The 115109-nt window shown below is 68.0% G+C and carries 103 protein-coding genes, 1 tRNA gene and 2 pseudogenes (1 of these 106 running past the window's edge); 63 read left to right on the top strand and 43 right to left on the bottom strand.

The window, feature by feature from the left end:
- The first annotated feature begins 108 nt into the window (after window positions 1-108).
- Together A4R44_RS07820 and mctP are read left to right on the top strand one after the other, a co-directional pair.
- Complete coding sequence (locus A4R44_RS07820) at window positions 109-387, top strand: DUF3311 domain-containing protein (RefSeq protein WP_067577704.1); 279 nt, start codon at window positions 109-111, stop codon at window positions 385-387.
- A complete protein-coding gene (gene mctP, locus A4R44_RS07815; protein ID WP_067577702.1) occupies window positions 384-2048 on the top strand; it encodes a monocarboxylate uptake permease MctP in 1665 nt (554 codons plus the stop codon). Before A4R44_RS07820 ends, mctP begins: the two co-directional genes overlap by 4 nt.
- 7 nt (window positions 2049-2055) lie before the next feature.
- Here mctP and A4R44_RS07810 read toward each other — a convergent pair whose 3' ends face one another.
- A complete protein-coding gene (locus A4R44_RS07810) occupies window positions 2056-2706 on the bottom strand; it encodes a hypothetical protein (protein ID WP_067577700.1) in 651 nt (216 codons plus the stop codon).
- A gap of 134 nt (window positions 2707-2840) precedes the next feature.
- On the opposite strand from A4R44_RS07810, the gene A4R44_RS50065 reads away from it, so the two are divergent.
- Complete coding sequence (locus A4R44_RS50065; protein WP_161269443.1) at window positions 2841-3506, top strand: hypothetical protein; 666 nt, start codon at window positions 2841-2843, stop codon at window positions 3504-3506.
- A complete protein-coding gene (locus A4R44_RS07800; protein ID WP_067578127.1) occupies window positions 3503-4078 on the top strand; it encodes a peroxidase-related enzyme in 576 nt (191 codons plus the stop codon). The genes A4R44_RS50065 and A4R44_RS07800 overlap by 4 nt, the downstream gene beginning before the upstream one ends.
- On the opposite strand, the gene A4R44_RS07795 is transcribed toward A4R44_RS07800, so the two are convergent.
- The 5 genes from A4R44_RS07795 to A4R44_RS07780 all read right to left on the bottom strand — a co-directional run bounded on the left by A4R44_RS07795 (window position 4066) and on the right by A4R44_RS07780 (window position 8032).
- Window positions 4066-4353, bottom strand: coding sequence for a hypothetical protein (locus tag A4R44_RS07795; protein ID WP_067577696.1), 288 nt, complete (start codon window positions 4351-4353; stop codon window positions 4066-4068). The genes A4R44_RS07800 and A4R44_RS07795 overlap by 13 nt on opposite strands.
- Window positions 4354-5322: a helix-turn-helix domain-containing GNAT family N-acetyltransferase gene (locus A4R44_RS07790; RefSeq protein WP_067577694.1), complete on the bottom strand. Its 969-nt coding sequence runs from the start codon at window positions 5320-5322 to the stop codon at window positions 4354-4356.
- 224 nt (window positions 5323-5546) lie between these two features.
- A complete protein-coding gene (locus A4R44_RS48865; protein WP_162836041.1) occupies window positions 5547-5696 on the bottom strand; it encodes a hypothetical protein in 150 nt (49 codons plus the stop codon).
- Between the two features lie 256 nt (window positions 5697-5952).
- Complete coding sequence (locus A4R44_RS07785) at window positions 5953-7143, bottom strand: ATP-binding protein (RefSeq protein WP_067577692.1); 1191 nt, start codon at window positions 7141-7143, stop codon at window positions 5953-5955.
- 130 nt (window positions 7144-7273) lie between these two features.
- Window positions 7274-8032, bottom strand: a complete 759-nt coding sequence (locus A4R44_RS07780) for a MerR family transcriptional regulator (RefSeq protein ID WP_067577690.1) — start codon at window positions 8030-8032, stop codon at window positions 7274-7276.
- Between the two features lie 185 nt (window positions 8033-8217).
- Between A4R44_RS07780 and A4R44_RS07775 the strand changes: the two genes are divergently transcribed.
- Window positions 8218-8724, top strand: coding sequence for a DoxX family protein (locus tag A4R44_RS07775; protein WP_009085133.1), 507 nt, complete (start codon window positions 8218-8220; stop codon window positions 8722-8724).
- A gap of 54 nt (window positions 8725-8778) precedes the next feature.
- On the opposite strand, the gene A4R44_RS07770 is transcribed toward A4R44_RS07775, so the two are convergent.
- Complete coding sequence (locus tag A4R44_RS07770) at window positions 8779-10068, bottom strand: acetyl-CoA C-acetyltransferase (RefSeq protein WP_067577688.1); 1290 nt, start codon at window positions 10066-10068, stop codon at window positions 8779-8781.
- Window positions 10069-10163: 95 nt separating this feature from the next.
- Between A4R44_RS07770 and A4R44_RS07765 the strand changes: the two genes are divergently transcribed.
- Both A4R44_RS07765 and A4R44_RS07760 read left to right on the top strand, forming a co-directional pair.
- A complete protein-coding gene (locus A4R44_RS07765; RefSeq protein ID WP_067577686.1) occupies window positions 10164-11498 on the top strand; it encodes a 3-oxoacyl-ACP reductase in 1335 nt (444 codons plus the stop codon).
- Window positions 11499-11501: 3 nt separating this feature from the next.
- Window positions 11502-12338 (top strand): MaoC/PaaZ C-terminal domain-containing protein, encoded by an 837-nt coding sequence (locus tag A4R44_RS07760; protein ID WP_067577684.1) that lies wholly within the window; start codon window positions 11502-11504, stop codon window positions 12336-12338.
- Here A4R44_RS07760 and A4R44_RS07755 read toward each other — a convergent pair.
- Entirely contained in the window at window positions 12327-12986 is a 660-nt protein-coding gene (locus tag A4R44_RS07755; RefSeq protein ID WP_067577681.1) for a TetR/AcrR family transcriptional regulator, read from the bottom strand. The two genes, A4R44_RS07760 and A4R44_RS07755, sit on opposite strands and share 12 nt — an antisense overlap.
- 121 nt (window positions 12987-13107) lie before the next feature.
- Here A4R44_RS07755 and A4R44_RS07750 point away from each other — a divergent pair, with 121 nt between their 5' ends.
- A complete protein-coding gene (locus A4R44_RS07750) occupies window positions 13108-13752 on the top strand; it encodes an SCP2 sterol-binding domain-containing protein (RefSeq protein WP_067577679.1) in 645 nt (214 codons plus the stop codon).
- 30 nt (window positions 13753-13782) lie between these two features.
- The gene (locus A4R44_RS07745; RefSeq protein ID WP_067577677.1) at window positions 13783-14361 is read left to right on the top strand and encodes an SCP2 sterol-binding domain-containing protein; all 579 of its coding nucleotides are present in this window, start codon (window positions 13783-13785) and stop codon (window positions 14359-14361) included.
- Window positions 14362-14919: 558 nt separating this feature from the next.
- Here the strand turns inward: A4R44_RS07745 and A4R44_RS07740 are convergent.
- Window positions 14920-15537 (bottom strand): hypothetical protein, encoded by a 618-nt coding sequence (locus A4R44_RS07740; RefSeq protein WP_067577675.1) that lies wholly within the window; start codon window positions 15535-15537, stop codon window positions 14920-14922.
- Between the two features lie 730 nt (window positions 15538-16267).
- Here A4R44_RS07740 and A4R44_RS07735 point away from each other — a divergent pair.
- From A4R44_RS07735 to A4R44_RS07720, 4 genes are read left to right on the top strand one after another with little or no spacing between them, the layout of a single operon-like run.
- Entirely contained in the window at window positions 16268-16912 is a 645-nt protein-coding gene (locus A4R44_RS07735) for a hypothetical protein (RefSeq protein ID WP_067577673.1), read from the top strand.
- Window positions 16913-16958: 46 nt separating this feature from the next.
- A complete protein-coding gene (locus A4R44_RS07730) occupies window positions 16959-18377 on the top strand; it encodes a transcriptional regulator (protein ID WP_232791524.1) in 1419 nt (472 codons plus the stop codon).
- Window positions 18378-20204, top strand: coding sequence for a DEAD/DEAH box helicase (locus A4R44_RS07725; protein ID WP_067577668.1), 1827 nt, complete (start codon window positions 18378-18380; stop codon window positions 20202-20204).
- Between the two features lie 59 nt (window positions 20205-20263).
- Complete coding sequence (locus A4R44_RS07720) at window positions 20264-21223, top strand: NaeI family type II restriction endonuclease (RefSeq protein ID WP_067577666.1); 960 nt, start codon at window positions 20264-20266, stop codon at window positions 21221-21223.
- A gap of 20 nt (window positions 21224-21243) precedes the next feature.
- Here the strand turns inward: A4R44_RS07720 and A4R44_RS07715 are convergent, their stop codons facing one another.
- Complete coding sequence (locus tag A4R44_RS07715) at window positions 21244-22518, bottom strand: DNA cytosine methyltransferase (protein ID WP_067577664.1); 1275 nt, start codon at window positions 22516-22518, stop codon at window positions 21244-21246.
- Between the two features lie 86 nt (window positions 22519-22604).
- Here A4R44_RS07715 and A4R44_RS07710 point away from each other — a divergent pair, with 86 nt between their 5' ends.
- Entirely contained in the window at window positions 22605-23057 is a 453-nt protein-coding gene (locus A4R44_RS07710; protein ID WP_067577662.1) for a very short patch repair endonuclease, read from the top strand.
- Window positions 23058-23156: 99 nt separating this feature from the next.
- On the opposite strand, the gene A4R44_RS07705 is transcribed toward A4R44_RS07710, so the two are convergent.
- The 11 genes from A4R44_RS07705 to pdhA all read right to left on the bottom strand — a co-directional run bounded on the left by A4R44_RS07705 (window position 23157) and on the right by pdhA (window position 33717).
- Entirely contained in the window at window positions 23157-24272 is a 1116-nt protein-coding gene (locus tag A4R44_RS07705) for a DNA cytosine methyltransferase (RefSeq protein WP_067577660.1), read from the bottom strand.
- A 10-nt stretch (window positions 24273-24282) separates the two neighbouring features.
- Window positions 24283-24711: a very short patch repair endonuclease gene (locus A4R44_RS07700; protein ID WP_095213227.1), complete on the bottom strand. Its 429-nt coding sequence runs from the start codon at window positions 24709-24711 to the stop codon at window positions 24283-24285.
- Between the two features lie 12 nt (window positions 24712-24723).
- Window positions 24724-25191, bottom strand: a complete 468-nt coding sequence (locus A4R44_RS07695) for an FxsA family protein (protein ID WP_067577658.1) — start codon at window positions 25189-25191, stop codon at window positions 24724-24726.
- A 54-nt stretch (window positions 25192-25245) separates the two neighbouring features.
- Window positions 25246-25743, bottom strand: coding sequence for a DNA topology modulation protein FlaR (locus A4R44_RS07690; protein WP_067577656.1), 498 nt, complete (start codon window positions 25741-25743; stop codon window positions 25246-25248).
- 16 nt (window positions 25744-25759) lie between these two features.
- On the bottom strand, window positions 25760-26944 hold the full coding sequence (locus A4R44_RS07685; protein WP_067577654.1) for a hypothetical protein: 1185 nt from the start codon (window positions 26942-26944) through the stop codon (window positions 25760-25762).
- Window positions 26941-27546 (bottom strand): ATP-binding cassette domain-containing protein, encoded by a 606-nt coding sequence (locus A4R44_RS07680; RefSeq protein WP_095213226.1) that lies wholly within the window; start codon window positions 27544-27546, stop codon window positions 26941-26943. Before A4R44_RS07680 ends, A4R44_RS07685 begins: the two co-directional genes overlap by 4 nt.
- A gap of 10 nt (window positions 27547-27556) precedes the next feature.
- Window positions 27557-29491: an ABC transporter ATP-binding protein gene (locus A4R44_RS07675; RefSeq protein WP_095213250.1), complete on the bottom strand. Its 1935-nt coding sequence runs from the start codon at window positions 29489-29491 to the stop codon at window positions 27557-27559.
- A gap of 20 nt (window positions 29492-29511) precedes the next feature.
- Window positions 29512-30084, bottom strand: a complete 573-nt coding sequence (locus A4R44_RS07670; RefSeq protein ID WP_067577652.1) for a TetR/AcrR family transcriptional regulator — start codon at window positions 30082-30084, stop codon at window positions 29512-29514.
- A gap of 108 nt (window positions 30085-30192) precedes the next feature.
- Window positions 30193-31503 carry a dihydrolipoamide acetyltransferase family protein gene (locus A4R44_RS07665; RefSeq protein ID WP_067577650.1) on the bottom strand — a complete coding sequence of 437 codons (1311 nt, stop codon included), beginning with the start codon at window positions 31501-31503 and terminating at the stop codon, window positions 30193-30195.
- A 16-nt stretch (window positions 31504-31519) separates the two neighbouring features.
- Window positions 31520-32512, bottom strand: coding sequence for an alpha-ketoacid dehydrogenase subunit beta (locus tag A4R44_RS07660; RefSeq protein ID WP_067577648.1), 993 nt, complete (start codon window positions 32510-32512; stop codon window positions 31520-31522).
- A complete protein-coding gene (pdhA, locus tag A4R44_RS07655) occupies window positions 32512-33717 on the bottom strand; it encodes a pyruvate dehydrogenase (acetyl-transferring) E1 component subunit alpha (RefSeq protein ID WP_067577646.1) in 1206 nt (401 codons plus the stop codon). Before pdhA ends, A4R44_RS07660 begins: the two co-directional genes overlap by 1 nt.
- Window positions 33718-34077: 360 nt before the next feature.
- On the opposite strand from pdhA, the gene A4R44_RS07650 reads away from it, so the two are divergent.
- Window positions 34078-35499 (top strand): M20/M25/M40 family metallo-hydrolase, encoded by a 1422-nt coding sequence (locus tag A4R44_RS07650; protein ID WP_067577644.1) that lies wholly within the window; start codon window positions 34078-34080, stop codon window positions 35497-35499.
- A 40-nt stretch (window positions 35500-35539) separates the two neighbouring features.
- On the opposite strand, the gene A4R44_RS07645 is transcribed toward A4R44_RS07650, so the two are convergent.
- On the bottom strand, window positions 35540-36553 hold the full coding sequence (locus A4R44_RS07645) for an ABC transporter substrate-binding protein (protein ID WP_067577642.1): 1014 nt from the start codon (window positions 36551-36553) through the stop codon (window positions 35540-35542).
- 63 nt (window positions 36554-36616) lie between these two features.
- Between A4R44_RS07645 and A4R44_RS07640 the strand changes: the two genes are divergently transcribed.
- The 7 genes from A4R44_RS07640 to A4R44_RS07610 all read left to right on the top strand — a co-directional run bounded on the left by A4R44_RS07640 (window position 36617) and on the right by A4R44_RS07610 (window position 46135).
- Window positions 36617-37633, top strand: a complete 1017-nt coding sequence (locus A4R44_RS07640) for an iron ABC transporter permease (RefSeq protein WP_067577640.1) — start codon at window positions 36617-36619, stop codon at window positions 37631-37633.
- Window positions 37630-38610: an iron chelate uptake ABC transporter family permease subunit gene (locus A4R44_RS07635; protein WP_067577638.1), complete on the top strand. Its 981-nt coding sequence runs from the start codon at window positions 37630-37632 to the stop codon at window positions 38608-38610. Before A4R44_RS07640 ends, A4R44_RS07635 begins: the two co-directional genes overlap by 4 nt.
- Before the next feature lie 1445 nt (window positions 38611-40055).
- On the top strand, window positions 40056-40967 hold the full coding sequence (locus A4R44_RS07630; protein ID WP_067577636.1) for an ABC transporter substrate-binding protein: 912 nt from the start codon (window positions 40056-40058) through the stop codon (window positions 40965-40967).
- A 22-nt stretch (window positions 40968-40989) separates the two neighbouring features.
- Window positions 40990-41949: an amino acid ABC transporter permease gene (locus A4R44_RS07625; protein ID WP_161269444.1), complete on the top strand. Its 960-nt coding sequence runs from the start codon at window positions 40990-40992 to the stop codon at window positions 41947-41949.
- Window positions 41946-42719: an amino acid ABC transporter ATP-binding protein gene (locus A4R44_RS07620; RefSeq protein WP_067577632.1), complete on the top strand. Its 774-nt coding sequence runs from the start codon at window positions 41946-41948 to the stop codon at window positions 42717-42719. The genes A4R44_RS07625 and A4R44_RS07620 overlap by 4 nt, the downstream gene beginning before the upstream one ends.
- Window positions 42720-43358: 639 nt before the next feature.
- Window positions 43359-45662, top strand: coding sequence for an oxidoreductase (locus A4R44_RS07615; protein ID WP_067577630.1), 2304 nt, complete (start codon window positions 43359-43361; stop codon window positions 45660-45662).
- 17 nt (window positions 45663-45679) lie between these two features.
- On the top strand, window positions 45680-46135 hold the full coding sequence (locus tag A4R44_RS07610) for an SRPBCC family protein (RefSeq protein WP_067577628.1): 456 nt from the start codon (window positions 45680-45682) through the stop codon (window positions 46133-46135).
- A 3-nt stretch (window positions 46136-46138) separates the two neighbouring features.
- On the opposite strand, the gene A4R44_RS07605 is transcribed toward A4R44_RS07610, so the two are convergent.
- Window positions 46139-46711, bottom strand: a complete 573-nt coding sequence (locus A4R44_RS07605) for an SMI1/KNR4 family protein (protein WP_067577626.1) — start codon at window positions 46709-46711, stop codon at window positions 46139-46141.
- Between the two features lie 169 nt (window positions 46712-46880).
- Between A4R44_RS07605 and A4R44_RS07600 the strand changes: the two genes are divergently transcribed.
- From A4R44_RS07600 to A4R44_RS07590, 3 genes are read left to right on the top strand one after another with little or no spacing between them, the layout of a single operon-like run.
- Window positions 46881-48710: a thioredoxin-like domain-containing protein gene (locus tag A4R44_RS07600; RefSeq protein ID WP_067577623.1), complete on the top strand. Its 1830-nt coding sequence runs from the start codon at window positions 46881-46883 to the stop codon at window positions 48708-48710.
- A gap of 1 nt (window position 48711) precedes the next feature.
- On the top strand, window positions 48712-49044 hold the full coding sequence (locus A4R44_RS07595) for a co-chaperone GroES (protein ID WP_037808959.1): 333 nt from the start codon (window positions 48712-48714) through the stop codon (window positions 49042-49044).
- A 24-nt stretch (window positions 49045-49068) separates the two neighbouring features.
- Window positions 49069-50907 carry a VanW family protein gene (locus tag A4R44_RS07590; RefSeq protein WP_067577621.1) on the top strand — a complete coding sequence of 613 codons (1839 nt, stop codon included), beginning with the start codon at window positions 49069-49071 and terminating at the stop codon, window positions 50905-50907.
- Here A4R44_RS07590 and A4R44_RS07585 read toward each other — a convergent pair.
- On the bottom strand, window positions 50897-51238 hold the full coding sequence (locus A4R44_RS07585) for an MmcQ/YjbR family DNA-binding protein (protein ID WP_198545198.1): 342 nt from the start codon (window positions 51236-51238) through the stop codon (window positions 50897-50899). The genes A4R44_RS07590 and A4R44_RS07585 overlap by 11 nt on opposite strands.
- A 96-nt stretch (window positions 51239-51334) precedes the next feature.
- Window positions 51335-53023: a bifunctional UDP-sugar hydrolase/5'-nucleotidase gene (locus tag A4R44_RS07580; protein WP_067577619.1), complete on the bottom strand. Its 1689-nt coding sequence runs from the start codon at window positions 53021-53023 to the stop codon at window positions 51335-51337.
- 169 nt (window positions 53024-53192) lie between these two features.
- On the opposite strand from A4R44_RS07580, the gene A4R44_RS51690 reads away from it, so the two are divergent.
- The gene (locus tag A4R44_RS51690) at window positions 53193-53318 is read left to right on the top strand and encodes a hypothetical protein (protein ID WP_255366059.1); all 126 of its coding nucleotides are present in this window, start codon (window positions 53193-53195) and stop codon (window positions 53316-53318) included.
- A gap of 103 nt (window positions 53319-53421) precedes the next feature.
- Window positions 53422-54063 carry a VanZ family protein gene (locus tag A4R44_RS07575; protein WP_067577618.1) on the top strand — a complete coding sequence of 214 codons (642 nt, stop codon included), beginning with the start codon at window positions 53422-53424 and terminating at the stop codon, window positions 54061-54063.
- A 183-nt stretch (window positions 54064-54246) separates the two neighbouring features.
- Here A4R44_RS07575 and A4R44_RS07570 read toward each other — a convergent pair whose 3' ends face one another.
- Entirely contained in the window at window positions 54247-54885 is a 639-nt protein-coding gene (locus tag A4R44_RS07570; protein WP_067577615.1) for a bifunctional 2-polyprenyl-6-hydroxyphenol methylase/3-demethylubiquinol 3-O-methyltransferase UbiG, read from the bottom strand.
- A 29-nt stretch (window positions 54886-54914) separates the two neighbouring features.
- Here A4R44_RS07570 and mug point away from each other — a divergent pair, with 29 nt between their 5' ends.
- The 4 genes from mug (at window position 54915) to A4R44_RS07550 (ending at window position 58964) form a co-directional block, all read left to right on the top strand.
- On the top strand, window positions 54915-55493 hold the full coding sequence (mug, locus tag A4R44_RS07565; protein WP_067577613.1) for a G/U mismatch-specific DNA glycosylase: 579 nt from the start codon (window positions 54915-54917) through the stop codon (window positions 55491-55493).
- A 245-nt stretch (window positions 55494-55738) separates the two neighbouring features.
- Window positions 55739-56527 (top strand): response regulator transcription factor, encoded by a 789-nt coding sequence (locus tag A4R44_RS07560; protein WP_067577611.1) that lies wholly within the window; start codon window positions 55739-55741, stop codon window positions 56525-56527.
- A 158-nt stretch (window positions 56528-56685) separates the two neighbouring features.
- Entirely contained in the window at window positions 56686-58530 is a 1845-nt protein-coding gene (locus A4R44_RS07555; RefSeq protein ID WP_067577609.1) for an acyl-CoA dehydrogenase, read from the top strand.
- 158 nt (window positions 58531-58688) lie between these two features.
- Window positions 58689-58964: a GlsB/YeaQ/YmgE family stress response membrane protein gene (locus tag A4R44_RS07550; RefSeq protein WP_067577607.1), complete on the top strand. Its 276-nt coding sequence runs from the start codon at window positions 58689-58691 to the stop codon at window positions 58962-58964.
- Between the two features lies 1 nt (window position 58965).
- Here the strand turns inward: A4R44_RS07550 and A4R44_RS07545 are convergent, their stop codons facing one another.
- Both A4R44_RS07545 and A4R44_RS07540 read right to left on the bottom strand, forming a co-directional pair.
- Window positions 58966-59496 (bottom strand): GNAT family N-acetyltransferase, encoded by a 531-nt coding sequence (locus A4R44_RS07545; RefSeq protein ID WP_067577606.1) that lies wholly within the window; start codon window positions 59494-59496, stop codon window positions 58966-58968.
- A gap of 12 nt (window positions 59497-59508) precedes the next feature.
- Window positions 59509-59886: a nitroreductase family deazaflavin-dependent oxidoreductase gene (locus tag A4R44_RS07540; protein WP_067577605.1), complete on the bottom strand. Its 378-nt coding sequence runs from the start codon at window positions 59884-59886 to the stop codon at window positions 59509-59511.
- A gap of 113 nt (window positions 59887-59999) precedes the next feature.
- On the opposite strand from A4R44_RS07540, the gene A4R44_RS07535 reads away from it, so the two are divergent.
- From A4R44_RS07535 to A4R44_RS07520, 4 genes are all read left to right on the top strand, one after another.
- Complete coding sequence (locus A4R44_RS07535; protein WP_232791522.1) at window positions 60000-60668, top strand: hypothetical protein; 669 nt, start codon at window positions 60000-60002, stop codon at window positions 60666-60668.
- 2 nt (window positions 60669-60670) lie between these two features.
- On the top strand, window positions 60671-61321 hold the full coding sequence (locus A4R44_RS07530) for a hypothetical protein (RefSeq protein ID WP_067577604.1): 651 nt from the start codon (window positions 60671-60673) through the stop codon (window positions 61319-61321).
- A gap of 127 nt (window positions 61322-61448) precedes the next feature.
- Window positions 61449-62828: an amino acid permease gene (locus A4R44_RS07525; RefSeq protein WP_067577599.1), complete on the top strand. Its 1380-nt coding sequence runs from the start codon at window positions 61449-61451 to the stop codon at window positions 62826-62828.
- Between the two features lie 108 nt (window positions 62829-62936).
- Entirely contained in the window at window positions 62937-64037 is a 1101-nt protein-coding gene (locus A4R44_RS07520) for a pyridoxal phosphate-dependent aminotransferase (RefSeq protein ID WP_067577597.1), read from the top strand.
- 10 nt (window positions 64038-64047) lie between these two features.
- Here A4R44_RS07520 and A4R44_RS07515 read toward each other — a convergent pair whose 3' ends face one another.
- Window positions 64048-64767 (bottom strand): GntR family transcriptional regulator, encoded by a 720-nt coding sequence (locus A4R44_RS07515; protein WP_232791521.1) that lies wholly within the window; start codon window positions 64765-64767, stop codon window positions 64048-64050.
- Between the two features lie 130 nt (window positions 64768-64897).
- Between A4R44_RS07515 and A4R44_RS07510 the strand changes: the two genes are divergently transcribed.
- The 3 genes from A4R44_RS07510 to A4R44_RS07500 are packed head-to-tail and all read left to right on the top strand — an operon-like array spanning window position 64898 to window position 70046.
- Window positions 64898-66973, top strand: a complete 2076-nt coding sequence (locus tag A4R44_RS07510) for a hydantoinase/oxoprolinase family protein (protein ID WP_232791520.1) — start codon at window positions 64898-64900, stop codon at window positions 66971-66973.
- Window positions 66970-68679: a hydantoinase B/oxoprolinase family protein gene (locus A4R44_RS07505; protein ID WP_067577593.1), complete on the top strand. Its 1710-nt coding sequence runs from the start codon at window positions 66970-66972 to the stop codon at window positions 68677-68679. The genes A4R44_RS07510 and A4R44_RS07505 overlap by 4 nt, the downstream gene beginning before the upstream one ends.
- A gap of 41 nt (window positions 68680-68720) precedes the next feature.
- Window positions 68721-70046, top strand: a complete 1326-nt coding sequence (locus A4R44_RS07500) for an MFS transporter (protein ID WP_067577590.1) — start codon at window positions 68721-68723, stop codon at window positions 70044-70046.
- A gap of 135 nt (window positions 70047-70181) precedes the next feature.
- On the opposite strand, the gene A4R44_RS07495 is transcribed toward A4R44_RS07500, so the two are convergent.
- Window positions 70182-70252: transfer RNA gene (locus A4R44_RS07495), tRNA-Gly, on the bottom strand.
- Between the two features lie 114 nt (window positions 70253-70366).
- Here A4R44_RS07495 and A4R44_RS07490 point away from each other — a divergent pair.
- Together A4R44_RS07490 and dcd are read left to right on the top strand one after the other, a co-directional pair.
- Window positions 70367-71539: an oxygenase MpaB family protein gene (locus tag A4R44_RS07490; protein ID WP_067577588.1), complete on the top strand. Its 1173-nt coding sequence runs from the start codon at window positions 70367-70369 to the stop codon at window positions 71537-71539.
- A 9-nt stretch (window positions 71540-71548) separates the two neighbouring features.
- Entirely contained in the window at window positions 71549-72130 is a 582-nt protein-coding gene (gene dcd / locus A4R44_RS07485) for a dCTP deaminase (RefSeq protein WP_037354328.1), read from the top strand.
- 3 nt (window positions 72131-72133) lie between these two features.
- On the opposite strand, the gene A4R44_RS07480 is transcribed toward dcd, so the two are convergent.
- Window positions 72134-73324: an NAD(P)/FAD-dependent oxidoreductase gene (locus tag A4R44_RS07480; RefSeq protein ID WP_067577586.1), complete on the bottom strand. Its 1191-nt coding sequence runs from the start codon at window positions 73322-73324 to the stop codon at window positions 72134-72136.
- A gap of 71 nt (window positions 73325-73395) precedes the next feature.
- Here A4R44_RS07480 and A4R44_RS07475 point away from each other — a divergent pair, with 71 nt between their 5' ends.
- From A4R44_RS07475 to A4R44_RS07460, 4 genes are all read left to right on the top strand, one after another.
- Window positions 73396-73866: a MarR family winged helix-turn-helix transcriptional regulator gene (locus tag A4R44_RS07475; RefSeq protein ID WP_067577584.1), complete on the top strand. Its 471-nt coding sequence runs from the start codon at window positions 73396-73398 to the stop codon at window positions 73864-73866.
- Window positions 73867-73929: 63 nt separating this feature from the next.
- Window positions 73930-77916, top strand: coding sequence for a DUF11 domain-containing protein (locus A4R44_RS07470; protein WP_067577581.1), 3987 nt, complete (start codon window positions 73930-73932; stop codon window positions 77914-77916).
- A 174-nt stretch (window positions 77917-78090) separates the two neighbouring features.
- Window positions 78091-80682, top strand: a complete 2592-nt coding sequence (rph, locus tag A4R44_RS07465) for a rifamycin-inactivating phosphotransferase (protein ID WP_067577579.1) — start codon at window positions 78091-78093, stop codon at window positions 80680-80682.
- A 103-nt stretch (window positions 80683-80785) separates the two neighbouring features.
- Entirely contained in the window at window positions 80786-81463 is a 678-nt protein-coding gene (locus A4R44_RS07460; protein ID WP_198545197.1) for a CAP domain-containing protein, read from the top strand.
- Here A4R44_RS07460 and A4R44_RS07455 read toward each other — a convergent pair.
- The 3 genes from A4R44_RS07455 to A4R44_RS07445 form a co-directional block, all read right to left on the bottom strand.
- The gene (locus A4R44_RS07455; protein ID WP_067577575.1) at window positions 81457-82449 is read right to left on the bottom strand and encodes a cation diffusion facilitator family transporter; all 993 of its coding nucleotides are present in this window, start codon (window positions 82447-82449) and stop codon (window positions 81457-81459) included. The two genes, A4R44_RS07460 and A4R44_RS07455, sit on opposite strands and share 7 nt — an antisense overlap.
- Before the next feature lie 10 nt (window positions 82450-82459).
- Entirely contained in the window at window positions 82460-83395 is a 936-nt protein-coding gene (locus A4R44_RS07450; protein WP_067577573.1) for a hypothetical protein, read from the bottom strand.
- Between the two features lie 132 nt (window positions 83396-83527).
- Window positions 83528-85819: a (Fe-S)-binding protein gene (locus A4R44_RS07445; protein WP_067577571.1), complete on the bottom strand. Its 2292-nt coding sequence runs from the start codon at window positions 85817-85819 to the stop codon at window positions 83528-83530.
- 169 nt (window positions 85820-85988) lie between these two features.
- Here A4R44_RS07445 and A4R44_RS07440 point away from each other — a divergent pair, with 169 nt between their 5' ends.
- The 6 genes and pseudogenes from A4R44_RS07440 (at window position 85989) to A4R44_RS52230 (ending at window position 88555) form a co-directional block, all read left to right on the top strand.
- Complete coding sequence (locus A4R44_RS07440; RefSeq protein ID WP_067577569.1) at window positions 85989-86315, top strand: multidrug efflux SMR transporter; 327 nt, start codon at window positions 85989-85991, stop codon at window positions 86313-86315.
- Window positions 86312-86872: a TetR/AcrR family transcriptional regulator gene (locus A4R44_RS07435; RefSeq protein WP_067577567.1), complete on the top strand. Its 561-nt coding sequence runs from the start codon at window positions 86312-86314 to the stop codon at window positions 86870-86872. The genes A4R44_RS07440 and A4R44_RS07435 overlap by 4 nt, the downstream gene beginning before the upstream one ends.
- Before the next feature lie 22 nt (window positions 86873-86894).
- Window positions 86895-87323, top strand: a complete 429-nt coding sequence (locus A4R44_RS07430) for a GNAT family N-acetyltransferase (protein ID WP_067577565.1) — start codon at window positions 86895-86897, stop codon at window positions 87321-87323.
- Window positions 87324-87327: 4 nt separating this feature from the next.
- Window positions 87328-87552, top strand: a pseudogene (locus tag A4R44_RS07425) (GntR family transcriptional regulator); the annotation flags it as partial.
- 134 nt (window positions 87553-87686) lie between these two features.
- The gene (locus tag A4R44_RS52235) at window positions 87687-87845 is read left to right on the top strand and encodes an ATP-binding cassette domain-containing protein (RefSeq protein ID WP_198545223.1); all 159 of its coding nucleotides are present in this window, start codon (window positions 87687-87689) and stop codon (window positions 87843-87845) included.
- Complete coding sequence (locus tag A4R44_RS52230) at window positions 87773-88555, top strand: ATP-binding cassette domain-containing protein (RefSeq protein ID WP_369805842.1); 783 nt, start codon at window positions 87773-87775, stop codon at window positions 88553-88555. Before A4R44_RS52235 ends, A4R44_RS52230 begins: the two co-directional genes overlap by 73 nt.
- A 494-nt stretch (window positions 88556-89049) precedes the next feature.
- Here the strand turns inward: A4R44_RS52230 and A4R44_RS07415 are convergent, their stop codons facing one another.
- The gene (locus tag A4R44_RS07415) at window positions 89050-89565 is read right to left on the bottom strand and encodes an NUDIX hydrolase (RefSeq protein ID WP_067577562.1); all 516 of its coding nucleotides are present in this window, start codon (window positions 89563-89565) and stop codon (window positions 89050-89052) included.
- Between the two features lie 8 nt (window positions 89566-89573).
- A complete protein-coding gene (locus A4R44_RS07410) occupies window positions 89574-90113 on the bottom strand; it encodes a YbhB/YbcL family Raf kinase inhibitor-like protein (RefSeq protein ID WP_067577560.1) in 540 nt (179 codons plus the stop codon).
- A gap of 162 nt (window positions 90114-90275) precedes the next feature.
- Here A4R44_RS07410 and A4R44_RS07405 point away from each other — a divergent pair, with 162 nt between their 5' ends.
- The 7 genes from A4R44_RS07405 to A4R44_RS07375 all read left to right on the top strand — a co-directional run bounded on the left by A4R44_RS07405 (window position 90276) and on the right by A4R44_RS07375 (window position 97108).
- Window positions 90276-91052, top strand: coding sequence for a DUF4097 family beta strand repeat-containing protein (locus A4R44_RS07405; protein ID WP_067577559.1), 777 nt, complete (start codon window positions 90276-90278; stop codon window positions 91050-91052).
- A 19-nt stretch (window positions 91053-91071) separates the two neighbouring features.
- Window positions 91072-91290 carry a hypothetical protein gene (locus A4R44_RS07400; RefSeq protein ID WP_067577558.1) on the top strand — a complete coding sequence of 73 codons (219 nt, stop codon included), beginning with the start codon at window positions 91072-91074 and terminating at the stop codon, window positions 91288-91290.
- Complete coding sequence (locus tag A4R44_RS07395) at window positions 91287-92693, top strand: alpha/beta hydrolase (protein WP_067577556.1); 1407 nt, start codon at window positions 91287-91289, stop codon at window positions 92691-92693. The genes A4R44_RS07400 and A4R44_RS07395 overlap by 4 nt, the downstream gene beginning before the upstream one ends.
- A 187-nt stretch (window positions 92694-92880) precedes the next feature.
- Window positions 92881-94746, top strand: coding sequence for a molecular chaperone DnaK (gene dnaK / locus A4R44_RS07390; RefSeq protein ID WP_067577554.1), 1866 nt, complete (start codon window positions 92881-92883; stop codon window positions 94744-94746).
- Window positions 94743-95450: a nucleotide exchange factor GrpE gene (gene grpE, locus A4R44_RS07385; protein WP_067577552.1), complete on the top strand. Its 708-nt coding sequence runs from the start codon at window positions 94743-94745 to the stop codon at window positions 95448-95450. The genes dnaK and grpE overlap by 4 nt, the downstream gene beginning before the upstream one ends.
- A 33-nt stretch (window positions 95451-95483) precedes the next feature.
- Entirely contained in the window at window positions 95484-96668 is a 1185-nt protein-coding gene (dnaJ, locus tag A4R44_RS07380; protein WP_067577549.1) for a molecular chaperone DnaJ, read from the top strand.
- Window positions 96669-96673: 5 nt separating this feature from the next.
- A complete protein-coding gene (locus tag A4R44_RS07375; RefSeq protein ID WP_067578114.1) occupies window positions 96674-97108 on the top strand; it encodes a heat shock protein transcriptional repressor HspR in 435 nt (144 codons plus the stop codon).
- 521 nt (window positions 97109-97629) lie between these two features.
- Here the strand turns inward: A4R44_RS07375 and A4R44_RS07370 are convergent.
- Window positions 97630-98205: a TetR family transcriptional regulator gene (locus tag A4R44_RS07370; RefSeq protein WP_067577548.1), complete on the bottom strand. Its 576-nt coding sequence runs from the start codon at window positions 98203-98205 to the stop codon at window positions 97630-97632.
- 100 nt (window positions 98206-98305) lie between these two features.
- Here A4R44_RS07370 and A4R44_RS07365 point away from each other — a divergent pair, with 100 nt between their 5' ends.
- Window positions 98306-99238, top strand: coding sequence for an SDR family oxidoreductase (locus A4R44_RS07365; protein WP_067577547.1), 933 nt, complete (start codon window positions 98306-98308; stop codon window positions 99236-99238).
- On the opposite strand, the gene A4R44_RS07360 is transcribed toward A4R44_RS07365, so the two are convergent.
- The 3 genes from A4R44_RS07360 to A4R44_RS07350 form a co-directional block, all read right to left on the bottom strand.
- A complete protein-coding gene (locus tag A4R44_RS07360) occupies window positions 99235-99564 on the bottom strand; it encodes a LuxR C-terminal-related transcriptional regulator (protein WP_232791519.1) in 330 nt (109 codons plus the stop codon). The genes A4R44_RS07365 and A4R44_RS07360 overlap by 4 nt on opposite strands.
- A 309-nt stretch (window positions 99565-99873) precedes the next feature.
- On the bottom strand, window positions 99874-100566 hold the full coding sequence (locus tag A4R44_RS07355; RefSeq protein ID WP_067577544.1) for a dienelactone hydrolase family protein: 693 nt from the start codon (window positions 100564-100566) through the stop codon (window positions 99874-99876).
- A 4-nt stretch (window positions 100567-100570) separates the two neighbouring features.
- Window positions 100571-101749 (bottom strand): globin domain-containing protein, encoded by a 1179-nt coding sequence (locus A4R44_RS07350; protein ID WP_198545222.1) that lies wholly within the window; start codon window positions 101747-101749, stop codon window positions 100571-100573.
- Window positions 101750-102093: 344 nt separating this feature from the next.
- Between A4R44_RS07350 and A4R44_RS07345 the strand changes: the two genes are divergently transcribed.
- From A4R44_RS07345 to clpB, 4 genes are all read left to right on the top strand, one after another.
- On the top strand, window positions 102094-102579 hold the full coding sequence (locus A4R44_RS07345; protein WP_067577543.1) for a MarR family winged helix-turn-helix transcriptional regulator: 486 nt from the start codon (window positions 102094-102096) through the stop codon (window positions 102577-102579).
- A 38-nt stretch (window positions 102580-102617) separates the two neighbouring features.
- Window positions 102618-104732, top strand: a complete 2115-nt coding sequence (locus tag A4R44_RS07340) for an MFS transporter (RefSeq protein WP_067578110.1) — start codon at window positions 102618-102620, stop codon at window positions 104730-104732.
- A gap of 139 nt (window positions 104733-104871) precedes the next feature.
- Complete coding sequence (locus tag A4R44_RS07335; protein WP_067577542.1) at window positions 104872-106059, top strand: MFS transporter; 1188 nt, start codon at window positions 104872-104874, stop codon at window positions 106057-106059.
- A gap of 93 nt (window positions 106060-106152) precedes the next feature.
- Window positions 106153-108747: an ATP-dependent chaperone ClpB gene (gene clpB, locus A4R44_RS07330; RefSeq protein ID WP_067577541.1), complete on the top strand. Its 2595-nt coding sequence runs from the start codon at window positions 106153-106155 to the stop codon at window positions 108745-108747.
- Window positions 108748-109123: 376 nt separating this feature from the next.
- Here clpB and A4R44_RS07325 read toward each other — a convergent pair.
- Window positions 109124-109777 (bottom strand): annotated as a pseudogene (locus A4R44_RS07325) (hypothetical protein); the annotation flags it as partial.
- A gap of 281 nt (window positions 109778-110058) precedes the next feature.
- Between A4R44_RS07325 and A4R44_RS07320 the strand changes: the two are divergent.
- A complete protein-coding gene (locus tag A4R44_RS07320) occupies window positions 110059-111243 on the top strand; it encodes a glycoside hydrolase family 105 protein (protein ID WP_067577536.1) in 1185 nt (394 codons plus the stop codon).
- A gap of 17 nt (window positions 111244-111260) precedes the next feature.
- On the opposite strand, the gene A4R44_RS07315 is transcribed toward A4R44_RS07320, so the two are convergent.
- Window positions 111261-114455, bottom strand: a complete 3195-nt coding sequence (locus A4R44_RS07315) for an arabinosyltransferase domain-containing protein (protein WP_198545196.1) — start codon at window positions 114453-114455, stop codon at window positions 111261-111263.
- 240 nt (window positions 114456-114695) lie between these two features.
- A protein-coding gene (locus tag A4R44_RS07310) for a hypothetical protein (RefSeq protein WP_198545195.1) crosses the window boundary here: on the bottom strand, window positions 114696-115109 show its 3' end. 456 nt of this gene lie beyond the right edge of the window; 414 of the gene's 870 nt are visible here — the last part of the coding sequence; its start codon lies off the right edge, out of view; the stop codon is at window positions 114696-114698.

Below are 115109 nucleotides of genomic sequence, written 5' to 3'. Positions count from 1 at the left end.
AACGTGGTCGCAGTGCTGATCGAATCGATATCGAAGTCGTATGACGGCGGGATGACCGAGGTCTAGGGTCAGGCGGTCGCGTGTCACGTGAGTGTTAGGTGAGGTTTGATGTCCACTGCCAAACCGGGCGGTCGGGTGCGCGGGTTCCAGTTCAGTGCCTGGAACCTGCTGTTGCTGATCCCGTTGCTGATCCTGGTCACGCCGCTGTTCAACTTCGACGAGCCGCGGCTGTTCGGCCTTCCGTTCTTCTACTGGTTCCAGCTGGCGTTCGTCGTACTGGGCGTGCTGTGCACCGGCATCGTCTACCTGGCCACCAAGAACAAGCCGCGGGGCGGCGGCCGGGACGAGCTGAGCGTCGACGACTTGGACGAGGGGGACGCCCGATGAGCGACATTCAGTGGGTCGAACTGATCGTCTTCGCGTTGCTGTTCGTGGTCGTCACCGTGCTCGGCTTCGTCGCCTCGCGGTGGAAAGCCGGCGGCAGCCTCGACCACCTCGACGAATGGGGCCTCGGCGGCCGCAAGTTCGGCTCGTGGATCACCTGGTTCCTGCTCGGCGGCGACCTCTACACCGCATACACCTTCGTCGCCGTGCCCGCGCTCGTGTTCAGCGCCGGCGCGCTCGGCCTGTACGCGCTGCCCTACACGATCGTCGTCTACCCGATCGTCCTGCTTCCCGCGCTGCGCATGTGGTCGGTCAGCCGTTCGCGCGGCTACGTGACCCCCGCCGACTTCGTCCGCGGTCGCTTCGGTTCGCCGACGCTGGCACTGCTGATCGCGATCACCGGCATCGTCGCGACCATGCCGTACATCGCGTTGCAGCTGGTCGGCCTGGAAGCCGTGCTGCGCACGATGGGCATCAACGGTTCCGGCATCGTCGGGCACCTGCCGCTGCTGGTCGCGTTCGTCATCCTGGCGCTCTACACGTATCAGTCCGGCCTTCGCGCCCCCGCGCTGATCGCGTTCGTCAAGGACATCCTGATCTACATCGTGATCATCGTGGCGGTCATTTACCTGCCTTCGAAGCTCGGCGGCTGGGACCACATTTTCAGCACCGCCAACGAAACGCTCGCCAAGCCGAGTCCGGCCACCGGCAAGCCCGCCGGTTCGATCCTGCTGACCTCGAGCAACCAGTTGCAGTACGCGACGCTGGCGCTGGGTTCGGCGCTCGCGCTGTTCCTGTACCCGCACTCGCTCACGAGCGTGCTCGCCTCGCGCGGCCGCAACGTGATCAAGCGGAACATGGTGGCGCTGCCGGCTTACTCGTTCGTGCTGGGTCTGCTCGCGCTGCTGGGTTACGTCGCGATCTCGGCGGGCGTCAAGCCGCTGAAGAACGCCGCCACCGGAAAGCCGGACGGCAACACGATCGTCCCGCTGCTGTTCGACTCGCAGTTCACGAACTGGTTCGCCGGCATCGCCTTCGCCGCGATCGGCATCGGTGCTCTGGTGCCCGCCGCGATCATGTCGATCGCCGCGGCGAACCTGTGGACGCGCAACATCTACAAGGAGTACATCCGCAAGGACGCGACGCCGAAGCAGGAGGCGAAGCAGGCGAAACTGGCGTCCTTGGTGGTCAAGCTGGGTGCGGTGCTGGTGATCATCCTGATCGACCCGCAGTTCTCGATCGACCTGCAGCTCATCGGCGGCGTGCTGATCCTGCAGACCCTGCCCGCGGTGGCGATCGCCCTGTACACGCGCTGGTTCCACAAGGCGGGCCTCATCGCAGGCTGGATCGTCGGCATGGGCTGGGGCCTGATCATGCTGTACGGAATCCCCAACCCCGCCAACGGAAAACTCCACTTCGGCGGTTCCGCACTGGCCATGGGCAACCTGTCGATCTTCGGCTGGCACCCGTTCAGCGGCACCGGCCTCGCCGCGGTGCAGATCTATCCGGGTTTCGTGGCCCTCATAGCGAACATCGTGGTGGCCGCGGTGGTCTCGGTCATCGCACGGGCCCTGAAGTGGAGCCCGGGCAACGACGAAACCGCGCCCGAGGACTACCACGCCGACGAACACGACAAGGACCTGCGCCCCATCGGTGCCCACTAAGTCCTTTTTAGACAGAGGCCTCCGCGTCGGTTTCCGGCGCGGAGGTCTCTTGGGTTCTACCGATCATCGCCTTCGCGACGATGTACAGGACTACCGCGTTGAGCACATGCCACAGGAAATGCGTGCCTGCCGGGAAGTCTCCGCAGATCACTCCGTCGATAGCCCGGAAGGACAGCGACAACGCGAACACTGCGGCGGCCATGGTGAAGTGCAGCCAGTACGAGTCGCGCTTTACTCCCAACGCGATAGCGAACCCAGCCAGGCCCGCGAGTGCTGGCAGATACAGGCCGCCGCCAAGCGCCGCCGACGCGCCGGTGATTGCCAGGAAAGCCAGTGCACCCAGCCAGGACCAGGCGGCTTTCGCCGGAAAGAAGATCCGGGGAAAGGCCGCGGCGTAAAACAGGGTGAAGATCAGGATGGCCGTGGAGTCGGCGACCGCACCCCAGCGCGTGGCGACCAGGTGGAACACGCCGCTGGCGACAAAGATCAACCCGATCAGGGCAGCGAGCACCCGCCCGGCGCGCTGCCCGTCGGCCCGCCACCACACCATCCCGGCGGCAGCGAGAAAGGCCAGGTTGGCCAGGTCGTTGAGCGGCTCTCCCCAGAGTCCGGGCGCGGTGCGCTCGCAGTAACCGTCCACGTACGCGGTCCAGTTCACGGGGGTAAGCAAACCCCTTCCGGGTGAACGGAGGGAATCCGGGGTCAGTCGGTTCGGAGCAGGGGTGCCCAGCCGTCGTCCTCGGGATCGCCGAGAGTCCACCCGGCTGGCCAGTGTCGCTGGAGTAGTTTCAGGTGATCCGGTCCCGCCTCGGCCTGATCCAGCTTGGGCAGAGCCGCGAACTCGGCATCGCCGAAGTTCACGTCGTCGACGAATCGCGCGTTGTGGAAATCGACCTGATCGGCGGACTGCGCACCCTGAAAATTCCCCTCTCCGTCGAAGCGCGCACTGATGAAGCTGGCGAAGCCGGTGAACAGGATGGCCTCGAAGCGGCATCCGGTGAAGCGGACCCGGTCGAGGTGCGCCCCGGAAAAGTCGAGGAAGAGACCGGGCCAGTGCCTGATGTCGCCCGGGTGCGTGTGCCTCTCCAAGATCTTCTGCGCCGCCCGCCGAACCTGAACCTCTTCCGCCGTACTGCCCGGTGGCATCCGCAGATACGCGCACAGAACTTCAGCGATCACCCGCCGAGCCAGCGCGTCTTCCCGAGCATCAGCGGCCGTACGAAGCTGATGTTGCCGTGTGTCCGCCGCAACCTGCTCCGCGAGCCGATGCGGTTCGTGCTTCTGCAGCAAGTCCAGTTCGGTCGACCGCTGCTTCCGCACCGCCAACCACAACGCCACCGCCCCACCCAGCCCGACCCCGAGCGTCCCGCCAGTCCGACTCGTCCATTCACCCGCTCACCTTGGCCCACCCAACCACCTCCCGTACGCACACCGCGCGGGTTAGCGTGGTCGGCATGACCAACCCCGTGAGCCGGTTCCCCGTGACGGAACTCGAAGACCTTCCCGACGATCTCCGCGAGCGCATCGGTGCCATCGCGGAGAAATCCGGCTTCACTCCGAACATTTTCCGCGCTCTTGGCCACCGCCCAGCCGAGCTGAGGGCCTTCCTCGACTACCACGACGCGCTCATGGAACGCGACGGCGGACTCACCAAAGCCGAACGCGAACTCGTCGTCGTAGCCACCTCCGGCGCGAACCACTGCACCTACTGCATCGTCGCGCACGGAGCGATCCTGCGGATCCGCGCCAAGGACCCCGAGCTGTCCGACCAGGTAGCGACGAACCCGTGGCAGGTCGAACTCGACGAGCGCGGCCGGGCGATCGTCGATCTCGCGCTCGCGTTGTCCCGCGATTCCGCGTTGTTCGGCGAGGGCGATCTGGCGATGGCGCGCGAGGCGGGCCTGACCGAGGACGAGATCTGGGACGTCGGCGCGATCACCGCGTTGTTCGCGATGTCCAACCGGCTCGCGCATCTGACCGCGCTCAAGCCGAATCCGGAGTTTTACTTGATGGGGCGTCAGAAGCGATAGAACGGGCCGGGCAGGTCGCGGCTCATCTCGAACCGGGTGCGCAGCCAGCCGCGCAGGCGGTGCACCGGTTTCGTCCACACCCGCGGCGCGGGCCCGAAGTATCTCGGGTCCGCGTGCGGGGTGAACGCGTCGCCGGTCAGGATGGCTGCGTCGTGTCCCAGCGGGCAGTGGCCGGACACCGAGATCACGCCGCGCGTCAGGTTCTCGACCCAGTCGACCTCGTCGACGCCCAGCAGCGTGCGGCGATCGCACACGGCGCAGTACAGGACGAACATCTATAACTCCCGCCGCCAGGTTTCGCCGGTCACCAACGGCCCGAACGCGTCCGTTTTTTCTTCGCCGACGAGTTCGAACCCAGCGCCGCGGTAGATCCCGCGCGCGGCGGCGAGCAGCGACAGCGTCCACAGCTCCATCGACCGATACCCCTGCGCGCTGGCGAATTCGACGCATTCCCGCACCAGCCGTTTGCCGACACCGTGTCCACGCGCGACCGGTTCCAGCAGAAGCAGCCGGAGCTTCGCGGTGCCGTCCTCGTCGCCGGGAGTGCAGAAAATACTGCCGACTCGTTCGCCGTCGAGTTCGGCGATCCAGCCGGCTTGGCGCGGGTCGTCGCGGTGTTCGGCGAAGTCGGCGATCACGCGCGCGACGAGGGCTTCGAAGCGTTCGTCGAGGCCGTACTCCTCGGCGTACAGCGCGCCGTGCCGGTGCACCACCCAGCCGAGGTCGCCCGGACGTGGGGCGCGCAGGGCAACCGTCGGTTCCGGTGCCGATTCGCCGACGAGTGCGGTGATAGTCCCCATCGCGCCGAGCAGACGGCGCTGGTCGGTGTCCGCGAACTGGTCGAGCAGGCTCCCGATTTGACTGGCCGAACGGTGGTCGAGGTCGGCGAAGGCGGCGCGCCCTTGCGCAGTGAGCGTGACGAGCTGGCGACGTGCGTCGTCCGCGCAGCGTTCTCGGGTGACGAGGCCACGGGTTTCCAGCCTGCCGAGCAGCCTGCTCGCGTAACCGCCGTCGAGGGACAGCCGTTTGCGCAGATCACTGACCTGCAGCTGGTCCTGTTGGGCGAGTTCGAACAGCACCCGCGCTTCGCTCAGCGAATATTCGGCGTCGGCCGGTCCCTCGTCGAGGACGCCGATCACGCCGGTGTAGAGCCGGTTGAAAGCGCGAATCGTGGCGACGCGTTCGGTGAGGACGGAATCCGGCACGGGGACCACCTTGACTCGATCGTTGACCGAGTCAAGCATCGCCCCGTCTCCCGCTCGGGGCAAGCGAATTCCCCCGGTGGGGGAACCTGTGTCCGAATTGGTCCAGACATATGGAAAACCCCGTGATGCTGCCAGGTCGGGGGTCCGCCAGCATCACGGGGTCGTAGTGGGTATCGACGCGGCTCGTCGCGGCGTTACACCCAGGGTTCACTGTGGTCTAGATCACTCACGTGAGTGACCCACCAACAGGTTGTTTGTGCAGGTCAGCGCATGAACGGCTGACGCGCCTGGGCGAGGGCGATGAGCTCCTGCCGGACCGTCGAGGTGGCCGCGGTGTCGATCGCCCGGTTCAGCGCCCGGCGAGTGCGAGCCTCGGCGCGACGGGCACGGAGCTTGGCGGCGATGTTGCTCATGGTCTTCTGCATCCCCTTCAGAGGTCTTCGGTGGCTGTGTCTCTAGTATGCACCTTTTTTCACAAGGAAGCCAACGAATCTACGGTGACATGGGGCACTTGCCGAAGAATCATCGGCGCTATCCTGATGGTCGCCGGACAGATCAGGTGTTGGCAGTCACAAACTGCTAACGCGCTAACAGCCTCTACGGATATCTAGGAAAATCACTAGAACTGTCTAGGCGGCCGCATAGACCGGTAGCGAAGGGAGGACCCGCTCAGTCGCGGCCGAGCAGGTAGTGCCCGAAATGCGGCACGGTGAAGGCGATCTGCCCGCGTTCGGCGGAGTAGACCAGGCCTTTCTTCATGAGACTGTCGCGCGCCGGCGACAGCGACGACGGCTTGCGCCCCAGGTAGACGGCCACATCGGCGGTGCCGGCTGCCTCGTCGCGGCCTTGGGTCAGCTCGGCCATCGCGAGCAGGTACTCGCGTTCGGCGGGCGTCGCGCGTTCGTAGCGCGACCCGAAGAACCCGACCGCCAGCTCGGACTCCGCCTCGGGTGCGGCGACCTGCACGTCCTTGACCGTGATCGGGTCGGCGGGCGCGGCGTCCCAGGCGGCCTTGCCGTAGGCCTGGATGAAATACGGATAACCGCCGGACGCGTCGAAGAGCGCGTCGAGCGCCTCCGGTTCGATCCCGGCGTCCTCGCGTTCGATCGGAGCCAGCACCGCGTAGTCGGCGTCCTCGCGGCTGAGCCGGTCGATGCGCGAGTAACGGAAGAGCCGCTCGGAGTACGACTTCGACGCCGACAGCACCGCGGGCACATGCGGCAACCCCGCCGCGACCACGACCAGCGGCGCGCCGGACTGCGACAGCTCGTGGCAAGCCGCGCACAGCGCCGAGACGTCGTCCGGCTGCACATCCTGGATCTCGTCGATCAGCAGCGCGACGCCGGTGCCGACGTCCGCGGCCAGCTCGGCGACGTCGGTGAACAGCTCGACCAGGTCGATTTCGATGTCGCCGGAATCCGCCCGGCCCTGCGCGGCGGGCACGTCGATGCCGGGCTGCCAGCGGTCGCGCAGCTTCGCGTCCGGCTTGTTCGCCTTGAGCGCGAACGCCTTCAGCACCCCGAGCACTTCCTCGACCCGGTCCGGCGCGCGATGCCGCACGGCGAGGTCGCGGATCGCCCGGTGCAACGCGGCTGACAGCGGCCGCCGCAGTTCCGCGTCCGGCCGCGCTTCGATTTTTCCCGCACCCCATCGGTGCCGGACGGCCATCGACCGCAGCTCCCCCAGCAGCACCGTCTTGCCGACCCCGCGCAGGCCGGTCAGCACGAGGCTGCGCTCCGGCCGTCCGCGAGCGACGCGTTCAAGGACGACCTCGAACGCCTTCAGCTCCCTTTCCCGCCCGGCCAGCTCGGGCGGCCGCTGCCCGGCGCCGGGCGCGAAGGGGTTGCGGATGGGGTCCACTCTGTCACCGTATCGAGGTATCTAGCGCGGGCCCGATATTCAGGGATATACAACTAGTGCGTGTCGCCGAAGGATGGCCGGGTCTGCAGCCCCGTCCATCCTTACCCCCAGCGCACCTTCTGACGGAGCGTTAGTCCGTCAGGTTCCGCTCCGCGTAGATCTTCATCGCGTCGCGGATGTACTCGGCCTTGCCGGGGCCGTGCTTCTCGTCGTACGCGCCGTACCGCGGGTCGTCGACATACAGCTGTCCGAGACCGGCGAAGTAGCCCTTCGAAATCTCGATCCCGGTGGGCTTCAGCCACTCGTGCAGCCGCGCGGTGACAGCCTGCGTTTCGGCCGAACCGGCGTCGCGACCAGCGTCGCGAGCGGCTCCGAACGCGACGCCGATGTCGACCTGCTCCCGCTGGTGGGCCTTCTTCCCGGCCGCCGGCAGCGAACTCCACCACTGGTCGCCTTTGCGGTAAGCCTCGGCTCCCCAGCGCCGGGTGACCTCCTCCTGGTGCTGGGTGTGGTCGAAGCCGTCGAACATTTCCTCTGCCATCAGTCGTTCACCTCCCTTCAGTTTCCGCAATGTGGTCCGCACGGACTCGATCTGCCGCCCGATTCGCTGCCGCTCGCGCTCCAGCAGCGCCAGGTGCGTTTCGAGGGCCGCGACGCCGTCGGATTGGCCGTCGAGCACCTCGGCGATCGCGGGCAGGCCCAGGCCCAGTTCGCGCAGCAGCAGGATCCGCTGCAACCGGACGAGCGAGTTCTCGTCGTAGTAGCGGTAACCGTTGCTGCCGATCCGCGTCGGCGGCAGGAGCCCGACGGCGTCGTAATGCCGCAGGGTCCGGCTCGTCGTGCCCGCGAATCGGGCGATGTCCTGGATCGACCATTCCGTCCTGACCACGGCTTCGACGGTAGAGGTTGACGCAGCGTCAAGGTCAAGGCCGAGGTCCGCTAGAACTGTCTAGAGTGATCTAGGAAAAGAGCAATATTTGCCTAGGTATCACTAGGTCGGTTCGACGAGGAGCGTGGCGGGCAATCCCGGTTGTAGGTTCTTCTCCAGGGATTCCAGATCAGAGAGGCGAGACCGTGATACTGCGCCGGGTGGCACGTCCACTGCTCGCGTCGATTTTCGTGCTGGGCGGCATCGGTGCCCTGCGTGACACCCAAGGCCACGCGAAGGCGGCCGAGCCGTTCCTCACCGAGACCTTCGACAAGGTCGAGGGCCTGGTTCCGGACCAGGTTCCGCGCGATCCGGCCACGCTGGTGCGGATCGACGCGGCGGTCAAGATCGGGGCCGGGCTCGCGCTGGCGAGCGGCAAGGCTCCGCGGCTGGCGGCGGTGGCGCTGCTCGGCTCGCTGGTACCGACGACGCTGGCCGCGCACCGGTTCTGGCAGCTGTCCGATCCGGGCGAGAAGCAGGCCCAGCAGATCCAGTTCTTCAAGAACGCGTCGCTGGCCGGCGGGCTGCTGCTGGCCGCCAGCGACACGGCGGGTAAGCCGTCGCTGGGCTGGCGGGCCCGGCGCGCGGCGAAGAAAGCGGGCAAGCGCGCCGACAAGCTGGCCAAGCGCGCGGAGAAGTCGCTCACCGACTGAGCACACGGAAAAGGCCGCCACCCGAGTGCTCGGGCGGCGGCCTTCGTCGTGCGCTTACTTCTCCAGGATCGCGGTGACGCCCTGGCCGCCTGCCGCGCAAATGGAGATCAGGCCGCGTCCGGAACCCTTCTCGTTCAGCAGTTTCGCGAGCGTCGCGACGATCCGGCCGCCGGTCGCGGCGAACGGGTGTCCGGCCGCCAGCGAGGACCCGTTCACGTTCAGCTTGGCGCGGTCGATCGAGCCGAGCGGCGCGTCGAGGCCGAGCTTCTCCTTGGCGAACGCCGGGTCCTCCCACGCCTTGAGCGTGGCGAGCACCTGCGAGGCGAACGCCTCGTGGATCTCGTAGAAGTCGAAGTCCTGCAACGTCAATCCGGCGCGCTCAAGCATCCGCGGCACCGCGTACGCGGGTGCCATCAGCAGGCCCTCGTCGCCGTGCACGTAATCGACGGCGGCGGTCTGGCTGAACGTCAGATACGCCAGCACCGGCAGGTTGTGTGCCTTCGCCCATTGCTCAGTCGCGAGCAGAACGGTCGACGCGCCGTCGGTGAGCGGCGTCGAGTTGCCCGCAGTCATGGTCCCGTCCGGTCCGCCGTAGACCGGCTTGAGCTTGGCCAGCTTTTCGGCCGAGGAGTCCGGACGGAGGTTCTGGTCTCGGGCGAGCTTGAGGTACGGCGTGACCAGGTCGTCGAAGAAGCCGCGGTCGTAGGCGGCGGCGAGGTTGCGGTGGCTGGTCGCGGCCAGTTCGTCCTGCGCCTCGCGGGTGACGTCCCAGACCTGCGCGGTGAGCGCGGCGTGCTCCCCCATCGACAGCCCGGTGCGCGGTTCGGCGTTGCGCGGGATCTCCGGCACGATGTGGCCCGGGCGGATCTTCGCGACCAGCTTGAGCCGGTCGGCGAGCGTCTTCGCCGCGTTGAGCTGCACGAGGATCTGGCGCAGGTTGGCGTTCACCGCCAGCGGCGCGTCACTCGTGGTGTCCACGCCGCCCGCGATCGCCGAATCGATTTCCCCGAGCGCGATCTTGTGGGCGACGTTGATGACTGCCTGCAATCCGGTGCCGCACGCCATCTGCACGTCCGAGGCCGGCGTCGCGGGCGAGAGCTTGCTGCCCAGCACGCTTTCGCGGGCAAGGTTGAAGTCCTTGGAGTGCTTGAGCACCGCACCGGCGGCGACCTCGCCGATCACCTCGCCCTGCAGCGAAAACCGGCTGACCAGACCGTCCAGCGCGGCGGTGAACATGTCCTGGTTCGAGGCCCGGGAGTACGGGCCGTTCGACCGCGCGAAGGGGATCCGGTTCCCGCCGACGATCGCGACCTTGCGCACCGCCGGGGTTTTCCTGGTCGCCATGCCGTCCACCTCTCTGGAGTCGTGCCTTTCACACTGTAACCTACTAGCGAGTAGGTTAGACTGCGACGTGACGCAGACTGCACGGGAGGCACGTGATGGCGGACAGGTACCAGCAGTTCACGAAGACCCCGCTGGGGAAATTCGTGGTGCCGAAGCTCGGCCTGCCCAACCCCGCGACGTTGCGCCGGTACCGTCCCGGCCAGCCCGCACTTGAGGGTCCCGCACTTCTCGGGGCCGCGCCGGGCGGACGGCTGGAGAAGACCGTCCGGGCGCAGCTGGCCGAGGCGGGCATCGAGGTGATCAGCGCGCCCGCCGACCGGCACGCGGCGCTGGTTTTCGACGCCACCGGCGTGAAGGATCCGGGCCAGCTGCGTGCGGTCTACCGGTTCTTCCACCCGGTGATCCGCAAGGTCGGTTCATCCGGCCGGGTGGTCGTGCTCGGCACGCCGCCGGAGCAGGCCGAGGGGCGCGAGCGGATCGCGCAGCGCGCGCTGGAAGGGTTCGTCCGTTCGGTCGGCAAGGAACTCAAGCGCGGCGCGACGGCGCAGCTGGTGTACGTAGCCGAAGGAGCGGAGGACGCGGCAGAGTCGACGCTGCGGTTTCTGCTGTCGGCGAAGTCGGCGTTCGTGGACGGCCAGGTCATCCGCGTCGGCACGCACGCGAAGACCGCGCCCACGCCGGAGAACTGGGAAAAGCCGCTGGACGGCAAGGTCGCGCTGGTGACCGGTGCGTCGCGGGGCATCGGCGAGGCGATTGCCGAAACCCTCGCCCGCGACGGCGCGCACGTGGTCGCGCTGGACATTCCGGCGCAGGGCGGCGATCTGTCCACTGTGGCCAATCGGATCGGCGGTTCGGCGCTGCAGCTGGACATCACCGCCGCCGACGCGCCCGCCAAGCTCGCCGAGTATCTGACTGAGCGCCACGGCGGCGTGGACATCGTGGTGCACAACGCCGGCATCACCCGCGACAAGACGCTCGGCAACCTGACCGAGGGCGGCTGGGATTCGGTGATCTCGGTGAACCTCGCCGCGCAGCTCGCGGTGAACGACAAGCTTCTCGGCGACAAGATCCTGCGTGAAAACGGCCGGGTCATCGGGGTTTCGTCGATCGCGGGCATCGCGGGCAACGTCGGCCAGACGAACTACGCGACGTCGAAGGCGGGCGTGATCGGGATGGTGAACGTCGGCGCGCCGCAGCTCGCGGAGTACGGCGGCACGATCAACGCGGTCGCGCCCGGGTTCATCGAGACCAAGATGACCGCCGCGGTGCCGCTGTTCATCCGCGAGGCCGGACGGCGGCTGTCGAGCCTCGGCCAGGGCGGGCTGCCGGTGGATGTCGCGGAAACCATTGCCTGGTACGCCAACCCGGCGTCGGCCGCGGTCAACGGGAACCTGGTCCGCGTCTGCGGCCAGGCGCTGCTGGGGGCGTGAGGGATGGCCGTCCGTGAAGTGACGAGCGCGCCAAGCCTGGCGACGCTGTACCCGAAAGCCCTGCTACGTCGCGGCGGCGGCTCGACTCTCCCGAACACCGAGCTGGTGCGTCCGGAGGTCGTCGTGGACCCGGCACATGTCGCGGCCTACAACCAAGTCTGCGGATTCCGCTTCTCGGACGAGCTGCCCGCGACGTATCCGCACATGCTGGTCTTCGGGCTGCAGATGGCGTTGATGACCGAACCGGGTTTCCCGTTCCCGCTGCTGGGCTTGGTGCACGTCGAGAACCGGATCACGCAGCACCGTCCCTTGTTGCTTGGCGAGAAGTTCCGGGTAAGCGTGCGCGCGGAAAACCTGCGCCCGCACGAAAAGGGCAGCCAGTTCGACATGGTGAGCGAGGTCCGCTCCGGCACGGACACCGTGTGGAGCGAGGTGTCGACTTACCTCCGCCGCACCGGCTCGGGTTCTGGCTCTGCTCCGAAGACCCAGCTGACGCCCCCGAAACCGTCCGCGTTGTGGCAGGTCCCGGGAGACATCGGCCGCCGCTACGCCGAGGTTTCCGGCGACCGCAACCCGATCCATCTGCACCCGCTGACCGCGCGCCTGTTCGGCTTCCCGAAGGCGATCGCGCACGGCATGTGGACGAAGGCGCACGCGCTGGCGTCCTTCGAGGGCAGGCTGCCGGACGCGTACAGCGTCGCGGTGCGGTTCAAGCAGCCGGTGCTGCTGCCCGGCCGCGCGGCCTTCACGACGTGGCAGACCGACGACGGGTGGGCGTTCGAGCTGTGGCACGCCCGGAAGCCGAAACCGCACCTGGACGGGGTGATCTCAGCCCGCTGAGGGCTTCCAGACCTGCCCCTCGACGAGGTCGTTGAACCCGAGCCACACCAGGTTCATCAGCCAGGACGCGAGCACGCCGTCGGAGATCTCCGGGTGGTCCAGTGCCCAGTCGGCCAGCGATTCCGCCGCGCCGACCAGCGCCGCGGCCAGGCCGGGCCCGGAGAACTCCGTCTGCTCGCCGAGGCCCTTGCGGGTGCCCGCGGCCACCACGAGCGCCGCGACCAGTTCGATCGCGCGCGTGCGCATCGCGGTGATCTCCGCCGCGAACCCGCCGCCGACGGTCAACGCCTGGCGGTGCAGCACCGTCCAGGACTCGCGGTATTCGGCGACGAAGCGGTAAAAGGACCGCAGGCCGTGCCACAGCTGCATGTCCGGCGGCAGATCGGGCTGAACGCCGGCCTGGATGGCTTCCAGCAGGCGGGTCGCCTCACGCTGGATGCTCTTGCCGAAGAGGTCTTCCTTCGAGCCGAGGTAGGTGTAGATCATCGGCTTGGAGACGCCCGCGACCTCGGAGATCTCGTCCATCGACGCCGAGTGGTAGCCGTGCTGGGAGAACACCCGCACCGCGGCGTCCAGGATCTGGCGTTCACGGACCGCCCTCGGGAGCCGTCTCGCTCGCTCGGGTGGGCGCTGATCTTCGTCGGACACGGTGGTTGTTTCCTCCCTCTCGCTGGCACGGACGGTACCCGTCCCCAGGTCGGCGGCGTTGCTTGCCGCGCTACCTACTCACCGGTAGCCTTACGGCGGAAAGTTCCGGAAGGGGTGGAAGATGGCCGACAACCCGGAGGCGACCAGCTCTGACCTGGCTGGCCTGCGCGGGGTCGCGCTGCTGGACGCGCTGGACCGCACCGAAGCCGTCGACGCGAGCGCGCTCGACGTCAACGCGGTCGCGGACGCCATCGATCCCCGAGAGCTGGGCCGCTCCGACATGAACCGGCTGCTGGCGACGCTGATGCGGCTGTCGGAGCAGGTGCCGGCGTTCTCGCTGGACAAGGTCGACCCGACGAAGTTCGCCACGCTGGTCGCGCGGGCGTCGCGGGCACAGCTGGAAGCCGTGGTCGCCGAACGTCCGCTGCGCGAGCGGGTGCTCGACGAGATCTTCGCGCGCATGGGAGCGCACATCCGTGCGAAATCGCTGCGCGCGGTGGTGCACTGGCGGCTGTCCGGCGGCACCGGCGACGGCGGCTACGACCGCTACGAGACTGTGCTTTCCGGCGGAACCTGCACGGTTTCCCGCGAAATGCGCGAGAAACCCCGCGTGACGATTACGCTTTCGCCCGTGGACTTCTTCCGCATCATCACCCACCAGACAACGCCCGCGGTCCTGTTCGTCACCGGAAAACTGAAGGTCAAGGGCGACCTGGCCTTCGCGGCCGGGCTGGTCGGCCACTTCGACCTCCCCCGACCGGCCTGAGCCGCTCCGGTGTCCCGCTGGCGCTCGCGCATGCGTGCCGCGCACTCACCCGGTGAGCACGCGGTCAACGGTTTCGCCCGCACCCTTGAGGTGGGCAAACTGACCCCGGAGCAGTTCGTGCAGGTCCTGGAGACCCTGCACATGCTCGGCACGGCCGGAGCCGGCATCGACATCGGCTCGCTGACGACCCAGTCCTTGGTGGATGTCGTCGCGGCGGCTTCGCGGGAGCAGCTGAAAGGCATCGCCGACCACGACGAACTGCGCGCGGTCTTCCTGGACGAGATCTTCCGCCGGATGTCGGAACACTTCCGCCCGGACCGAGCCCGGCACGTGGACGTCGTGGTCTCCTGGCGCTTCCCCGCCGGAGACGACTTCGACCGCTACCAAACGGTCATCGAGGACGGCCTGTGCGTGTCGAGCACCGACCTGACCCGCACCCCGGACACGACGATCACGGTGGCGGTGGAGGACTTCATCCGGATGGCGACCGGGAACGCCGCGGTGGCGGCGATGTTCGTGACGGGGAAGGTGAAGGTCAAGGGAGAGTACGCGCCGGCGGTGCGGTTGTCGGGGTATTTCGACATTCCTAAGCCGACTGGGGCGGACTAGCCCGCGGGCCGGCGTGAAGGTCGTTCACGCCGGCCCGCGGGCTGAGTCAGTCACCAATGCCAGTGGGTCAGACGGACGATCAGCGACAGCAGCCTCAAGAAGAAGATCATGATCTTGAGCCAGGGACTGCCGGCCGCCTTCCGGACATGCTTCCCGTGTCGGCGAATAGTTACGCTGGTATGAGCGATCTTCCGCTTCCAGCGACTGCCGGACGGAGTGATGATTCCCCTGCTGGGCCGCTTACGGCGCAGGTCACGCTTACTATTGACCACGGACATGGCCTTTCGTAGGTGTTTGGTCGTGTTCGAAGGGATGGGGCTGGCCGATCGCTTCCCGGCACTCGGTCAGCCCTGTCTTGTCGGCTCTGCTTTGTCGGCGCTGTCTTGTCGGCCCTGTCTTGTCAACGCTGTCTTGCTGTCTTCCTGAACGCCGCCTTTCTGCCTGAACGTCGCAAGGTGGCTCCCTCGCGCATGCTGACCGGCGTGCGCGGGAGGTGAGGATGCTGACAGAGAGTCGATAACTGTAAGTATTCAATACGCTCCTAATGTTGATCGTCGCTCAGTAAGCCAGTAGTTGAAGTTCAACTTCAACTACTCTCCGTAGTAGGAGTTCGGCCTGTTCGAGCAGTGCGCGCGCGTCCGCGCAGTCCTTCCCGGGCAGGGATGCGATGGCGGCCGAGACCATTTCGGCGACGGCAGACGCGGGTGCGGCGACTGCCGACGGGGGTTCCTCTCCGTCGGCCTTGAGATGCGCGCCGCTGGTGGCAGGGTCCGCGTATTCCTGCGCGTCGCCGTCCAGCTCGGGCGGCGCGACGCGTTTCCCGTTGCGCCGGTCGAACCAGTGGGACTTGCCGTTGCGCCGGTCCTTTTTTCCTGCCGTTTTGTGGTCGCTTGGCGTGTGCACCACAACTTTCTCCGCTGTCAAGTCGTGCCTGCGCGCGCGAAGAATGCTCTCTTTGGCTGCGTGGCGCAGCTCGATAAGTTCGTCCAAGCGGCCCGGTAGTTCGTCCTCGGCGGTTCTGGCCGCAGCTTCGAGATGGATCGCCTTGAGGAAGGTCGCAGGCGGGATCCTTGTCAAGCTGAGGTACTGGGAAAGCGCTGGCTGCGATACGTGCAGACGGGCGGCGTTGCACATCATGCTCTGTTTCGGCAGGAGGCAGTACAGCTTCTTGAGCATGGCAGTGAACGCGACTGCTTCGGGAGTCGGCGGACACCCAAGCCGTCTCCCGACTTGTCCCAAGGCTGGCATGTTTCATGAACTCCTTTATGGCTGCAGTACGTCGGGCGAATTGAGTCAGGAATAAATGAGGCGAGTCGTCGTTGACGTAGGTGCTGGCCTGCAATGGTGCGCAGCATCAACAGAACTCCATCAACAGAACTTGTTGCCTTGCAACAAGTTTGGCCCTGGGTGTCATCCTGTTCGACGGTCGGCTCGGTTGCCGCGACCTCCCCTTGCCCTGCTTGCTCTTGTCCTGCTTGCTCTTGTCCTGCTTGCTCTTGTCCTGCTTGCCTGCTTTTTGCGACCGCGATTCTCAGTGAGCGTAGCAGTCTTCGCGTGCGAAGCGGCAGCGGTTCTCGCGTACGGAGCGTCGACTGTGTACGCGCTCTTCGCTGTGTACGCAGCCGCTCAGCGATCACTGATTTTTGAGTCGACAAGTCGACTTTGACTCTCGAGTCCCCCTTCGATTTCATCAGGTGGAACCAGTTGTCCGCCTGGTGGAATTAATTCTTATTGCAATCGATTGTCAATTGCAATAACCGAAGTTCTGCAATAATTGCAGTTTGTCGGCGACTGCAGACAGGCGCAGTGGCTCCTGGTATATATCGGCTGAGAAGGGTTTGAAGCTGGGGCGATATGTGACGGAGGCGAGATGCCGCTTTCTTGGCGAGATGGAAGTCTGGGCACCATGAAGAGGGTTGCCCTGTGGCTTGTTTCTGAGGTTGGCGAAGGGAACAAGTTCACCAAGGCGGAACTGCGCGACACGTTTCCCGGCGTCTCGCAGATTGACCGGCGAATGCGGGATCTCCGGAGTTTTGGCTGGCGCATCGACACGAACCGGGAGGACGTCACTCTGGCCGCCCGGGAACAGCGCTTCGTGGAGCAGGGTCAGCCGGTGTGGGAGAAGGGGGTGACGTCCAGGCCTGCTCATGCGCCGGCGATCGGCGCGACGCGCCGCCGGGAGATCATCGCGCATGATGACAACATGTGCCGTTCCTGCGGGATCACCCCCGGTGACTTGCATGAAGACACCGGCGAAGGCGCGCAGCTCGACATCGCGCGCCGCAAGGTCCGGGTTCCGGACGGTGGGCTGGCGGTGCAGCTTGTAGCCGAGTGCCGCAGGTGCCGGCTGGGGGGGAACAAGCTCGTCGCGGACGCCGTGGGGGTGGCAACCCGGGCGAAGAGCTTGAGCGATGCGGACCAGCAGCTCCTGGCAAGCTGGATCGACGCTGGCGAACGGGACTTTCGGGAGGTGGAGCGCGTGTGGGCCAACTATCGCGCGCTGCCGGCCGAGGCACGCGGCAGCGTCCGGAGCGCGATTGGCTTGGACTGAGGCGTGCCCGGGCTGGGGCCGGGATATCGTTTCTGTTGGGAAGCCCGTGGCCGGCGCAGGAGTGGTGATGATCAAAGACTATGGGCAGCCGCCTCGAGCCGACGAGGTCCGGCACCTCATCGAGCGACGGCTCAAGGAGGTTACCGAAGCAGCCGGCCCTCGGGAAACCCAGACTGTCGACTGGCGTGGCAAGCCCGCTCACCTGGACGTCGTCGAGGTCAAGGTAGGCGACCTCTGCTACAACCCGGCGACCCACCGTGTCCGGGCTCAGCGCAGCCACGACCCGCGGCTTGACGCGCTGGTCGACGAAGACCCCTGGTCCGTCGAAAGCCAGCAGTACCTGGACAAGCTGCTCAAGGTCCTTCCTGCCGACCCGACGCAGATCGACGTGGCTTTCACGGACCTGAAGGAAAGCCTGGCGGAGTATGGACAGTCTGAACCCGGGCTGACGACCGTTGACGGAGTGCTCGTCAACGGGAACACTCGCCGCGCTGCGTTGATCGAGCTCTACGGGCCCGAAGCACCGATGCGGGTCGCCGTACTCCCGGCATCGTGCGACTGGTCCGACGTACGAGACGTTGAGCTTTCCCTTCAGCTGAGGAAGGAACACCGCCGCGACTACTCGTACATCAACCGGTTGCTGGCTATTGACGAACTGGTCAGCCAGGGCATCCCGATGGCCGCGATCGCGCAGACGTTCCGCAGCACGGTGCCGGCCTGCGAGCAGGACTGGTGGGTCTTCTCCGCGATCAAGTCCATGATCGAACGCAGCGAGGTCGGTGGGAAGCGCATCCCGCTGATCGCGTTCGAGAATGACCAGGAGAAGCTGCGTGAGCTGGCGCGGAAGTATCAGAAGGCCAAGTCCGTCGGACCCGACGACGCCGAGGTAGTGAAGGAAGCGCGCCTCGCGGCGATCGCTCTCGGCTTCTCCAAAACCGACGTCCGGTTCATCGAGCCGGACTTCCTGGACCGTTACCTTTCCCCGAAGCTGCCGGATGGCTTCATCCCGGAGAACGAGTCGGCTGAAGTCGCGATTCCCGGTTTGGGCAGGTCAGTGAAGTCCGGATCTGGACAGGCGGCGACGGCCAGGGCTTTCACCGACAAGGTGCTTCGCGCGGCGGCCGAGAAGTCAGCTACTCCCGATGGACAGTCTGCTGCCTGGACCGAGGCTCGCAGCGTAATGGAGAACGCGATCAAGCTGGCCGGCAGCGATCAGACGCTGACGAAGAAGAAGCGGAAAGTTTCCGACCGGGTCGTCGCCGCGACCGACCAGCTGCAGCAGTGCGTGACGGATCTGGTGATGTCGCGTGCTGACCGGTCACTCGATGAAGAGGCATTCGACGATGCGCTGCTGAAGTTGAAGAAGGTCCTTCGGCGACTGGCGGTTGAAGGGACGCGCACGGTCAAAGAACCTGGTGACGGCGTTGAATGGCTGCGTCACGTGATGCTGGAGTCTGGTTCCTGAGTGGCCGGGGCATCGCCCAGCCTGGTGCTGGCCTTTGACCAGACGAGGACGCGTGCGGAACTCCGCGCGCAAGCGCCTTACCGGGAGTCGCTTGCCAGCTTGATGGCGCGGTTTCCCGGCGGCCGGATGGTGGACCGGCTGGCCGCCCAGGTGCCGATCGACGAATTTCTGTCCGGTCTTGAAGAACTAGCCAGCTGGCCTGAACCGGCGACCGTCGTCTGGGAAGAGGATTTTCGCATCCGAGCTTTGGGACTGCTTCAGGACGCGGAACGGTCGGAACAGATTCTGGCCGGGGATCTGGAGGGCGGCCAGGTTTCCCCGGAGGACGTCCCCGCGATCCTCGGCACTGGGTGGACGGCGGACCTCACCGAGTTCCAACGTCGTGACATCGCCAAGCTTCTCTCGTTGGGGCACGGAGCGAACTTCAGCGTTCCCGGGGCCGGCAAGACCCGGGTCGCGCTCGGGGTGTTTTCGGCACTGCGGGAACAAAGGCAGGTCGACCGGGTACTGGTAGTCAGCCCGAAGTCCGCGTACGAGGCTTGGGTGGACGAGAGCCAGGAGTGCTTCGGCGACGGATTTACCGTGCAGTTCCTGGGACGAGCCGGTTTTCGTGCCGCTGACTTGCTGATCGTCAACTACGAGCGGCTTGGCCGTTCGCTCGAAATCCTGGCGGATTGGCTGGACGCGGGTCCCGCACTGATGATCCTTGACGAGGCGCATCGGATGAAGCTGGGTACGGCCGGCGTTTACGGCATGGCCTGCATGTCGCTTGCTCCGTTGAGCAAAGCCCGGCTGATCCTGACCGGTACGCCGGCCCCGAACGGGGCCCGAGACCTGGAGAGCTTGCTCGCTTTCGTCTGGCCAGGTCGTGGCCGGCGGGTGGTGAGCCAAGCTGTGGAAGGCGGCAATCTGGACTACGCCAGTCGCGTGCTGAAACCGATGTATACCCGTACGACGAAACAAGAACTGGGGCTTCCGCCGGTCAGCCTCCGGGTTCGTACGGTCGACATGCCTCCTCTGCATCGGGAGATCTACGACGCGCTTCTGGGACAGTTCGTGTCCGCGCGCGCGGAACGGAGCCGGTCGGACTTCGACTCGCTGGGGAGGACTGTCCTTCGCATGATCATGGCTGCGACGAGCCCCGCCCTGCTCGCTCAAGGGGCTTCTCGCTATGAGCCGATATCTTTGCAGGTCCCTCCGCTGGAGGTGTCGCCGGACAACCCACTGTTCGAGTTGCTCGGTTCATTGGGCGAGTACGAGATACCGCCGAAGTACCAGGAAGCGCTCGCGATCGTGGCCGGCAACGCGGCGCAAGGGCGGAAGACCCTTGTCTGGGCCAGCTTCGTGCGCAGTATTACCACCCTGGAGAGCTTGCTCGCTGACTTCTCCCCCGCGGTGGTGCACGGTGGCACGCCGGACCGTCAGGAGCAGATCGATCGTTTCCGGACCGATCCGGCTTGTCAGGTGCTGATCTCCAACCCAGCGACGCTCGGCGAGGGGATCAGCTTGCACCAGGTCTGCCATGACGCGGTCTACGTCGACCGGGACTTCCAAGCGGGGCGCTTCCTGCAGAGCTTGGATCGGATCCATCGCCTCGGTCTCGCGCCGGACGCGGAAACCAACGTCACCATTCTCACCGCGCGCGAAACAATCGACGAGGTCGTTGCGTTGCGGCTCAACGAGAAGCTTGACTTCATGGGCCGGATCCTCGACGACTCCGCTGTTCAGCAACTCGGGGACCCGGACGATGAACCGGCAGCGGTGGCCGGCATGGATTCAGCAGACGCCGAGGCGCTGATGCTGCACATCGCGGCACGCAAGGCGTGAGCCCGGAACTTCGGCGAAATCGCTGCGAGCCGCGCGCGGGGCGAACTAATGTCGTTCGCATGGTGGACGACGGGCAGGATGGCCAAGCAGGGTTGTGGAGCGAGCCTGCGAACCAGGATCTGGATCCCCAGCTCGACGAGGTCGCCGCGGTTCTCCGTAAAGCGGACCCGGATGGAAAGCGGTTCGCGGGCGCGATTCGCCGGAGCATCGACATGCTGCTTGATGGCCAGAACACTGGCCGCTACCGCTGGGACCAGCTGCACAAGACGGAGAAGACGCACGCCGGCACGCTGATTGAGATCAACATCCAGCGAGAGTTCGACTTTGCCGGCGGCGAGTCGATGGACTACGCGATTGGCGGCGTCGACGTCGACTGCAAATTCTCGCAGCGGAACGGTGCCTGGATGATTCCCCCGGAAGCCCGCGACCACCTGCTTCTGGTGGTGTGGGCCAGCGACCAGGAGTCCCGGTGGTGCGCAGGGCTGGTCCGGGCCAAGCCGGAACATCTGCGGATTGCGCAGAACCGGGACGGCAAGAGCACTCTCAACACGTACGGAAAGGGGCAGATTCGGTGGCTCTTCCGCGACGCCCCGTTGAAAGAGAACATGCTGCTGCGGCTCACCGAGGCGGAGATTAACGAGGTCTTTGGCTCGTCGTCCGGGCAGCAAAGGGTCAATGCGCTGTTTCGCCTGGCGGTAGGAAAGCGAGTGTCTCGTAACGTCGTCGCCACGGTAGCCATGCAGTATGACTACATGAAGCGCGTTCGGGGCAATGGCGGCGCGCGCAGCTTTCTGAAAAGTGCGGGAATTGTGATTCTTGGCGACTACGCCAAGCACGTGAGTATCGCGAGGAATTTGAACATAGCCGAGCCAGGCGAGGGGGAGTTCGTCAGCGCGCGGCTGCGGCCGAAGACCGCCGGCGACCTCGGTCCTTCTGTGGTGCTAGACGGTGAGGAGTGGGTGGTCGCTTCTCCGGCCGATCAGATCACGAAGCCCGCGCCTGATCTGCCGCGAGTCTGACACCGGCCGCAGATCAGGGTTCAGCTGATCTTGGTCCGGTTCTTCTGGAACGCCTCGTGGCGGATGTGATCGTCCTGGCCGACGAATGCCTTGAACCCGGCTAGCTTGTACTCGACGGTACTCTTGTGTTCCCTCTGCAGTACCTCGAAGTCTTGGCTGAGCATGCTGATCCGCTTCTCCAGCTCCGGGATTCCCAGCTGAAGCTCGGCTTCCTTAACCAGTTTGTCCGCGGTAATGAAGTCCTTGGCGTCGCGCAGGACCCGGTAGACCGGATCATGTTCCTGGTTAACCTGCCGGTCGCTAGCTTCCCCCTGCTTCTGCAGGGCGTTCATGATGGCTTTCCCCACAGCGAATGCCATGGGCGGCGGGAATGCATTGCCGATCTGCCGGTAGTTCGAGGTCTTCCGCCCGGTGAATTCCCAGTCTCCGAACCGGCCTGCCCAGCCTTGGATGCGGGCGACCATCTCGTTCGTCAGTTTGGGGCCAGGCTTGCCTTCGAATGTGTCGCCTGGTTTCGGCGCGTCGTTAGCTAGGCCCATCGCATCGACCCCGAGCTCGGCCCATGCGCGCTTCGCACGGGTCGGTCCAAGGTCTGCTCCGCCGTGTTTCTTGGAGCCGCCGACGATGGTGGGCGCGATCTTGCTGGCCTTCTTCTTCCAGCCTTCGAGCCCCTCCCAGCCATGTTTGCCCATCAGGTCTCCGATGGCGTCGGCAACGGTGATTTCGTGCTCCGACTCTTCTGGCCAGGAGAAGTAACCCGCGTACTCCTTCTGCAGCGCGACCAGCACGAAACGCGGACGGAGTTGCGGTACGCCGAAGCCGGATGCGTGAAGGAGCCGCCACTCGGCGACATAGTCGAAGCTGGCGAGCTGGTCCAGCACGTGCTGCCGGTAGCCCGCGAAGCGCGGCATGCTCAGTCCCCGGACGTTCTCGAGCATCACCGCGCGCGGCCGGATGACGTTGACCTGCTCTACCGCCCAAGCGAACAGGTCACGCTCATCGTTCGCGCCCAATTGCTTGCCGGCGATGGTGAACGGCGGGCAAGGGACCCCACCGGCCAGCAGCGCGAGCTCTGGGCGACCAGACTTCGGCCCGTGCTGGACTGGCTTCCAGACGGCGGGATCGGCAACGTCGCCCTGGGCGACAACGTCGGACGGCAGATTGGCTTTCAGGGTGGTGCACGCGTTTTCGTCGAGCTCGATCGCGAGCCGGTGAGTGAAACCGGCCTCGTGCAGACCTAGCGCCTGCCCGCCGGCGCCAGCACAGATCTCGATGACCTCGAAGGCCTCACTCACAGTAACCTCCCGAAGGCTCGCGCGAGATGCTTGGGCGCGAAGCGGTATCTTTCCTCATGGCTTGAAGCCTGCGAGAAGGGGTGCCGATGGCAGGCAGCGATGCTCGAGACAAAGCGCATGCCGAGGGGCTCTACCCCGCTCCTGCCAGCGAAGGCCGCTCGAGGAACATGCGCGCGAACCGTCGTACCGACACCAAGCCCGAAGTGACGCTCCGCAAGGAACTGCATCGGCTTGGTTACCGTTACCGGAAAGATCTTCCCCTGGTGCTCGACGGAGGTGTCCGGGTGCGGCCGGACATCGTCTTCACGGCGCGCAAGATCGCGGTCTTCGTGGACGGCTGTTTCTGGCATGTGTGTCCCGAACATGGCAGGCAGCCGACGAGCAACGAGTGGTACTGGACGCCGAAGTTGCGGCGCAACATGGACAGGGACGAGCTGGTGACCGGAGCGTTGCGCGAAGCCGGGTGGAACGTGGTCCGCATCTGGGAACACGTGCCGCTGCCGGAGGCAGTGGCCGCGGTCACTGATGCGATGAGCTAGCTGGAACACGTGTTCGACAGTAGTGCGAAGGACCGACAAAATCCCTGAGAAGTGCGCTCGGCGCGCCGTCTAGCTGCACAAAAGAGTGGCTGGGGCGGACTAGCCCGCGGCTTCGAGGCTCATTTCCCCACGAGCCAACGGCATCAGGTAGTTCTCCGACAGCCACCGCACCACCGGCACGCACACCGCGTCCCCGAAGCCGAACAAGGCTTGGTTGTTCCGTAGTCCATCCAGCGCGTACTTCCCCGCTCCCATCAGCCGGGCGTACTCGCGGGGCGTCATCCACCGGACCCGCACTGAGCCACGGCCAGCTTGCACGACGGCCTGTTTGGACGACCCGCCGCGGGCAGTGCGCAGGCAGCCGGAGATGTCGTCCGGCCGGACTTCCCACACTGGTTTTCCGTTCCGGGTGCGCCGGTAGGCCGTCCGGTAGACCAGTTTCTTCCCTGCCTGGAGCTGCGTCAGTCGTTCCAGCTGGAGCGGCGACAGCGATCCGATGAACGCGTCGGCACGGGGCGCGGTCCACCAACGTTCATCATCGGCGGAGAGGCGTTCGACGGCGGCGGACAGGCCGGTGACCAGCAGCGGTGGCGGTGTGGGCAAGGAGGCGCGATGTGTCCGCAGGGAAGGGTCGAGCGCGAGCCAAGGAGGGCGTAGCGGCGACGGGGCAGGCGAGTCCGAGGGCGGGTTTTGCGCGCCGACGATGAACAACCTAGGCCGGGACTGCGGGACGAACCGCCGGGCGTCCAGGGTCAAGACATCGGCGGAGTAGCCGAGGCGGTTGAGTTCGCTGATCGCCGCGCGGAGGTCGTCGCCGCCGTGGCTGGTCGCTAGGCCGACGACGTTTTCCAGCGCGACTACCGGCGGACGGTCTTGGCCCAGTTCGTCGAGGATGCGGGTGAATTCCCAGAACGTCGACGAGTGCGAGCCCGCCAGGCCGCGGCGCCAGCCGGCCAGCGAAAGGTCTGTGCAGGGGAAGGACGCCCACGCCAGGCTGAGGCCGGCGGGCAGATCGGTGCCGCGGAGGGCGGCGACATCGCCTAGTACGTACTCGTGCGCGCCCCGGTCGTTGAAGTGCGCCTCGTACATGGCCTGCTTCGCCGGCTCGATGTCGTTGGACCACGCGACGTCGAAGCCGGCCGGTTCGAGGCCTAGGCGCACGAGACCGATGCCGGCGAAAAACTCCGCGGCGGTGGGCTGACCCGGTAGAGGCATGGCGCCAACATTAATGGCGCCGGCGTTCCTTCACGGTCTCGATCACCCGCGACGCGGCGACCTCGGTCGCCTCGTGTTCCCAGATGCGCACCGGCAGCCAGCCCGCTTCGAGCAGCACCGCGTCGGTATTCGCGTCCCGGCGGCGGTTGGTTTCGATCTTGGTCCGCCAGTAATCGGCATTGTTCTTCGGCCACGTGCCGTGTTCCGGGCAGCCGTGCCAGAAGCAGCCGTCCACGAAAACCGCTACCCGGGAGGGGCCGAACACCAGGTCAGCCTCGCGGCGGACGCCTTTCACCGGACGGCGGTGCACTCGATAGCGGTACCCGGCGGCGTGCAGGATCTTGCGCAGCGCCATTTCGATCCCGGTGTTGCGGGACTTCTGTTTGCTCATGCGGGCGCTCACCGCGGAAGTCGTTTCCAGCCGCTCCACGGGAGTCATTGTGGCAAAGGCTCAGCCTTCGACGATCCGGCCTTCGATCACCGGGTGATTCTTCGCCGGCCGCGGTTCCTCCTCGACGACCTCGCTGTCCACCACCATCACCGGGCCGCGGCGCTGGTTGGCGTACCGGATGGCGCGCTTCTCCGCGCGGCGCAGCCACAACCGCCGGGCGATCGAACGGGTCGGGGGCAGCAGAAACAGCAGGCCCAGCACGTCGCTGACGAAGCCGGGGATCATGATCAGCACGCCGCCGAGCGCGACGAGCATGCCGTCGGTCAGCTCTTTCTCCGGGTTGCGGCCGGACTGCGCGGTCGCCATGAACGCGCGCATCGCCTTGCCGCCCTCGCGGCGGGCCAGCCACGAGCCCACGAACGCGCCCGCGATCAGCAGAGCGATCGTGCCGAGCACACCGACGACCGAGCCGACCGCCCAGATGGCGGCGACTTCAGCGATGACGTAGAGCAGGAACACGACAGCCATACCCAGTGAACGAACGAGTGCCGTGATTTGCTCCCGGGTGCGAAAAAGCCCAGGTCAGAGGGTATTCAGGAACGCGGCCACCTCGCGTGGCGAGCGCAGCAGCACCTGCCGCGCGGACGGGGCTTCGGCGGCGATCCGCCGCAGCATCAGCGGGCGGCGGGTCGGCCACTTCCAGATCCACTGGACCAGTTCGGCGTCGATCTTCGACACGCATCCGGGAGCCTGCGTTTCCTGGCCCCATTCGCGCAGTTGCCGGCGCACGACGCGGTACAGGCAGGTGTAGCGCGACGCGTCCAGCAGCACGACGGTGTCGGCGAACGGCAGGCGCAGGTCGAAGGTCCTGCTGTAGTTGCCGTCGATCACCCAGCTGTCCGTGCTCGCGGCCTCGGCGACGGCGGCGCGGAACTCCTCGCGCGGGGCCTCGACCCAGCCGGGACGCCAGTGGAGCCGGTCCAGGTGCGTGACCGGGATGTCGAGGGCTGCGCCGATATGCCTGGCCAGGGTGGATTTTCCGGCCCCGGAGCACCCGGTGACCATGATGCGTCGCCCCATGGCGGGCAGCCTAGAACTAGATCGGGAGGAAACTCGCGGCAATTAATCCGAGCACCAGGAGATCCGGGCCCCGGACGAGTTGCCGCACCAGGCCGGCGGGGATGAGGACGCCCTCGTACAGCACCATCCCCATCGAGCTGAAGTCCAGCGGGCCGCGGGTCACCGAACGTACCGCGGACAGCGCGGCGATCAGGACGGCCACGACCGCGCTGACTGAAGCCGGGATGCCAAGCAGCAGGACGACACCCGCCCAGATCACGGCGAGCAGACAGAGAAAAGCGCAGGTCACGGCATGCAGGCGCAGGTTCGACGCGTCTAGCCAGCGGCGCAGTCCGGGCACTCGATGCAGCTGCGCGACCGGCGCGGTGAACGGTAGCAGCGCCAGATAGCCGCCGACGCCGAGCAGCCACACTGACGTCACGGCGGGGAAGGTCGCGTGGGTCGCGACTACCGCGAGTGCCAGGAAGGCCGGCAGGCCGAGCGCGGACCGGCGTGCGAGAGTCCCCGTGACGACATACCGGGTGACGATGAAGCGCCCGGCCAGCGCGTTGCGCCACGGCACAGGGCGTCCGGCCGGGAGAAGCGCCCAGACGTCGAGGAAGGCAGCGGACGTCCGGCGCACCATGCGTTCGGCGTAGTGCCGGATCAAGGTGTCGCGAGAAGCCGTGTGCGGCACGGAAGAAGACCGGGCCAAAGCGACCGACGCGAGGCCGGCCGCGACCACGTATGTCCACAGTGGAACGATCAGCGGCAGCGCCAGGGTAAGCGGGAGAAGGGATTCGCCCGGGAACGAACGGCGGCGGCCCATCGTCAAGGCCAGCGCGGCGACGACTACGAAAAGCGCGATCGGGCCGACGAGTGAGCTGGGGAAACCGATCAGCATCCCGGAAACGGCGAAGAAATACGCGGCGACCGCGAACCGGGCGGCCCAGTCCAGTACGAGCCGTCGGGTGAGCACGACAGGGCGCTGACCGTCGAAATCGTCCCAGGTCAGCGTCGCCGGATGGGCCCACAGATAGCCGCGGCGCAAGGTCGCGCGCCACGCCAGCGCCAGGCCGGTGCACAGCACGAGCACGCTGCCGAGCGCGCCCACCGGGGCACCGCCGATCAGTTGGCTCCGCACCAGTTCGGTGTTGTAGAACGGCGACCCCAGCAGCCCGACCGCGATGACCAGCGCCAGGACCAGGTCCGGCCGTTTCACAGGTCCACCACGTAGTCCGCGACCTCGTCCGCGAGCGGCGGGTGATGGCTCGCCACGACGACCGCAGCGCCGCGTTGCGTGCTGGTGGTGACCAGGGTGGACAGCCAGGCTCGGCCGTCGGCGTCCAGGGCGCGTTCCGGTTCGTCCAGCAGCAGCACCTCGTGCGGACGCGCGACCGCGGCGTGCAGCAGGAGGCGACGGCGTTGTCCGGCGGACAGTTCCGCCGCGGGCACATCGGGAGCCGGGACCGGGCCTTCGGCCAGCTCGCCGCCGAAGGAATTGCGCAGCAGATCGAGATGCTGGCGCGGGGTGAGTTCGTCGAAGAGCGCCGAATCGTCGAAAAGCACGGAAACCCGGCGGCGGAAAGCGGCGGACCGCTCGTCCGGCGGCCCGCCGCAGACGGATACGGAACCGGACGTCGGCTCCTGATTCCCGTAGAGACAACGCAGCAACGTCGATTTGCCCGCTCCGTTGGCACCGCGGACGACCAGGCATTCGCCGGCGTCGACGGCCAGGTCGAGACCGCTGAACAGCGCTGTCTCGCCCGCGGTGACTCCCAGTTCTTGAGTGGTGATGAGCACGAAACCCCCTCGGCTGATCACCCCAAGATAGTCACTTCAAGTACGCCTCCGCTTGCAGCGTGAACAATTCCGCGTACCCGGCATCGGCCGCCATCAGCGCTTCGTGCGTGCCGTATTCCGCGACCTTCCCGTGGTCCAGCAGCAGAATTCGCTCGGCTTGGCGGACTGTCGAGAACCGGTGCGAGATGTACAGCGTCGTCCGCCCGCGCGACAACGTGTGCAGCCGGTCGAACAGGTCGTGCTCGGCTTGCGCGTCCAGCGCCGAGGTCGGCTCGTCCAGGATCAGGATCGGGGCCTCGCGCTGGAAAGCCCTGGCCAGCGCGATTTTCTGCCATTCCCCGCCGGAGAGCGACACGCCCTGGTCGAACCACCGGCCGAGCGGGCTGTCGTACCCCGTCGGCAGCCGGGCGATGCGCTCGTCGGCTCCGGCGCGGCGGGCGGAGTCCTCGATGTGCTCGCGATCGGTGAGCCGGTTCAGGTCGCCGAGGCCGATGTTCTCCGCCGCGGTTCCCTGGTAGGTCACGTAATCCTGGAACATCGCGCTGATCCTGGTACGCAATGCGACCGGGTCGTACTCGCGGATGTCCACGCCGTCCAACAGGATCCGGCCCGCCGTCGGGTCATAGAGCCGACACAACAGCTTGAACAGCGTCGACTTGCCCGCGCCGTTGCGGCCCACGACCGCGACGGTTTCGCCGGGACGGATCTCGAAACTCACCCCGTGCAATGCCGGTTCGTCCGCGCCTGGGTAACTGAAGCTCACCGACTCGAACTGGATGTGTCCTTCCACAGTGGACGGAAGTGGCCGGGGTTTCGCCGGTGCGGTGATCTCCGGTTTGGTGTCGAGGAATCTGTACAGCGTGTCCAGATAGAGATTGTTCTCGTACATCCCGGAAAACGCGGTGAACAACCCGGTCACCGAGGTTTGCACGGACGTCGCGGCGGCGGTGTACAGCGCCAGATCGCCCAGCGTGAGCCTGCCGCCGACCGCTTCCAACGCGATGTACAACGCGATCCCCGAGCCGACCAGGGTGCTCAGCAATCCCCACGACGTCGAGCTGACATTCCGCTTCACCGTCAGCTTCCGTTGCCGTTCGTAAGCCACCACGCCGAGCTTCCGGAACCGGTCCACGAAGTACGGGCCGAGGCCGAACAGCTTGGTCTCCTTGGCATACGTGTCCGTGGTGACCAAAGAGGACAGATAGTCCATCCGCCGTTTGATCGGCGACATCATGAACGTGAGCCAGAACGCCCGCGAACCGTACTTCGACTGCGAGATGAACGCCGGAATCGGGGCCAGCAAGGCGACCAGTGCGAGCAGCGGACTGATCGACACCAGCAACGCGATCATGCTGGCGAAAGTGATCATCGTCCGGATCAGGCCGAGTGCCGAGGTCATCATCGACAACGGACGCGTCGGCGCTTCCTGCGCGGCTTGGCGCAGCATGTCGTAGGAGGTCGAACCCTCGAAGTACGCCAGGTGCAGGTCGCTCGCGTGCTGCATGACCTGGTGCCGGATGGAGAGCGTCATCCGTTCCTGCAGCAGGGATTGCGCGATCGTGGTGATCGCGCTGCTGATCGCGGTCGCCGCCAGCACGCCGAACTGGAACAGCGTGATGCGCACGATGTCCGCGGTCGACCCGCGCTGCTGGATCGCCGCGACCACCGAGTCCAGCAGGATTTTCGCGATGTACGCGGTGACCGTCGGCAGCAGTCCGGAGGCCATCGTGACCACCACGAGCAGGATTGTCAGCGTCGGACTGGCCTGCCAGGTCAGCTTCGCGACCTTCGGCAGGCCGCGGACGGTGCCTGCCACCGAAGTGCGCATCCGGGACAGCCGCGCCCGCAGGCCTTTCGGTTGTTCCGGTTGTTCCGGTTCCGGGATGTCGACCGGTCCGGTGAGCCCGCTGTCCGGCACGGATTGCGCCATCCGGCGGCGACCGCGGCGGCCGAGGGCCAGCTCGATCCCGCCCCCACCGCCGGGGATCACGCCAGCACCGAACCGTGCAGGAAGACGTCGATGACCTCGTCAGTAGTCGGGGAACCGGGCATCTGACGGGATTGCGTGAACAGCAGCGCCAGGAACAGCGAAGCGGCCTTGTCGACCGGCAGTCGCAGCCGGGCGGAGTCCGGGACGAACAGTTCCCGCACCGCGCGCTGCATCGCTTCGAGCGACTCGCGGCGGCTGTCCCCGGTCACCGACTTGCGGTTGCGCGCCTCCTCCGCCGACGCGCGCGGCCGCCCTCTCATTGTCGCGGCCATCACCGCGCCCATTCGCTGGAGGTGCGCGTTCATCGCCTCGGCGGCCTCCGCCAGTCGCTTCTCCAACGGCAGCTCGGCCGGGATCTCCCCGATCATCTCCAGTGCCTCCGCCGGATCGAGCGCGGCTTCCACGCACGCGTCGAACAGTTCGTCCTTGTCCTGGAAAACCCGGAAAATGGTGCCCTCGCCGATCCCCGCGGCGCGGGCGATCTGCGCGGTCGTGACCCCGCGGCCGTGCTCGACGACCAGCGGAAGCACCGCGCGCACGATCATCCGCCGCCGGTCGTCCGGCGCCATGCCCGGTGCTCGCTTTCTCGTTTCCATGCGCTCCAAGTTACGGAGTGAGTGCTCACTCCGTCAACTGGGCACAGCGAGGGGCCGCGCCCGCGGGCACGGCCCCTCGGCTCAGTACGTGATCGCGACCGCCGGATCCGCCAGCAGCGCACCGACGTCGGCGAGGAACTCCGACCCCTGCTGCCCGTCGACCACCCGGTGGTCGAAGCTCAGCGACAGCTGCATCACCTTGCGCACCTTGATCTCGCCGTCGACCACCCACGGGGTGTCGCGGATCGCCCCGACCGCCAGGATCGCCGACTCGCCCGGGTTGATGATGGGCGTGCCGGTGTCGACGCCGAACACGCCGACGTTGGTGATCGTGAACGTGCCGCCCAGCATCGCCGCCGGCGTCGTCTTGCCCTCGCGCGCGACGTCGGTCAGTTCGGTGAGCGCGACCGCGAGTTCCTTGAGCGACAAGGAATCCGCGTCCCGGATCTTCGGCACCACCAGACCGCGTGGGGTGGCCGCCGCGATGCCGAGGTGCACGTAGTCCTGGTAGACGATCTCCTGCGCGGCCTCGTCCCACACCGCGTTGACATCCGGCGTGCGCTTCGCCGCGAGGCACACCGCCTTCGCCGCGAACGCCAGCGGAGTGAGCTTGACGCCGTTGAACTCACGCGACTTCTTGAGCTTCTCGCGCAGTTCCATCATCGGCGTGACGTCGATGGTGAGGAACTCCGTGACGTGCGGAGCGGTGTACGCGCTCTGCACCATCGCGGCCGCGGTCGCCTTGCGGACACCCTTGATCGGCACGCGCCGTTCGCGGGTGGCCGGGTCGTAGCCATTCTCCACAGTGGACACTGCGGGAGCGGCCGAACCGTTGGCCGCGCGGTGCACGTCGTCGCGGGTGATCACGCCGCCGTCCGCGCTGCCGGTGAGCGAGTGCAGGTCGACGCCGAGGTCCTTGGCCAGCTTGCGGACCGGCGGCTTGGCCAGCGGGACGTAACCGCCGCGCGGGGTTTCGGCCACCGGCGCAGCCGGAGCCGGAGCCGCGGCAGGAGCCGGGGTGGCTCCCTTACGCGCCCGCCGGGTCGTCCCGGCCGCCTTGGAGCCGTAGCCGACCAGCGGCTTCATCTCCTCCTCGGCCGGAGCGGCCGGAGCGGGCTCAGCCGCGGCGGGCGCGGCTTTCCCGTCCGGATCCACGTCCATGGTCAGGATCGTGGTCCCGACCTCGACCGTCTGCCCCGGCTCCACGTGCAGCTCGGTGACCACACCGGCCCACGGGATCGGCAGCTCGACCGCGGCCTTCGCGGTCTCGACCTCGACCACGATCTGGTTGACCGTGACCGTGTCGCCCGGCTTGACGCGCCAGGCGAGGATGTCGGCCTCGGTGAGCCCCTCCGCCGTGTCCGACAAGGGGAATTGTTTGTACTCGGGCATTTCTGCGGGAACCCCCTTACCAGGCGAGCGAACGGTCGACAGCGTGCAGGACCCGGTCGAGGTCGGGGAGGTAGTGCTCCTCAAGCTTCGCAGGCGGGTACGGCGTGTCGAATCCGGTCACGCGCAGGACGGGGGACTCAAGGGAGTAGAAGCATTCCTGCTGGACCCGGGCCGCGATCTCCGAGGTCAGCGACGATTCCGATGGTGCCTCGCTGACCGCGATGAGCCGTCCGGTCTTGCGGACCGATTCGAACACCGGTCCGAGGTCGAGCGGCGAGAGCGTGCGCAGGTCGATGACCTCCAGCGACTTGCCCTCGCCCTCGGCGGCAGTGGCGGCGTCGAGCGCCACCTTCACCGATGGGCCGTACGCGACCACCGTGGCGTCCGTGCCCGCGCGCACCACCTGCGAAGCGAACACCCGCGACGGCGCCGTCGCGGTGTCGACCTCCATCTTCAACGCACCCGAGTGGTACAGCTTCTTGGGCTCGAAGAAGAGGATCGGGTCGTCCGAACGGACCGCCTCCTGGATGCCCCAGTAGGCGTCCACCGCGTTCGAAATCGACACCACCTTGAGGCCGGCGATGTGCGAGAACAGTGATTCCGGCGATTCCGAGTGGTGCTCCACCGCGCCGATCCCGCCGCCGAAGGGCACCCGGATCACGACGGGCATCTTGACCTTGCCCTGCGTGCGGTAGTGCAGTTTCGCCAGCTGCGAGGAGATCTGGTCGAAGCCGGGGAAGATGAATCCCTCGAACTGGATCTCGCACACCGGCCGGAAACCGCGCACGGCCAAGCCGACCGCGGTGCCGATGATGCCCGATTCGGCCAGCGGCGTGTCCAGCACGCGCTGCTCGCCGAAGTCCTTCTGCAGTCCGTCGGTGATCCGGAAGACGCCGCCGAGCTTGCCGACGTCCTCCCCCATGATCAGGACCTTCGGGTCCTCCTCCATCGCGCGCCGGAGACCGAGGTTGAGCGCCTTGCCGATGGTGAGCTTCTGCAGATCAGTCATCAGTGCTCACCTGCCGCGGCGAACCCGTCGAGATAGGACAGATACTCCTCGCGCTGCGCTTCCAGCACCGGCGAAGGTTCCGCGTACACCTGGGAAAACACCCGGTCCGGCGGCGGCTCCGGCATGTTGAACGTGTAGTCGCGCAGCTCCGCGGCGAACTGGTCGGCCTCGGCCTGGACGCTGTCGAAGAACGCCTGGTCGGCGTATCCGTTGCGAGCCAGGAACGCGCGCACGCGCTCGATCGGGTCCTTGAGCTTCCACTCCTCCAGCTCGTCGGAGAGCCGGTATCGAGTGGGGTCGTCGGTCGTGGTGTGCGCGTCCATCCGGTAGGTGAACGCCTCGATCAGCACCGGGCCGTTGCCGTGCCGGCATTCCTCCAGCGCCCACCGGGTGACGGCGAGGCAGGCGAGGACGTCGTTGCCGTCCACGCGGATGCCGGGGAAGCCGTAGCCGCGGGCGCGCTGGTACAGCGGCAGCCGCGACTGGCGTTCGGTCGGCTCGGAAATCGCCCACTGGTTGTTCTGGCAGAAGAAGACCAGCGGCGCGTCGTACACCGCGGCCCACACGAAACCTTCGTGCACGTCGCCCTGCGAAGTCGCGCCGTCACCGAAGTAGCAGATGGTGGCTTCGCCACCCTCGTCGCCAACTTTGCCTTCGAACTTCTGGCCCATCGCGTAACCGGCCGCGTTGAGCACCTGGTTGCCGATGACGATGGTGTACGGGTGGAACCGGTGGGCCTGGTAGTCCCAGCCGCTGTGGTCCGTGCACCGGAAAATCCCGATCAGCTCGCGCATGTCGACGCCGCGCGTGTACGCGACGCCGTGCTCGCGGTAGCTCGGGAACGCCATGTCCCGCGGCTGTAGCGCGCGACCGGACCCGACCTGCGCGGCTTCCTGGCCGAGCAGCGGCACCCAGATGCCCAGCTGCCCCTGTCGCTGCATCGCGTTGGCCTCGCGGTCCGCGCGGCGCACCAGCACCATGTCGCGGTAGAGGTTCTTCAGCGTTTCGTCGTCGACGTCCTCGACGTAGCGGTCGAACCGCTCGGACGGGACCCGCTGGCCCTCGGGGGTGAGCAGCTGAGTCAGCTCAGCGCCACCTTCGCTTGTCGCTCGCAAACCGGCGATCACCTGTTCAGGGGAAGGCTGGGCCGCTACGGCGGCAGGCCCGTCTCCAGGTTCCGGGTGCGTCCACTGTTCGGACGGCATGAGCTGTTCTCCTCGGTGTCGGCGCCGCGAGCGGCCGCTTGTGGCGGCCACAGCGACTGCACCGGCGGGGACCGGCTCCTCGGGTCCGAGGCTCCCGGCCACCGTCGGCGTTGACGGTTCGTGGCCACATCCTGGCACGAGAATTGCTCCGATGGAGAGCGGCAGTTGCTGATTTGTTGCTGAGAAAACCTCGCTGAACAGGGGAAACGTTTGGAAGGCCGAGGATCGGAGGGGCGACACTCGGGTGCTCAACCGGGGTCCGACCTGGCCTCGTGAGTGGCGATCGCGGTTCTCGCCGGGATCGCCACTCACGACGTTCACTCGTGCCGGTGACGTCGGTCACCGTGGCAAGATGGCGCTGTGGAACAAAAATCCGTACGCGAATCCGTGGTCTCGACGTGGAGCAACGACGTCACGCCGAGCCTGTCCGGTCTGATCGCGATCCCCGCGCTGTCCCCGGCGTTCGACGCGGACTGGGCGTCGACCGGGCATCTCGCCGCCGCCGTCCAGCACGTCAGGACCTACCTCGAAGGGCGCGACCTGCCGGGCGCGCGGATCGAGGTCGTCGAGCTGGAAGGCCGTTCCCCGCTGCTGTACGTCGACGTGCCGGCCACCCCGGGCGCGACCGGCAACAGCACCGTCCTGATGTATGGCCACTTGGACAAACAGCCCCCGGTCGGCGGCTGGTCCGAGGGCCTCGACCCGTGGACGCCGGTGATCCGCGACGGGCGGCTGTACGGCCGCGGCTCGGTGGACGACGGCTACTCCGGGTACGCGGCCAGCGCCGCGCTGGAAGCGGTGCACGCGGCCGGTGGCGAGCACGCGCGAATCGCGCTGCTGCTGGAAACCGGCGAGGAATCCGGCAGTCCGGACCTGCCCGCCTACCTGGAGCACCTGAGCGAACGGCTCGGCGAAGTCGGCCTCGTCGTCTGCCTCGACGCGGGCGGCATGGACTACGAGCGGCTGTGGCTCACCACGAGCCTGCGCGGCATGGTGCACCTGACGGTCAACGTCCAGCTGCTCGCCACCGCGCAGCATTCCGGGCTGGCCAGCGGCGTCGTCGCCAGCTCGTTCCGCGTGCTGCGGCAGCTGCTGGAACGGATCGAGAACGCCGAAACCGGCGAGATCAAGCTGTCCGAGCTGAACGTCGAGGTGCCGGCCAGCCGCCGGGCCGAGATCGAGGCGGTCGCGGAGGTGGCCCCGGACGCGCTGCGCACCGCGTTCCCGTTGGTGAGCGGCGGAAAGACGGTGTCCGAGGACGCGCTTGAGCTGCTGCTGAACAACTACTGGCGGCCGACGCTGTCGATCATCGGCGGCGAGGGGCTCCCGGTGCCCGCCGAAGCAGGCAACGTGCTGCGGCAGAGCACCACACTCACGCTCAGCTTCCGGCTGCCGCCGACCGCGATCGCGGACGAGGCGCTGGCGGCGATCAAGCGCGTGCTCACCACGGACGTTCCGTACGGCGCGAAGGTCACCATCGCTGATGGCCAGCAAGCCGAGAACGGCTGGAACGCGCCGGAGGAAGCCGCGTGGCTGACCGACGCGCTGCGCCGGGTCGACGACGAGGTGTTCGGCCGTCCGCACCGCGCCACGGGCATGGGCGGAACGATCCCGTTCATGGGCATGCTCGGCGAGAAGTACCCGGAGGCGCAGTTCCTGGTCACCGGCGCGTGCGGCGCGGACTCGAACATCCACGTGCCCGACGAGTGGCTGAACCTGGACTACGCCCAGCAGGTCACCGAAGCCGTGGCGCACGTGCTGGACGCGCACGCCCGCGGCTGACCTCGTGAGTGCCTATCGCGGTCAGAACCGCGATAGGCACTCACGAGAACTTGCTCAACGCGTCCGCGACCCGGGTCTGCTCGGGCGCGAACCGCTGGTAGGAGAACGGCGTCTCGTTGTTCCACGGGATCAGCTTGCCCGCCTTCACCGCGGGCAGCTGCTGCCAGGTCGGGACGCCGCCGAGCCCGTCCGGGCCGAGCGACAGCGAGCCGCCGCGCGAGTCGTACATGATCACGTCGGCCGAGTACTTGCCGACGTTCTCCCAGCTCACCTGCTCGTAGTAGCCGCCCTGGCTTTCGTCCGGCTTCTCCGGCAGGACGAACTTCATCCCCTTGTCCTGGTAGTGCTTCGAGGTCGCGAACTTCGTCGGGTTGGCCACGTAGACCGTGTCCTTCTGCGCGGAAAGCAGCACTACCTTGAGCCCGGCCGCCTTCTTGACCGCATCGCCGAACTTGGCGTCCGCGGCCTGGTACTGCTCCTTCGCCTGCTGGATTTCCGGTGCCTCGACGTTCGCGCCGAGCGCCTTCGCGAGCGCCTCGAACTTCGCGATCCCCTGCGGCATCGCGATGTTCTCCAGTCCGATGCCGACACTCGGCGCGGCCTTGTCCACCTTGTCCGCCAAGGTGTCCGGTACGTACCACATCTGCTGCTTCAGGTACATCACGCTGACCAGCAGCTGTGGGTTCAGCGACACGAACTTGTCGAAGTTGAACTCGTTCCAGACGTTGCCCAGCGAGGTCACCGACTTCAGGTCGACGCCGCCCGCCTGCGGATCGGTCTTGCCGTCCGGCAGCCGCGACGGGCCGAAGATGCCCACCGATTTCACGCCGAAGTCCCACAGTGCGGCGGCGGCGGTCACCTGTGCGACGATCCGTTGTGGACGCTCGCCGCTGAGCTTGCGGCCGCGGTCGTCGGTGAAGGACCAGGTGGTGGCGCCACCGGCCGCGGGCTGGTCGTCTTTGTACCCGCAGGCGCTCAGCAGGCCGAGGGTGCCCGCGGCGGCGGTGCCCGCGAGGAAGCCGCGGCGGGACAGCCGCGCCGGTGAGATGGTCATCGGGAACTCCGGAGGATCGGGTGAGGTACCGCCTGAGGTTAGCCTTGCCTTAGGGTAAACGCCATGGTCCTGCTTGGGGAGCGCGTCACATCCCGGCGCTGGGGCGTTCGCGCGACAGTGCTGGTCGCGGCGCTCGTCGCACTCGCCGCGGTGGTGGTGTTGTCCATCGCCTTCGGCTCGAACCGGTTGCCGATCGGCAGCGTCTGGCACGCCCTGTTCTCCTACAGCGGTACGTTCGACGACGTCGTGATCCGCGACGACCGGCTGCCGCGGACGCTGCTCGGGCTCGCTGTCGGCCTCGGGCTCGGGCTGGCCGGCGCGCTGCTGCAGGCGATCACCCGCAACCCGGTCGCCGACCCCGGACTGCTCGGCATCAACCACGGCGCGGCGGTCGCGATCGTCCTGGGCGGCGCGGTGTTCTCGGTGTCTTCGCCGCAGCAGCTGGTGTGGTTCGCCTTCTTCGGCGCGCTGGCCGGAACGGTCCTGGTCACGGTGATCGGCGGCTCGGTGAGCCCGCTGCGGCTGGTGCTCGCGGGCGTGGCGGTACAGGCCGTGTTCGTCGGGATCAACCAGGGCATGCAGATGATCAACACGCACAATCTCGACCAGATGCGGTACTGGCTCGTCGGCTCGCTGGTGAACCGGAGCCTCGACAGCCTCGCCGGACTCCTGCCGTTCTTCCTGGCCGCCGTGGTGCTCGCGGGAGCGCTCGCCCGGCCGCTCAACGCAGTCGCGCTCGGCGACGACAGCGCGCGCGGGCTCGGCGCGAACCCGGCGCTGACCCGCGCGGCCGGCATGATCGCGGTCGGCTTGCTTTCGGCGACCGCGACCGCGGCATGCGGGCCGATCGCCTTCATCGGGCTGATGATCCCGCACGTCGTGCGCGCGCTGGTCGGCCAGGACGAACGGTGGGTGCTGCCGTTGTCCGCGCTGCTCGGGCCGGTGTTGCTGCTCGGCTGCGACGTGCTCGGCCGGCTGCTCGGCGGCAGCGGCGAAATCCAGGTGGGCGTGATGACAGACGTGATCGGCGGGATCGCCTTCGTGATCGTGGCGCGGCGGCTCAAGGCGGTGCGGCGATGAGGACGTGGGTGGTCGTCGCAGTGCTGACCTTGATGGCCGCGGTGCTCTTGGTGCTTGCCGTGGGCACCGGTGATTACGAGATGTCGCCGGTCGAAGTCCTGCGCACGCTCGCCGGGTCCGGCACGAAGGCGCAGTACCTGGTGGTCACCGGCCGGCTGCCGCGCGCGTTGGTGGCGATTCTCGTCGGTGTCGCGCTCGCGCTGGCGGGCACGGTTTTCCAGACGGTGACGCGGAATCCGCTCGGCAGCCCGGACATCATTGGTTTCACCACCGGCTCGGCGACCGGCGGGATCATGATGATCCTGCTGTTCGGCGCGGGTCCCGGACTGGTCTCCGTCGGCGCGATCGTGGGCGGGCTGCTCACCGCCGCGCTGATCACCGCACTCTGCGCTCCGCACGGTCTGCTCAGCTCACGGCTGGTGCTGCTGGGCATCGCGGTGAGCACGGTGCTCGCTGGCGTGAACAGTTACCTTCTGGTGCAAGCGAAACTCGAGGCCGCGGCACAGGCGGTCGGCTGGCTGACCGGTGACCTCGCGGGCCGCGACTGGAACTACTTCATCCCGTTGTGCCTGGCCGTCCTGGTGCTTTCGCCGTTCATCTTCGTGCACCAGCCCGCGCTGCGAATGCTGGAAATGGGCGACGACGCCGCTGTCGCCGTAGGTGTCGCGGTGCCGCGAGTGCGCGCGGTGGTGCTGTTGGCAGCGGTCGCGCTGGCCGCTTCCGCGACCGCTGCGGCTGGGCCGATTCCGTTCGTCGCCCTTGCCGCACCGCAACTCGCTCGCCGCCTGACCCGTCGGCCGGGCCCGAACCTGCTCGCCTCCGCGGTGATGGGCGCGGTGCTGGTGCTGGCGGCGGACTTCGTGGGCCAACGGGTGCTGGACGCTTCGCTGCTCCCGGTGGGCGTGGTCGCGGCCGCGCTGGGCGGCGGGTATCTGTTGTGGCTGTTGGCAGTTTCCCCCCGTCGCCAGACCGCGTGACTACGCCATCCTGGTCAGTTCCACCAAGACATCCAAAGTGGACTGACTGGCTCCGGTGAAGATCCCCTCAACGGAGCCGCCTCGCGTTCGTCGGGTCGTGCGCCCACCAGCCACCGGTCCACACGTCGACCCAGGCGTGGCTTTCACCTTCTCGCCGAGCTTGGCCTCCGGTTTGGTGTGCAGGTACCCCGAGCATCACCAGCGAGACATGCGCGAAGTCCTCGCGCACCCGCCACGAGTCGGTCCCCCCGCCTGGTATTTCAACTGCTCCTGTTTGGACAGTTCCTGGTCGTTCGGCGGGCGGCGTCATGTACTCCGTGCGCTGGTCGCGGACGGTCGGCGCGTGCAGATCGAACGAGGTGACGTCGGTGCCCCAGTAATCGGTGTTGCGACAGGCCCGGGTGGCGTCGCGTACCGGTAGCCGGTCCGGTGCGTCACGGCGACGTGTGGAGGTACTGAATGGACACTGCTCCCCGACTTCCTTGATCGCTTCCTGCAAGTCTGTGCGCGAGGCCCGAGCGGGCCGTGCCAGCATGGTCGAGTTTTGCCACCGCGCTGTTCGCGGCGGTCGAGTGTCCGCCGGAGCTCGTCGAAGTACTCCAGCGAGCACCGCTTCTCGTAGTCGCCGAGCAGCTCGGCGTGAATCCCTTGGAATTGTTGACCGAGGCAGCCGTGGTGCGGCGCTGAACTCGATACTCAGCCGGTACCGATGTCCGAAGAGAGCGTTCTGTACTGACCGAGCGGAGGGGGACTCGTGAGGTCTGGAAGCGGAGCCGGGCCTGGACGCGCTCTGGCCGGTCCGGGTGGCCACCGCAGTCATCGACCTATCGTGGTGATCAGCGATCCACAGGTTGTGGACTAGTGCATGCGTTCCGCTGGACGGTCCCGGCACTATCGGTTCGCCGTGGTTCAGTGACTGGTCGCCGTCTTGCGTATCGCTGGTGACGCTAACCAGTTGCCGTACCACGGCGGACCTGTCAGCCTGGGCCGTCTTTGGCATCTGCGGCATCGGGCGGGGTGTTTGTACTGGAACGTCCGAGCTGGTCTGACGACCCGTGGGGTGCACCCTCGATGGACTTATGCTGATGAATTCACCGAGTCGCCCGCCCGTGCTCGCGGCGAGGCAGTCGCGGTGACCGCGAGGTAAGTCGGTCAGTTAGCGGTTCACGGCGTGGACTGAAGCGTGGTTCGCCGTTCAGATACACACCCAGCTCCGCCTGCGGGCCGGAGGGGCGGATGTAGAAGGAGCAGGCGGAGAGTTGGGCTGAGGCACTGGTGAGGCGCGTTCCCTTGCCAGTCCGGCGCGACAGGCATGACAGGACTTGTCCTGTGTGAAACTGCCTCGTAACGCTCGGATGCTGTGCATCTCCGCGTACGGGTGGCAGTATGCATGCTCTCGACTCTTGAGAACTACGAGGAGTGACGAAGTGGCCCGAGGACACCAGATGAAGGCGTTCGCCCTTCTCCCGGCTTTTGCGCTGGCCAGCCTGACTATGGCCTGCGGTGCAGGCGGCAACGGGGCGGGCGGGGTGGCGACGTCGACTGCCCCGGGTGGCGGGGGGAGCGCACTGACTGAAAAGAAGGATGACTCGCTGGCCGCGCTCGTGCCGGCCGAGGTGAAGGCAGATGGCAAGATCGTCGTCGGCCAGGATCAGACCTATCCGCCGAACGAGTTCTTGGAGAATGGCAAGCCAACCGGATTCGACGTCGACCTCGGCACCGCTGTCGGCCAGGTGCTTGGCTTAACCACAGAGTTCCAGAGCGCGTCGTTTGACGGTATCATCCCGGGCATCTCGGCGAAGAAGTATGAGATGGGCATTTCGTCGTTCACGATCAATGCTGAGCGGATCCAAACAGTCGACATGGTCTCCTACTATCGCGCGGGGACCTCCTTGGCAGTGCTCAAAGGCAATCCAGAGGGCTTGTCCGTGACCAATCTGTGCGGCAAGAACGTCGCGGTGCAGAAAGGCACGACGCAGGTCAACGACCTCGACAAGCGGAACACGGCGTGCGTTGGCGCGGGCAAGCCGGCAATCAACATCACCCAGTTCCAAGCGCAGACGGACGTGAATCTCGCGCTCACCGCGAAGCGGGTAGCGGCAGAATTGGCCGACTCGCCAGTAATCGACTACGCGTTGAAGCAGACCGCCGGGCAACTTGAGGCCGTTGGTCAGCCCTATGACACCGCGCCGTACGGCGTTGTCCTGCCAAAGAACAGTGGCGATTATGGCAAAGCGGTGGAAGGCGCGATCCAGAAGCTGATCGAGGACGGAACGTACCGGAAGATCCTCGACAAGTGGGGTCTGTCCGGTTCTGGTTCGATTACCAAATCGGAGATCAATCCGGCCTCCTCCTGAACGAGCTGAGGATATAGTACTCGTGTCAAATCTCTCTGGTCCTGCCGAAATCCGGCAGGAGGTCGACACCACTCCGATCAAGGCGATTCCCGTCCGGCGCTACGGCCGCTGGGTGGCTGGCGCGATCATCGTGTTCCTTGCGTTCATCGTGATCCGCAGCGTGGTTACAAACAGCGCCTTGCAGTGGCCAGTCGTTGGACAGTTCCTCTTTGACGACCGAATTCTCAACGGGGTTCGCAACACGTTATTGCTCACGGTGATCTCCATGATCATCGGCATCGTCGGCGGCGTACTTCTCGCGGTGATGCGGTTATCGCCGAATCCGTTGATGTCTGGTGCCGCGGGGATCTACATATGGCTGTTCCGGGGCACTCCGTTGTACACCCAGTTGATCATCTGGAACTTTCTGGCGTTGGCCTACTCAAAGATCGGAATTGGGGTTCCGTTTGGCCCGACATTCTTCAGCTGGGATACAAATACGCTAATCAACCAGTTCATCGCCTCTTTGCTTGGGCTTGGCTTAAATGAGGCCGCGTACATGGCGGAAGTCGTGCGAGGCGGTATTCAGGCGGTTGATTCAGGCCAGCTCGAAGCGGCTTCCGCGCTCGGCATGAGCCGCAGCCGGACGCTGCGAAGGATCGTGCTGCCGCAAGCGATGCGAGTGATTATCCCGCCGACCGGCAACGAAACCATTTCGATGCTGAAGTCGACGTCGTTGGTGGTCGCCATCGGCTATTTCGAGCTGATGGTGTCGGCGCAGACAATTTATGCGCAGAACTACAAAACTGTTCCGATTTTGGTCGTCGCGGCGTTGTGGTATCTGTTCATGACGTCGGTGCTGACGGTCGTGCAGTATTACATTGAGCGGTATTTTGCCCGCGGCACTTCCCGGGCGACCACGCAGAAGAACAAGTGGGGAGCGCGAATGCTGGGCTACCGCTTCGGCCGCGGTGGCAGCGGAGGCGGGGGTGCTTCACGATGACTCCCGTTGTTTCCGCACAGAAGGTGTGCAAGAGCTTCGGCTCGCTCGATGTGCTGAAGGGCATTGACCTGGAGGTGCACGACCGAGAGGTGCTCTGCCTGATCGGCCCGTCCGGTTCCGGCAAGTCCACTCTGCTGCGCTGCATCAACCACCTGGAGAAAATCGACGCGGGCCGGTTGTATGTCGACGGCGTGCTAGTCGGCTACCGCGAACGCGGCGGCAGGCTGCATGAGCTGCGAGACAGGGAAATCGCGGCTCAGCGCAAGGACATCGGCATGGTGTTCCAGCGGTTCAACCTGTTCCCGCACATGACGGCGCTGGAAAACGTCATGGAGGCCCCGGTCCAGGTTCGCCGGGAGCCGAAGGCGCAGGTCCGGGAACGCGCGCTGGAACTGCTGGACCGGGTAGGACTCGCCGACAAGGCGGGTTCTTACCCAGGCCAGCTTTCCGGCGGCCAGCAACAGCGCGTCGCCATCGCGCGAGCGCTGGCCATGCAACCGAAACTGATGCTCTTCGACGAGCCGACATCCGCTTTGGACCCGGAACTGGTGGGCGACGTCCTGGGCGTCATGCGCCAACTGGCCAAGGACGGCATGACAATGGTCGTGGTAACCCACGAAATGCAGTTCGCCCGTGAGGTTGCCGACAAGGTCTTCTTCATGGACGGCGGGGTTGTCGTGGAGTCCGGTGCTCCGGACGAGGTCATCGGCGACCCGAAGCATGAGCGGACCAAGGCGTTCTTGTCCCGGGTGTTGAACCCGAACGCTTGAGTTGGTTGAGGCCGCCCGGAGATTCTCCGGGCGGCCTTGCCTGGCGTCGGCCCCGCATTTTTGAAGGAACCGCTGATATGCCTTCGCGGTCGCTTCCGAAATCGGTTCCGGGTGCGCGTATCTGCACTAGTTTTACGGCCGTGTCCTGCGCGTGGCGAAGATCGCCATGGTTTCTTTATCGAATTCCCAGCCACGGTTGGCCGACGCGGGGCAACGTCGGTGCTGGCTTGGCTCGCACCCATTCCTGGTGTTCGGCGGCTGCCCAGTTGTCATGACTTGCTCCGTCGCGGGGAGCGGGAGCGGCGGGCTGCCCGCAGGTGGCTGCTGCGGAGGCGGGGCGAGCGTCTCTTTGAGAATCCACTCCGCGTCTCCGCCTGGTATGTCGTGGGCCGCGGCTTCCCGGGTGCGGCCTACCCGCTGCTCTCGATCAGCTCCGGGAGCAGGCACGAACCGCCCATAAGGGGCGTTCGGACGAGATCGTCCGGCGCGGATCTGGGCGGAATAGGCCAGTCAAGTAGCCATCCGTATGCGCAAAGTGACCGAACCAGCGGGTCATTCAGCACTACTCCGCCCGGGCCCTTGCCCATCCGCCGTTGATCCGATTCCCTGAGGGCCGACGATCGTGGGGAGAAGGGGCTCGTGCCGACCGATACGACCTTGCCGCCGCTTGATCCGTTTGCCGGGGTTCCCGACAAGCGGTACGAGGTGACGGCAGCGGACCTGCTCAAACCTGGCAGCAGCGGCATCCTTCGCTGGAGACGGCAGGCCACCAACGCGCCGATCGTGCTGGTCGAGGACGCCTACATCACCGGTACCCTCGATCTTCGCGCCGCCGATCTCAATTTTCTCTTCCAATTCGAACGCTGCCGGTTCGAGCATCCGCCGGACGTGCGCGAGGCGACGCTTCTCGGGCTCGTTTTCCGGAAATGCTGGCTTCCCGGGTTGAGGGCGCGAAATTTACGCAGTCGCAATGATGTGCGGTTGATTCGCAGTGTCGTGGAGGTCGCGCCGGATCAGTTCGAGCTGGAGACCACGACCGTGCAGCGCGGGGATGATCGCGAGCGCGGGATGCCCAATGCCGCGGTCAATCTCACCGACGCGGTGATCGACGGGTCGGTCGTGCTCACCAGGACCACGATCAGCCATCCGCACGGGAAGGCGATCCACGGTGACCGTCTGGTGATTACCGGTGCCCTGCTGGCTTATCGCATGGTCGCCAAGGGCGAGGTGCGGCTGCCGGGCATGCGGACCGGCGGTAACGTCAACTTCTCCGGGGCGACGTTCGACAATCCGGATGGCTTCGCGTTCAACGGGAACGGGCTGCACATCGGCGGCAGCTTGCTGTGCGAGGTCGACAACTACGGTCCGGCCAGCGATCGCAAGAGGTTCTCCGCCAAGGGAGTCCTCTACCTGCCAAGCGCCACTGTGGACAGTGACATCGTGATGCGCGAGGCGCGGCTTCAGGTCGACCAGCGCGGGCCGATCGTCGTGGATGCCTGGAAATCCGGGGATCCCTACCTCGATCCGCGGCCTGCGTTGGTCGCGGACCGGCTCAAGGTGGACGGCAATCTGGAGTTGTCCGACGGGCTCCGGGCGTTCGGCACGCTCCGCATGGTCAACGCGCGCATCGGCGGGTCGCTCAGGCTCGCGGGCGCGGAGATCACCATGGTGCGCGGCCGGGCGACGCCGTATTACGACCGGGCGTTGCACCTCGACGGGTCCACGGTCGGCGGCGACATCGAGGCGACCAATCTCCGGGTGCCGATCGGGCAGTTGCGGCTCGCGGACGTCACGGTCGGCGGCAACTTCCTCGCTTGGAATTCGATGTTCCTGCATCCGGGGCGCGACGTGTTTTCCGCGCGGAGAGCCAAAATCTCCGGGAATTTCCAGCTGACGGACGCCACGCTGCAGGGCACGCTGCGACTCCAGGGCGCGGAAATCGGCGGCAGCGTGAACATGTTCGGCACGTTGCTGACCGAGCCGGGGCAACGGAAATCGAGCAGCTTCTCCCTCGACATCCGTACCGCGCGGATCGGGCGCGACCTGGTGCTCACCGAGGACAAGGACCGTCCGTTCCTCGCTGAGGGCGGCGTGAACCTCGACGGCGCACAGATCGCGCGGAGGCTCGACCTGAACGGCGCGAAGCTCGGCTCGCTTGCCCCGCATGACATCGCGCTCGACGCCAGCGACGTCACAGCGGACGAGTTCGTTCTGTCTCCCTCGGAACCGCCGACCGGTTCGGTGCGGTTGCGCAGGGCGCATTGCGGTGCACTGGCCGACAACGAGGAGATCTGGAACGCCACCGACGGTCTCGAACTCGACGATTTCCGTTACGACGCCCTGAAACACGGCATAGCCCTCGATGACGACAAAGCGCTGGATCACCGGATCGAGTTGCTGCGCAAGGCAATGCGCGGCTACCGGCCAGGTCCCTATGATCAGCTCGCCGCAACCCTGCGCGCGGCCGGAAACGAAGAGCACGCCTCGACGGTCGCCCTGCGAAAGCAGCAGTTCCGCTATGAAGCGCTCGCCAGGGGCTTCAAGTTCTTCGGCCCCGGCGTCCGCGTGTGGAGTTGGCTGCAACGGTCGATGGTCGGCTACGGCTTCCGTCCGGTGCGCGCGCTCGGCTGGCTGTTCACACTGCTGGTGCTCGGCAGCCTGTGGTTCGGCCTCGGCAAGGACGACTGCGTCAACGACCACACCGGCCGCTACATGACCAGCGGCCCGCGCTGCCTGGTCAACCAGCAGGACTCCGGTCTGCAGTGGAACCCGGTCATCTACACCGCCGACCTGCTGGTGCCGATCGTCGACTTCGGCAACAAGTCGCGCTGGTACATGCACGGCGCGGACAACTGGGTGGCGGCCGGATTCACCGCGTCCGGCTGGATCCTCGCGACGACGGTCGCGGCGGGCGTGAGCCGGATGCTGCGCCGGGAGTCCTGATCGCATACTCTGGGTATGTGAGTCCTGATGCGACGGGTCAGATCGAGGTCAGCGCCGCTCCGGCGAAGGTGTACGCGCTGGTCAGCGACCCGGGTGTGCTGGCGGGGGCGGCCACCGAGTACTGCGGGCACCGCTGGCTCGGCGGCGCGACCGGTCCGGCGGTCGGCGCGAAATTCCGCGGCAGCAACCGCCGCGGCGTGCGCCGGTGGTCCACGACGGTCGTCATCACGGCGGCGGACGCGGGACGCCGGTTCGCCTTCGACGTCAAGCTCGGGCCGATCCCGGTCTCCCGCTGGGAGTACGTGATCGAGCCCGCCGGTGACGGCTGCGTCGTCACCGAGAGCATGTGGGACCAGCGGCCCGGCTGGTTCACGCCGTTGACCGTGGTGGCCACCGGGGTGAAGGACCGTTCGGTGACCAACCGCGTCAACATCGGGGAGACGCTCGCGCGGCTCAAGAGCGCGGTCGAGTAGGGCTCACTCCACGAACCGGGACCAGAACTCCACGACCTTGACGTTCGCGGGTTCCTCCCCCAGCGGCTCCCCGCCGAACTCATGCCGCAGGTAGCCGCGCAGGTCCCAGCCGTAATAGACCACGTCGGTCTGGTACACCGACAGCACCGGATACCCGGATTCCCCGGCGGTCGCGGGCAGATACCGATGCCCGCACACCGGCACGAGCTGCGGCACCGTCGCCAGATGCCGGCGCGCGACCGCCAGTGCGTTGCACATCGACCGTGGCCGGGCCCCCCATTCGGGCAGCCACAGGTCGTTGTTCTCCACGTCGTACAGGACGCCGTCGACCGGCCAGTCCAGGCGTTTGCGCAGCTGGTCCGGGTCGCCGTGGCGCCAATCGGGCCAGCGGTCCCCCACTGGCACGCCCGCGGTGAGGAAAACCCGGTGGTCGTCGGAAAAGGTGAACCCGAACTGGTCCTCGACGTCGCTCAGTTCGGCGGGCGTGAGGCCAGGCCGCAAGGGCTCGCCGAGATTCTGCTGCAGGATGCGGGCCTCCTCCACGGTGAAGGCTTCGGCCGGCTGAACGTGTGTCATGCCCGAAGCGTACGTAGCGCCGGCCCGCGTTCGCGCGTCCTTTTTCGCCGGAATGAGCTCCCTCGCCGGGGTGAGGTTCTTCTCTCCAGCCGTGGTTGACGGAACACTGCGTGACCGGATGTAGTTCACTCCTTCCGTGACTCCCTCACCGCAAGCCCGGCAAGCCCGCGTGCGCGCGCCCGAGCTGACCGGCGACGTCTGGCTCAACACCGGCGGCCACCGGCTGACTCTGGCGCAACTGCGCGGACGCGTGGTGCTGCTGGACTTCTGGACCAGCGGCTGCGTCAACTGCCTGCACGTGCTCGACGAACTGCGTCCGCTGGAACAGGAATTCGCCGACGTCCTGGTCACCGTCGGGGTGCACTCGCCGAAGTTCAGCCGCGAGGGCGAGCGCACGTCGATCGAGGCCGCAGTGCGTCGCTACGAGGTGCACCATCCGGTGGTCAACGACCCGAAGATGGAGCTGTGGTCGCAGTACGCCGTGCGGGCATGGCCGACGCTGGTCGTGGTCGACCCCGAGGGTTACGTCGTGCACGTCGCGGCCGGGGAAGGCCACGGCGAGGCGCTACGCCGCGTGATCGCTGACCTCGTCGCCAAGCACGAGGCGAAGGACACGCTCCGCCGCGGCGGCAGCCCGTACGTGCCGGTCGAGGAGCAGCGCACGGAACTGCGTTTCCCCAGCAAGGCCGTGGTCACCGCGGGCGGGCGGATTCTGGTGGCGGACACCGGACACCACTCCATCGTCGAGTTCGCTTCGGACGGCGAGACCGTCATCCGACGCTTCGGCAGCGGGGTGCGCGGGACGCAGGACGGGCCGTTCGACCTGGCCCAGTTCGCCGAACCGGCCGGAATCACCTTGCTGCCCAACGAAGTCGCCGAGCGCGCCGGGTACCACGCGGTCGTCGCCGACACCGCCGGGCACCGCCTGCGCGGCCTGGACCTCAACACCGGCGAGGTGAAAACCGTTGCCGGAACCGGTAAGCAGTGGCGCGATGGCACCGACACCGGCAAGGCGCTGGACATCGACCTCACCAGCCCATGGGACCTCATCTGGTGGGCCCCGGCGGGCGGCGTGGTCGTCGCGATGGCCGGAAACCACACGCTGAGCGTGTTCGACCCGGTCTCCGGAGACATCCGCCGGTTCGCCGGAACCACCGTCGAAGGCCTGCGCGACGGCGACGTGCACGAGGCGTTCTTCGCGCAGACGTCCGGATTCGCCGTGGACGGCCAGAAACTGTGGCTCGTCGACGCGGAAACCTCGGCCCTGCGCTGGATCGAACCGGCTGGCGAGTCGTTCGCCGTGCACACCGCGGTCGGCACCGACCTGTTCACCTTCGGCCACGCCGACGGCCCGTTCGACCAGGCGCTGCTGCAGCATCCGCTCGGGCTCGCCGTGCTGTCCGACGGCCGGGTCGCGATCGCCGACACCTACAACGGCGCGATCCGCCGCTACGACCCGTTCACCCGCGACGTCACGACCCTCGCGACCGGGTTCGCCGAACCGCAGGGCCTGGTGCGCCACGACGGCGAGCTGTACGTCGTGGAGTCGGCGGGCAACCGGGTTACCCCGCTCGGGGGCAATGGCCAGGCGACCGCCGTCGCGGGCACGCGCCAGGCCGTGCAGCGTCCGCCGACGCTGCTCGCGCCCGGCGAGATCGAGTTTTCCGTCGTTTTCACCCCACCGCCGGGCGAGAAGCTCGACGAGCGCTACGGGCCTTCGACGCGGCTGGAGATCACCGCGTCGCCGCCGGAACTGCTCGCCGACGGGGCCGGGGTCGGAACTGATCTCGTTCGGCGGATCAAGTTCGCCGAGGGCGCGACCGAAGGTGTCTTGCAGGTAGTGGCGCAGGCCGCGAGCTGCGACGACGGCGGCGAGCACCCGGCGTGCCGGATCACCCGGCAGGACTGGGGCGTCCCGGTGCGGTTCGAGAACGGAGGGGAGAAGGCGCTGAGCCTGATGATGGCGGGCGAGCCCAAGGCTCCGGCAACCGGTCAGTAGCATGGCTGGCGTGCCGGACACGCCGAAGCTCGAGATCCAGATGCTGCACGACCGCGTCCTCGTGCGGTTGTCGCAGGAGGAAGGCGAGCGCCGCAGCAGCGGCGGCATCGTGATTCCCGCCACCGCGCAAGTCGCGCGCAGGCTGGTGTGGGGTGATGTACTGGGTGTCGGCAACAGCGTGCGGAACGTCAAGCAGGGAGACCGGGTGCTGTTCAACCCGGAGGACCAGCTCGAGGTCGAGATCCAGGGCGAGGGCCATCTGGTGATGCGCGAACGCGACATCCACGCGGTGGCCACGGAGCGGACCGAACACGGCACGGGGCTTTACCTGTAGCTCCCGTACCAGGGGAGGCAGGCGTTGCGTGAAGAAGACCGTTCGTCGGCTTTCGCCGACGACCTGCTGAGCGACGAGCTGCTGAACGACTCCGCCCTGGTCAGCGAAGCCGATCTGGCCGCGGAGATCTTCGCGGTGGCCGACGCGCCCCCGCCGCCGGACACCCCGTTCCGCCGCTTCCGCACCCGCCTCGGCCGCAGTTTCATGATCGTCGGCTGCCTGCTCGGGCTGTTCGTGCTGCTCTACACCATCGACCTGATGACCAGCGCCGGCGACGTGCCGCGCGGCGTGCAGGTGGCCGGGATCGACGTCGGCGGCCTGTCGTATGCCGATGCGGAAGCCAAGCTGCACACCGAACTCCAGCCCCGGCTGACCCGTCCGGTGCCGGTCCACGCCGGGGACGTCACCGCGACGCTCGTGCCCGCGGATTCCGGACTCGGCCTCGACTGGCCGGGCACGCTCGCCCAGGCCGGGCACCAGCCGTGGAGCCCGGTCACCCGGCTGCTGTCGTTCTTCACCACCCGCGAGGTGGGCGTCGTGACGCGCAGCGACCAGCTTGAGGTGACCGCCGCGGTCCAGCAGCTTGCCGGGAAGCAGCTCAACCATCCGCGGGTCGAGGGCAGCATCGGGTTCACGCCGAAGGAAAACAACGGGGTCACCGCGTATGCGGTCGAGCCGCGGCAGGGCCAGGAGCTGGCCGACGTCCCGGCCGCGGTGCAGTCGGTAGTGGCGGACTGGCTTTCGCCGCGCGGGGTCACGGTGAAGATGGCTGTGACACCAGCCCAAACCACCTCCGCTGACGTGCACCGCTTGCTGGACACCGTGGTCGCGCCCGCGGTCGCCGCGCCGGTCGTGCTGCACGGCGAGGGCAAGGACAGCACGCTGCGACCGTCGGCCATCGCGTCTTCGTTCCAGTTCCAGCCCAACGGAGGCGGCGGTCTCGAACTGCGGATCGACCAGGAGAAGCTGCGCGCGGCCGTTCAGCCGGACCTGGCGTCCACCGAGGCGAACAGCAAGGACGCGCAGATCACCCTCGACTCCGGCGTCCCGGCCGTCACCCCGTCCGAGGACGGGCGAAAGATCAACTGGGCCACCACTTTCAAAACCCTCACCGCGGTGCTCGCCAAGCCCTCCGGCCGCGATCTGCCGGTCGCCTACGATCAGAAACACCCGACGCTGACCACCGACGGCGCGAACGCGCTGGGCGTCAAGGAGGTCATCGGCGAGTACACCACCGGCGGGCTCAGCGGCCCGGCCGCGGCGAACGTCGCCACGCTCGCCGGACGCATCAACGGCGTCCTGGTGAAACCGGGAGAGTCGTTCAGCCTCAACGACTATCGCGGCGGCGGATACGCGTCCGCGCCGGTCGACGAGGACGGCACCGGCCCGGCGGTAACCGGTGGCGGGCTGTCGCAGCTTTCGTCCACTTTGTACAACGCGGCCTACCTCGCCGGTCTCGGCGACGGCGGCCACGCGGCGCACGACCACTTCATCAACCGCTATCCAGCTGGCCGGGACGCGGTGGCCGTGGACAGTTCCGGCAACGCCGTGGACCTCAAGCTGGCCAACAACGATCCGACCGGGTTCGCGATCCAGGCCAGCGTCAACGGCGATTCGGTGACGGTGAAGATCTGGGGTACCAAGCACTACCGCGTCGAAGGCCGCAGCGGCGCGCCGTCTGACCAGGTGCCGCCGCCGGTGCAGCTCGGGCCCGGTCCGGACGGTCAGTGTCACGCCTCACCGGGCGCGTCCGGGTTCACCGTCAGCGACACCCGGGTGTTCTACGACCTGGCCAGCGGGGGCGAGGTCCGCGAGGAAAGCCGCAGCACGACGTATTCGCCGCAGCCGATTGTCAGTTGCTGAGCCGCGCCGGGGCCTTCGACCGCCAGGATTCGGTGAGCAGCTCCCGCAGCTGCTGCGGATCGACGCGGTCGAGGTGCACGAGGATCGAACCGTGACCGTCGTAGTGCGGCGTGGTGAAGAAGGCCGGATCGCCGGACGCGAGCAGTGCGGCCTTCTCGTCGAGGCCGACGAACAGCACCAGCCCGCCTTCGGACTCGGTGCGCAGCCGCGCGTAACCCTTGCCCGCCACCTTCAGCGCGGGTGTGCGGTACCAGGTAGCCACCTCGGTTTCCGGCAGCTCCTCCTGCGCCCACGCGGTCACATCGTCCCAGTTCATCGTCATGCCGACCATTCTCCCCCGGCTGTCTTGGCGAAACGAGAGCCCGAAAAGCCGTGAAGGACTCCTCGCGGGAACCTGATTCCCGCAAGGAGTCCTTCACGGACGGAACTACGGGGTCGCGGTGATCCGGTCCGCGGGCGGCGGAGCGATGCCCGGGTGCGCACCGAGGTAGGCGATGAACGCGTCCAGGTCCACCGGCCCGCCCGCCAGGTCGGTGCCCTTGGTGAACTCGGTGAATCCGTCCCCGCCTGCGGCGAGGAAGTTGTTCACCGACACCCGGTACTGGGCCGCCGGGTCGACCGCCGTGCCGTTGACCGTGATGTTCGAAACCCGCGAGCCGACCGGAGCGGCCGCCGAGTAGGTGTAGTGCAGCGACTTCGAGATCTGCAGGATCTTGGTGCCGCCGGGCTGACCCCACTGCTGTTCCAGCACGTTCTTCAGGTTCGCGCCGGTGAGCGTGATCGTCTGCATGATGTTCGAGAACGGCTGCACGGTGAACGCCTCGCCGTAGGTGACGACACCGTCGCCTTCACCGGCCGACGACGACTTGTACGTCAGGTCGGCGCGGATGCCGCCCGGGTTCGTCATCGCGATCACCGCGTTGTTGGACTTGGTCGCTTCGAGCTGGGCGTCGGCGATCACGTCGCCGAGCGGCGACTCGCCGGACGATCCGCCCGCCGCGGGCAGGTCCGCGGTGATGGTGCCGACCTGCTTGTTCGCGATCGGGGCGGCCTTCGTCTTGGCCTCGTCGACGAGCTTCGTCACGGCCGGGTCCGCCGTGACGTCGCGGGTGACGATCTCGTTGTGCGCCTTGGTCTGCGACCGGACCACGTCGCGCGTGCGGCGGTCGATCTTCAGGTCCACGACCGACAGCAGCCTGCCGAACGACGCGCCCTGGATCACCGGCCGCGGCTGGCCCGCCGGGTCGTTGACCACGCAGTTGTACTGCTGGTGGCTGTGCGCGCTGAAGATCGCGTCGACCTTCGGCGTCACTTTCTTCGCGATAGCCGAGGCGTCGCCGTTCGGCTGCACCTCGCAGTCGTTCGGACCGGCGGTGGGCAGCGCCTCGTCGCCCTGGTGCAGCAGCACGACCTGGGCCTTCACCCCGAGCCGGTCGAGGATGTCCGCGGTGCGGTTGATCGCCTGGACCTCGTCGCCGAACTTGAGGCCCTTGATGGCCTCCGGCGTCACGACCGAGGGCAGGTCCTTGAGCGTCGCGCCGATGACGCCGACCGGGACGCCGCCGGAGAACTGGATGCTGAACGGCAGCAGCGCGGGCAGCCCGTTGTCGAAGTACACATTGGACCCGAGCAGCGGGAACCGCGCGCCGTCGTAGCTCTTGCGGAACTGGCAGCCGTCGGTCTTGTTGCAGCCGCCGAACTGCATGCGCAGCAGTTCCTGGTAGCCCTCGTCGAACTCGTGGTTGCCCACCACGGACGCCTTCACGCCGAGTTCGTTGAGGAAGTCCATGGTCGGTTCGTCGTGGAACAGCGCCGAGATCACCGGCGACGCGCCGACGTTGTCGCCCGAGGACAGCACCATCGAATTGCGCACCTGCGCTTCGAGCTGCTTGACGTGCGTCGAGAGGTAGGCCGCGCCGCCCGCGTCCACCTTGGTCCCGTCCTGGAGCGTGATCTTCCCGCTCGACCCGGACGGCGGTTCGAGGTTCCCGTGCAGGTCATTGAACGCGATGATCCGGACGTCGGTGGTCTGTGCGGCCTCGGCGGGCGCGCTCGTGACGGCCACGGTGGCCAGTGCGGCCGCGGCGGTGGCCGCGAGCCGGGTGAAGAGCTTCATGTTTCCTCCGGTGTTCGCGCCCGCCTGACCCCTGATGCGGACGCCCGGCGAAGCAGTCTGCCCAAATCGGACGGTCCTGACCAGGGCGGAACGGCCGGTGCCGGATGAAAGTTTCGGTAACGTTCGCCCACCCCGCGTCGATCTGTGCATTAGGTGCCGAGGGGGACGAATGGAACTGCAGCTCGTCGTGCTCACGCTCGCCGTCGTGCTCTTGCTGATCGCCGGCACTGTCTTCGCGGCCTGGCGCTCGGAGCGGGTGGACCGCGACGACGAACCGCCTCCCCGCGACGGCTGACCGATCGGTCGGCGAGCACTCGGCCATCTGGCCGATCCCGGTCGCAATGCCTCCGGCTGTTCGACCGAAGTGCCGCGGCGGCACGATCAATAGCGTTCTCGGCATGACGAACGCACAGGTCACCGCCCTGCAGTACGGGTTCATCGGGTTCCTCGCCGGATGGGCGACGATCCTGGTTCCGCAGCTCGTGCTCCAGGTCGCCCGCTACGGCCACGTGCGGCTGCGCGGCCTGGTGACCACGGCGGCGGTCGTCTTCTACGCGTGCATGGCGCTGGCGGTCGTCTTCCTGCCGCTGCCCGGCCCGAACAGCAGGCGGCTGGAGCAGACCGTGCAGCTGGAGCCGTTCCAGTGGATCGCGGACATCCACACCGAGCTGGTGAAACACGGTCTGTCGGCGGCGGACTGGTTCACCACCCAGACGTTCCAGCAGGCCGCGATGAACGTGCTCTTGTTCGTCCCGCTCGGGTTCTTCGCCCGAGTGCTGTGGCGGCGTGGCTTGGTGGGCGCGCTGGCGATCGGCTTCGCGGCCTCACTGGCCGTCGAGATCACCCAGCTCACGGCGAACTTCGGGACCGCGCCGTTCGTCTACCGGATTTTCGACGTCGACGACCTCATGACCAACACCTTCGGCTCCGGTCTCGGCTGGCTGGCCGGCGCGCTGCTGCTCGCGCTCCGGCCGATCTCTTCAACCCTCCGCGTGGAGCCTGCCCGGAGCGAGCGGATCGACCTCGCCAAGACGCGCTAACCGGGCTCGTCTCGCGATCGCGGCTTGGCGCGCCGCGCGGCGGTCTTCCAGGATCACGATCAACGAGGCGATGGCGATGATCAGTGCTACCAGGCCGAGCACTAGCCACAGTTGCATGTGCTCTCCTCATCGACGCCGTTGTGCGAGAGATCACACAGGCTACCGAGCGGGGCGCCGGGTTGGCTACCCCGCGTTCGAAGGTCGTGCGGAGAACCAGTCCCGGTCAGCGGTGACCCAGCGCCCGAACCTCAGCCCGGCTTGTTCGAGTGCGGGTTCGAGGGGGAAGTTTTCGCAGGTGAACGACTGTTTCCAGGTCCGGTCGCCGAGGGCGTAAGCGACAGTGGCGGAGAGCCGGTCGCCGTCCCGGCGGACGCCTTCCAGCGCGATACGCACCTCGCCCAGCCGGCCGCCCGAGCCGTCGGCGACCTGGTCGAACCAGGCGGGCGGATGCCATTCGACCAGCAGTTGCCCGTCCGGGGTCAGCTGTCGCCGCCCTGCCGCCAGCAGCGCGTGCCGATCCGGCCCGTTGACCAAGTGGCTGCCGAGCACGACGACCGGGAATCGCCGGTCCAGCCGAAGCTCATCGATTCGCGCGCAGACGGTCTCCGCACCGCCGACGTGCGCGAGCATCTCCGCTGATTCGTCGACCGCGACCACCGGATGTCCGAGCGCGAGCAGTGGATGCGTCACGCGGCCTGTTCCGCAGCCGAGCTCAAGCACCGCGGCACCCGCCGGGATCGCACCGTGAATCACCTCCGGCTCGCCAGCGGCGGGCAGCTCCAGGTAGAGGTCGACCGGGCAGCCGTCAGGCGTCACGTTCATCCCGCCCAGTGTGCCGGGAAACTGGACCCATGCCCGCCAAACCCACCAAGGCCGAACAAGCCGCCGCGCACGGGACCATCATCCCGGATGTCCTGGCCCCCAACCTGAACGTGCTGTTCTGCGGCATCAACCCCGGCCTCTACTCAGGCGCGCTCGGCCTGCACTTGGCCCGTCCCGGCAATCGCTTCTGGCCCGCTCTGCACGCCAGCGGCTTCACCCCGCGCCTGCTGGACCCGAGCGAACAGGACGAACTCCTCGACCTCGGCCTCGGCATCACCAACGTCGTAGCCAGGACCACCGCCCGCGCCGACGAGCTGACCGACGACGAACTCCGCGAGGGCGGGCAGATCCTGACCGGGAAGGTCGAGAAGTACCGACCGCGCTGGCTGGCAGTGGTGGGAATCACCGCCTACCGTGTCGCGTTCGGCGAACGGCGGGCCGCGGTCGGGCCGCAAGAACGGACAATAGGGACAACTCGGGTCTGGCTGTTGCCCAATCCGAGCGGCCTGAACGCCCATTGGACCCCGAAAACGCTCGCCGGGGAGTTCGGTCGGCTGCGCGCACAGGCGGTCATCGGAGATTCACCCGAGCGGTTAAACCCTCAGTAGAGCTAACCCAGTCGGGCGGACCCTCGCTGCGCCGTCCGCCCGCATTTCGGGGCCACTTTTCTACTCAGAGTTTGCTGCGACCAGCCGTTACGGCCATGAGGGGGAAACCGCGTCACAGGCCGGTCCCGGCGGAGTCGAACCAGGGACGAGGTGTCGTTCCCGGCCGGTTCCGGCAGGGGGGACCGCGGGCACGCCGAGGGGGCGTGCCGGTCACCGGGAGCGACCATTGAGGACGGAGGCCCGAGATGCGTGGCATCGAGCCCCACCGAACGCCCATGTCGGCCGGTCAGCCAGCCGGCGGTCGAAGCCTGGGAGTCGCGGTCGTCGACCCGATCCCGATTTTCCGCGAGGGCATCGCGGCGATGGTGCACCGCACGCTGGGCCTGCACTGGTCCGGCCAGGCGGCGAGCCACCACGCGGCGATGCAGTTGTGCGAGCAGGTCCGTCCGGACGTCGTGATCCTCGACTCCGCGCTCGACCCCAACTGCCATCTCGCGAAACTGCTCAACGCGGGCGACCCGGCGCTCGTGCTGGTCACCCTCGTGCGCGACACCAACCGCACCCAGCAGTACCTCGCCGCCGCCATCGGGGCGGGTGCGCACGCCATCGTTCCGCGCGCGGTCGATTCCCGGCGGCTCGCCGAGGCGGTCCGGCGCGCGCACCACGACCGGCGCTACATCGACCCGGCGTTGTCCGCGCTCACCGCACGGCCCAAGCGCGAGCCGTCGCCAAGAGCCGCTCCGGCGGACGGTCACCTCGTGCAGCCGAAGAGCGCCATGCCGCTTTCCCGGCGCGAGTACCAGGTTCTGCAGCTCGTCGCCGAAGGGCTGGAGAACTCGGGGATCGCGAAGCTGCTCTTCCTGTCCGTGGAAACGGTGCGGACCCACGTGAAGAGCATTCTCCGCAAGCTTTCCGCCCGCGACCGGACACACGCGGTGACCATCGCGTTCCGCAGCGGCATTCTGGTCCCTCAGCTTGACGACAGCGCCGTCCCCCCGGCTGTGCAGGAGGTCGTGGCGCGCAGCACCCGGTGAGCCCGGCTCCCTGGTCGACCCGTCATTCCGAGCGAATATCCACCCCTGGAAGGGCGGATTCGCTTGCTCTGGTTACTGGTAGGTAATATCCTGATGTTACCGGCGAGTAAGGGAACCAGCGCCCGGCCGGAAAGCCGAACACGACACGGAGTGACGACATGGGCCACTACAAGAGCAACGTCCGAGACCTGGAGTTCAACCTCTTCGAGGTACTCGGCGTGCAGGAACGGCTCGGGAAGGGCGTGCTCGCCGAATCGGACGAGGAGACCGCCCGCGGCGTGCTGTCGGAGCTGAACAACCTCGCCACCGGCCCGCTCGCCGAGTCCTACGCCGACGCGGACCGCAACCCGCCGGTGTATGACCCCAAGACGTTCAGCGTGACGATCCCCGACTCGTTCAAGAAGAGCTACAAAGCGCTCGTCGACGGCGAATGGTGGCGGCTCGGCCTCACCAACTCCCTCGGCGGCTTCGGCCTGCCCCCGACGGTGCAGTGGGCCGCGGCCGAGCTGATCCTCGGCGCGAACGCCCCGCTGTTCATGTACCTGGCGGGTCCGAACTTCGCCATGATCGTGGACAAGAACGGCACCGAAGAGCAGAAGCACTGGGCTCAGCTGATGATCGACCGCGGCTGGGGAGCCACCATGGTGCTCACCGAGCCGGACGCCGGTTCGGACGTCGGCGCGGGCCGCACCAAGGCGGTCAAGCAGGAGGACGGCTCCTGGCACATCGACGGCGTGAAGCGGTTCATCACCTCGGCCGAGAACGACATGGTCGAGAACATCATGCACTTGGTGCTGGCCCGTCCCGAGGGCCCCGGCATCGAGACCAAGCCGGGCACCAAGGGCCTGTCGCTGTTCCTGGTGCCGAAGTTCCACTTCGATTCCCAGACCGGCGACCTCGGCGAGCGCAACGGCGCCTTCGTCACCAACATCGAGCACAAGATGGGCATCAAGGTGTCCACCACGTGCGAGCTGACCTTCGGCCAGCACGGCACCCCGGCCAAGGGCTGGCTGCTCGGCGAGGTGCACGACGGCATCGCGCAGATGTTCCAGGTCATCGAGTACGCCCGGATGATGGTCGGCACCAAGGCGATCGCCACGCTGTCCACCGGTTACCTGAACGCGCTGGAGTACGCCAAGGAGCGCGTGCAGGGCGCTGACCTGCCGAACATGCTGAACAAGGCCGCGCCGCGCGTCACCATCACGCACCACCCCGACGTGCGTCGTTCGCTGATGCTGCAGAAGGCGTACGCCGAGGGCCTGCGCGCGGTCTACCTGTACACCGCGTCGTTCCAGGACCAGCTGTGGACCGGTGAGGGTGATGAAGCCGCCCTGAAGCTGGCGCACAGCGTCAACGACCTGCTGCTGCCGATCGTCAAGGGCGTAGGCTCCGAGCGCGCCACCGAGCAGCTCGTGCAGTCGCTGCAGACGCTGGGCGGTTCCGGCTTCCTCCAGGACTACCCGATCGAGCAGTACATCCGCGACGCGAAGATCGACTCGCTGTACGAGGGCACCACGGCGATCCAGTCGCTGGACTTCTTCTTCCGCAAGATCGTCCGCGACAAGGGCCAGGCGCTCGCGTTCGTCGCGGGCGAGATCACGAAGTTCATCGAGTCCGAGGCTGGCAACGGCAGGCTCAAGAACGAGCGCGCGCTGCTCAAACAGGCGCTTGAGGACACCCAGGGCATGCTGGGCTCGCTCATCGGCTATCTGACCTCGTCGCAGGAAGACCCGCAGAACATCAACAAGGTCGGCCAGCACACCGTGCGGCTGCTGATGTCGGTCGGCGACCTGCTGGTCGGCTGGAAGCTGCTGCAGGGCGCCGAGGTCGCGCTGGCCAAGCTCGACAACGGCGCGTCGGCCAAGGACAAGCCGTTCTACGAGGGCAAGCTGGCGGTGGCGTCGTTCTTCGCGAAGAGCGTGCTGCCGGAGCTGACCTCGCGCCGCGCCATCGTGGAGGCCGCGGACAACGCGCTGATGGAGATCGACGAAGCCGCGTTCTGATCGCACTGGCTGGAAAAATGCCCCGCTCCGCACCCGGACCGGGGCATTTTTCGTGCTTCCGGTGGCGGTGGTTCCGGGCGAGCGGTAAGCCGGGTTTAACCTCCCGGGTTCCGGGCTAAACCGGACGAGCCCGGTTCTCTCGGCAGAAGGAGTTCGGCATGGCGGTTTCCGGCATCATCAGCGCGATCGTGATCGGTCTGATTCTCGGCCTGCTCGGCAAGCTGGTCGCACCTGGCAAGCAGTCGATCCCGATCTGGCTGACGATCATCGTGGGCATCGTCGCCGCGTTCGTCGGCACCGCGATCGCTCGTGGGATCGGGTACGCCGACACGAAGGGCATCGACTGGCTGGAGATCATCACCCAGGTCGTACTGGCCGCGATCGGCGTGAGCCTCGCCGCGAGCCTGTACGGCAAGCGGAAGGTCAAGGGCTAGTTCAGTCGTCGAGTTCGGGTTCGAGGAGGCTCATCAGGTACATGTCGTGGTACTGGCCGTCAGGCCCGCGATGGCATTCGCGATGCCTGCCGTCCTCCACGAACCCGACCTTGCGGTAGACGTGCCGGGCGCGCTCGTTCTCGGCGACCACCCAGAGCGCGATCAGGTGCAGCCGCATCACGTTGAACCCGTAGCGGCACATGAGTTTCAACGCCTCGGTGCCGTACCCGCCGTCCCAGTGGTCGGTCTCGCCGAGGTAGATGTCCAACTCGGCGCGGCCGATCTCTGGGCGGGCGTCGCGCAGGTCGACGACGCCGATCAGCTTGCCGGCCTCGATCGATTCGATGCCGAGCACGACGTTCTCGTAGGTATTCACCGGGCGTTCCTCGCCTCGCTTGCGCAATTGGGCGAGTGAACGCGGGTAATCGCCGGTCATGTACCGGCCGACCTCGGGGTCGTGGATCCAGCGGTAAATCGATTCGGCGTCCGAAGGTTCGATCGCCCGCAGCCGGACCAGCTTCCCCGTGAGCATCCGCGCTCCCCCTCATTCTCGTTTCAGCACAAGGAAATCCGTGACGCCGACCAGTCCGAGGAACTGCCGCACCCCGGGCGGCATCGGCCGGCGCGATTCATCATGCACGAGTTCCGGATCGCGCACGCGGTATTTACGGCCGCGCGTGATCACCTCCGCCTCGCCCGCGGCGCGGACGTTGCGGACCCAGTCCGCGTCCGGTCCGTAGGTGAGCGCGACGACGAATCCGTCGTCGGTGCGGAAGACGTTGAGCGGGGTGCGGAATTCGCGGCCGGACTTGCGGCCGCGGTGCACGATCACCCCGAATCCGGGCAGCTTGTCGGCGAAAGGTTTCGTGACCCGGTTGGTGACCACGCGGTTGAACCGGGCGAGACGTTCGGGCAGCACCATGCCGCCGAGCCTAATCCAACGAACGTGGAATTTCCTGCCGGAGACGCGCTGTGCGCCTGCGCGGGCCGGTCTGGTGGGATGGGCCCGCAGGTGGACACGAGGTGGGGAGCGGGATGTCGCAAGACTGGCCGATGGGGCAGGAACCGCACGCGGCGGTGCTCGTCGCGCGAGGCCTGATCGAGCATCCGGAGCAGCTGGATCACGTGCTGCTCGACGACGAAGAAGGCTGGTTCGTCAGCGACGGCACGGAGTTCGGCGAGGATCCGGAGCTGGACGAGGAGCAGTTCGCCACGATGTGCCTCCATGACGTTGTGGAGCTGATGCCGCAGCTGTCGGCGCTGGGCGAACTGCCTGCCGGGATGGGCGCGGAGTGGAACGCCGACAACGCGTCCTGGGTGCTGATTTCGCCGCTCGTGCCGAGCGATGACGACGAAGCCCGCGCGTACCGGGAGGCTCGCGCCGCCGCTTGGCCGCACGCCGGGTCGCCGATGGACGAGGTGAACCTCAGCCTGGGGTTGATGGAGATCGGCACCGCGGCGGACGCGCCTGCGCGCGGCGTGCGTTACGTCAGCCGGGAAGAAGACGGCACGTGGATGTTCGTCGGCTTCGAGGTGCCGGATCCCGACGAGCAGACCGAGGTCGAGGTTGACACGCTGGAGCTCGGGCACGTGGCCCAGCTGTACCCGGACGTCGTCGAGCTGCTGGACGCGGAACCGGGCGAAGTGTTCTTCCGCGAGGCTCCGGATGCCGAGTGGCTGCACGTAATCGACGACGGGGAGTGAACATGTCCGAGGAATGGCCGCTGCGACAGGACCCGGAATCCCCGGTGATCATCGCGCACGACCTGGTGGACCATCCGGAGAAACTGGCCTTCGTCGTCCTCGACGATGACGACGACTGGTTCATCAGCGACGGTGCCGAGTTCGAAGAGGACATGGAGGTCAACCGCCAGCTGTTCGGCGCGACGGCCCTGCGCGAGGCGGTGACCCTGCTGCCGCACCTGGTCGCGCTGGCCGACGTGCCGCCGGGGATGGCCGCGGACTGGGATCCAGACCGCCGCACCTGGCTGCTCAGCTCGGTGTCGGATTCCGATGACCTCGACGAGGATTTCGTGCATCGGGAGGCCCGGATCGCCGCCTGGACGCACCCCGGCTCGCCGCTGGAAGAAGTCCAGCTGAGCACCGGCTTGACCGAGATCGGAACGACCGCCGGCGCACCGGCGCGGGCAGTGCGCCAGGTCGTTCGCGAGCAGGACGGCACCTGGCTGTTCGTCGGCTTCGAGGTCCCCGAAGCGGAGGATTTCGAGGTGGAGGGCCTGGAACTGGAACACGTCGTGCAGCTGTACCCGGACGTCGTGCCGACCCTGCTCGCCGCGCCGGGCCAGGTGTTCGACCGGGCGGAACCGGGCGCGCCGTGGGAATTGGTGGAAGGCTGAAGTCCTTTGTGGACTGTCTGAAATCGCAGACGCTTTCCGGTAGTCGTTGGTTGGGCGGCCCCGGCCGGATCAGTTCTACTGTGCCGACTCGCTCGCACGCCGCGGGCCGCTTCGGGAGGTTCCGTCGATGACGACGAAGTCCGGGGACGGTTTGAGCCGCCGGTTGACCGGCAGGCACATCCGGTTCATCGCCCTTGGTTCGGCGATCGGCACCGGATTGTTCTACGGCTCCTCGGACACGATCGCCAAGGCCGGGCCGTCGGTTCTGCTCGCGTACCTCATCGGCGGCGCGGCGATTTTCTTCGTCCTGCGTGCACTGGGCGAGATGGCCGTCAACGATCCCGCGCCCGGTTCTTTCGGCGAATACGCGCGGAAACACCTGGGCCCGCTGGCAGGCTTCCTGACCGGCTGGACCTACGCGTTCGAGATGGTGATCGTCTGCGTCGCCGATGTCACGGCTTTGGCTGTGTACATGGGATTCTGGTTTCCCGATGTGCCACGCTGGATCTGGGTGGTGCTGACGATCCTGGTCATCGCCGCCGCGAACCTGGTGAGCGTACGGGTTTACGGTGAGCTGGAGTTTTGGTTCACCCTGGTCAAGGTCGTCGCCATCGTCGCGATGATCCTCGGCGGCGCGGCGATCCTGATCTTCGGCCTCGGCGGTGCCTCCGGCAGCGCCGCCACCCTGTGGTCCCACGGCGGCTGGTTCCCCAACGGCCTCAGCGGTTTCATCGCTTCGTTCGCCTTGGTGATGTTCGCGTTCGGCGGCACGGAAATCTTGGGCCTCACCGCCGCCGAATCCGAGGACCCGCGCACCGCCATGCCCAAGGCGGTCAACACGGTCCCGGTTCGCGTTCTGCTTTTCTACGTGGCGACCCTGGCGATCATCATGATGCTGAACCCGTGGAACACGATCAGCACGTCCGGAAGCCCCTTCGTCCAAATCTTCGCTGGTCTTGGATTGCACTCCGCCGCAACGGTTTTGAACATCGTCGTGGTCACCGCCGCGTTGTCCGCCATCAACAGCGACATCTTCGGCGCCGGACGGATGATCTACGGCCTGGCCCGGCGCGGCCAGGCCCCCGCGATCATGGCCCGGGTCACGCGTAATGGCATCCCGTGGATGACCGTCCTGGTCGTTGCCGCGGCGCTGAGTCTGGCTGTTGTCCTGAACTATCTGCTGCCGGACAGCGCTTTCCTGCTGATCGCGTCGGTGGGCACGTTCGCGACGGTGTGGGTGTGGTTCATGATCCTGCTTACCCACTACCGGTCCCGGCGCGGGAAGTCCGCCGCCGATCTGGCGTTCCCGGTGCCGTTCTGGCCGGTGGGCCAGGTTCTGACGATGGTGTTCATGGTGTTCGTCTTCGTGGTGATGGCCTTCGCCGAGGACACTCGCCTGGCGCTGCTGGTCGGAGTGGTGTGGCTGGCGGTGCTGTGCGCGTTGTACTGGTTCCACCGCCGGTCGGCCAAACCCGCGGCGAACGCTTTCGCGGATGTGGGCCCGTGAGCAGCGGACATCGAGCTGGCCCGGTCGCGGAGCCAGCGCCGCGGCTTGCCGCCTGATCGGTCGCCTCCTAGTATCTTAAAAACTTACGCTAAGATATTAGGAGGCGAGATGGAGCGGCTGCCTGCACTGGCCTTGGCCGACCGGGCGCGTGTCCTGCCGGGCATCCCGATGCCCGGGGTGCCCGCGCTGCCGATGCCCGAACACGTGCTCGACGCCGTGCGCCACGCCGCCGGGCGGGTGAGGCCGCGCCAGTCGTGGGGGACGCCCGAACTGCGCCGGGCCATCGCGGAGCACCTGGGCGGGCAATCCGGTCTGGCAGTCGACCCGGACCGCGAACTGCTGGTCACGCACGGCGCGCAGCAAGGGATGAGCGTCGTGCTGCGCGCCCTGCTCGCGACCGGGGATGAGGTGCTGGTGCCCGCCCCGACGTATTTCTTCGATGGCATGGTGCGCATGGCCGGAGCCCGTCCGGTCTACGTGCCGGGACGGCCGGAGCACGGGTGGGCCACCGACGTCGACGGCCTCCGCGGCGCGGTCACCCCGGCGACAAGGGCGATCCTGCTGTGCAACCCCAACAACCCGACTGGACACACGCCCTCGCGGGACGAGCTGTCGGCCGTGCTCGCGCTGGCTTCCGAGCACGGGCTGCTGGTGCTCGCCGACGAGTCCTACGCCCGGTATGTCCACAGCGGACCTGGATATGCGCCCCAGCAGCTGCTGCGCGGCGAATGGCCCGAGCTGGTGACGGTGACCAGCCTGAGCAAGAACTACGCGTTCACGCAGTGGCGCATTGGCTACGTGCACGCTCCGGCCCACTTGGCCGAGCGCGTGCACCGGGCGTTCGAGTGGGATGCGATCAACGTCGGCGACGTGCCCCAGGCGGCGGCGTGTGCGGTGCTCTCCGGGCCGCAGGACTGGCTCGACGTCGTCTTCGCCTCTTTCCGGCAACGGCGGGATCAGCTGTGCGCCGCGCTCGACGCGGCGGGACTGCCGGTGGTGCGGCCGGATTCGGGGATTTTCGTGTTCCCGGACCTGTCCGTGCTCGGGAGGCGGGGGCGGGATCTCGAAGACCTGCTGCTGCGTGCGGGAATCCCCGGCGTCGCTGGGGATGCGTTCCAGGGGCCGGGCACGCATGCTCGGCTGCTCTACGGCGGTGCCGAGGCGGACCTCGCCGAGGCGGGGAAACGGCTCGCCGCGCTGGCGGGCTGAGCGCGGCGGGTCAGGGGACCGCGATCTCGGCGTCGGTGATCGACCGGCTCGCGGCCAGCGCGCCGATGGTCTCCCGGCGTGCCGACGTGGTCCGCCGCCGCATCGCGGCGCGGGCCGCGTCGGGGTCTCGCGCGGCGATGGCGTCCACGACAGCCTGGCGCTCCCGCAGTCGTTCCGGCGGCATCGAGGGGTCGAGCCGGATGCTCAGCCTGGAGATCCGCTCGATCTCGTCGAGCACGCCGATCGACGCCGCGGCAAGGCGGTGGTTGCCGGAGCCGTTCGCGATGATCGATTCGAACTCGTAGTTCGCGCGGAACCGCTCCTCGAAGTGCGGGCCGCCGAGCTGGTCCTCGTCGGTGTCGATGGCCAGCTCCGCCAGCCGGGCGCCGTCGGCCGCCGGCAGCCCTCGCTCCGCACACAGCGCGGCCGCCTGCGACTGGAGCAGTGCGCGCATGTCGCAGAGGTCGGTCGCGTCTCCGAGTGTGACCGGGGAGACGACGTAGCCGGCGCGGGGCAGCGGCCGCACCAGGCCGTCGCGGTGCAATCGCGCGAGTGCCTCGCGCACGGGGGTCTTGCTCAGCCCGAACGCGGTGGCGACCTCCAGCTCCGTGAACGTCGCGCCCGGTGCCCGGTGCAGCTCGATGATCTCCCGCTTGAGCCGCCGGTAGGCGTTCTCCATCAGGCTGCCCGCTGGCGGGTGCTCGCGGATCAGGTCGGGCTCGTAACGCACCTGCTGCTCCCTTGGTCCGGCGGTCGTTGAAACGGTACACCGGGCGAAAAATATCTTAGAGACGTCTTGCTAATATCTTAGCGGATTCCTACTCTGCATCCAGATGTTGGACAGGGCGAAGGAGACCGCAGTGCTTCCCAGTTCCGATCCTCGTTCCGGCTGGCGCGTCGGCGCCGACATCGGGGGCACGTTCACCGACGTGATCGCGCTCGGCCCAGCCGGACAGGTGGTGCCGATGAAGGTCCTGTCCACCCCGCCCGATTTCGGGACCGGCGTGGTCACGGCGACCACTGGCGTGCTAGCGGAGGCCGGTGCCGCTCCGGACGCGGTCACCGCGATGCTGCACGGCACCACCGTTGCCACCAACGCGATCCTCGAGGCCGCCGGAGCGCGCACTGCCGTGGTCACCACACTGGGCTTCCGGGACGTGCTGGAACTGGGCCGGCTGCGCCGCCCGGTGCTCTACGACTTGTCGTGGGTCAAGCCAGTCCCGCTCGCCGCGCGTCGCGACCGGCACGAACTCGCGCAGCGCATCACCGCGGACGGCCGCCTGGACCCGGCCGCGGATGAGGCCGAGGTCCGCGCGCTGGCCTCCCGGCTGCGCGCGGACGGCATCGAGGCGGTCGCGGTGTGCCTGCTCAACTCCTACGTCCGTCCCGACGAGGAGCGGCGCGTCGCCGAGTCGCTGCGTGCGGAGCTGCCTGGGGTCTACGTGACCGCTTCGGTCGACATTTCCCCGCAGCCGCACGAGTTCGAGCGCACCAGCACCGCCGCCGTCAACGCGTACGTCGGGCCGGCCGTGCACGGCTATCTCACCCGGCTCGAAGCAGGACTGCGCGCGGAGGGCGTGCACGCGCCGCTGATGGTCATGCAGTCCAGCGGCGGTTTGCTCGACGCGGAGTCGGTGTCGCACCGGCCCGTGCAGATCATCGAGTCCGGCCCGGCCGCGGGCGTCACCGCGGTCCGGCGGCTCGCGCACCTGCTCGGCCTGCCGTCGGTGGTCGCGTTCGACATGGGCGGCACGACCGCGAAGGCGTCGCTGATCGAGCACGGCGAGCCGTTCGTCTCGGCGGACTACGAGGTCGGCGGCGGGATGAACGTCGCACGGGGCTTGGGTTCCGGCGCGGGCTACCCGGTGCGGACGCCGTCGATCGATATCGCCGAGGTCGGTTCCGGCGGTGGCAGCGTCATCGCTGTCGACGAGGCAGGCGCGTTGCACGTCGGTCCGGCGAGCGCCGGTTCGCGGCCCGGGCCCGCCTGCTATGGCAACGGCGGCGAACTGCCCACGCTCACCGACGCCAACGTGTCCCTTGGTTACCTCAGCCCGGACGCGTTGGCGGGCGGGCGCGTCGCCGTCCACCCCGACCTCGCCGCCAAGGCCCTCACCACCGTCGCCGAGCAGCTGAAGCGCGAACCCCTGGACACCGCGCGCGGGGCGTACGAGGTCGCCGTGTCGAACATGACCACGGCGGTCAAAGCGGTCACCAGCGAACGCGGTCGCGATCCCCGCGACGCGACCATGGTCGCCTTCGGCGGTGCCGGACCGCTCTATGCCGCCGAACTCGCCCGGGAACTGGGCATCGCCACCGTCTTGGTCCCCGCGCATCCCGGGCTGTTCAGCAGCCTCGGCCTCCTCGTCGCGGACACGGAGCTGCACGAGATCGCCCCGTACCGCGAGGAGCTGGCGGACATCGACGCACTGGCGACGGAATTCGCCGCGCTCACCGCGAAGGTGACCGCGGAGCTGGGCGAGAACGCCGTGCTCGAACGGTTGCTCGACCTGCGCTATCGCGGCCAGCGTTTCGAACTGCGCATCCGCCTGGACGACGGCGACCTCACCGAAGACCTCCTCGCCGCGGCGCGGGCGCGGTTTCACGCCGAACACCAGCGCACCTACGGCCGCGCCGGCGGCGACGACCTGGTCGAGCTGGTCAACCTTCGCGTGCGTGGCGTGGTGCCCAGCACCGTGCCACTGGAGGATGTCTTGCGCCCGGCCCCGGATGACGATCGGACGCCGTCGACCCGCGAATGCCGGTTCGCCGCCATGACCCGCACCCCTGTGCTGCGGCGCGCGGATCTGGGAGCCGAGCCGGTCGAGGGCCCGGTCATCGTCGAGGACATGGACGCCACCACTCTCGTGCCGCCCGGTGCCCGCGTGCACCGGGACCAGTTCTGCAACATCGTGATCACCTGGAGTGCCGCATGATCCGCGACGCCGTCACCTTCGAGGTCTTCCGCAACTCCGTCACCGGCATCGCCGACGAAATGGCGATCACCATCGTGCGCACCGCGCACTCGCAGATCGTCGCGTCCAGCATGGACTTCTCGGCCGCGCTGTGCGATATCCGCGGCCGCGTGATCGCGCAGGCCAACACGTGTCCGGTGCACCTGGGATCGGTTCCGGACGCGATGGCCGCGATGCTCGCCGAGTTCGGCGACGACCTCCGGCCCGGCGACCTCTACCTGCTCAACGACCCGTCGCGCGGCGGGATGCACCTGCCGGACATCTTCGCCGTCGCCCCGGTTTTCGCGGGCCAGGACCTGCTGGGCTTCTCGGTGACCGTGGTCAACCACGCGGACGTCGGCGGCTGGGTGGCCGGGTCGATGGGTGTGCAGTCCACGAGCATCTTCGCCGAGGGAGTGCAGATCCCGCCGTCGCGGCTGATCGACGGCGGGCAGCTGAACACTGCTTTTCTCAACCTCATCCTGCGTAACGTCCGGGAACCGGAGTTGCTGCGCGGCGACCTCGATTCCCAGCTCGCCGCGTGCCACGCCGGTGCCGAGGGGATGCGCGCGCTCGCCGCCCGCCACGGCGCCGACGGACTCGCGGAGCTGACCGACGAATTGCTCGACTATTCGGAAACCTTGCTGCGTGCCGCGCTCGCCGAGGCCGTACCCGGCAGCTACGAGTTCACCGACCACATCGACGACGACGGCCTCGGCTCCGGCCCGATCCCGTTCCGCGTCAAAGTCACGTTGTCCGGCACCGGGATCGAACTGGACTTCAGCGGCTCCTCGCCGCAGGTCGCGTCCGCGCTCAACGCGACCGCGTCCTTCACCCGCTCAGCCTCCTATGCCGCGGTACAGGGCGCGCTCGCTCGCGACATCCCGGCCAACAGCGGGTTCTACCGGCCGTTCACGTTCGTCATTCCGGAAGCGTCCATTCTGGACGGACGGCGGCCGTCCGCCCGCGGTGCGCGCGGCCTGGTCGCGTACCGGATCATCGACGCCGTGCTCGGCGCCCTCGCCCCGGTTTTCCCGGATCGCGTGCCCGCCGCGGGCGACGGCGGTCCGGACTCCGTCGCGGTCGGGGTCACCGACTCGGACGGGAACTCCGTGGTGCTGTGGGACATCCTGTGCGGAGCGTGGGGCGCCCGGCCGGACCGCGACGGTGTGGACGCGATCAGCCCGCTCGGTGCCAACCTGGCCAACACGCCGGTGGAGGAACTGGAACGCGCGGGCCATATCCGCATCGACGGCTACGGCTTCCTGCCCGACACCGGCGGTGCCGGGAGGTTCCGGGGCGGCCTGGCGACCTTCCGCGACATGACGGTCCTCGCTCCGGAAGCGAGCGTGCAGATCCGTTCCGACCGGCGGAAATTCCTGCCCTACGGCCTCGACGGCGGAGCCGCGGGCACGCCGTCGCTCAACATCGTCGATCCTGGCGGACCCGGCGAACGCCTGCTGGAATCCAAACCGTATCTCGTGCTGACCGCGGGTACCCGGCACCGGCACGTGACCGCGGGCGGCGGCGGGCACGGCGACCCGTTCACCCGGGAGCCGCGTCGCGTCCTCGACGACGTGCGGGAAGAGAAGGTGACCAGAGCGGGCGCGGCCCGCGATTACGGCGTCGTCGTCACCGCGGACGGCGTGCTCGACCACAACGCCACGGCCGCCTTGCGCGCTCGCTGATCCCCGTCATCCGGAAAGGACTGTCCAGAAAGGACTCCTTCATGAAACCGGTCGTCACCACCACCGCGGTGTCCGCGCGCACCTGGCGCAAAGTCGGCCTGCGGATCATCCCGCTCATCGGCGTCGCATACGTCATGAGTTACGTCGACCGCGCGAATCTCGGCTACATCGCGGGTCCGATGTCGCGCGATCTGCACCTCGACAGCGGGCAGCTCGGTCTCGCCGCGGGGCTGTTCTTCATCGGCTACGTCATCGTCGAGGTGCCGAGCAACCTCGCGCTGCGACGGTTCGGCGCGCGCAAGTGGATCACCCGGATCATGCTCACCTGGGGCCTGGTCACCGGAGCCACGGCGGCGGTCGGCTCGGCAGGTTCGCTGTACGCGGCGCGGTTGCTGCTCGGGTTCGCGGAGGCCGGGCTGGCGGCCGGGATCCTGCTGTATCTGACCTACTGGTTCCCGCGGCGGCAGCGATCCTGGGCGCTGACCGGATTCTTCCTGATGATTCCGGTGTCTTCGATCGTCGGTTCTCCGCTCGCGGCGGCGCTGCTGGAGTGGGGGCGGCACCTGTTCGGCATCGCGGGCTGGCGCTCGCTGTTCCTCGTCGAAGGCGCGGTCACCATTCTCATCGGCGTGCTGATCTTCGCCTTCCTGCCCGACCGGCCCGCCGACGCGCGCTGGCTCGGCGAAGCGGAAAAGGCGGCGCTGGAAGAAACCCTGGCCGCGGAGACCGACGAGCAGCGCGGGCACGGTGCGCTGACCGGACTGCGCCAGGCGCTGACCAGCGGCCGGGTGTGGGCGCTCGCGACGGCGTTCTTCGCGATCGTGTTCGGGTTGTACCCGCTCGCGTTCTTCCTGCCGACGATGATCGCCACGATCACGCACGGCGTCGGCGGTGCGGCGGAGATCGGGAGCGTGCTGCTGTCCGGCATCCCCTACGTGGTCGCGGCGCTCGCGATGCTGGCCTGGGTACGCTTCGCGGGCCGCCGATCCGCCGTCACGGCCACCGCGGTGCCGATGGCAGTCGGCGCGGCCGGGTTGCTGCTCGCGACGTTCGCGGGAAACGGCGCGTTGTTCATCGTGGCGGTCTGCCTGAGCGTGGCCGGGATCTACACCGCGATGCCGCAGTTCTGGCGCATCCCGGCGATCGGCCTGACCGGCACCGCGGCGGCGTCGGGGATCGCGTTGATCAACTCGGTCAGCAACCTCAGCGGATTCGTCGGCCCGTACTTCACCGGCGCGATCAAAACCGCGACCGGGAGCTTCACCTTCGCCCTGCTGGCGATCGCCGCGATCATGGTCGCCGGTCTCGCCGTGCTGCTGACAGCAGGCCGCCGGATGGAGCGCCTCGACGGCCACCTGATCCCGTGAAGACGGGGTGACCTCCAGCACGGCACCACCGTCGGCTCGCTCGCGGGTTAATGGCACGACGGGAATCGCGGAGTGTCCAAGAGGAAAGCCCCAGGTCCTAAGTGGACATCCACTGACCTGGGGCTTTCGCAGGAGAGCGGATGACGGGAATCGAACCCGCGTATTCAGCTTGGGAAGCTGATGTTCTACCATTGAACTACATCCGCAGTGCTCCGCCAGCATACACAACCACGGCACTCCCCTGTCCAGCGGGCCACGCCTTGACGCTCCCCCGGCAAAGTGACAACACTTGTTGTCGACCCACGCTGCGGAGGTGCGCGATGGACGACCCCGAGATGTTCCGCCAAGGCGGGTTCCGGCTGGCAGCCCGGACCCGAGGCGCCACCGCCGACGAAACCCAGCTCAACCGGCTCCGCGGCTTCGCGCAGCAGGAAGACGCCCTTGCCGACGCGGTCGTCGAGTGGCTGCACCGGGAACCCCACCACCAGAGCCGAGTCGACCGGGCGCTGGCCGGGGACCAAGTCCCGCCGGAACTGGCCGCCTTCGTCGAGCAGGTCGAAGCCACCCCGTACTGGGTCGATCACCGGCGGCTCGTCAGCGGCGCGAAGGCGATCACGCGGGCCGGGCTGCTCGGGCTCTTCCCGCTTGGCGACATGTCGCTGATGGGTGGCTACCTGGCTTCACGTGCGACGAAATCCCTGGTCGGAACCGGGGAAATCGAGCACCGGGCACCGCGGCGGCTGGTCGAGACCGCGGCGTGGTGGATTGACGTCACCACGCCAGGGGCGCTAGAGAAGCACGGCACCGGTTATCAAGCCGCGCTGAGGATCCGGTTGGTGCACGCGCACGTCCGGCGCGCGATGAACAACCGGCCCGACTGGGATTACGAGCGGTGGGACCGGCCGGTCAATCAGGTCCAGACCGCGGGCACTCTTCTGCTCTTCTCGCTCGTCTACGTCTTCGGCACGCAGCTGCTCGGCCTCCGCTACACCGCCCGCGAGAAGGCCGACATCCTGCATCTTTGGCGCTACGTCGGCTGGCTGATGGGCGTCGCCGACGAACTGCTGCCCGCCGACGAGGACGACGCTTGGCGGTTGCTCTGGATGCTCGCCGCCACCGAGTTCATCCCCGACGACGACTCCAAACGGCTCGCCCGCGCCCTCGTCGATACGCACGCGGCGATCGGCGAGGGGCGCGGGGCCGCCGGCAAGGTGCTCGCGCAGGTGAACGTCGGCGTGCACTCCGCGATCAGCCGGCTCGTGCTCGGGCGGGACAACGCCGACTTTCTCGGGCTGCCGGACAACCCGGTCGCGCAGGCCGCGGTGCTCGCCGCCGCGGGGGTGAATTACGCGGCGGAGACGGTCCGGCAGCTCGTGCCCGGCGCGACTGCGCTGCAGGAAGCGCTCGGCGCGTTCGGGCGGCGGCGGTACCTCAAGCGGATGGACGCGGTGTTCGGACGGAGGGGTGCCCCGGCCGCGTTACCCGCCCGATAGGCTGCATCCGTGCTGCTCAGTGACCGTGACCTCCGCAAAGAGCTCGACGCCGACCGCCTCGGCATCGACCCCTTCGACCCTGCCATGGTCCAGCCGTCCAGCATCGACGTCCGGCTCGACCGGTACTTCCGGGTCTTCGACAACAGCAAATACACCCACATCGACCCGCAGCTGCAGCAGGACGAGCTGACCTCGCTGGTCGAAAAAGAGGGCGACGAGCCGTTCGTGCTGCACCCCGGCGAGTTCGTGCTCGGCTCCACGTTCGAGCAGGTCCGGCTCGCCGACGACCTCGCCGGACGGCTTGAGGGCAAATCCTCGCTTGGCCGCCTCGGGCTGCTCACCCACTCCACCGCGGGCTTCATCGACCCCGGCTTCTCCGGGCACATCACGCTCGAACTGTCGAACGTCGCGAACCTGCCGATCACGCTGTGGCCGGGGATGAAAATCGGCCAGCTGTGCATTTTCCGGCTGTCCAGCTCGGCGGAATTCCCGTACGGCTCCAGCGAGGCCGGCTCCCGCTACCAGGGGCAGCGCGGGCCGACGCCGAGCCGCGCGTACAAGAACTTTCATCGCGTCGACACCTGGCGCTGAGCCTCACGACACCGGGGCCGCCCAGTCGATCCGGTGCTCCCACATGAACCGGTTCGGGTCGTCGGTGGCGGGTTTGCGCATCGCGCGCGTGATGAAGAAGTCCCGAAGCACCCGGCCCACTGGTCCAGGGGCCTTGGCGTCGCCGTTGCGTTTGCCTTGGGCCACAACAGCTTCCACTCGCTCGCGGCGCAACGCCTCGAAGGTGGGCAACGCGGCTGCCGGGTTCGAGACGTCGCGCAGGCACATCGCGAGCGTCACCGCGTCCTCGATCGCCATCGCCGCACCCTGACCGGCCGCCGGTGACGTCGCGTGCGCGGCGTCGCCGATGAGGCCGATCCGGCCGCGCTGCCACACCGGGACCGTCGGGAAGTCGTACGTCGCCCAGGGTTCGTAGATGTTTTCGCTGGCCTCGATGATCGCGGTGGCCGGGGTGCGGTCCGGGCGGGCTAGGTCGAGCAGCCGCTTCCGCCAGCCGGGACCGCGCATCGCGGCAAGGTCGGATTCCGTCGGCTCGCTGGCGTGCGGCACGTTCGCGAACCACCAGACCGCACCGTCCGGGGCGAGCACGTGTGCGAAGAACGCCTTGCGGCCGAACGTCATGTGCAGGACGCCCGGCTCGTCGTCGAGGTCGAGTCCGCGCGCGAAACCGCCGGTGTTGAGCAGCGGTACGTATCGCGGCGACGGAGCGGAGGGATCCAGGATCCGGCGGACTGTCGACCGTAGCCCGTCCGCGCCGATCAGCAGGTCGCCGTGGGCTTTCGTGCCGTCGGCGAAGACCGCGGTGACACCGTCCGCCGTCTGCTGGGCGTCAGTCAGCCGCTTGCCGAACTCCGTGGGCACGCCGCGTCTGACCGCTTCGTCGCGCAACGCCACGTAGAGATCGGAGCGCAGGACGGTCTGGCTCACCGTGCCGTCCGGCAGCGCCCCGCCGAGCGGGAACTCGCTGAGCCTGCGGCCGTTGCCGAGCCCGAGAGTCATCCGCGGAGTGTCGAAACCCAGGTCTTTGACCAGCGGCTTCAGTCCTAACGGCGTCAGCGCGTCGAGACCGTTCACGGCGAGTGTCAGGAACGCGCCGACGCCCTCCGCGCTGCGGTCGTACGCCTCGTACAGGACCGGTTCGTGCCCCACCTCGTGCAGCGCGATCGCGGTGATCGCCCCCGCGATGCCCCCGCCCGCGATCAAAACTCGTGTCATGGTTCGCCCTTTCGAATATCTTGAAAAGTAATTCGTTCTATCGAACTAAATACTCCGCTAGACTCCGGGGCATGTCAAGCGAACGCGAGGATCTGGTCGCTGAGCTGCTGCTTCGTTCCCGCAAGCTGTCGACCGAGACGGTCATGTTCCATGCCGCCATCGCCGAGCAGAACGGGCTCTCGGCGGTCGAAAGCAAGGTCACCGACTACCTCGCCCGGCTCGGCCCGCTCACACCGAAGGAACTGGCCGAGTACGCCGGGCTCGCGCCCGCGTCGGTCACCGCGCTGGTCGACCGGCTTGAGCGCAAGGGCGTCGTCAACCGGATGCCGCATCCGGACGACCGGCGGAAAGTCCTCGTCCGGGTCGACCCGGCGAACGTCGAACGCGCCGCGCCGCTGTGGGACTTCATTGTCGCCGCGATGAAGTCGATCGCGGCCGGCTACTCCGACGAGCAACTCCAAACGGTGATCGGTTTCCTCGATCAGGCGGCGGCGATCACCCACGAGTCAACCGTGCGTCTCACCCATCGCTCAGCGGAGTGAGGTAATCCCACTGCCGGGTAGGAAATCGCCGCGACGTCACCGGATGGTGGAAAACTTGCCCGCATGGTTTCGGCCGGGAAACGTCTGCTCTTAGTCCTCGGCCTGGTGGCCACTCTGCTGACCCCCGCGGCGTATGCGACGCCCCGGCCAACGCAGGAATTGCAGGTCACGGCGGTCGCCGAACCACATCGGGTGCACGCTGGCGACCAGGTGGAGTTCACGGTGAGCGTGACGAATCCGGCTTCCGTCCCAGCGTCCGATGTGGACGTAGCGGACGAGCGGAACCCGCAGTGCGGCAAGAAGATCGGGACCCTGGCTCCGGGTGCCAGCACGCGTTATCACTGCACGTTCGCCGCGCCGGAGAAGGGGTTCGTCGCCACGGTCAAAGTGACGGGCGTGGGCGCCGGCGGGGAGAAACTGTCGGCCTCGGCGAGCAGCAACGTCGATGTCCTCCGTCCGGCCGTGACGTTGAGTCAACAGGTCGACAAACCGGCTTACCGCGCTGGCGATCAGGCGACCTTCACGCTCAAGACCGCCAACACCGGCGACGTTCCGCTGCACGACGTGACCATCGCCGACCCAGCGGTCCCCTCGTGCGCACGCACCATCGGATCCCTCGCGCCGGGGCAATCGGTGGTGGGCATCTGCACGGCGACTGTGCCGTTGCCGGGCGGAGCCAGCGCGACGGTGAAGGGGATCGACCCGCTGGGCAAGGTCGTCAGCTCGACCGCGGCCGCCAAAGTCCCGCTCATCGCGCCCGCGATCTCCGTTTCGAAGGAGGCCGTCCCGCCGGTGGTGCACGGCGGGGACCAGGTCACTTGGAAAGTCACCGTGCGCAACACCGGCGACAGTTTGCTCAACCCGGTCGACGTCACCGACGACACGACGCCGGAGTGCTCGCGGTCCTTCGGAGGACTCACTCCGGGTGCCCAGCAGACCTACTCCTGCACCGCGAAACCCGCGCTCACCACCACAAACAGCGTCACCGCCACGGGCACGGACGCCACTGGCCGACCAGTCACGGCCAAGTCCTCGGCCACTGTCACGGTGATCCATCCGGCCTTGTCGGTCACCGCTGCCGCCGCCCCTGCGCAGGTGCGCGAAGGGGACCGTGTCACCTTCGCCGTCACCGTGCGCAATACCGGTGATGTGCCGCTCGACGACGTCGCGGTGGCCGACGACAGCGCGCCCGGCTGCGTGCGCAAGTTCGACACCATGGCACCCAATGCGGTCGAGACGTACAAGTGCGAACAGTTAGCCCCGGCGGACGACGTGACGAATACCGTTGTCGCGACTGGTAAAGATCAGCTCGGAACGACACAACGCGCAACCGCGGAGGCGCGGGTCGACGTAGTTCACCCCGCGCTGGAGGCGGCCGTCGCCGCCGCGCCCGCGCAGGTGCGTGAGGGGGACCGTGTCACCTTTACCGTCACGGTAAGCAACACCGGCGACGCCGAGTTCCATGACGTCACGGTGGCAGACGACCAGGTCTCGGAATGCGCGCGAACCCTCGGAACTGTTGCCGCGCAAGGAAAGCAGGCCTTCACCTGCACCACGGTCGCCGGAACGCGGGGCGTCACGAACGACCTGACCGTCACTGGCACCGACCCGACCGGCCGCCCGGCCACGGCAAAGGCGAGCGCATCGTTCACCGTGCAGCACCCGGCGGTCACCTTGACCGCGACTGTCCAAGGTGGACCGTTCCGCGAAAACGACGCCATCGCTGTCCATGTCGTCGTGACGAACGCCGGCGACGTGCCGCTCAACGGACTGGCCGTCACCGCCATGGCCCGTGCCGAAGGCTGCGCACAACAGCACGACACGCTTGCTCCCGGAGCCAACTGGACCTTCGACTGTGCCACGACCGCGCCGGGGGCTGACGTGACCGAAGCACTACAGGTCACGGCGAAACCGCCAGTCGGAGCACCGGTCGCGGCGGCAGCAGAGGCGGCGATCGACGTCATCCACCCGCTCGTCACGCTCGCGCAGAGCGTGGCGCCGGCCGTCGTGCGCCCGGGCGAGCCCGCGACGTTCACCGTGACCGTCACCAACGCTGGCGACACCGAACTCCACGACATCCAGGTCGCCGACCCGAATGTCCCGGAATGCGCGAAGCGAATAGGAACCCTTGCCCCGCAGGCAAAGCAAACCTACCCCTGCGCCCGGACCGCGACTGACGACCTCGCTAGCGACGCGACGGTCACCGGCACTGACCCGTCCGGCCGTCCGGTCACCGCGAACGCGAGCGCGCACGTCGACGTCATCCACCCCGCCGTCCAGCTCACCCAGACAGTCGCGCCGACGCAGGTGCGCGAGGGGGACCAAGTCACCTTCACCGTCACCGTGCGCAACAGCGGAGACGTCCCGCTGACGAAGGCGTCCATTGTGGACGAAAAGACCCCCGGCTGCGCCCGCGACTTCCCCACTCTGGCCCCCGGAGAAGAACAGCGCTACACCTGCGCCACCAAAGCCGGGAGTGACGGCTACTCGAACACCGTGAAGGTGACCGCCGCAGACCCGATCGGCGGCACGGCAACCGCCACGGCGGATGCCGCGTTCACCGTCGTGCACCCAGGATTGTCGTTGACGAAGACCGTCCACGGCGGCCCCTTCCGCGCAGGCGACCCGGTCACCTTCACCATCACCGCGACCAACACCGGCGACGCCCCGCTGACCGCCGTCAAGGTCGCCGACCAGGGCCCGTGCGCGAAAGCCCTCGACCCGCTCGCCCCGAAAGCGAACAAGGCCTACGACTGCACCATCCCCGCCCCCGCCGACGACGCGGTCAGCACCGCGCACGTGACCGGCACCCCGCCGGTCGGTCCGCCGCTCACTGCCTCCGCCGACGCGCACATCGACGTGATCCATCCCGCGCTCACCGTGATGACCTCGGCGAGCCCGACCGTCGCGCGGGCTGGCGACACGCTCACCGCGACGGTCTCCGTCACCAACACCGGCGACGTCCCGCTCACGGCGGTGACCAGTGCTGATCCCGCGTGTCCGAAGAAGTTCGACCGCCTCGAACCTGGTGCCGCGCAGAGCTACCCATGCACGGTGAAGGCCAAACCGGACGACTTCGCCATCCTCGCCACCCTGACCGGCACCGACCCGACGAACCGCCCGGTCACCGCGTCCGGCTCGGCGAAGATCGACGTCATCCACCCGGAGATCGCGATCATGAAGGACGCCCAGCCCTACGAGGTGCGCCAGGGCGACAAGGTCACCTTCTCGCTGCTGGTCCGCAACGTCGGCGACGTCCCGCTGACCGCGGTGTCCGTTGTGGACGATCGAACTCCGGCCTGCGCGCACCAGATCCCAAGCCTGGCTCCGGACGCTCAACTTGAGTACCAGTGCTCGATCACCGCAGGTCCGGCCGGGTTCACGAATACCGCGAAGGTGACCGGCACCGACCCGACACAGCGGACGGTGAGCGCTTCGGCCCAGGCGTCGTTCAGGGTGAACAAGCCCGCGCTGGCCGTGGCCAAGCACGCCAACGGCAGCGCATACCGAGCCGACGACGCGGTGCCGTTCGAGATCGTGCTGACCAACACCGGCGACCAGCCGTTGCACGACGTACGGGTGGCTGGCGACCCTGCCTGTGCGCACGTCTTCGCCGAGTTGCCGGTCGGCGGAACCCAGCGCTATCAGTGCGTGGCCTCGGCAAGCGCCGCCCCGGTCACCGCGACCGCGGCCGCCCCGTGGGGCCCGCCGGTCACCGCGACCGGGAAAGCGGGCTTCGCGGTGCTTCACCCGGCGTTGGACCTGCGCCGCGAGCACCTGGAGCAGCCGATCCGGCCGGGTGACCCGGTGACGTACGTGAGCACCCTGCGCAATACCGGGGACGCACTCTTGCACGAGGTGGCCGTTCGCGCCGCGGACCCGGCCTGCTCGTTCACCGTCACCCAGCTGGCCCCTGGCGAACAGCTCACCCGAGCTTGCACGCTTTCCGCTCGCGGGGACGGCACCACGACAACCACCGCGACCGCGACTGATCAGACCGGCCGTCCGGTCACCAAGGAAGCCACCACGACGACGAAGATCGGCCCTTGAGGAAGGCAAAAGAAAAGGCAGCGAAGAACAACTCTTCCTGCCGTAATTAACTTATAACGCATTGGGGGGCTTGCCGCAAGACCCGGGTGGTACCGCAGAATCTCCAGCCGACCAGGCTGCCGCTCGACCGGCGAACGAAAGCCAGGAACGACCACAGGCGGGGGAAACGAACGAATGGGCAACTACGTGCTCGGTCTCCAGAAGATCGACCGGGAGCAGGTCGCGATCGTCGGGGGCAAGGGCGCGCATCTGGGCGAACTCGCGCGGATCGACGGGGTCCGCGTGCCGCCCGGTTTTTGCGTGACGACCGAAGCGTTCGAGCGGATCATCGCGAACGCGCCGGAACTGGCCGGGCCGCTGGAGCGGTTGGCGAAGCTGAATCCGGACGACCGGGACGCGATCAGCGAGGGTAGTGCGGAGGTTCGGCGGGCACTGGAAGCGATCGTCATCCCGGACGATCTGGCAGCGGAGATCACCGGCGCGCTGGTGGACGGACGCGCCTACGCGGTCCGGTCGAGTGCGACCGCGGAGGATCTTCCCGGGGCGTCCTTCGCCGGTCAGCAGGACACCTACCTGAATGTCCTCGGCGCGAAAGCGGTCGTGGCGCACATCAGCCGGTGCTGGGCGTCGCTGTTCACCGAACGCGCGGTGACCTACCGGCTGCGCAACGGCTTCGACCACCGGAAAGTCCACATGGCCGTGGTCGTGCAGCAGATGGTTTTCCCGCAGGCGGCCGGGGTGCTCTTCACTGCCGATCCGGTGACGTCCAACCGGAAGGTCGCCGTCGTGGAGGCCAGCTTCGGCCTCGGCGAGGCGCTGGTCTCCGGTCTGATCAACGCCGACAACTACCAGGTACGCGACGGCGCGATTGTCGACAAGGTGATCTCCGTCAAGCAGCGCGCCATCCTCGCCGTCGAGGGCGGCGGCACCGAAGAACAGGTGATCGACGCGGACCAGCGGGAACAGGCCGCGCTGACCGACGACCAGGTCCTTCGGCTGGTGGAACTCGGCCGCCGGATCGAGGCGCATTTCGGCCGCCCGCAGGACATCGAATGGTGCCTGGCCGACGACGAGTTCCAGCTCGTCCAGAGCCGCCCGATCACCACGCTGTTCCCCATCCCGGAGGCCATCGACGAGGGAAACCACGTCTACCTCTCCGTCGGCCACCAGCAGATGATGACCGACGCGATGAAGCCGCTGGGCCTGTCGGTCTGGCAGCTGACGACCCCGCGCCCGATGGCCGAGGCGGGCGGGCGGCTGTTCGCGGACGCCACCGCACTGCTGTCGGTGCCCAAGAGCCGCACCAGTTTCCTTGCCGTGGTGGGGAAATCCGATCCGCTGATGGCGGACGCACTGGAGACCGTTCTTTCCCGCGAGGGCTTCATTTCCCCGGCCGAGGACGACGGACCCGGTCAGCAGGTCCCCGGCGCCGCACCGGCCACCATCGAAACCGATCCGGCCGTCGTCACCGAACTGATCCAGCACAGCGAGGCTTCCATCGCCGCGCTGCAGCGCGAAATCGCCGCGAAGTCCGGCAGCGAGCTGCTCGACTTCCTCTTCACCGACATCGAGGAAATGCGCCGGATCCTCTTCGATCCGCGCAGCCATCAGGTGTTCACCGCGGCGATGCAGGCGTACTGGTGGCTGAACGACCATCTGCGAGAGTGGCTCGGCGAAAAGAACGTCGCCGACACGCTCACCCAGTCTGTCCCGCACAACATCACCGCGGAGATGGGCCTCGCGCTCCTCGACGTCGCGGACGTGCTCCGGACCCATCCCGAGGTCGTCGCGTTCCTCCAGGACGTCGAGGACAACGGGTTCCTGGCCGAGTTGCCCAAGCTGGCCGGCGGGGAGGAATCGCGCGCCGCGATACAGGGATACCTCGACAAGTACGGCATGCGCTGCGTCGGCGAGATCGACATTACCCGGCCGCGGTGGAGCGAACAGCCGGTCGCGCTGGTGCCGATGTTGTTGTCCAACATCAAAAACTTCGAGCCGGGGGCCGGGCACCGCCGCTTCGACCAGGGCCGCCGGGAAGCTTTGGACAAGGCGCGGGAGGTCCTGGAGCGCTTGCGCGCCTTGCCGGACGGCGAGGCGAAGGCGGAGGAAACCGAGCGGATGCTCGCGCGCGTCCGCACGTTCACCGGGTACCGCGAGTATCCGAAGTACGGCATGGTCAGCCGCTACTTCGTGTACAAGAAAGCTCTGCTGGGCGAGGCAGAGCGCCTGGTGCGGGCCGGCGTGCTCGACGAACCGGAGGACCTCTTCTTCCTGCGCTTGCGGGAATTCCAGGAGGTCGTGCGGACGAACGAGGTAGACCGCGAATTGATCCGGCAGCGCAAGGAAGCGTTCCGGTCCTACGCATCGCTGACGCCGCCCCGCGTGCTCACCTCGGACGGCGAGGCCGTTTCCGGCAGCTACCGCCGCGAAGACCTGCCCGAAGGCGCGCTGGGCGGGCTGCCGGTGTCCGCCGGGACCATCGAGGGACGCGCCCGCGTCATCCTGGATCTCGCCGACGCCGATCTCGAACCGGGCGACATCCTCGTCACGGCGTACACGGATCCGAGCTGGTCACCGCTGTTCGTGGCGATCACCGGTCTGGTGACCGAGGTCGGCGGCCAGATGACGCACGGCGCGGTGATCGCGCGGGAGTACGGCCTGCCCGCGGTCGTCGGGGTGCAGAACGCCACGCGGCTGATCAAGGACGGACAGCGGATCCGCGTCAACGGGACGGACGGGTACCTCGAAGTTCTCGACGCGCGGTAGGGGGTCTCCGGGCGCTGCGCCATTTGGAGGTAACCATCGTAATCAGTTCGTGATAGTTTCCGCGGCTGTGTCCTCCATTAGTGTGCGCGTCCGGGTCGTGAGTGTGACTCTCAGTGTTCTCTTTGGGGGCCTCGGAGCAGCCAGCGGGACTTTCGCGCTGCGCTCCGGGCATCTCGACACACTGAGCGTCGCTGTCCCGGAAACCCGCAACGGCGGCCTGTCCTCGGGTGCGTTGCGGCCGTTCGCGGTGTCGCCGGCGTCCTCCACGTCGGCGACACCGAGCAGCAGCGCGCCCGCGACTACGGCCTCGACCTCGGCCACGCCCGCGCCGCCCCCGCCGCCCGCCGAAGAGTCCAAAGAGGACACTCCGACGCGCAGCAGCGCGAAGCCGTCGCCCCAGCCGCGCAGCGCGCCGACGCTGGCGGGCCAGGTCATCGCACTGGTCAACGACGAACGGGACAAGGCGGGCTGCGATCCAGTGGCCGAGGAAGCACATCTCGGCAAAGCCGCGCAAGGGCACAGCGACGACATGTCCGAGCGTGACTACTTCTCCCACGACACCCCGGAAGGCAAGAGCTTCGCCGACCGCATCACTGACGCCGGGTACCCGAAGCCGGGCGCGGAGAACATCGCGAAGGGTGCGACCAGCGCGGACCAGGTGATGCGGATGTGGATGAACTCCAGCGGGCACCGCAAGAACATCCTCAACTGCTCGCTGAAGAAGCTGGGCGTCGGCGTCACGACGGACGGCTGGTACTGGACGCAGGACTTCGGCTACTGATTCGGCCGCGGCGGGAGGCCGTATCGGGCCAGCACTGCCGCCCGCAGCTTCGGATCCGTCCGCGGAACCGGCTCGATGAACACCTCGGAGACGTCCGGGAACCGCTCGCTCAACTCGTCCGCCAGCCGCACACAGGCGTGTTCCAGGTCGGCGGCGCCGAGCGCGTCGTCGAAGTCCACGCGGGCGCAGACCAGGACGTTGTCGGTGCCCATCAGCATGGTCTGCAGATCCACCAAGGCGTCGATCTCCGGCGCGGCGCCGAGGTGGTCCCGGATGCCGCGGACCAAGCGCGGATCCGCCTGACGGCCGACCAGCAGACCCCGGTTCGTGCTGCCGAGCAGATACGCGACGCACGCCAGCAGCACGCCGATGAGGATCGACGCGATGCCGTCCCACACGTCCGAGCCGGTCAACTGGTGCAGCCCGATCCCGGCGAACGCGAGCAGCAGACCGACCAGCGCCGCCGAGTCCTCGAAGAGCACCGTCTTGGGCGCCGGGTCGTCGATCATCCGCAGGTAAGCGAAGAACGGCCGCTGCTCGGCTTTCGCGTCGCGACGGACTTGGCGAACCGCCTGCGCCCACGAGACCGATTCGAGCGCGAAAGCCAGCGCCAGCACGATGTAGCCGACGATCGGTTTCGTTTGCTCCGAACCCTCGCCGAAGACGGTGGCAAATCCTTCGTACAGTGCGAAGACCGCACCGGAAGCGAAGATCGACACCGCGGCCAGCAGCGACCAGAAGTACCGCTCCTTGCCGTACCCGAACGGATGGCGGCGATCAGCCGGTCGCTCGGACCGTTTCAACGCGGTGAGCAGCAGCACCTCGGTGATGGTGTCGGCGACCGAATGCGCGGCCTCGGACAGCATCGCGCCCGATCCGGTGATGATGCCCGCGACGAGCTTCAGTATCGCGATGGCCAGGTTCACCCCGCCGGCCAGCACCACGGTGAGAGTGCTTTCGCCGCCGCCCTCCGATTCGTCGCTCACGCCGGAAAGACTAACTGCACTGCGGGGTGCCGCGCCTGCTGCAAGCGGCCACGATGACTACGAGCGTGCCCGCGACCAGCAACGACTGCTCAACCGTCGCGGCGAGGCCCGCATCGACGGCTGTCAGCAGACCGACCCAGCCGTACGTCACCGCGGCACCCGCGGCCAGCGAAATGGCTGGAGGACGCACACGGCTCGCGTACGCGACCACTGCCGCTTCCAACGCCAGCATGACGGCAACAGTCGGCCACGGAGGCAGGAAGCCTGTCTTCATGACGACCTGGAACGCGGTGCTTGCGAGGAGGCCGACCACGAAGCCGAGCCAACCTTTGCCGCGCACCGGTTTCGGGGCGGCCGTCAGTCGAAGAGCAGCGAACACGAGTCCAGCGGCCACGAGGAACGCACCGATCAACTGTGCGGGAGCCGCGAGGAAGTGCCCCATTTGGTAGCTCACGAAGAACGTTGCCGCGCAGCCGATGACCAACACGACGCTCCACGCCCATAGGCCAGGTCGGCGCAACCACGGCGTACGGCCGAAGAAGGCTTCCGCGATCGCGATGGGCGTCGCGATGCTCCACACCACGTGCAGCGTCACCACGTACACAGTCCACTGCCCGCCGATGCCCAGCCAAGGAATGTAGGCGGGCTTAAGCAGATCGAGACCGAGATAGTGCGGGTTGAACAGCGTCTGGGTCAGCAGTCCTTCTTCAGCGACCCCGTATGCCAGCGCCAGCGTGACGATGGTCGGCCAGCCTCGGTTCATCCGCCGCGCGACCTCGCGAATCAGCACCGCCCCGGCACCGTACAGCGTCACGAACATCGCGAACATGGCCAGCTGCCGACCGGCTTCCGGCGGGCCGGCCAGGTACTGGTCGCCGAGCAGGAACTCGGCGAAGAGCGGTGAAAGCGCGGCCAAGGCGGCGATCGCGGTCTTCCGGAATGTCATGCCGGGACAGTCGCAGCGCGCCGACCTCCGGACCCGGGCCGAACATCCTGATCTGACCCTGACAAATGTCCCGGTAACACCAACGGCCCCTGGCATCCGCGGATGCCAGGGGCCGTCGTCAGGGAGAGAACCTCAGTCGTCGCCCTCGGGCAACGGCGTTCCGGTCGGCTTCTCGTCGGTCGGGACGTCCGGCTTGGCGGACAGTTCCGCGTCCGATTCGCCCAGCGACGGCGCGCCCGAGGCGACCAGCGCCGGCTCCGGCTTGCGCTTCACCGCGGTCAGCAGCAGCTGCGCGACGTCCACGACCTCGACCTTCTCGCTCGCCATGCCGTCGCTCTGGCGCGAGGTGACGCCGTCGGTGAGCATCACGCGGCAGAACGGGCAGCCGGTGGCGATCTTCGACGGAGCGGTGCCGAGCGCCTCGTCCACGCGCTCGACGTTGATCCGCTTGCCGATCTTCTCTTCCATCCACATCCGCGCGCCGCCCGCGCCGCAGCACATCGACCGGTCGCCGTGCCGCGGCATTTCGCGCAGCTGCGCACCGGACGCGCCGACTAGCTCGCGGGGAGCGTCGTAGACCTTGTTGTGCCGGCCCAGGTAGCAGGGGTCGTGGTAGGTGACGTCCTCGGCGACGGGCGCGACCGGCGTCAGGTGCTTCTCCCGCACCAGGCGGTTCAGCAGCTGCGTGTGGTGCACGACGTCGAACTGGCCGCCCAGCTCCGGGTACTCGTTGGCGAGGGTGTTGAAGCAGTGCGCACAGGTGACGACCACCTTGCGCGCCTTGCGTTCCCGGCCCTCGAACACCGAGTTCAGCACCTCGACGTTCTGCTGCGCCAGCATCTGGAACAGGAACTCGTTGCCCGCGCGGCGAGCCGGGTCACCGGTGCAGGACTCCTCCGAGCCGAGCACGGTGTACTTGACGCCCGCGATGTGCAGCAGTTCGGCCACCGCGCGGGTGGTCTTCTTCGCGCGGTCCTCGAACGCGCCGGCACAGCCGACCCAGAACAGGTACTCCGCGTCGCCGAGGTCGCCGTCGAAGACCGGGACCTCGAAGTCGAGGTCTTCGGTCCACTGCAGCCGGTCCTTGGCGTTCTGGCCCCACGGGTTGCCCTTGTTCTCCAGGTTCTTGAACATGCCGTTCAGCTCCGTGGGGAACGACGACTCGATCATCACCTGGTAGCGGCGCATGTCGACAATGTGGTCGACGTGCTCGATGTCCACCGGGCACTGCTCGACGCAGGCACCGCAGGAGGTGCAGGACCACAGCACGTCCGGGTCGATGACGCCGCCGTCGTCGCCGATGAGCGCCTTCTCGGACTCGGCAATCGCGAGGACGTCGATGCCCGCGTACATGTTGTCGCCGGACAGGCCAACCTCATCGCCCGCCATGTCGCGCTTGCCGCCAGCGAGCAGGTACGGAGCCTTCGCGTAGGCGTGGTCGCGAAGCTGCGTGATGAGCAGCTTCGGCGACAGCGGCTTGCCGGTGTTCCACGCCGGGCACTGCGACTGGCAACGGCCGCATTCGGTGCAGGTGGAGAAGTCCAGCCAGCCCTTCCAGCTGAAGTCCTCGATCGCGCCGACACCGAAGGTGTCCTCGTCCGGGTCAGCCTCTTCGAGATCGAGCACCTTGCCCTTGCTCATCATCGGCTTGACCTTGCCGAGCGCGACGCCGCCGTCCGCTTCGCGCTTGAAGTAGATGTTGAAGAACGCGCTGAACCGGTGCCAGGCGATGCCCATGGTCATCGTGCGGGCCACGACGATCAGCCAGACGGTGGCGCTCATCAGCTTGATGAAGGCGAACACCGACACCAGCGCCGCGCTTGAGGGCAGCAGCTCGCTGAGCGGGTTCGACACGAACGCGGCCCAGGTCGGCGTCTCGTGGACGTGCATCGCGGCCTTGCCGGCGCGCACGCCGATGATGCCGATGCCCTCGACGATCACCACGGCCTCGACGAAGTAGGCCCACTTGAAGTTCGAGCCCGCGAAGCGCGACAGCCGGTCGGCGCGGCGCGGGTGGTTCAGCTGCCGGATGATCGCGAGCGCGACGCCGCCGACCACCGTGCCGACGCCGAGCAGCTCCATCAGGAGGCTCCACAGCGACCAGTCTTCGAGGATCGGCCAGCCCCAGGTCGGGACGAACACCTCGCCGTAGGCCTCGAACAGCGCGAGCGACCCGATCAGGAAGCCCCACATGACCAGCCAGTGCCACGGGGCGACCTGGCGGAACTTCGCCATGCGGGTGTGTGCCGCGAACTCCTTGACCAGGGTGATCATGCGCGGCACGAACGGGCCGTTGCGCGTCGCGTCGGGCTGGCCGAGCTTGATCACCCGCACGAAGCGGGCAATGGTCGCGATGAACATTCCCCAGGCGACGATGCCCAGGAGGACGGAGATCCCCCCGAGCGTCAGCTGTACAGCGCCCATCGTCGGGTGCCTTTCGTCCGGTGTGGTGGTGCCGCCGCGCGAGCGCGCCGGTGCCGAGCAGGGTAACGCTTCTTACTGATGGGTAACCGGTCTGGCGGCCCCAAGTCCCACCGATGTGGTGCACGCCTCGCTGGCAAGTGGGACGATCGTTCAGGTAATTTAGTGAGCTATGGGTGCTTACTTGTACCTCGCTTTGGCGATCGCCGCAGAAGTGACCGCCACCGTTTCGCTCAAGCTGTCCGAGGGCTTTTCCAAGCTGACGCCGTCGATCCTCGTGGTCGTCGGGTACGGGCTCGCCTTCTTCGCGCTGTCGCGGGTGCTGAAGCTCGGGCTGCCGATCGGAGTGGCCTACGCGATCTGGGCGGCGGCGGGCGTGGCGCTGGTCGCGCTGGTCGGCGTGCTGTTCCTGAAGGAGCCGATCAACCTCGCGATGATCTCCGGGCTGGTGCTCGTGATCGGCGGGGTGGTGCTCATCGAGGTCGGGAGCCAGTCGTGAAAATCCAGAGCGACGGCCGCAAGGCCCGCGGCGAGAAGCGCCGGACGGAGATCATCGAAGCGACTTTGCGCGTGATCGAACGCGACGGCGTCGCCGGGGTCACCCACCGTACGGTCGCGGCCGAGGCGGGCGTACCGGTGACGTCGACGACGTATCACTTCTCCTCGCTGGACGACCTCCTCGTGGCGACGCTCATTTCGTGCGCGCGCGACATGGCGACCGAGGTGTACTGGATGATCGACCGCGCCCGTTCGCGCGGCAGCCGCGGTGCGGAAGAGGTGGCGGGCCTGCTCGCGGAGGCGCTGGGGCCGCGCCGTGGTCGCACGATGGCGGAGTACGAGCTGTACCTGCTGGCCGCGCGCAAACCCGAACTGCGCCCGGCCGCGCGACGCTGGCTGGATGTGTTGACGTCGATGGTCCGGCATGACGACGAGGTCGCCTTCCGGGTGTTTCTCGCGGGTATCGACGGGCTGCTGATCCAGGGATTGATCGACGACGAGCCGCCGTCGGCGGAGGAGTTGCGGCCGGTGGTGGATTACCTGCTCAAACCCGCTTGACGCCGCTGATTACCTTGCGGCCATGAGGATTGTGGGTGCTTACGAGCTGGACGACGACATCGCGCGGGTGGATCTCGATGTCGTGTGGAAGTTCCTGTCCGGGGAGGCGTACTGGGCCCGGTGGCGGACCCGGGAACACGTCGAGCAGCAGGTGCGGACCGCTTGGCGGGTGGTCGGCGTGTACGAGAGGGCGAGCGGGCGTCAGGTCGGCTTCGCGCGGGCGTTCTCGGACGGGCTCGCGATGGCTTATCTCGCGGATGTGTTCATCACCGCGGACGCGCGGGGCGCGGGGCTGGGCAAGGAAATCGTGCGAGAGATGATCGACAACGGGCCGGGAGCGAACTTCCGCTGGATGCTGCACACGTCGGACGCGCATGATCTGTACCGGAAGTTCGGGTTCGCCGAGCACGCCGAGGGACGGTATCTGGAACGCGAGGCGGTCCACGGGTAGCCGCGACCAGCTGCCGAAGGTCAAGGACGTCGTGGCGCAGCTGGTCATCAACCCGAACACGGTGCTGAAGGCGTACCGGGAGCTGGAGCACGACGGACTCGTCGCGGCCCGTCCCGGCGTCGGCACGTTCGTGACGGCAACACTCGCCGGGCCGCCGCCCGCTGTCGTCGCCGCGCTGCGCCGGGACTTGCAGAAGTGGCTGGCCAAAACCCGGCTGTCCGGCCTCGACGGCTCCACGTCACCGCCAGGGGCGAAACGGCATGACCGCGGTACTGGGGGCGACCGCGCTGGGCAAACGTTACGGCCGGAACTGGGCGTTGTCGCGGTGCACGCTGAGCCCCCCCGGCCGGCCGGGTCGTCGGGCTGGTCGGCCCGAACGGTGCCGGGAAGTCGGCGCTGCTGAATCTCGCGGCCGGGCTGCTGACGCCGACCATCGGCTCCCTTGAGGTGTGCGGCGGGGTGCCGGGCAGCTGGCGAAGGTCGCTTTCCTCGCGCAGGACACGCCGGTTTATCCCGGGTTGAGCGTCGGGGAGCACCTGCGGCTCGGGGCCCGGCTCAATCCGCGATGGGACGACGCGCTGGCCCACGCCCGGATCGAGCGCTGGGGGCTGGACCCGAGACGGCGTGCGGGAAAGCTTTCCGGCGGACAGCGGGCCCAGCTCGCGCTCACTCTCGCCAGCGCGAAACGTCCGCAGCTGCTGGTGCTGGACGAACCCGTGGCCGCGCTCGATCCGCTCGCCCGGCGCGATTTCCTCGCCGGCCTGATGGAGATCGTCGCCGAGGACGGCGTCAGCGTCGTCCCGGCCCGACCCGTGGGCGACCGGGGTGAACGCGCGGGAACTGATGGTTTCCCTGTGGTATCCGGCGAAAACGGCGACCGGCAGGCCCGCCGGGTACCTCACTCCCGACGAGTCCCGGCTCCTGCTCGAAGACGGCGGGATCACCACCTTGCCGCCGGACATCCTGAGCCGTACCCGGACGAACGCGGGAGTCTGCCGCTGATCGTGCTCTCGCCGGGATTCACCAAACAGCGCGGCACCCTGACCGCCCTCGCGGAGGAGCTGGCCAGCCATGGCTACGCGGTCGTCGCGGTCGACCACACCTACGAGAACGTCGGACAGTCCTTTCCGGACGGTCGCGTCACCGCCTGCGTGGCCCGCACTTATCCCCGGAGCCCGGAGTTCTGGCGGAAAGTGGTGCGCGGCGGGCCGCGGACGTTTCGTTCGTGCTGAACCACTTGACCGGTCCGGAACCGAAATGGCGCGGTGCCGGGCTGATCGACCCTTCCCGGATCGCGATGGCCGGACATTCGATCGGCGGCGCGAGCGCCATCCCGGCGATGCTGGCGGACCCGCGCATCCGTGCCGGAATCGACATCGACGGAACGTCGGAGGACCCGATCCCGGACGGCAGGGCGCTGTCCCGGCCCTTCCTGTTCCTCGGCAAAACGGCGACCTACACCCCGGGCAGCGGCCGTCCCGAGACGATCAGCTGGGAGAACCGCTGGAAGCACCTGAGCGGGTGGAAACGCTGGCCGCTGGTGACCGGCGTGGTCCACCAGTCGTTCACCGACCTCGTCCTGCTCGGCGACCAGCTTGGCCTTGCCCTTCGGCGCGGAGCAGCCGGGCACGCGCACGGTGGCCATCACCCGCGCGTACGTCCGGGCGTTCTTCGACCAGCACCTCCGGCACCGGCCGCATCCGGTGCTCGACCGGCCTTCGCCGCGTTATCCGGAGGTGTTGTTCTGCTCGGTGGAACCGCCTTCCTGCCAGTGAACCGGCAGCGCCCGGGCGACGACGTCGCGGACCACGGTGTCGTCCGGCGCGCAGTTCTCCAGCACCATGTCCAGGTCCTCGGCGCCGGCCCAGGCGTAGCGCGGATGCTTGTCCCATTCCAGCGCCGGGCGGGACAAGTCGCCCTCCACTTCGATCAGGAAGTAGGCGCTGACCCGGTCGACGCCGTCGTTGTCCTGCCAGTGGTAGCTGCCGAGGTTCCGCACGATCCGGCGCAGCCGCCAGCCGGTTTCCTCGGCGACCTCCCGGGCCAGCGCCTCGACCGGCGTCTCCCCGTCCTCGACGTGCCCGCTCACGATGTCCCAGGTGTTCGGGAACAATCGCCGGTCCGGGCCGCGGAGCTGCACGAACGCGCGTCCCTCGGCGTTGAGGACAACCCCGCCCACCACGTCGGGACGCGGTTGCGGAAGGACAACCCCCTCCGCAACCGCGATCTCGCTCTCCCCCATCGGAACCCTCAGCCCTTGTTCTCGTAAACCGGCACCAGCGTCGCCCGGCCGAGCGTGTGGCCGAACATGTTGAATCCCAGGAACGCCGGCGTAGCGTCCTCCGGAACCTCCAACGTCTCCACATCCAGCGCGTGCACCACGAAGAAGTACCGGTGCGGCCCGTGCCCGGGAGGCGGCGCGGCCCCCAGGTACTGCTTCACCCCGCCGTCACCCTTGAGCGTGACCGCCGAAGAGGGCAGCCCCGACCCCGCGGAGTCCCCCACGCCCGACGGCAGCGAAGACACCGAAGCCGGGATGTTGAACACCGCCCAGTGCCAGAAACCGCTGGCAGTCGGGGCGTCCGGGTCGTACACGGTCACCGCGAAGCTGCGGGTGTCCTCCGGGAAGCCTTCCCACGCCAGCTGCGGCGAGCGGTCCTCGCCGCCGGCGCCGAAGATGCCCGACAGGTGCGGCTGGGCCAGGGTCTCGCCGTCGGCGATGTCCGTGCTGCGCAGCGTGAACGAGGGAACCGACGGCAGGTAGTCGTACGGATTGGGCGGCTGGGGCATGGGGTCCTCCTGATCAACGGGGCTCTCCGGCCGCCAGGTTAGGACCCTGGGCCTCGCCTCGCCGCCTCAGGGATGTTTCGGGGGGTTTACCGGATGTCCCCGGGGGCCCGCACCTTCTAACGTCTCTCCAGACAGCCGAGAGTGGTACTGAGGGGAACTGACATGGCACGCCCGCTTCTGGCACTGGCCGGCATCGCGGTGATCGGCGTTGGGGTGGCGATCGGATTCGGCGGGTGGGGGTTCGGTTCCACGGTTTCGCGGGACGCGACGCTGCCGCAGGAGATCCGCGGGGTGAAGCTGGAGAACGGCTCCGGTGACGTGCGCATCCGCACGGCTCCCGGCGCGGCTCGCGTGCATCAGACCCTTCGCTACCACTTCAGCGGCGAGCCCGGCGACGCCTACCGCGTCGAGGGCGACCAGCTCGTCATTGTCGACTGCGGCCGCAACTGCACCGCCGACCTGGAGCTGATCGTCCCGCCGGGGATTCCGGTCACGGGCAGCTCCGACTCCGGCACGCTGGACTTCGCGGGTGTCGGCAGCGTCGACGTCACCGCGGATTCGGGGCAGGCGCGGATGCAGGACGTTCCGGGACTGGTGAAGCTCCAGCTGGACAGCGGCTCGACGGAACTGCACGACGTCGGCGAGGTGCAGGTGCACAGCCAGTCCGGCCGGATCGAGGGCGACGGCCTGCGCGGGCCGGTCGACGTGTCCGCGGGCAGCGGGCGGATCGAGCTCACGCTGACCCAGCCCAACAATGTCAAGGCGCAGGCCGACTCCGGCCGCGTCGAGGTGTCCGTGCCGCGCAACGGGTCCTACCAGGTCACCGGCAACAGCGAGAGCGGCCACCGCAGCATCGACATTCCGCAGAACTCCGGTCCGGACGCGAAGACGCTCGAGCTGAACACCGACAGCGGCAGCGTCACCGTCAAGGCCGTCTGAAGGGGAGAACAGACACATCATGCGCAAACTCGAAACGCGGCTGCTGGCCGCGGTGCTGGCGGGCGCGGTGGGGGCGTTCGCGATCACCGCGGCGGTCGGCCACTCGCCTGAACCGCAGGCCACGACGCCGGTCGCGGTGGTGGAAATCCCGGTGCGGCAAGGGGTCGTCCGGAACGCGGAGACGGTCGTGCTCCGCACCGCGGCCGACGACCGGACGGCGCGGGTGCGCCGGGCATGAACCTGGCCGCTGCCGTGCTGACCCTGCTTCCGCTGGTCAGCGCACCGACCCCGGCGTTGACCTGGACACCGTGCGGGACCGAGCAGGAACCGGCCGCACAGTGCGGCCAGATCGAGGTGCCGATCGACCGTGCCCACCCGGAAACCGGTACGGCGCACATCCCGCTCACTCGGCTGCCCGCGGCCGACCGGCCGCACCGGATCGGTTCGCTGCTGGTCAATCCGGGCGGTCCGGGCGGGTCCGGAGTCGGCTTCGTGCGCTTCGGCGGGCTCGACACCAAGGTCATCGGCTCGGCGCGGAAACCGTTGCGGGACCGCTTCGACATCATCGGCTTCGACCCACGGGGGGTGTGGTTCAGCGCTCCGAAGATCAGCTGTGACCAGGCGAAGCTGTACGACCCGAAGATCGGTCTCTTCCCGGCCACGAGGCAGCAGTACGACGCCTTCGTCGCGCACAACCGCGCGGCAGGCGAAGACTGTCTCGCCAAGACCGGCCCGATGCTCGGGCACGTCGACACCCAAAGCGCCGCCGAGGACGTCGACGCGATCCGCGGCGCGCTCGGCGAGCGGAAGATCTCCTGGCTCGGCGTCTCGTACGGCACTGAACTGGGCGCGGTCTACGCGTCGAAGCATCCGGACCGGGTACGCACGATGGTGCTCGACGGCGCGGTCGACCATGCCCGTCCGACGCGCCAGGCGATGGTTGAGGAAGCCGCTGCCACCGAGGACGCTTTGCTGCGGTTCGCCGCGTGGTGCGACCGTTCGAGCGATTGCGCACTGCACGGCAAGAACGCGCTCGCCCGCTACGACGACCTCGTCACCCACGGCGCTTACGCGAAAGTGTTGGGCCGCAAGGCCACCGGCGAGGAGCTGGCCTCCGGCGCGTACGGCTACCTCTATCTCCCCGCCGAGTGGCCGGAGCTGAGCCGCGCACTGGCGGACCCGGACGCGAGCGCGCTTGCCCAGCACACGTCGTTCGCGAGCGACACCTACGGCGCGTATCGCTCGATCGGCTGCCAGGACTTTCCGTCGCCGTTCGCCGGACTGGCGGACCTGCGCGCGACCGCACGGGTGATCCGCGCGGTCGCCCCGCACAGCTGGCGCTACAGCGAGTACTGGGATCTCGGCGCGGGCTGCACCGGCTGGCCGCTGCCCGCGCTGAACCCGCCGCAGCCGCATCCGGTGCACGGAGCGCCGCCGATCCTCGTCGTGGGCGGCGCGCACGACCCGGCGACGCCGTTGCCGTGGGCACACGGACTGGCCGCGAGCATCGACGGATCGGTGCTGCTCACGTATCTGTCCGACGGCCACACCGGACTGCTCAACTCCGAATGCGTGCGGCGCGCCGAGGTCAGGTACCTGGTGAGTGGCGTCACACCACCGCGGGGCGAATTCTGCGGGTGAACCCGGGAACAAGACCGGGGGGTCCGCCGTTATCCTGATAGCAAGGTTGAGTGCGGTCGGCTCAAGTCTGGTGGACCAGGCCGTGCGCGAGACCTGCCGAACCTGCTAAGAAGGTACTCAAGAGTGCCTCGAAACCGCAGGTCACGAACATAGCAGCAACCCAGTCCAGAACACGAGAGGAAGCACCATGGCGCGAGCGGTCGGCATCGACCTCGGCACGACCAACTCGGTCGTCGCCGTCCTTGAGGGCGGCGAGCCGACGGTCATCGCCAACTCGGAAGGCTCCCGTACCACCCCGTCCATCGTCGCCTTCGCCAAGAACGGCGAAGTGCTCACCGGCCAGCCGGCGAAGAACCAGGCCGTCACGAACGTCGACCGCACCATCCGGTCCGTGAAGCGGCACATCGGCACCGACTGGAAGACCGAGATCGACGGCAAGGCCTACACGCCGCAGGAGATCAGCGCGCGAGTGCTGATGAAGCTCAAGCGCGACGCGGAGGCGTACCTGGGCGAGGAGATCACCGACGCGGTGATCACCGTCCCGGCCTACTTCGAGGACGCGCAGCGGCAGGCCACCAAGGAAGCAGGCCAGATCGCGGGCCTGAACGTGCTCCGGATCGTGAACGAGCCGACCGCGGCCGCGCTGGCCTACGGCCTGGACAAGGGCGAGAAGGAACAGACCATCCTGGTCTTCGACCTCGGCGGCGGCACGTTCGACGTGTCCCTGCTGGAGATCGGCGAGGGCGTCGTGGAGGTGCGCGCCACCTCCGGTGACAACCACCTCGGCGGCGACGACTGGGACGAGCGCATCGTCACCTGGCTGGTCGACAAGTTCAAGGCCACCAACGGCATTGACCTGACCAAGGACAAGATGGCGCTGCAGCGCATCCGCGAGGCGGCCGAGAAGGCGAAGATCGAGCTGTCCAGCTCCAACTCCGCCAGCATCAACCTGCCCTACATCACCGTGGACGCGGACAAGAACCCGCTGTTCCTCGACGAGACGCTGTCGCGCGCCGAGTTCCAGAAGATCACCTCGGATCTGCTGGAGCGCACCCGCCAGCCGTTCAACAACGTCATCCGGGACGCGGGCATCGCGGTCGGCGACATCGACCACGTGGTCCTCGTCGGCGGTTCCACCCGGATGCCCGCGGTGTCCGAGCTGGTCAAGGAGCTGACCGGCGGCCGCGAGCCGAACAAGGGCGTGAACCCGGACGAGGTCGTCGCCGTGGGCGCCGCGCTGCAGGCCGGCGTGCTCAAGGGCGAGGTCAAGGACGTCCTGCTGCTCGACGTGACCCCGCTGTCGCTGGGCATCGAGACCAAGGGCGGCGTCTTCACCAAGCTGATCGAGCGCAACACCACGATCCCGACCAAGCGGTCCGAGATCTTCTCGACGGCGGACGACAACCAGCCCTCGGTGCAGATCCAGGTGTTCCAGGGCGAGCGCGAAATCGCCGCGGCGAACAAGAAGCTCGGCATGTTCGAGCTGACCGGTCTCCCGCCTGCCCCGCGCGGCGTGCCGCAGATCGAGGTCACCTTCGACATCGACGCCAACGGCATCGTGCACGTGACCGCGAAGGACCTCGGCACGAACAAGGAGCAGTCGATGACGATCACCGGCGGCTCCGCGCTGCCGAAGGACGACATCGACCGCATGGTCAAGGACGCCGAGGCGCACGCCGAGGAAGACAAGAAGCGCCGCGAGGAAGCGGAGACCCGCAACCAGGCGGAGACGCTGGTCTACCAGACCGAGAAGTTCGTCAAGGACAACGAGGACAAGCTGCCCGAGGACCTCAAGGGCAAGGTGAAGACCGCGATCGACGAGGCGAACGAGGCGCTCAAGGGCACCGACTCGGCCAAGATCCGCGAGTCCATCGAGAAGCTGAACACCGCTTCGCAGGAGATGGGCAGCGCGCTGTACGCGAACGCGGGCGCGGCCGGTGCCGAAGGCGCTCCGGGTGCTGAGGGCGCGGCCGGTGCCGCGGGCGACGCTCCGAAGTCGAAGGCGGACGACGTGGTCGACGCCGAGATCGTGGAAGAGGACGAGAAGAAGTGACCCCCCGCCACTCCGAGACCGAGGGTTCTGGCCCCGAGGAACCGGTAGTCGTGCGGGATCGGCGACGGGTGGATCCGCAGACCGGCGAGGTCCACCCGCCCGCCGCGGAGGAAACTCCGGCCGGTGCGGAGCCCGTGCAGCACGCGGGCCCCTCGCTGGGTGATTCCGTGGACGAAGCCGTTCCGGCTGCCTCGGATATCGAGAAGCAACTGTCCGAGCGCACTGCCGACCTGCAGCGGTTGCAGGCGGAGTACGCGAACTACCGCAAGCGGGTCGACCGCGACCGCGAGGCTGTGGTGCAGGGCGCGAAGGCGTCCGTGGTCGGCGATCTGCTGCCGCTGCTGGACGACCTCCAGCGCGCGGAGCAGCACGGCGATCTCACCGGCGCGTTCAAGGCGGTGGCCGACAAGCTGGTCTCCAGCCTGGAGCGCTCCGGTCTGGAAGCGTTCGGCGCCGAGGGCGAAGAGTTCGACCCGAGCATCCACGAGGCCGTGCAGCACAACACGTCCCCGGACGTGAAGGGTCCGACGGTCACCCTGGTGATGCGTCGCGGCTACCGCTTCGGCGAGCGGGTGCTGCGCGCGGCTCTGGTCGGCGTGACCGACCACGAGCCCGGCGACGCTCCGGCGGAGCAGCCGGTCGATCCGCCGGTCGGCGGCGAACTGCCGCTCGACGGTTCGGTTGATGAGCCCGGCCAGCAGTAACAATCGGTTTGCAGCGAAAGGAGGAGACACCCGATGAGTGCTCGGGAGTGGATCGGCAAGGACTTCTACAAAGAGCTGGGTGTCTCCTCCGACGCGACCGCGGACGAGATCAAGAAGGCCTACCGCAAGCTGGCCAAGGAAAACCACCCGGACGCCAACGCGGGCAACACCGCGGCCGAGAACAAGTTCAAGGCCGTGTCCGAGGCGTACGGCGTGCTGTCCGATCCGGCCAAGCGCAAGGAGTATGACGAGGCGCGCACGCTCTTCGGCTCCGGCGGCGCGGGCGGATTCGGCGGCTTCCCCGGTGGCGGCGGCGCCGGCGGGTTCGACATGAGCGACCTGTTCAACCAGGCGGGCGCGCAGGGCCAGCAGGGCGGATTCGGCGGCCTCGGCGACATCCTCGGCGGCATTTTCGGCCGCGGCCGGGGCGGTGCCGCCGGTGCCACGGCGAACCGGCCGCAGCGCGGCGCGGACGTCGAGACCGACGTGCGCATCGACTTCCTCGAATCGGTCAAGGGCGCGACGCTACCGTTGCGGCTGTCGAGCCCGGCCACCTGCTCCACCTGCGGCGGCAACGGCGCGAAGCCGGGCACCTCGCCGCGGATCTGCCCGACCTGCAGCGGGTCCGGGCTGGTCAGCCGAAGCCAGGGCGCGTTCGCGTTCTCCGAGCCGTGCCAGGACTGCCGCGGCCGGGGCAAGATCATCGACGACCCGTGCCCGGAATGCGGCGGCGAGGGCGTCAGCACCCGCACCCGCACGCTCACCGTGCGCATCCCGCCGGGCGTGAAGGACGACCAGCGGATCCGGCTGGCCGGCCAGGGCGAACCCGGCCGGGGCGGCGCGCAGGCGGGCGACCTGTACGTGCGCGTGCACGTGGCCCCGCACAAGCTGTTCGGGCGCAAGGACCTCAACCTCACGCTCACCGTGCCGGTGGACTTCACCGAACTCGCGCTGGGCACCACAGTCACGGTGCCGACGCTCGAAGGCAAGGTGTCGCTCAAGGTGCCCGCGGGTACCGCGAGCGGACGAGTGTTGCGAGTGCGCGGAAAGGGCATTCAGAAGCGGGACGGCACGCAAGGCGACCTGCTGGTCACCCTGGAGGCGGCGGTCCCGGCGAAGCTCGACGACAAGGCGCGGTCGGCACTTGAGGCCTACGCCGAGGCGATGAAGGGCCACGACCCGCGGCCTGAGCTCACCGAGTTGCTCGAAGGCAGGTGAGGGTGATGTTCGGCGGTAATCCGGGACTCCCGCACGGCGCGGACGAGGACACCCCGGTGTTCGTGATTTCGGTGGCGGCCCAGCTTTCCGGGCTGCACGCGCAGACGCTGCGCTCCTACGACCGGCACGGCCTGGTCTCGCCGGGCCGCACCGCCGGCGGCGGACGGCGCTACTCGCTGCGCGACATCGCCCTGCTGCGCGAGGTCCAGCGCCTCTCGCAGGAGGACGGGGTCAACCTGTCCGGCATCAAGCGCATCATCGAACTGGAGAATCAGGTCGACGCGCTGCGGTCCCGGGTGCACGAGCTGACCGAAGAACTCGCCGCCGCGTACGCGGCCGCCGAACAGGCCGCCGCCGCGGTGCACGCGTCCTACCGCAAGGACCTGGTGCCGCTGCGGCAGACCACCTCGCTGGTGGTCTGGAAGCCCAAGCGCCGCTGAACTTGTCGTGAGTGGCGATCACGGTGAGAACCGCGATCGCCACTCACAAGAACCCGGCCCCTCCTGCCACTGGAGGGGCTTTTCGCTGCCCTGCCTGCCCTGCCTGCCCTGCCTGCCCTGCCTGGCCCTGCCCTGCATGGCATGGCCTGGCCCGCCCTGCCCTGCGTGGCCCGCCCTGCCCTGCGTGGCCCGGCCTGCCCGGCCCGGCCCTGCCTTGCCTTGCCCGGCCCTGCCTTGCCCTGTCCTGCGGCCCTGCCTGCCCGGCCCTGCCCTGTCCTGTCCTGCGGCCCTGCCTGCATGGCCCGGCCCGCCCTGCCCTGCCCTGCGTGGCCCAGCCTGCCCGCCCGGCCCTGCCTGCCCGGCCCAGCCCGGACCCCGCCTCCCCACAGCGCCTCCCACCCCAGCCCCCAGCACCCCATCCCCCCGCAGCCGGTGTCTCGGGGCGTGAGTCTCGTAAGTGTTTATGCCGCTTAGAACCGGGATAAACACTCACAACCCTCCCCGCGGCCGCAAGAGGCCCCTCACTGTCCTGCCTGGACTTCCGCCCCCAGTTCCCGCAGATCGGCGAACGCCTCGGCCAGGTAGTCGTCAAGATTCCGCGTCGGGTCGCTGATCCACGCCTGCGTGGCGTGATGGAACGTCGCCCATCCGGCATGCGCCGCCAACCGCGCCAGCCGGTCCTCGACTCCCCGCTGCCGCAACGCTTCCGCGAGCGCTTCAGNGAGGGTCGCCGCCTTGGCCAGATTGCGTTCGCGCAGTGTCGGCGTCGACGCGATCAGATCACGCCGGGGTTCGGCGAACGGGAGGTTGCGTTCCATGATCCGCCCGGCCTTCTTGAACGCGCGCAGCAGGATTTCCAGCGGCGCAAGGCCGTCCGGGGCTTCGGCGACCGACTGGGTGAGGTCCTCGCGCAGGTCGGCTTCGCCGTCGAAGAGCACCTCGCGTTTGTCCGGGAAGTGCCGGAAGAACGTGCGCTCGGTGACGCCTGCCCGGGTCGCGATCTCCGCGGTGGTCGTTTTGTCGAACCCGTTTTCCCGGTACAGCTCCAGCGCCGCCTGTTTGAGGCGGCTGCGCGCTTCTGCTCCGCTCCGTGGCACCTCCTGAGCCTACCCGGCTTGTGCGACAGTGACTGACACCACATTGTGTCAGTCACTGTCGCTACGCGTAGAGTCAGTGACTGATGCTAAGGAGCCTTTCATGCATGTCTTCGTCACTGGCGGCTCTGGCCAGACCGGGCCCGCCGTCGTCGCCGAACTGATCCGGGCCGGGCACACGGTCACCGGTTTGGCTCGCTCGGACGCCTCCGCCGCGCGGCTGGAATCGCTCGGCGCGACACCGCACCGGGGTTCGCTCGACGACCTCGACAGCCTGCGCCGCGGTGCCGAAGCCGCCGACGGCGTGCTGCACATGGCCCAAGGCGGCAGCTACGCCGATCCCGACGACCTCGTCCGCCGCGACTGTGAGGCGATCGACGCGCTGGGCCAGGCCGTGGTCGGCACCGTGAAACCGTTCGTCAGCACGTCGGGCACGCTGGTGCTGAAGGCCGACCAGGTCAGCACCGAACTTGACCCGGCGGATCCCGGTTCGGTCGCCTGCTTCCGCATCCCCGGCGAGCAGACCTGTCTCGGATTCGCCGACCGTGGTGTCCGCGCCAGCGTCGTGCGGCTGGCACCGACTGTGCACGGACCACGCGACCACGGCTTCATTCCAGCGCTCATCGCGGGCGCGCGCCGGGCAGGTGTCTCGGCGTATATCGGCGACGGTACGAACCGGTGGCCAGCTGTCCATCGCAATGACGCGGCAGTGCTTTTCCGGCTGGCGCTGGAAAAAGCGCCTGCGGGGAGCATGCTGCACGGCGTCGGGGAAACCGTCGAGATCAAGACCGTCGCGGAGAAGATCGCGCAGTTGCTGGACATCCCCACGACGTCCTTGACTCTCGAAGAAGCCGCCGAACACCTCGGTAATCCTTTCCTGGCAAGGTTTTTCTCACTCGACGTGCCTGCCTCCAGCGCGCACACCCAAGAACTGCTGGGTTGGACGCCGAACCACGCGACGCTGCTGGAAGACCTGGAGACCGGCGACTACTTCGCCCCGGAGGCCAGCGGCCGCGCCGAGGCGGTGTGGCGCTAGTTCCGGGACCGCACCAAACCGGCTTCGTATGCGACGATCACCGGTTGCGCGCGGTCCCGGGCGTCGAGTTTCGCCAGCAGCCGTCCGACGTAAGTCTTCACCGTCGCCCGCTCAGTTATCTCCACATTGGACAGTCCACCGGCGACGAGCGTGAGCATCTCGCGTTCTAGCGGGGCCAGAGCAGCGATGTCCGCGCGCGGTGGCGGCCGCCACGCGCACCGCCGCGCAAAGGCCGGGCGGGTGTCCTTGAGCAGGAAGTCGGTCGCTCCGGCGCGCAGTGCGGCGAAGGCGTGCTCGTCCACGTCGAACATGGTCAGCGCCAGCACCCGCACGTCCGGGTGCGCTCGCCGATCAGCCGGGTCGCTTCGATGCCNCGATGCCGTCCATGTTCGGCTGGCCGCTGCCTATCGCGCCGGAGTGCTCGGCCGGGTGCGCGCCGCAGCGACCCTCATGCCGCTCGGTGTCCTCAACGGAACGACGCTGTGGTCGATCGTCGCCGCGGCCGGGTTTGCCTAGCGTTCCTGCCGGTTGGCCTTCTGAAACAAACCGAGCGTCCGGAACGACGCGCCTTCGGTCTCGCCTGCCTCGGCGCGGTGGCGGTCGGCGCGCTCGGTTACTTGAGCACGCTGGGTTGACTACTTCAGGTGTTCCTCGAAGAACGCCATCACGCGTCGCCAAGCGTCGGAATCCGACGGCTCGTGATAGCCCATCCCGGTAATCCGGGCGAGCGCGGCCAGCGGTGCGGGCCGGTAGTGGTTCGCGAAGCCGTGCCCGGCGGCCGGGTATTCCTTGACGTCGTGCGGGATTCCGCGTTCGGTGAGCGCGGCTTCGAGCTTGGCCGCGGCACCGCGCAGGGAGACGTCCTTGCCGCCGAAGCTGCCGACGATCGGGCAGGCACCGTCCAAAGCGGACAGATCCTTCGGCAGTTGCCCGTAGTACGGGGCGGCGGCGTCGAAGGCCCGCGAGGCGGCCACCAGCGCGAATCCGCCGCCGATGCAGAATCCGACGACGCCGGCCTTGCCGGTCGCGTCGTCCCGTCCGGCGACGAGCGCCCGCGCCGCTTCGATGTCCGCGAACGCCCGGCCCTGTCGCGCGAACAGATCCTGGAACGTCCGCTTCACGCACCGGATCATGCCGCCGCGCGAGTACAGATCGGGGCTCAGCGCGAGATAACCCGCGGCGGCGTACCGGTCAGTGATCTCGCGCGCGTCCTGGTTCACCCCGAACACGTCGTGGATCAGCACCACCGCCGGGAACGGGCCGTCGCCGGAGGGCACCGCCAGATAACCGTCGATTTCCCCGTCCGCCACCGGAATCCGGATGTCCATCGGCTCAGTCCGCGGTGAACGGGTCGTATTGGATCTGGTCCAGCGCGCTGCCCGCGACGAGCATCCGCGACACCGTCGCGCGGATCATCGCGGGCGACCCGGACACCAGGATGTCGTGGTTCGGCCACGCGCCGTACCGCGTGACCGCCTCGGCGAGCGTGCCGTGTTCGCACCCGGGCAGATGATCGCCCCGTTCGACGACCGGGGTGATGGTGAGCCACGGGTTGGTCGCGGCGAGCGCGCGCAGTTCTTCCAGGTCGTAGAGGTCCTCGCGGGTCGGACCGCCGTAGAACAGCCGGGTCTTCGGGTTCTCGCCCCACAGCGCGAGGTGGTCGAGGATCGCCCGCAGCGGCGCGACCCCGGTGCCGCCCGCGACCATCAGCACGCCGCGCGACTGTTCGCGGTTGACGGTCATCCGGCCCAGCGGCGGGCCGAGCCGCCAGACGTCGCCCGCCTGCGTGTGGCTCACGATCGCCCGGGACACCCAGCCGCCGTCGACCGCGCGCACGTGGAATTCGATGCCGCCGTCCTCGCGCGGCGCGTTCGCCGGCGACAGATACCGCCACAACCGCGGCCGCTGCGGAACCTCGACGCTCATGTACTGGCCGGGCGAATACGGCACCGGCTGGTCCGGGATCACCCGCACCAGTGCGAGATCCCAGGTGAGCCGCCGGTGCTCGACCACGGTGGCCGACCACGACGCCGGGTTCTCGTCCGCCGCCGCGGCCTCCTGCATCGCGCGCGCGACGATGGTGAACGCCTCCGCCCACGCGCGCTCGACCTCGGGCGTCCACTCCGGCCCGAGGTGGTTTTTCAGCGCGGCCAGCAGCGCGGTGCCGACAGCCTCGTAATGCTTGGGGGCCACCCCGAACTTGCGGTGGTCGCGGCCGAGCTGGCGCAGGAACGGCAGCAGGTCGTCCGGCCGGTCCACCATCTGCACGACGCGGGCCAGCGCGCGGATGATGCGCCCGCCCTGCACTTCCATGTTGATCGGGAAGAAATCGCGCGTGGCAGGCGCGAGGGTGAACAGCATCCCGTAGAAGAACTGCGAGATCTCCGGGGCGTACGGCTCCGATTTGGCCCAGGTGTCGCGGATGAGCTGCACCATCGCGACCACGGCGGCGGGCGCCTGCCGGGGCGCGGCTGAGGTCCGCGGGAGCGGGCTGATCGAATCGGCTGTCATCGGGCTGTCGTCGTTCATAGGTCGGGACCGGAGGCCGGGGGGTTGGGAGGGAAAGGTCACGAGAGCAGGGCGGCCGAGGTTGTCGGATTCGGCTCGCGCCCTCGCGCGGGGGAATTCGCCACTCCTGCTCCTCGTTGTCCACGACGTGCTCGCCGCGTCGGCATCGCGGGGCGTCTGGTCCGCAGAGTAGCCGCACTGGGGCGGAATGCCCGCATCGTTGCTCCGGTCGGGTTACCGGCCAGTCAGGACGTGGGGCAGCTCACCGATTAGATAGTTGTCCTACGCAACCTTCGGTGGCTAAACTTGTAGAGTACAAGCAAGTGGGCACCGGCCCGGGAGGAACGATGAGCCCAGCTGACGACGTGCGGCTCGAACTGCTGCGGGAGCTGAAGGCGTCCGCCCAGCTCCAGCACCTGTGGATCATGCAGGCGTGGCAGAACGAGCCAGGGCTGCACCCGGCCTCGGCGATGCTGCTGTCCGACCTCGCCAAGCACGGCGAGGCGCGCCCGTCCGAGGTCGCCAAGCGCAGGCTCGTCGACCTGTCGGTGATCAGCAGGCAGGTCGCCCAGTTGCAAGCCGCCGGGCTGATCGAGCGCCGCCCCGCCCCCGAGGACGGCCGCGCGTCGCTGATCAGCGTGTCCGAGGCCGGTCTCGCCCGGCTCGAACTCTGGCGCAAGCAGTACCTCGAGTTCTTCGAGACGGCACTGGGCGGCTGGGACGAGGACCGGATCGCCGGCCTCACGTCGCAGCTCGCCGAATTGAACGAAGGTCTGCGCGCGACACTCGGCCCGTCCGGGTACTGCGCCGGCGCCTCCCCCGCGGGAAAGTGAAGTAGCGAATAGTGGAAACCACCGCATCCGGGCAGCCGATGACGCACCGGGAAATCCTCAAGGCCTTCACCGGCCTTTTGCTGGCCCTGCTCGTGGCGTTGCTGTCGTCGACCATCGTGTCCAACGCGCTGCCGACGATCCTCGCCGACCTGCACGGTTCGCAGAGCGAGTACACCTGGGTCGTCACCGCGACGCTGTTGACGTCGACCGCGACCACCCCGATCTGGGGCAAACTCTCCGACTTGTTCAGCAAGAAACTGCTGTACCAAATCGCGATCGTCGTTTTCACCGTCGGTTCGGCACTGGGCGGGATCGCGCAGTCGATGCCCGAACTCATCGCCTACCGCGCACTGCAGGGCATCGGGCTCGGCGGGCTGCAGGCGCTGATCCAGGTCGTCATCGCGGCGATGATCGCGCCGCGCGACCGGGGCCGCTACACCGGTTACACCGGCGCGGTGTTCGCCGTCGCGACCGTTTCCGGTCCGTTGATCGGCGGGCTGATCGTGGACTCGCCGCTGGGCTGGCGCTGGTGTTTCTGGGTGTGCGTGCCGCTGGCCGTCATCGCGTTCGTCGTGCTGGGCCGGACGCTGAAGCTGCCGGTGCTCAAGCGCAAGGTGCGGATCGACTGGCTGGGCGCGACCCTGCTGGTCGGCGGCGTCGCGCTGCTGCTGATCTGGGTCTCGCTGGCGGGCGGCAGCTTCGGCTGGGTTTCGTGGTCGAGCGCCGCGTACGTCGGCGGTGCGATTGTCGCGCTGGCGCTGGCGGTTCTCGTCGAATCCCGGGTCGCGGAGCCGGTGGTTCCGCTGCGGCTCTTCCGCAACCGCACCTTCACGCTGTCGGTGCTCGCCTCGCTGGCGGTCGGCACCGCGATGTTCGGCGGTTCGGTGTTCCTCGGGCAGTACTACCAAATCGCGCGCGGTTTCTCGCCGACGCACGCCGGTCTGATGACGCTGCCGATGGTGCTGGGGCTGGCCGTCGCCTCCACCGGCGCGGGGCAGGTCATTTCCCGCACCGGGCGCACTAAGCCGTTCATGGTCGCGGGCGGGATCTCGCTGCTGGCTGGGCTGTTCCTGCTCTCGACGGTGGACCACGCGACGAACCTGACGCTGATGGGCGGTTACCTCGCGCTGGTCGGCCTCGGGCTGGGCTTCCTGATGCAGAACCTGGTTTTGGTAGTCCAAAACACGGTCGCGATGAAGGACATCGGCTCGTCGTCCTCCGTCGTCACCTTCTTCCGGTCGCTCGGCGGCGCGGCGGGCGTGTCCGCGCTCGGCGCGGTGCTGTCGGCCCGGGTGGCCACGAACATCGCGAACTCCCTGTCGCAGATGGGTATTCACTCGGGCGGCGCAGTCTCCGGGGGTGGCGGCACGTTCGCTATCTCGTCGCTCCCGCCGGCGTTGCAGCCGGTGGTGCGCGGGGCCTTCGGCGACGCGACCGGCACGGTGTTCTTTGTCGCGGGCTGCATCGCCGTGGTCACCTTCCTCGCGGTGCTGTTCATCAAGGAGGTGCCGCTGCGCCGGACGCTCGACGCGGACGCGCCCGCACCGGCTGGTGTTTCGGTCGAGGCCGTCTCGGTGGTCGAAGCTCCGGTCGAGATGACCTCCGTGCTGCGCGGCCGCGTTCTCGATGCGGACGGTCGTCCGGTGTCCGGTGTCGTGCTCACGCTCACCGACATGACCGGGCGTCAGGTCGACGTGGGGCGTACGGGGCGTACGGGCGCGTACGAGTTGTCGGCCGACACCGTGGGCGAGCACGTCCTTCTCGCGACAGCTGGTTCGACGCGGCCCGCGGTGTCGACCGTGCGGCTTAACGGCAACGCGCGTTGGCACGACTTGCTGTTGGACAGCCAGGGTGCCATCTCGGGTCGCGTACGCGTGGCTGGTCGGCACGCCGCTGTCGCAGGCGCGGTGCTGACGCTTACGGACCGCCTGGGCATTGTCACCGCAACGCACATCGCGGGCGGCGACGGCGCGTACCGCTTCACGGGAATCGAACCGGGCGCGTACACGCTCACTGTGTCGGCCTACGGGTATACGCCGCACGCCGAGCCGATGACGGTCGGCGATGGTGCGGCGGCGCAGCACGATGTTGAGTTGAGTGCGGCTGTGGAACGAGAGTTCGTTAGGCACCAAGGGATACTCAGCGTCGACTAAGGGTGGCTCGTGAGTGTTTGTCGCGGTTCTGACCGTGATAGACACTCACGAGCTTTCTACTGGGAGTGGCATTTGCCGCCAAGCGATGCGCCCTCCCGGCCCTGCCTCGTCCCCCTCCCCCGGAGGTAGCGTCGAATACGTGACGCGAAGCAGGGTCGCGATGTTGCTGGCGATGGGAATCGACAACTTCGGTTCCGGACTTTTCCTTCCGCTCGCACTCCTTTACGTGACGCGGGTGATCGGAATCCCGCTCGTCGAAGCGGGCACGGCAGTCACCGTGGGCACCACGGCGGGGCTTCTCATGCCGCCGCTCGCCGGGCGGCTGGTGGATCGCGCCGGGCCGAGAGCCGGAGTTCTTGCCGCGCAACTGTTGCAGGCTGCCGGAATCAGCGCGTATTTGTTCGCGCACGACGTCGGCGGCGTAGTGGTGGCCGCCATCCTTCTCGGTGCCGGGCAACAACTGTTCTACAGCTGCCTGTTCGCGCTGATCGCCGAAGTCGCCGGAGACGTGCCGAAGGATCGGCCGTTCGCCGAAGTCGGCATGGTGCGCGCGGGCGGATTCGGACTCGGTGGGCTGATGTCGTCGGCACTGCTCACCTGGTTCGGCGACAGCGGCTACAGCGTCGCGCTCATCGTGGATGTGCTGACTTTCCTCGCGGCGGCGGGCCTCGTCGCGGTGTTCATCCCTCCCGGCCGCCGGTTCGCGCCCGCGGCGCGCGTGCGAAGCGGAGTGTTGCGCAACCGCCCGTATCTGACGTTGATCCTGCTGAGCGGCCTGTTCGGGCTGTCGCTCGACTTCTTCCTCATCGGCACCCCGGTGTTCGTGCTCGACCGGCTGCACGCGCCGACCTGGCTGCCCGGCGCGATCCTGTTCCTGCTGACCGTGCTGACCAGCGTCGGCGGCACCGTCGCGCTGCGGCTCACCCGGGGCCTCAGCCGGATCGGCGCGATGCGGGCCGGATCCGCGCTGTTCGCCGCGTGGTGCCTGACGAGCGTGGGCGTGCTGCTGGTTCCGCGAAGCTGGCAGGTGCCGTACCTGCTGGCGGCCACGCTCGTGTTCGCCGCCGGTGACCTGGTGTTCGGTCCGCGGTCCGGTGCGCTCGCCGAGGCCGCCGCGCCACCCGAAGCGAAGGGCCGTTACCTCGCCGCGTTCCAATACGCGTTCACTGTGGCTCAGGTGCTCGCTCCAGCGATCGTGTCGTTGTTTTCCGTGGCGGCGTGGTTACCCTGGGTTCTGGTCGGGGGTTGTGCTTGCCTCGCCGCGCTCGGGCTCGGCAGGCTGGGACCAAGGCTGCCCGCGGCCGCGGTGGCACCAATTCAGAGTTGAGCGGAACAGACTCAACTTTGCTGACGTTATACCTGTCGACGGGCCTTGGTCGGGCCTGTCACCAGGTATTTCCACGAACGCATGAGGTGAGGGATGGACGCTTTCAACCCGACCACGAAGACCCAGCAGGCGATCTCGTCCGCGGCGCAGGCGGCCACCGTGGCCGGCAACCCGCACGTGTCGGCCGCCCATTTGCTGGGCGCCCTGCTGGCGCAGGGTGACGGGACCACCGCACCGCTGCTGACCGCGGTCGGGGCGGACCCGGAAACAGTGCACAAGGAGCTTGAGCCGATCATCAACGGGCTGCCGTCGGCGACCGGCGCGACCGTGTCGACGCCGCAGTTCGACGCGCCCGCGGTCAAGTCGCTCACGCAGGCGCAGAAGCTCGCCACCGAACTCGGCGACGAGTACGTGTCGACCGAGCACCTGCTCGTCGGCCTCGCCACCGAAGGAGCCCAGGTCGCGGACCTGCTCAAGCGGCACGGTGCCACGCCGGACGCGCTGCGCGAGGCGTTCGCGAAGGTGCGCGGGTCGGCCCGGATCACCAGCGCGGATCCCGAAAGCACGTTCAAGGCGCTGGAGAAGTACGGCGTCGATCTGACCGAGCGGGCCCGTTCCGGTGAACTCGACCCGGTCATCGGCCGCGACACCGAGATCCGCCGTGTCGTGCAGGTGCTTTCCCGGCGTACCAAGAACAACCCGGTGCTGATCGGCGAACCGGGCGTCGGCAAGACGGCGATCGTCGAGGGCCTCGCCCAGCGGATTGTCGCGGGCGACGTGCCGGAATCGCTGCGCGGCAAGCGAGTGGTCGCACTCGACCTCGGGTCGATGGTGGCCGGAGCCAAGTTCCGCGGCGAGTTCGAGGAGCGGTTGAAGGCAGTCCTGAAGGAGATCACCGACTCCGCGGGCGAGGTCATCACCTTTATCGACGAGCTGCACACCATCGTCGGCGCGGGGGCGACCGGCGAGGGCGCGATGGACGCGGGCAACATGATCAAGCCGATGCTCGCTCGCGGCGAGCTGCGGATGGTCGGCGCTACCACGCTCGACGAGTACCGCCAGCACATCGAGAAGGACCCGGCGCTGGAGCGCCGTTTCCAGCAGGTGCTGGTCGGCGAGCCGTCTCCGGAGGACACCATCGCGATCCTGCGCGGGCTGAAGGAGCGTTACGAGGTGCACCACGGGGTCCGGATCACCGACGCCGCGCTGGTCGCCGCCGCGACGCTGTCGGACCGCTACATCACCGCGCGGTTCCTGCCGGACAAGGCGATCGACCTGGTCGACGAGGCCGCGTCGAAGATCCGCATGGAGATCGACTCGCGTCCGGTGGAGATCGACGAGGTCGAACGGGCCGTGCGGCGCATGGAGATCGAGGAGATGGCACTGTCCAAAGAGGACGATGCCGCCTCTCTCGAACGGCTGACCGCGCTGCGTGCCGAATTGGCCGAGAAGCGCGAGGAACTCACCGCGCTGACCGCTCGGTGGCAGAACGAGAAGGGCTCGATCGAGACCGTCCGTGAGCTGAAGGAGCAACTGGAGCAACTGCGCGGCGAATCGGAACGCGCCGAACGCGACGGCGACCTCGGCAAGGCCGCCGAGCTGCGGTACGGCCGGATTCCGGTGCTGGAGAAGGAGTTCGAGGCCGCGATGGCCGCGAACGAGGCCAGCAAGCAGAACGTCATGCTGAAGGAAGAGGTGGGCGCGGACGACGTCGCCGACGTGGTCAGCGCGTGGACCGGCATCCCCGCCGGGCGACTGCTGGAAGGCGAGACGGGCAAGCTGCTCCGGATGGAGGAGGAGCTGAACCGCCGCGTCATCGGCCAGGATCAGGCGGTCCAGGTCGTCGCGGACGCCGTGCGGCGGGCGCGGGCCGGAGTCGCCGACCCGGACCGGCCGACCGGTTCGTTCCTGTTCCTCGGTCCGACCGGCGTCGGCAAGACCGAGCTGGCGAAGGCGCTGGCGGAGTTCCTGTTCGACGACGAGCGCGCGATGCAGCGCATCGACATGAGCGAGTACTCCGAGAAGCACTCGGTGGCCAGGCTCGTGGGTGCGCCCCCGGGTTACGTCGGCTACGACCAGGGCGGCCAGCTGACCGAAGCCGTCCGGCGCCGCCCTTACACGGTGGTGCTGCTGGACGAGGTCGAAAAGGCGCACCCGGACGTGTTCGACGTGCTCCTCCAGGTCCTCGACGACGGCAGGCTGACCGACGGCCAGGGCCGGACGGTGGACTTCCGCAACACCATCCTGATCCTGACCTCGAACCTCGGCTCGCAAGCCATCGCCGACCCGTCGCTGGACGAACGCCAGCGCCGCGACGCGGTGATGGAGGTCGTGCAACGGCAGTTCAAACCGGAGTTCCTGAACCGGCTGGACGACATCGTGGTGTTCCACGCGCTCGGCACCGAGCAGCTGACGTCCATTGTGGACATCCAGGTCGCCCGGCTGGCCAAGCGGCTCGCCCAGCGCCGCCTGCACCTGGAGGTGACCGACGGTGCCCGGGAATGGCTGGCGCTGAACGGCTTCGACCCGATCTACGGTGCCCGCCCGCTGCGCCGGCTGGTGCAGTCGGCGATCGGGGACCAGCTGGCCAAGCAGCTGCTGTCCGGCGAGGTCCGGGACGGGGACACCGTGCGGGTGGATCTGCCGGAGCTGGAGACCGGTGACACGTTGAAGGTGTCGCGGGTCTGAGTGCGGTGAGTGCGGGCCTCTTCGCGGAGTTGCCGCGGGGAGGCTCGCCGCGGGCCGAGTCCGGCCCCCAGAACGGGAAACCGCCCGGCCGCAGTAGCGCGGCCGGGCGGTTTCCCGTCGCAAGCGATCAGGAGTCTTCCCCACGATCCGGTTCCGCCGGACGTGCCGGGGGAACCGGAGTCGCGCCGCCGCCCGGCGGCGGAGTCCGCGGCGCGGGCGGAGACGGCTGCCGCTCGGTCATCCGGGTGTCCGCCGGAGAGGGTGCCGTCGTCTCGACCGACCGGGTGTCGACCGGCCGCGTCGCCTGGGTGTCCGCGGGCGAGGGAGCGCTCGCCGGGGCAGGCGCGGCGGGGGTACCCGCGGAAGGCGTCCACGTGCGGTTCGAGTCGTAGTCCTCGTCGAACGGGTCCACGATGTCGGCGATCTCGCCCAGATCGCGCAGCAAGCGCTCAAGCCGCGACGGCCCGGCACCCGGCACGACGCTCGCCAGCACCCACTCGTTCTCCAGCCACGCCACGCCGACGTCGCCGCCCAGCTGGTCAGCCGCGTCGACCAGGTCCTGGGTGATGACCTGGCGCGCCCCCTCGGAATCGTCCGCGAAGGCGTAGCGCTGGCCGATCGGGCCGAGCATCTCCGGCATGTTCTCGCGCTGGAACGGCACGCTCGACAGCCACATCTCGACCGGCACCCGGTGCGTCTTGTTGCAGCGCACGGCCACGACCACCGCGGGCACCTGGCCCTGGGATTCGATGTCGAAGATGAACACCGGACGGCGGCCGTCGGAGGTGAAGGTGGAGCCCGCGACGACGTTCACCGCCGCGTCGGCGCCGAAGTAGCCGATCGCGCCTCCCGACCACTGCCGGGGCAGCCGTTCGTCCTCCTCCACGAACTGCCAGCCGCGCAACTGGGCCCAGCGCTGCCGCTCACGGTTGCGCGAGCCTTCCCTGGCCCGGTCCGCGAAGAGCAGGCCGAGCCCCGCCACCAGCGCGACGGCGGCGATGACGAACCAGATCCACGCCGAGATACCCACGCCGGTCAGGGTATCGCTGCCGAGCCCTCCTACCGGGACGGCCGCACCGTGTCGGCGCGCCCCGTTTGGCCGGAACCGTCCAGGTCGCGTCGACAAATCGGCTAATCGCCCGGCTCGGGTGTTCATTGCGGACGGGTTCCCGCTGACCGGACGGCTCGCTGCGCCTATCCAGCGATCGCGCCGGACAACCCGGACAGGAAGCTTGCCGGACCGCTCCGGCACCGGGTAGAGGTCGTTCGACAGCCTTTCCCGCCGCCGCCGACAGCAGGAAGGACCCCCGCATGTCCCTTTCGAGAAGATCGGTACTGACCGGGACCGCGGCGGCGCTCGGCTCGCTCGCGCTGCCCGGGGCCGCGGCGGCAGCGGAGACGCGCGACTGGTCCCGCGCCGTCATCGACTCCACCATGAAGCGCTACACCCCGGCGTCCATCGGCGGCTGGAGCTATCCGCTCGGCCTCTACTTCTACGGCCAGTACCTCTGCTACCGGCGGACCAAGGAGCGCAAGTACCTCGACTACCTCGTGGCCTGGTACGACCGGTTCATCACCGACGACGGTATTTCCAACAGCTTCGGCAGCCTCGACTCGATGCGCGCCTGCCAGATGCTTCCGTTGCTGTACAACGAAACCGGCAACGCCAAGTACCGCAAGGCCGCCGATCAGCTGCGCAAACGCTTCGATACCTACCCGCGCACGAGCGACGGCGGGATGTGGCACGCGCTCAGCCGTCAGCACCAGCTGTGGGGCGACGGGGTGTACATGGCGCAGCCGTTCCTCGCGTTGTACGGCAAGGTTTTCCACGACCCGACGTACTGCTACGAGGAATCCGCCAAGAACCTTTCTGTCTACTTCGGACACCTCAAGGAACCCGCGAAGGGCTTGATCTACCACGCCTACGACGAAAGCGGCACCCAGCCGTGGGCGACCGGCCCCGGCAAGCACTCCGGCTTCCACTGGGCCCGCGCCATCGGCTGGTTCGGGATGGCGGCGATCGACATCCTCGAGGTGCTGCCCGCCGGCCATCCGCGCCGGCCGGAACTGGTCGGGATCGTCCAGTTCCTCGCCGAGGGATACCGCCGGTTCCAGGATCCGCGGACCGGCCGGTGGTACCAGGTCGTCGACCACGGCGGGGACGACGGGAACTGGCTGGAGACGTCCGCGTCCTCGATGTACGCGTTCACCGTCTCCCGGGGGATCGAGCGCGGGTATCTGCCTGCTTCTTATGCCTCGGTCGCGCAGCGCGGATATGCCGGGGTGCTGCGGAAGGTGTCGATCGGGCCGGACGGGCTGACGAATCTCGCCGATATCTGCGAAGGGACGAACGTCGGGGACCTGAAGTTCTACTTCGCACGGAAACGGCTGACGAATGACTTCCACGGGCTCGGCGCGTTCTTGATCATGAACGAGCAGTTCACCCGATATCGCTGCTTGTCGCCTGGTGCGCGGGCACCGGTTCTAGGGCCGTGAGGGTTCCCCTCACGGACTTACGTCTCGCCGGTCGGGTTGGCGGGCTTGGCCAAGGGACCCGGCGACCACAGACCGGAGTGCGTCACCGGCTGCTGATGCAGCGCCGCCGAAGCCGGAAGCGCGTTCGAGACGTCGGGCGTCACCTCGTACAACGTCCCCCAGTCCCGATCGACGTCGCCTTCCAGGTACGTCGGCAACGCCTCCATCTGGGTGCTCGCGTTCATCCACACGAACGGCCCGCCGCCTGCCGGCGAGGACCAGTACCGGCCGACCGTGCGCAGGTCGTCGCCCGCGCTGATCCGGTACTTCGGCACCTCGGCGATCCCGTTGTGGATCGAGGACGGGCGCAGGCACGGGTGCTGCGCGGCGGCGGCCCACTCCAGGAACACCGGATCCTGCCCGACCACTTCGGTCATCTTCGCGATCTTCGGCGCCCGCGGCGCGCTGAAGGCGACCCAGCCCTCGCTGCCGAGCCCGCGGCCCTTCGCCACGATCCGCACCTGGTCTGCGCCATCGGGCACGCTGACCCGCGCGTCCCGCCAGTTGGTGTCCTTTTTCTTCGCGTCGAGCTTCTCGCGGCTGAGCACCTCGAACCCGGCGGGGGTGTTCTTGCCGAATTCGGCGGTCAGTCCGTTCGGGTCTTCGGTCTTGCCCGCGAGCGCGACCACGATCGGCACCGAGCCGTCGCGTGCTCGCTCCGGGATCGAGTACCACTGGGTGCGCAGGTCGCCCGCGCCGTCGCCGGACTCGTGGTAGCTGCCCCAGATCGGCGCGCCGTCCTTGCCGAAGTCGTGCGGCGGCTTCCACTTGTCGTCAGTCGGCAGCCCGCCGTTGGTGACGAAGCCCTTCTGGGTGCTGGCCAGCCAGTCTTGCGGCGTGGTCCCGCGGTCGGCGCCTGCGGGCACCTGCCAGCCGGGCGCGGCGTTCTGCGGCTGCTGCGGCGCGGCTTCGAGAAGCCCGGCCTTCGGATCGCGCTCGACCTTGATGTAGTCGGACAGCCCGCAGCTCTTCCCGGCCAGCTGGCGGATGTTGTCGGCACCCATGTTGTAGGTGTCCCAGCGCTTCTGGATGCCCTTGGCGATGCTGCCGATCTCGAACAGCACGAGAATCGCGCACACCGTCGACAGCGGCGCGAGCCCGAGCCGCAGTGCCCGGCCGCGGTTTTCCAGGTCGGACCGCGGCACCGGCGCGGGCGGCACGAACGGTTCGTGCTCGTTGTGCTTCATGTGCTCGATCGCCGCGATCGCCAGCGCGACCGCGGCCGCCACGAGCGCCATCGTGCTCAGCTTGATGCCGAACACCTGCGGCGGAAGGTCGAACCACGGCACGCCCCACGCCGAGACGTACCACCAGGCGTTCGGCCCGGTCGACGCCAGCGCGACGATCACCATCAGCCCGGCGAAGAACGCCGCGCGGTTGCGGCGCGACAGCAGCACCGTCGTACTCGTCGACAACGCGGTGAGCGCGGCGAGCGGGCCGCCGACCGCGACCAGCATGCCGAAGTGGTGCGAGTGCTTGGTCGGGGCGAGCGCGAGGACCACAAAGGACAGTGCGCTGATGCCGAGCAGCCTGCGGCTCGGGCCGAGCGCGGCGCCGCGGATGTTCCCGCGCCGCAGCAGCACGACCGCGCAGGTCGCCAGGCAGAGGAAGATCAACAGCACCGGGAACCGGCGCGTCATCGACCCGTCCGGGCCGTTGCTGAACAGCATCGTGTACCGGTCCAGCTCGTTGTACCAGGCCCCGGTCGGGCCGAGCGAGGACCGCAGCCGCACCGATTCGAGCGCGCCGCTCAGCGTCTGGTCGCAGAAGATGAGCGCGAGAATCACCAGTCCGGCGGCGGCGACCGGCGCGAGCACCGGTACCCAGCCGAACTGGCGGGCGTGCCGGAGCACGATCTTCGCCAGCGGCTTCAGTCCGACCACGAACGGCAGCACGGCCATCAGCCCGTGCGGGTTGACCGAGACGCACAGCGCCGCGACGGTCAGCCCGACCGCCGCCGGGCCGAGCCGCCGGGTCGCCACCGCGCGTTCGACCGCGCAGATCGTGATCAGCGACAGCAGCGCGACCAGGTTTTCCGGGCGCAGGCCGTTGTCATAGGGCAGCCAGAACGCGAGGAAGACCGCGCCCGCCGCCCAGCCTGCCGCGCTGCTGATCCGTACCTGCCTGCCGAGCCGGGGCAGCACGCCTCGGCTGATCAGCATCCAGCAGGCGACGCCCATCAACAGCGACGGCAGCCGCATCCACGGCGTCAGCGAACTGATCTTGGTCATGGCCGCGTAGATGTCGACGAACCACGCCATCGGCGCGTCCGGTGCGGCGAACCACCGGTAGTACTCGCCGATGTACCCGGCGTCGCCGCGGACGCGCGCCATGGTCGTGAAGTAGCCATCGTCGGCGGTCATCGCGCCGATCAGCCACCAGACGCCGAGCGTGCCGAGGACGGCTATGTCGAGGAATTTCAGCTTCCACCAGCCGCGCGCGGCCAGCCGGGGCGCGCGTCGGCCGGAGAGCCGGTCGAGGCGGTACAGCGCGAGCACCGCGCCGATGAAGCAGAGCACCGACAGCACGATGGCGGCCAGCTTGATGCCGGTCGCGGTGCTGGCCCAGCGGTTGTCGACCTGCGCGGAGACCGAGAGGCCGTGCGTGTCGTCCTGGTTCGTGAGGTCGGAGAAGAACCCGGTGAGCTGCGGCCGGCGGTCGTCGCTGACGTCCGCCAGGTGGGTGCCGCCGACGGACGCGGTCGTGTGCTTCGGGTCGGAATGCACCGTGATCGTGCAGTCGCCGTCGCCGAGCGGCGCCGCGCCGAGCTGCTGGCCCTGTGAGGAGAGCGTGAGCTGGCCGTCGCCGACCTGCAAGGCCATCCCGGTGACGGTGCCGATGCTGGAGTTCGGCGGGTTGGTGCTGAACAGCACGGCGTTGCCGTCGGTGCGCGCGTCGAGCGCCCGCGCGGTCGCGCACGGGACCTTCGCGTCGAGCGAAATCGGCGCCTGCGCGGTCAGCGGGGCGGACACCGCCCGGGTGCCGCCCTGGGCGGTCGGCCAGTCGAGGGTGGTTTGCTCGAGCGTGACGGGCAGGAGCGGGACCGCGATCGCGAGGATCGCGCCGGCGATTCCGAAAACCGCGGCGAGCAACCGGGCCCGACGCCCGGCTTTGCTCTTGCCGGTAGCTGTCGGAGACGCCGATTCGGCGGCAACGGATTCGAGGTCGACCACGCCCAGCAGGCTATCCAAGCGGACGCGGGCCTCCCGCTGGGGACTCTCCAGGGGACGGCCCCACCTGGTCGAGCCTGGATTACCTCGTCGCATAGCCACGGTGGGTAAAGAAAACGCGGCCTTGTTTACGGCGAACGGGTGACGCTCCGCAGCTCACGACGGATCGGGTCGAGGGTCTTTTCACGATCCGGAAACGGTCCGGACTCGGTTGCCGAAAGCGGACCCGGCACGTCGATGAACTCAGCCGGGCGAGAAAGTGAACGGCGGCCCGGAAACTGTCCATCCGTTGTCGATGACCGGATTGCCCAGCACCTCGGCGCCCACGTGCTGGCTCCGGGTAACCGGAATACCGACGGTAGCAGCGGTGCTCGTCCGCGCCGCGGCGATGTCCGCGGCCGACAGTTCGCCGTGGAACCGCTCCGTGCACTCGGCGGTCGACTGGCTCGTCGCGGCCAGCGTGTGCACCGGGCCGAGGTCGCCGGACACGCTGTGCCGCTCGGTGGACTCCAGCCGCGTCACGTCGAGGTTGCCGGTGAGCTGGCCGAGCACGCTTTCGTCGGAGTTCGCGACCACCGAGCCCGCCCGGCCGAGGTCGACGGCGTCGGCGGAGGTGCGTTCGACACGGGTGCCGCTCATCAGCTCGCCGGAGAACCG

Source organism: Amycolatopsis sp. M39 (assembly GCF_001651785.1).
Classification (GTDB): Bacteria; Actinomycetota; Actinomycetes; order Mycobacteriales; family Pseudonocardiaceae; genus Amycolatopsis; species Amycolatopsis rubida.
Note: the sequence above shows the minus strand (reverse complement) of the source record. Positions and strands in the feature narration are given on the sequence as shown.

Coding starts and splice junctions, on each gene's coding strand:
- A4R44_RS07820 (WP_067577704.1), top strand. CDS start 109: ATGTCCACTGCCAAACCGGGCGGTCGGGTGCGCGGGTTCCAGTTCAGT.
- mctP (WP_067577702.1), top strand. CDS start 384: ATGAGCGACATTCAGTGGGTCGAACTGATCGTCTTCGCGTTGCTGTTC.
- A4R44_RS07800 (WP_067578127.1), top strand. CDS start 3,503: ATGACCAACCCCGTGAGCCGGTTCCCCGTGACGGAACTCGAAGACCTT.
- A4R44_RS07795 (WP_067577696.1), bottom strand. CDS start 4,353: ATGTTCGTCCTGTACTGCGCCGTGTGCGATCGCCGCACGCTGCTGGGC.
- A4R44_RS07790 (WP_067577694.1), bottom strand. CDS start 5,322: ATGCTTGACTCGGTCAACGATCGAGTCAAGGTGGTCCCCGTGCCGGAT.
- A4R44_RS48865 (WP_162836041.1), bottom strand. CDS start 5,696: ATGAGCAACATCGCCGCCAAGCTCCGTGCCCGTCGCGCCGAGGCTCGC.
- A4R44_RS07770 (WP_067577688.1), bottom strand. CDS start 10,068: ATGGCGACCAGGAAAACCCCGGCGGTGCGCAAGGTCGCGATCGTCGGC.
- A4R44_RS07765 (WP_067577686.1), top strand. CDS start 10,164: ATGGCGGACAGGTACCAGCAGTTCACGAAGACCCCGCTGGGGAAATTC.
- A4R44_RS07760 (WP_067577684.1), top strand. CDS start 11,502: ATGGCCGTCCGTGAAGTGACGAGCGCGCCAAGCCTGGCGACGCTGTAC.
- A4R44_RS07750 (WP_067577679.1), top strand. CDS start 13,108: ATGGCCGACAACCCGGAGGCGACCAGCTCTGACCTGGCTGGCCTGCGC.
- A4R44_RS07745 (WP_067577677.1), top strand. CDS start 13,783: ATGCGTGCCGCGCACTCACCCGGTGAGCACGCGGTCAACGGTTTCGCC.
- A4R44_RS07740 (WP_067577675.1), bottom strand. CDS start 15,537: ATGCTCAAGAAGCTGTACTGCCTCCTGCCGAAACAGAGCATGATGTGC.
- A4R44_RS07735 (WP_067577673.1), top strand. CDS start 16,268: ATGAAGAGGGTTGCCCTGTGGCTTGTTTCTGAGGTTGGCGAAGGGAAC.
- A4R44_RS07720 (WP_067577666.1), top strand. CDS start 20,264: ATGGTGGACGACGGGCAGGATGGCCAAGCAGGGTTGTGGAGCGAGCCT.
- A4R44_RS07710 (WP_067577662.1), top strand. CDS start 22,605: ATGGCAGGCAGCGATGCTCGAGACAAAGCGCATGCCGAGGGGCTCTAC.
- A4R44_RS07705 (WP_067577660.1), bottom strand. CDS start 24,272: ATGCCTCTACCGGGTCAGCCCACCGCCGCGGAGTTTTTCGCCGGCATC.
- A4R44_RS07700 (WP_095213227.1), bottom strand. CDS start 24,711: ATGACTCCCGTGGAGCGGCTGGAAACGACTTCCGCGGTGAGCGCCCGC.
- A4R44_RS07695 (WP_067577658.1), bottom strand. CDS start 25,191: ATGGCTGTCGTGTTCCTGCTCTACGTCATCGCTGAAGTCGCCGCCATC.
- A4R44_RS07690 (WP_067577656.1), bottom strand. CDS start 25,743: ATGGGGCGACGCATCATGGTCACCGGGTGCTCCGGGGCCGGAAAATCC.
- A4R44_RS07670 (WP_067577652.1), bottom strand. CDS start 30,084: ATGGCGCCGGACGACCGGCGGCGGATGATCGTGCGCGCGGTGCTTCCG.
- A4R44_RS07665 (WP_067577650.1), bottom strand. CDS start 31,503: ATGCCCGAGTACAAACAATTCCCCTTGTCGGACACGGCGGAGGGGCTC.
- A4R44_RS07660 (WP_067577648.1), bottom strand. CDS start 32,512: ATGACTGATCTGCAGAAGCTCACCATCGGCAAGGCGCTCAACCTCGGT.
- pdhA (WP_067577646.1), bottom strand. CDS start 33,717: ATGCCGTCCGAACAGTGGACGCACCCGGAACCTGGAGACGGGCCTGCC.
- A4R44_RS07645 (WP_067577642.1), bottom strand. CDS start 36,553: ATGACCATCTCACCGGCGCGGCTGTCCCGCCGCGGCTTCCTCGCGGGC.
- A4R44_RS07640 (WP_067577640.1), top strand. CDS start 36,617: ATGGTCCTGCTTGGGGAGCGCGTCACATCCCGGCGCTGGGGCGTTCGC.
- A4R44_RS07635 (WP_067577638.1), top strand. CDS start 37,630: ATGAGGACGTGGGTGGTCGTCGCAGTGCTGACCTTGATGGCCGCGGTG.
- A4R44_RS07630 (WP_067577636.1), top strand. CDS start 40,056: ATGAAGGCGTTCGCCCTTCTCCCGGCTTTTGCGCTGGCCAGCCTGACT.
- A4R44_RS07620 (WP_067577632.1), top strand. CDS start 41,946: ATGACTCCCGTTGTTTCCGCACAGAAGGTGTGCAAGAGCTTCGGCTCG.
- A4R44_RS07605 (WP_067577626.1), bottom strand. CDS start 46,711: ATGACACACGTTCAGCCGGCCGAAGCCTTCACCGTGGAGGAGGCCCGC.
- A4R44_RS07595 (WP_037808959.1), top strand. CDS start 48,712: ATGGCTGGCGTGCCGGACACGCCGAAGCTCGAGATCCAGATGCTGCAC.
- A4R44_RS07585 (WP_198545198.1), bottom strand. CDS start 51,238: ATGGTCGGCATGACGATGAACTGGGACGATGTGACCGCGTGGGCGCAG.
- A4R44_RS07580 (WP_067577619.1), bottom strand. CDS start 53,023: ATGAAGCTCTTCACCCGGCTCGCGGCCACCGCCGCGGCCGCACTGGCC.
- A4R44_RS51690 (WP_255366059.1), top strand. CDS start 53,193: ATGGAACTGCAGCTCGTCGTGCTCACGCTCGCCGTCGTGCTCTTGCTG.
- A4R44_RS07575 (WP_067577618.1), top strand. CDS start 53,422: ATGACGAACGCACAGGTCACCGCCCTGCAGTACGGGTTCATCGGGTTC.
- A4R44_RS07570 (WP_067577615.1), bottom strand. CDS start 54,885: ATGAACGTGACGCCTGACGGCTGCCCGGTCGACCTCTACCTGGAGCTG.
- mug (WP_067577613.1), top strand. CDS start 54,915: ATGCCCGCCAAACCCACCAAGGCCGAACAAGCCGCCGCGCACGGGACC.
- A4R44_RS07560 (WP_067577611.1), top strand. CDS start 55,739: ATGCGTGGCATCGAGCCCCACCGAACGCCCATGTCGGCCGGTCAGCCA.
- A4R44_RS07555 (WP_067577609.1), top strand. CDS start 56,686: ATGGGCCACTACAAGAGCAACGTCCGAGACCTGGAGTTCAACCTCTTC.
- A4R44_RS07550 (WP_067577607.1), top strand. CDS start 58,689: ATGGCGGTTTCCGGCATCATCAGCGCGATCGTGATCGGTCTGATTCTC.
- A4R44_RS07545 (WP_067577606.1), bottom strand. CDS start 59,496: ATGCTCACGGGGAAGCTGGTCCGGCTGCGGGCGATCGAACCTTCGGAC.
- A4R44_RS07540 (WP_067577605.1), bottom strand. CDS start 59,886: ATGGTGCTGCCCGAACGTCTCGCCCGGTTCAACCGCGTGGTCACCAAC.
- A4R44_RS07535 (WP_232791522.1), top strand. CDS start 60,000: ATGTCGCAAGACTGGCCGATGGGGCAGGAACCGCACGCGGCGGTGCTC.
- A4R44_RS07530 (WP_067577604.1), top strand. CDS start 60,671: ATGTCCGAGGAATGGCCGCTGCGACAGGACCCGGAATCCCCGGTGATC.
- A4R44_RS07525 (WP_067577599.1), top strand. CDS start 61,449: ATGACGACGAAGTCCGGGGACGGTTTGAGCCGCCGGTTGACCGGCAGG.
- A4R44_RS07520 (WP_067577597.1), top strand. CDS start 62,937: ATGGAGCGGCTGCCTGCACTGGCCTTGGCCGACCGGGCGCGTGTCCTG.
- A4R44_RS07505 (WP_067577593.1), top strand. CDS start 66,970: ATGATCCGCGACGCCGTCACCTTCGAGGTCTTCCGCAACTCCGTCACC.
- A4R44_RS07500 (WP_067577590.1), top strand. CDS start 68,721: ATGAAACCGGTCGTCACCACCACCGCGGTGTCCGCGCGCACCTGGCGC.
- A4R44_RS07490 (WP_067577588.1), top strand. CDS start 70,367: ATGGACGACCCCGAGATGTTCCGCCAAGGCGGGTTCCGGCTGGCAGCC.
- A4R44_RS07480 (WP_067577586.1), bottom strand. CDS start 73,324: ATGACACGAGTTTTGATCGCGGGCGGGGGCATCGCGGGGGCGATCACC.
- A4R44_RS07475 (WP_067577584.1), top strand. CDS start 73,396: ATGTCAAGCGAACGCGAGGATCTGGTCGCTGAGCTGCTGCTTCGTTCC.
- A4R44_RS07470 (WP_067577581.1), top strand. CDS start 73,930: ATGGTTTCGGCCGGGAAACGTCTGCTCTTAGTCCTCGGCCTGGTGGCC.
- rph (WP_067577579.1), top strand. CDS start 78,091: ATGGGCAACTACGTGCTCGGTCTCCAGAAGATCGACCGGGAGCAGGTC.
- A4R44_RS07450 (WP_067577573.1), bottom strand. CDS start 83,395: ATGACATTCCGGAAGACCGCGATCGCCGCCTTGGCCGCGCTTTCACCG.
- A4R44_RS07445 (WP_067577571.1), bottom strand. CDS start 85,819: ATGGGCGCTGTACAGCTGACGCTCGGGGGGATCTCCGTCCTCCTGGGC.
- A4R44_RS07440 (WP_067577569.1), top strand. CDS start 85,989: ATGGGTGCTTACTTGTACCTCGCTTTGGCGATCGCCGCAGAAGTGACC.
- A4R44_RS07430 (WP_067577565.1), top strand. CDS start 86,895: ATGAGGATTGTGGGTGCTTACGAGCTGGACGACGACATCGCGCGGGTG.
- A4R44_RS07415 (WP_067577562.1), bottom strand. CDS start 89,565: ATGGGGGAGAGCGAGATCGCGGTTGCGGAGGGGGTTGTCCTTCCGCAA.
- A4R44_RS07410 (WP_067577560.1), bottom strand. CDS start 90,113: ATGCCCCAGCCGCCCAATCCGTACGACTACCTGCCGTCGGTTCCCTCG.
- A4R44_RS07405 (WP_067577559.1), top strand. CDS start 90,276: ATGGCACGCCCGCTTCTGGCACTGGCCGGCATCGCGGTGATCGGCGTT.
- A4R44_RS07400 (WP_067577558.1), top strand. CDS start 91,072: ATGCGCAAACTCGAAACGCGGCTGCTGGCCGCGGTGCTGGCGGGCGCG.
- A4R44_RS07395 (WP_067577556.1), top strand. CDS start 91,287: ATGAACCTGGCCGCTGCCGTGCTGACCCTGCTTCCGCTGGTCAGCGCA.
- dnaK (WP_067577554.1), top strand. CDS start 92,881: ATGGCGCGAGCGGTCGGCATCGACCTCGGCACGACCAACTCGGTCGTC.
- dnaJ (WP_067577549.1), top strand. CDS start 95,484: ATGAGTGCTCGGGAGTGGATCGGCAAGGACTTCTACAAAGAGCTGGGT.
- A4R44_RS07375 (WP_067578114.1), top strand. CDS start 96,674: ATGTTCGGCGGTAATCCGGGACTCCCGCACGGCGCGGACGAGGACACC.
- A4R44_RS07365 (WP_067577547.1), top strand. CDS start 98,306: ATGCATGTCTTCGTCACTGGCGGCTCTGGCCAGACCGGGCCCGCCGTC.
- A4R44_RS07355 (WP_067577544.1), bottom strand. CDS start 100,566: ATGGACATCCGGATTCCGGTGGCGGACGGGGAAATCGACGGTTATCTG.
- A4R44_RS07350 (WP_198545222.1), bottom strand. CDS start 101,749: ATGACAGCCGATTCGATCAGCCCGCTCCCGCGGACCTCAGCCGCGCCC.
- A4R44_RS07345 (WP_067577543.1), top strand. CDS start 102,094: ATGAGCCCAGCTGACGACGTGCGGCTCGAACTGCTGCGGGAGCTGAAG.
- A4R44_RS07340 (WP_067578110.1), top strand. CDS start 102,618: ATGACGCACCGGGAAATCCTCAAGGCCTTCACCGGCCTTTTGCTGGCC.
- clpB (WP_067577541.1), top strand. CDS start 106,153: ATGGACGCTTTCAACCCGACCACGAAGACCCAGCAGGCGATCTCGTCC.
- A4R44_RS07320 (WP_067577536.1), top strand. CDS start 110,059: ATGTCCCTTTCGAGAAGATCGGTACTGACCGGGACCGCGGCGGCGCTC.